Raw genomic sequence first — 111678 nt, 5'->3', positions numbered from 1 at the left:
CCTGCTGATGGAGCCGGAGATGCTGGAGGCCGTCGAGCCGGACGTCCACCTGGTCGGCACCCTCCTCTCCCTGAACAAGGCGATGCCGGAGACGACCCGGGAGACGGCGCGGGCCGTGGTCCGCAAGGTGGTCGAGCAACTGGAGAAGCGGCTGGCGGCCCGCACCAGGGCCACGCTCACGGGCGCCCTGGACCGTTCGGCGCGGATCAGCCGCCCCCGTCACCACGACATCGACTGGGACCGGACGATCCGCGCCAACCTCAAGAACTACCTTCCCGAGCACCGCACGGTCGTCCCCGAGCGACTGATCGGATACGGCCGGGCCGCCCGGTCCGTGAAGAAGGAGGTGATCCTCTGCATCGACCAGTCCGGCTCGATGGCGGCCTCCGTCGTCTACGCCTCCGTCTTCGGCGCGGTGCTCGCCTCGATGCGCTCGATCGCCACCCGCCTCGTCGTCTTCGACACCTCCGTCGTGGACCTCACCGACCGGCTCACCGATCCGGTGGACGTCCTCTTCGGCACCCAGCTCGGCGGTGGCACGGACATCAACCGCGCCCTCGCCCACTGCCAGGCCAAGATCACCCGGCCCGCCGACACCGTCGTCGTCCTCATCAGCGACCTCTACGAGGGCGGCATCCGCGACGAGATGCTCAAGCGGGTCGCCTCCATGAAGGCCGCCGGAGTGGAGTTCGTGGCCCTGTTGGCACTGTCCGACGAGGGCGCCCCCGCCTACGACCACCAGCACGCGGCGGCGCTCGCCGCGCTCGGCGCGCCCGCCTTCGCCTGCACCCCCGACCTGTTCCCGGACGTGATGGCCGCCGCACTGGAGAAACGTCCCCTGCCCGTTCCCTGAAGCCCCTGACCACCGATGGCCTCAGACGGCACACCGGTGGTCCACCGTCCGCCCCACCCGCCGTCCACTCCCGGCGAACACCGCCCGCTCATTCCCGGCCCATCGCGTCCGCACATCGGCAGATCACACGAACGCGCAGTTCAACCGTCAGGCGATCTGTGACAGGTATCACCGCTCAGGTGTGATCTGCGATTTAGGGACCCACGGCCCACGGGGATAACCTGCGGGACGGACATGCCGCGTCCACGGTCACCGTGTGCGCCTTCCTTGTGACAGCGCCGTCACGTTGCCCTCCGCGGCACGCCCACGCAGATAGCAGACAACCGCGAATCACTGCGAATCTTTGAAGACAAGGGACGGACGCGCGTGGACCTGTTCGAGTACCAGGCGAGGGACCTCTTCGCCAAGCACGGTGTACCGGTGCTGGCCGGTGAAGTGATCGACACGCCTGAGGCGGCGCGCGAGGCCACCGAGCGGCTGGGCGGCAAGTCGGTCGTCAAGGCGCAGGTGAAGGTCGGCGGCCGAGGCAAGGCCGGCGGCGTCAAGCTGGCGGCGACCCCGGACGAGGCCGTGGCCCGGGCGACGGACATCCTCGGGATGGACATCAAGGGCCACACGGTCCACAAGGTGATGATCGCCGAGACCGCTCCCGAGATTCTCGAGGAGTACTACGTCTCGTACCTCCTCGACCGCACCAACCGCACCTTCCTGGCCATGGCCTCGGTGCAGGGCGGCATGGACATCGAGGAGGTCGCGGAGAAGACCCCCGAGGCCCTCGCGAAGGTCCCGGTCAACGCCAACGAGGGCGTGACCATCGAGAAGGCCCGCGAGATCGTCGCGCTGGCGAAGTTCCCGGCCGAGGTCGCCGAGAAGGTCGCCGAGGTCCTCGTGACCCTGTGGGACACCTTCATCGCCGAGGACGCGCTCCTCGTCGAGGTCAACCCGCTCGCGAAGGTCGCCAACGGCGACGTCATCGCGCTCGACGGCAAGGTCTCGCTCGACGAGAACGCCGAGTTCCGCCAGCCGGGTCACGAGGAGTTCGTGGACCACGCTGCCGCGAACCCGCTCGAGGCCGCCGCCAAGGCGAAGAACCTCAACTACGTGAAGCTCGACGGCGAGGTCGGCATCATCGGCAACGGCGCGGGTCTCGTCATGAGCACCCTCGACGTCGTCGCGTACGCCGGTGAGAACCACGGCGGCGTCAAGCCCGCCAACTTCCTGGACATCGGTGGTGGCGCCTCCGCCGCCGTCATGGCCAACGGCCTGGAGATCATCCTCGGCGACCCGGACGTCAAGTCCGTGTTCGTCAACGTCTTCGGTGGCATCACCGCGTGTGACGAGGTCGCCAACGGCATCGTCCAGGCACTCCAGCTGCTGGCGGACAAGGGCGAGGCGGTCACCAAGCCGCTCGTCGTCCGCCTCGACGGCAACAACGCCGAGCTGGGTCGCAAGATCCTGTCGGACGCCAACCACCCGCTGGTGCAGCGCGTGGACACCATGGACGGCGCGGCCGACAAGGCCGCCGAGCTCGCGGCTGCGAAGTAAGGGCAGAGGTCACAGACTCACATGGCTATCTTCCTCAACAAGGACAGCAAGGTCATCGTCCAGGGCATGACCGGTGCCACGGGCATGAAGCACACCAAGTTGATGCTGGCTGACGGCACCAACATCGTCGGCGGCGTGAACCCGCGCAAGGCCGGCACCACCGTCGACTTCGACGGCACCGAGGTACCGGTCTTCGGTTCCGTCGCCGAGGCGATGGAGAAGACGGGCGCCAACGTCTCCGTCCTCTTCGTCCCGCCGGCCTTCGCCAAGGCCGCCGTCGTCGAGGCCATCGACGCCGAGATCCCGCTGGCCGTCGTCATCACCGAGGGCATCGCGGTGCACGACTCCGCCGCCTTCTGGGCGTACGCGACCGCCAAGGGCAACACCACGCGGATCATCGGCCCGAACTGCCCGGGTCTGATCACCCCCGGCCAGTCCAACGCCGGCATCATCCCGGGCGACATCACCAAGCCCGGCCGCATCGGTCTCGTGTCCAAGTCCGGCACGCTGACCTACCAGATGATGTACGAACTCCGTGACATCGGCTTCTCCTCCGCCGTCGGCATCGGTGGCGACCCGGTCATCGGCACCACGCACATCGACGCCCTCGCGGCGTTCGAGGCGGACCCCGACACCGACCTGATCGTCATGATCGGCGAGATCGGCGGCGACGCCGAGGAGCGTGCGGCGGACTTCATCGCGAAGAACGTCACCAAGCCGGTCGTCGGTTACGTCGCGGGCTTCACCGCCCCCGAGGGCAAGACCATGGGCCACGCCGGCGCCATCGTCTCCGGTTCTTCCGGCACCGCACAGGCCAAGAAGGAAGCCCTCGAGGCCGCGGGCGTGAAGGTCGGCAAGACGCCGACCGAGACCGCCAAGCTGGCGCGCGAGATCCTGAACGCCGCTCAGTAGCAGTCGCTGTACGCGTGTACGGGCGTGGCCCGCACCCTTCGGGGCGCGGGCCACGCCCGTTTCACGTGGTGCCGCCGGCCGTCACCCCACCGTGGGCGTGAGGCGGTCGGGCCGGGCGGCCGGGTGGAACCGCAGCGTGTCGTGGAGTTCCTTGCTCCGCTCGGTCAGCGCCTGCGGACCGCTGTGCGGGGGCACCCCGGTGACGTTCGCGCCGGGGGAGACCGGAGGCTCGTACCGGGTGGGCGCGGTCGTCAGGGTGTACGCCGTGGCCACCGCGATCACTGCGGTCAGGCCGATCGCGGCGCGGGACCACAACCGGGCCCGGCGCTCGCACGCCACGCGCACGACGCAGGCCTCGCGAGGCTCCAGCCGTACGGGCGGGCGGACCGCGCCCAGACGCTCCCGCAGCAGGGCGGAGTGCCTCTCGGGCGGTGCGGCGGCCAACTCGGGGATCCGGTCGGCGAGGTCGGCGTGCGCGTGGAGCAACCGGATGCCGGCGGTGGGGGTGCTGGCCTCGGTCTCGGCGGCCGTGTCGGGCAGGTCGAGGCCGACCCCGTCGTAGAGAAGCACCGTGCGCCGGTGCGTGGTGGGGAGCGCCAGCATGGCGTCCATCAGGATCCGGTCCGCGGGCTCGGCCGGGGCCTGGTCGGGGTTGCGGTGGGCGCGTCGCAGCCGCTGCCAGGGGGACAGGGCGTGCTCGTACGCGGCCGCGCGCACCCAGCCCACCGGATCCGGGTCGGTGGCGACCTCGGGCCAGCGCTCCCAGGCGTTCTGGAACGCCCGCTCGACGGCCTCCAGGGAGAGGGCGCGGCGGCCGGTGAGCAGGTAGGTCTGGCGTGCCAGGGCGGGGGCGGCGTACGCGTAGAGCGCGTCGAAGGCCTGGGCGGGGGTGAGGGCGGACCCCGGAGCCGGCGTCGTCCCGCCCGCGGGGTCCTCCTCGGTCTTGTCCCTGGCGGTCTTGTCCTCCCCGGCCTGGTCCGCCTCGGGGTCGCTTGTCTCGGGCCGGTCTGCCTCGGCCTTGCCCGCCTCGGCACTGCCCGCCTCGGTCTTGCCCGCCTCGGGCCGGTCGGCTCCGGTCGGGTCCGGCGTGGCCTTGCCCGTTGTGGTCCTGCCCGTTGTGGCCCCGTCGACCGCGACCGCGACCCCGTCCGCGACCCCGTCCGAGACCGCCATGGTCTCCTCGACCTCGACCTCGACCTTGACCTCGACCGCGGCCGCGGCCTTGGCCTCGATCTCGGTCCCGTCCGCGGCCTTGGCCTTGGCCTCGGTCCCGTCCGCAGCCTTGGCCGGGGGTGCTGCCTCGACCTCCTCGGCGGGGGTGTCGGACCGGTTCCGGCCCCCCGACGTCGCGGGGGCCGGAGGCGGTTTCGCGCCGCCGGGGTGGCGGCCGCCTCCGCCGGAGCCGGATGTCACGGGGGTCTTGGACTCGTGGCGCGCCAAGGAGGCCGGCGGCTTGGCGGCCCGCTTGGCGGCGCCCTTGGGTCGGTTCGGGGGGCTCGCGGGGCGTGCCTGCCAGCCGGCGGCGAAGGCGCGTACGGCGCCGGCCATGCGCCGGGCGGGTTCGGACGCGGGCGTGGCGCCCGCCTCGGTATCCGCCTCCGCGTCGGACTCGCCGTCCGCCTCCGGGGGCGGGGCGGGGGCGGCGTCATCGGCCGTCGCCGCCTGGTCCGTCGCCGCCTGGTCCGTTGTTGAACGGGTGGAACCGGTCGAACCGGTCGGGGGTTCGGCGGACGCGGCCTGCTCGGCGGTGGGGCGGGCGAGCCGGGCGAGCTGGGCGAGCAGCTTGGCGTACGCCTCGCGCTTGCGGCCGCGCGGGTCCGTGCGTCCGGTCTCCCAGGAGCGCGCCGTGTTCGTGGTGACGCCCAGGGTGGACGCGAGGTCCTCGTGCGTCAGCTCGGCGGTCTCACGCAGCCTGCGGCGCTCCTTGGGGGAGGGGAGGTCGGTCTCCCCGGTGGCGGAGGCAGTCTCGACATCCTGTGTCATGCCACACTCCCCGCGACCCGGCAGTCCTGCGCGAAAAAGTACATAAACGTATATTGAGCGACACCACGGACATTCGCCTGTTACCCGCCCATAGCGCGTGTCGTTGGCACCATGGCGGGGTGACCCAAGTGACCGAACGCGGGACCCTGTTGCCGACGGCCCCACAGGCCGCCGTGCGGCGCCGTTCACCGGCCGCCGCCGCCTGTGTACTGGGCGGCGCCGTGGCCGCCGGACTGGGGCTCGGCTTCCTGGCCGTCCTCGTGATCGTGCTGTGGATCAGCTCCCCCTACCCCGACAGCGGCCCCGGCGGCGCGCTGCACCTCGCCGCGGGCCTGTGGCTGCTGGCCCACGGGACGGAACTCGTCCGCTACGACACTCTTTCCGGTGTACCGGCGCCCGTCGGAGTGACCCCGCTGCTCCTGGTGGCGCTGCCGGTGCTGTTGATGCGGCGGGCCGCGCGCCTCGGCAGCGCCTCGGGCGATGGCTCCATGGACGACGAGGTGCTGCCGCCGAGCGTGGTCTTCTCGGCCGTGACCTGCGGATACCTGACCGTCGGAGCGATGGCCACGGTGTACGCGGCGGGCGGCCCGATGCCGGCCGATCCGCTGAGCGCGGCCTGGCACGTGCCGCTGGTCGCCGTACTCGCCGCCGCCGGCGGAGTGTGGGAGGCGCGGGGCAGGCCGCCGGTGACGCTTCCGCCCTGGGCCCCGGGATGGGCGGTCAAGGGCGTACGAACGGCATTACCGCGCCCCCGTTACGCGCTGGCCGTGCGCTCCGGCGCGGCCGGGGCGCTCGTTCTCCTGGGCGGGGGGATCCTGCTCGTCGGAGCCTCGCTGGCCTGGCACGGCCCCGAGGTCCAGGAATCCTTCCTCGCGCTGACCGGGGTGTGGTCGGGACGGTTCGCGGTCCTGCTGCTGGCGCTGGCGCTGATCCCGAACGCGATGGTGTGGGGCGCGGCGTACGGGTTGGGGCCCGGCTTCGCGCTGGGCACCGGCGCCACCGCGACACCGCTCGGCTTCGGGGGATCGCCGGCGCTGCCGAGGTTCCCGCTGCTCGCGGCCCTGCCGCCGGAGAGCTCCGGGACACCGCTGACCTGGGCGGCTGTCGCGGTGCCGGTGGCCGCGGGGCTGGGCGTCGGATGGTTCGCGGTGCGGCGGGCGCGCGAGGTCTCGTACGGGGAGACCGCGCTCACCGCGGCGCTCGGGTCGGTGGTGTGCGGGCTCGCGATGGCCGGCCTCGCGGCGGCGGCGGCCGGGCCGATGGGCGCGGCGGCACTGGCGAGCTTCGGACCGGTGTGGTGGCAGGTCGGGGCCGCGGCCACGGGATGGACGCTGGGGCTGGCGGTGCCGTTGGCCGTGGCGGTGCACGCGTGGCGGACACGGCCACTGCGGGGGGCCGCGTCCGCGGCGGACGAATGGCACGACTCCGGGGTACGGGAACTGCGCTGGGCGGCGCTTCGGCGGGCGGCCACGCCGATGGTTCCCGTGGGGGCGGGGGCGGGGGCTTCGTCCCCGCCTGTGCCGGTGGCGCCGCCGGTTGTGCCGGTGGCGTCGGTCGTGCCCGAGGTGTCGCGGGTCGTGCCCGTGGTGCTGCCGGTCGTGCCCGTGGCGCCGCCGCTGGTACCGGTGGTACCGGCCGCCGTGCCGGAGCCGCCTGCGGCCGTTGCCGACGAGGCCGCGCCGCTGCTTCCCGGGGTGGCCGGGGCCCGCGTTCTGTCGCGGCGGCCGTCGGAGTAGCCGTCGCAGTGACGGCGTCGTCGCTGCCGGCCCCGGCTGCGCCGGGCGCCTCAAACGCCGGCGGGGCTGGATTGGCGGGCGTGGTTGCCTCGGGTGGCTGTGGCGCTGGTGGGGCTGGGGTGGTGGGTCCCGGTGGGGTCTTGGCCCCGCTGGGACCGCCCTGGTTGGGCCGGGGTGGCTGCGCCGGGTACCTCGAACGCCGCCCGGGCCGGATGGCGCGCCGGGGCGGGGTGGCGCCGACCGCCCGGGTCGGGTTTGCTCCGCCTCGACGGCCTCGACGGCCTCGACGGCCTCGACGGCCTCGACGGCCTCGACGGCCTCGACGGCCTCGACCGGCCCGCCCCCGACCGCCCCGGTCGGGCCGGGGTGGCGGTCAGGGGGAGGGGGTCAGCGTTGGACCTTGAGGACCTTGCCCAGGAAGTTGTCGGGGAGCAGGGTGTTGCACTGGAGTTCCGCGGTCTTCGTCAGCGCGTCCTCGCGGCACACGTAGAAGTCCTTGTAGGTCAGTTGCAGGGCGTACGAGCTGATCGCCAGCAGCAGTGCCAACGACGCCGTGACCAGGCCGCTGATCGCGGCGGTGCGCTGGGGGCGGGCCGCCGGGCCTAGGGCCGCGAGGCCGCCGGGGGTCGGGGTGGTGGCCGGCGCCGGGGCGGTGGTCGGGGTCGCGGCGGTGGTGTCGGCGTCCGGGGAAGTGGCCGCGGCCGGCTCGGCCGGGCGGCCGCGCAGGGCGGTGATGCCCCAGTACATGGCCAGCGCGCCGAGCAGGAGCCCCACCGACGGGATCCCGAAGATCCCGAAGAAGAACCCCCACATGCCCGCCAGCAGGGCGTACCGCGCACGCCGCTGGATCGGGTCGGTGGGATCCCAGCGGGCCGGACCGTCGGGGCCGGAGGGGGTCGAGTCCCGGTCCTGACCCTGGCCGGGGCCGCCACCGCGCGGCTGCCACGGCTGGTCGGGCCGGCCCTCCGGGGGAGCCGCGAAGGGGTTGTCGTCGGTCGAGGGGTCGGGCTGACGGCGGTCCGGCATCGAGTGCGTTACTTCCCCTGTTGTCGTGCGGCCAAAGGCGTCGCGCCGCGTCGTTTGTGGCTTGTATGCCAGACGCTACCGCCCGGCCGTCCCCCCGTCCCTCGGGGGCGGTCCGGTGTGCCGGTATCGTTGCAGGCGGTCGGTGGCTTCGTATGGTTCCCCGTATACCGGTGCCCCGTAGTTTCATGCGATCGCACAAGACGAACGCCGTACTCACGTGAGAAAGGGCCGTACATGGCCGCCTCCCGCCTGGTCGTGCTGGTCTCAGGTTCCGGCACCAACCTCCAGGCCCTGCTCGACGCCATCGACGCCCACCCCGAAGGGCCCGAGGGTTTCGGTGCCCGCGTGGTCGCCGTCGGAGCCGACCGAGACGGCATCGCCGGGTTGGAGCGCGCCGAGAAGGCCGGGATCCCCACCTTCGTGTGCCCGGTCAAGGCGTACGACACCCGCGCGGAGTGGGACGTCGCCCTCACCGAGGCGACCGCCGCCCACGCCCCGGACCTGGTGGTCTCCGCCGGGTTCATGAAGATCGTGGGCCGGGAGTTCGTCGACCGCTTCGGCGGCCGGTTCATCAACACCCATCCCGCGCTGCTTCCCGCGTTCCCCGGCGCGCACGGCGTGCGCGACGCCCTCGCCTACGGCGCGAAGGTCACCGGCTGCACCGTCCACTTCGTGGACGGCGGCGTCGACACCGGTCCGATCATCGCCCAGGGTGTCGTCGAGATCCGGGACGGGGAAGACGAAGCCGCTCTCCATGAGCGCATCAAGGAAGTCGAGCGCACGCTGCTCGTCGACGTCGTGGGGCGCCTGGCCCGGCACGGCTACCGCATTGAGGGACGAAAGGTAACAATCCAGTGACCGCCGCAGACAGCAGCAGCAACGACCCGACCACGACCCAGCGGCCGATCCGTCGTGCGCTCATCAGCGTCTACGACAAGACGGGACTGGAAGACCTGGCCCGCGGCCTGCACGAGGCGGGCGTCGCGCTCGTCTCGACCGGCTCCACCGCCTCGAAGATCGCCGCGGCCGGGGTGCCCGTCACCAAGGTCGAGGAGCTCACCGGCTTCCCCGAATGCCTCGACGGCCGCGTCAAGACCCTGCACCCGCGCGTGCACGCCGGCATCCTCGCCGACCTGCGGCTGGAGGACCACCGCAACCAGTTGGCCGAGCTGGGCGTCGAGCCGTTCGATCTGGTGATCGTCAACCTCTACCCCTTCCTGGCGACCGTCCAGTCGGGCGCGACCCCGGACGAGTGCGTCGAGCAGATCGACATCGGCGGTCCGTCGATGGTCCGCGCGGCCGCCAAGAACCACCCGTCCGTCGCCGTGGTCACCAGCCCCGAGCGCTACGCCGACGTCCTCACCGCGGCCCGCGGCGGCGGCTTCGACCTGACCGCCCGCAAGCGGCTCGCGGCCGAGGCGTTCCAGCACACCGCGGCCTACGACGTGGCCGTCGCGTCCTGGTTCACCAACGCCTACGCCCCGGAGCCCGAGGCCGTCCTGCCCGAGTTCCTGGCCGAGGCCTGGGAGCGCAAGTCGACCCTGCGCTACGGCGAGAACCCCCACCAGGCCGCCGCCCTCTACACCGACGGTCAGCCGGGCGGGCTCGCCAACGCCGAGCAGTTGCACGGCAAGGAGATGTCCTTCAACAACTACGTGGACACCGAGGCGGCGCGCCGCGCCGCCCACGACCACGAAGAGCCCTGCGTCGCGATCATCAAGCACGCCAACCCGTGCGGCATCGCCGTGGACAAGGACGTGGCCGCGGCCCACCGCAAGGCGCACGCCTGCGACCCGCTGTCCGCCTTCGGCGGCGTCATCGCCGTCAACCGTCCGGTGACCGTCGAGCTCGCCGAGCAGGTCGCGGAGATCTTCACCGAGGTCATCGCCGCCCCCGACTACGAGGCCGGCGCGGTCGAGATCCTGGCGAAGAAGAAGAACATCCGGATCCTGAAGGTGGCCGGCTCCCCGCACCAGCCCGGAGACCTCAAGCTCATCTCCGGCGGCGCGCTGCTCCAGCAGAGCGACACGTTCGCCGAGGGAGCGGGTCGGGCCGAGGGTGACGACCCGGCCAACTGGACCCTCGCCACCGGCGAGGCGCTCTCCGCCGACGAGCTCGCCGAGCTGTCCTTCGCGTGGAAGGCCTGCCGCGCCGTCAAGTCCAACGCGATCCTGCTCGCCAAGGGCGGCGCCTCGGTCGGCGTCGGCATGGGGCAGGTCAACCGGGTCGACTCCGCGAAGCTCGCCGTCGAGCGGGCGGGCGCCGAGCGCGCGCGGGGCTCGTACGCCGCGTCCGACGCCTTCTTCCCCTTCCCCGACGGGCTGGAGATCCTGACCGCCGCGGGCATCAAGGCCGTGGTCCAGCCGGGCGGTTCGATGCGTGACGAGCTGGTCATCGAGGCCGCCAAGGCCGCGGGCGTGACGATGTACTTCACCGGTACCCGCCACTTCTTCCACTGAGCGGATTCCTTTGACGGGATCCCCCTGACCGGCCCCGTTGACCGGACCCTGTTGACCGGCCCCCGTCCGGACACGACGAAGGCCGCGCCCCCGGAAAGGGGCGCGGCCTTCGTCGTACGCGCCTACTGGGCCGCGCGGTTGAAGTACCGGCTCGCGTCGCTCTTGGCGAGGAAGACGATGATGAGGATGCCGAGCACCAGGCTGAGCAGGCCGGGCAGGTTCCCGAGGAGCAGGGTGATCAGGCTGAACAGGACCACGGCCGAGGCGTAGACGATGCCGGAGACGCGGATGCCGCCACGGCCCTTGCCCAGCTTGACTCCGGTGAGGATGCCCCAGACGGCGAAGCCCAGGATGATCAGGCCGATGAAGATCATGATGCCGGCGCCGAGGCCCGCGGCCTTGTCCACGTCCGCGCTGCTGACGCTCGAGTTCGAGGAATCGACGGATCCCGTGATCATCTTGGCGACCCAGGCGGAGGCGACCATCGCGATGATGCCGCCGATGACCTGGCAGCCGCCCAGGATGAAGAGCATGATCCGCGCGCCCTTGACGCCACCGGGCATCTCCACGGGAACGCCCGGGTAACCGCCCGGGTAGGCCGGGGCGCCGCCCGGGTATCCGTAGCCCTGGGGCGGAACGCCCTGCGGGGCCTGCGGGTAGCCGTAGCCGGGCTGGCCCTGCGGCGGCTGCTGCTGTCCGTACGGGTTGTTCGGGTCGCCGAAGCTCATCTTGGGGTGTTCCTCCGTGGAAGTGCGGGGACGCACGGCACTATCGGAGGAACACTGCACTTCTCTGCGGTCCGCCCCCCGGCACTGCCCGCGGCACTCATTGCCGTCATCGTGGTCCGGTCGACCCCGCGCTGTCCAGCCGGGTCACGAACGGCGTGACACTTGTTGTGCAAGTGCAATGAACCATGTCACCCGCGTACACGCGGCGGTCCACCGGAGACCCCTTGACTGGAACCGGGGCCACTCCATCCGGGAGGATGGGGGGCATGACCGCCCAGATTCTCGATGGCAAGGCCACCGCAGCCGCGATCAAGTCCGAACTGACCGCCCGCGTGGCGGCGCTGAAGGCCCGGGGCATCACCCCCGGCCTCGGCACCCTGCTGGTCGGTGACGATCCGGGCAGCCGCTGGTACGTCAACGGCAAGCACAAGGACTGCGCCGAGGTCGGCATCGCCTCCATCCAGCGCGAACTGCCCGCGACGGCCTCCCAGGAGGACATCGAGGAGGTCGTGCGGGAGCTCAACGCCAACCCCGAGTGCACCGGCTACATCGTCCAACTCCCGCTCCCCAAGGGCATCGACACCAACCGCGTCCTCGAACTGATGGACCCGACCAAGGACGCCGACGGCCTGCACCCCATGTCGCTCGGCCGGCTGGTGCTGAACGAGCCGGGCCCGCTGCCCTGCACCCCGTACGGGATCGTCGAACTGCTCCGCCACCACGGCGTCGAGATCAACGGCGCGCACGTCGTGGTCCTGGGCCGCGGCATCACCGTGGGCCGCTCGATCGGCCTGCTCCTGACCCGCAAGTCCGAGAACGCGACCGTGACCCTGTGCCACACCGGCACGCGCGACCTGTCCGGGCTGCTGCGCCAGGCCGACATCGTCGTCGCGGCGGCCGGTGTCCCGCACCTGGTCAAGCCGGAGGACGTGAAGCCGGGCGCGGCCGTCCTCGACGTCGGCGTGAGCCGCGACGAGAACGGGAAGATCGTCGGCGACGTGCACCCCGGTGTCGCCGAGGTGGCCGGCTGGATCTCGCCGAACCCGGGCGGTGTCGGCCCGATGACCCGCGCCCAGTTGCTCGTCAACGTCGTCGAGGCGGCGGAACGGACGACCAGTGCGGGCTGAGCGAGACACGGAACCGGCGGAACCGGCGGAAGCTCCGGCGCCGAGGGCGTCCGAGGGCGCCGTCGAGCCGACGAAGGGCCGGCAGCCGCGGCCACTCCCCGTCGAGAGCGAGGCGGGCGAGGCGGCCGACGTGGGCGATGTGGCCCAGCCGGTCGAGCCAGCCCAGCCGGTCGAGGCGGACGAGCCGGTCGAGGCGGACGAGCCGGTCGAGGCGGACGCCGCGGGTGACGAGAGCGAAGAGAACGACGCGGACGAGGTCGACGGCGAGGGGCCGGAGGAGGCGGGGGCGAAATCCCGTCGCTTCCCCTCCGTCACCCGGGACACCGCCCGCCCCGAGGGCGGCGGCCGGGCCGCGCCCGGGGGCGCGCCCGCACCGGCGCGTCAGTGGCCGATGCTCAGCGTGCTGGCCGCCACCGCGATCGGGCTGCTCACCACGGCGATCGGGTACCCGCGCATCGGGTGCCTGATCATCGGGGCCGCGCTGATCGCGGGGGCGGTCATGCGCTGGATACTGCCGTCGGTGGGGATGCTCGCCGTGCGGTCCCGGTTCACGGACATGGTCACGTACGGGCTGCTGGGGGCGTCGATCACGCTGCTCACGATGGTCGTACCAGCCCCCAAGGCGTGGCAGGAGATCCCCTTCCTGACCGACGTGGTCCGCTTCACCGTGCGCTAGTTCGCCCCCGTAGCCCCCGTCAATGCACACCGGAAGGCCACCGCACCGGCGAGGTCTTCCGGGGGGAATGGGGGCCCCGCCCTCGCCGCCGCCTTCGAACACCCGGGTCCGTGTGCCCTGCACCACACGGACCCGGGGGTTGGGCGCCCCCCGGGTCGGATAGCCTGATCGACGGATGTCTCTTCACGTCAAGATTCACAGGGTCGGGGAGCGGCGTCCTCCCAGCACAGGGGGCAGGGACGCCCCATCGCCAGCTGTCTAACGGAGAAGGCCATGACCCGCACTCCCGTGAATGTCACCGTCACCGGCGCCGCCGGACAGATCGGCTACGCGCTGCTCTTCCGCATCGCGTCCGGTCACCTCCTCGGCGCGGACGTGCCGGTCAAGCTCCGCCTCCTGGAGATCCCGCAGGGCATGAAGGCCGCTGAGGGCACCGCCATGGAGCTTGACGACTGCGCCTTCCCGCTGCTCGCCGGCATCGACATCTTCGACGACCCGAACAAGGGCTTCGAGGGTGCGAACGTCGCGCTGCTCGTGGGCGCCCGCCCGCGCACCAAGGGCATGGAGCGCGGTGACCTGCTCTCCGCCAACGGCGGCATCTTCAAGCCGCAGGGCGCCGCGATCAACGCGCACGCCGCGGACGACATCAAGGTCCTGGTCGTGGGCAACCCGGCCAACACCAACGCGCTCATCGCGCAGGCCGCCGCCCCGGACGTACCGGCCGAGCGCTTCACCGCGATGACCCGCCTGGACCACAACCGCGCGATCTCGCAGCTGGCCGCCAAGACCGGCGCCGCCGTCTCCGACATCAAGCGCCTGACCATCTGGGGCAACCACTCGGCGACCCAGTACCCCGACATCTTCCACGCGGAGATCGCCGGCAAGAACGCCGCCGAGGTCGTCAGCGACGAGCAGTGGCTGGCCGACACCTTCATCCCGACCGTCGCCAAGCGCGGCGCCGCGATCATCGAGGCGCGTGGCGCGTCCTCGGCCGCCTCGGCCGCCAACGCCGCCATCGACCACGTGCACACCTGGGTCAACGGCACCGCCGCGGGCGACTGGACCTCGATGGGCATCCCGTCGGACGGCTCCTACGGCGTCCCGGAGGGCATCATCTCGTCCTTCCCCGTCACCACCAAGGACGGCAAGTACGAGATCGTCCAGGGCCTGGACATCAACGAGTTCTCCCGTGCGCGCATCGACGCGTCCGTGGCGGAGCTCGTCGAGGAGCGCGACGCGGTGCGCGAGCTCGGCCTGATCTGATCGAACCCGTACGCACGGCGAAGCGCCCCGGCCACACCAGGCCGGGGCGCTTCGGCGTTCGCACGGGGCGGGCTCAGTTCTTGAACCCGCCCGGGGCGTAGTGCCCCGGCGTGAGGCGGCAGGTCACGCCGAACCGGTTCCAGGCGTTGATCGACGTGATCACGGCGATCAACTGGGCCAGTTCGGTCTCGTCGAACAGCTCGGCGGCCTTCCCGTACACCGCGTCCGGCACGAACCCGTCCGTCAGGACGGTCACCGCCTCGGTCAGCTCGATCGCCGCCAGCTCCCGCTCGGTGTAGAAGTGCCGGGACTCCTCCCAGGCGCCGAGCTGGATCAGGCGCTCGACACTCTCGCCGGCGGCCAGCGCGTCCTTGGTGTGCATGTCCAGGCAGAACGCGCAGTGGTTGATCTGCGAGGCGCGCACCTTGACCAGCTCGACCAGCGTCGGGTCCAGGCCCTTGCGGGCGGCGACCTCCAGGGACACCAGGGCCTTGTACACGTCGGGGACCAGCTTGGCCCACTGCAGGCGGGCGGGGTGCTCGGGGGCGTACGCGGGGGTTTCGTTCGTCGTCGTCATGCCTCAACCGTAGGAGACCGGCGGCCCGCCGATATGGTCCATGTTCATGACGGAATCCTGGGCCACTTTCGGCGCCGACCTGCATCTCGACCTCTCCGCCGGGCGCGGGCTGAGAGCCGGACTGACCGAGGCGCTGCGCGAGGCCGCGCGCAGCGGTCGGCTCGCCCCGGGAACCCGCCTGCCTTCCTCCAGGTCTCTGGCCGTCGACCTCGGCATCGCCCGCAACACGGTCGCGGAGGCGTACGGCGAACTCGTCGCCGAGGGCTGGCTGACCGCCCGTCACGGCTCGGGCACCCGGGTCGCGGCACGTGCCGTGCCGCGCCGCCCCGCCCGGGCCGCGCGAGTGCGGCCACCCGCCCGGCGGGGGCCCGCGTACAGCTTCGTACCGGGCTCCCCGGACCTCGGCGGCTTCCCGCGCACCGCCTGGTCGGCTGCGGCCCGCAAAGCCCTCGCGGCCGCCCCGAACGACGCCTTCGGGTACGCGGCGGACGCGCGCGGCCGGATCGAGCTGCGCGAGGCGCTGGCCGACTACCTGGCCCGCGCCCGGGGGGTGGACACCGACCCCGACCGGATCGTGCTGTGCGCCGGGTTCGTGCACGGGCTGACGCTGCTCGCCCGGGTGCTGCGGGCGCGCCGGGTCCGCGAGGTGGCCGTGGAGGGCTGGAGCCTCGACGTGCACCGGGACCTGCTCACCGGGGCGGGGCTGCGGACCCGCCCCCTGTGGCTGGACGGCGCGGGCGCCCGTACGGAGGACCTGACGGCGGCGTCGGGGGCGGTGCTCCTCACGCCGGCGCACCAGTTCCCGACGGGCGTCGCCTTGACCCCGGGGCGGCGGGCGGCGGCCGTGGACTGGGCCAGGACCACGGGCGGGCTGATCCTGGAGGACGACTACGACGGGGAGTTCCGCTACGACCGCCAGCCCGTCGGGGCGCTCCAGGGGCTGGACCCGGACCGGGTCGTGTACCTGGGCACGGCGAGCAAGTCGCTGGCGCCGGGGCTGCGCACGGGCTGGATGGTGGTGCCGGCCGGGCTGGTGGACGAGGTGTTGGCGGCGAAGGGGCACACCGACTGGATGTCGGGCACGCCGGACCAGTTGACGCTGGCGGAGTTCATCCGGTCCGGGGCGTACGACCGGCACGTCCGGAGCATGCGGCTGCGCTACCGGCGCCGGCGCGACGCCCTGGTGGAGGCCCTGGCCCCGCGGACGGCGGTGACCGTCTCCGGCATCGCGGCGGGTCTGCACGCGGTGCTCGACCTCCCGGCCGGCACCGAACGCCCCCTGATCCAGGCGGCGGCCTGGCACGACCTGGCCCTGGAGGGCCTGTCGCGCTTCCGGCACCCGGAGTCGGCCATGCCGGCGCGGGACGCGTTGGTGCTCGGCTACGGGACCCCGTCGGAGAGTGCGTGGTCGGGGGCGCTGGCGGCGTTGGAGGCGACCCTCCCGTAGCGGGCGCGGGTCAGGGAACCGGATCGGCCACCGGCCCGGCCGGGTCCGCCGGGTCCCCGGGGTCGGCCGGGTCCGCCGGGGGTTCGCCGAAGCGGGCCAGGGCCAGCGAACCGGCCACGGCCACCACGAAGCCGAGCACCGCCAACCAGGCGAGCCCCTCGCGGGTGCGGTCCCCGAGCCACACCACTCCCACCGCCGCCGGGCCGATCGTCTCGCCCAGCACCATCCCGGCCGTGGCGGCCGTCACCGAGCCGCGCTGCAGGGCCGAGGTGAGCAGCAGGAAGGCCGCGCCGCCGCCCAACAGGAGCGCGTAGAGGGCCGGGTCGGTCAGCGCCGACCAGGAGAATCCGTCGATCAGGCGGACCGCGACCTCCACCACCCCGAAGCCCGTTCCGGCCGCGAAGCCGAGCACCAGCGGCCGGGAGCGGTCCGGCAGGCCGCCGGCCGCCGCCCCCACCAGCAGCACCAGGACCGCCACCGCGAGCAACCCCCACTCCAGGGCGGGCGGACCGGTTCCGGAGCCCTCCTCCCCGGAGGCGAGTCCCAGCATCAGCAGCCCCGCGCACACCACCGCGACGGCCGCCCACTCCATCCGGTTCAGCCGTACGTGGAGCAGTCGGGCCGCGACCACCGCCGTCACCGCGAGGCTGGCCGCCAGTGCGGCCCCCACCGCGTAGATCGGGATGTGCCGCAGGGCGATGATCTGGAGGACGAAACCGATCCCGTCGAGGCCGAGCCCCGCCAGGTACCGCCACTGGCGCAGGGCCCGCAGCAGGAGTGCGGCGTCCACGCCGGACCCGGTTCCCGGCTCCGCCGCCCGCGCCGCCATGGCCTGGAGGACCGAGGCCGTACCGAAACAGACCGCCGCACCGAGTGCGCAAATCATCCCAACAAGCACGAACCGACTCTAGGTCACCGTCGTGACAAGGGTGTGACGACGGCTGGATTCCATCCCTCGGTCACCCCGCTCTAGTCTGTCGGGAGCACGCCACCCAGGGGGAGCGAACTCACATGGACACCAGCAGCACCAATCGGCGCCGGATGCGCTCGGGCGCCGTCGCGCTCGGCGGCATGGGCCTGCTCGCCGCGACCCTCGTCGCCTGCGGCAGCAGCGACGAGCCCGACAAGCGGTGCGCGTCCCGCTCCACGCTGAACCACCTGAACAACAAGGAATGCAAGAGCGGCGGCACCGGCGCGTACTACTACGGCGGCAGCGTCGCCAACGGCAAGGTCAAGGACGGCAGCTTCGACAAGTCCGCCGTCACCCGCGGCGGCATCGGCAAGAGCCACTCCGGCTCCAGCGGCGGCTGATCCCGGGTGGAGCGGCACACGATCGAGCCACGCCCGAACTGGCAGCGGACCGTCGAGGAGCAGGGGCTGATCTACCCCCTGACCCGGTACCCGGACGACAGCCTGCGCCCGTACTGGGACGAGAGCGCGTACTACTCGTTCTCCCTCCCGGAGGTCGAGGCGCTGGAGAACGTCGTCGAGGAACTGCACGCCATGTGCCTCGCGGCGGCGGCCCACATCGTCGAGCACGACCGCTTCGCCGACCTCGGCATCACCGACTCGAAACTGGCCGCCCGGATCGCCGAGTCCTGGCGCCGGCGCGACGAGCAGCCCTCCCTCTACGGCCGCTTCGACCTGCGCTACGACGGCTCCGGCGGCCCGGCCAAGATGCTGGAGTACAACGCCGACACCCCCACCTCCCTGGTGGAGGCGGCGAGCCCGCAGTGGTTCTGGATGGAGGAGCGGTTCCCCGGCGCCGACCAGTGGAACTCCCTCCACGAGCGGCTCGTCGACGCCTGGCGCCGGCAGGCCGAGCTGCTGCCGGCCGGTCCGGTGCACTTCGCGCACTCCGAGACCGACGAGCTCGGCGAGGACCTGATGACGGTCGCCTACCTCCAGGAGACCGCGGAGCAGGCCGGCCTGGACACCGTCGCCATGTCCGTCGAGCAGATCGGCTGGGACAGCCTCTCCGGCCGGTTCGTCGACGAGAAGCTCCGCTTCATCCGCGGCATCTTCAAGCTCTACCCGTGGGAGTGGCTGGCCACCGACGAGTTCGGGCCCCAGGTGCTGGGCACGTACGACCACGGCGGCGGCTCCGGCACCACGGCCTGGATCGAGCCGTTGTGGAAGATGCTGCTCTCCAACAAGGCGCTGCTGGCGGTCCTGTGGGAGCTGTTCCCCGAACACCCGAACCTGCTGCCCGCCTACCTCGACGGCCCGCGCGAGCTCGCGGACACCACCGGCTACGTCGCCAAGCCCCTGCTGGGCCGCGAGGGCGCCGGGGTGACCCTGCACGAGGCGGGGGAGGACGGGGAGCCGTTCACCCCGGTGGACGACGAGTCGTACGTCTTCCAGGCCCTGGCCCCGCTGCCCGACTTCGACGGCAACCGGGTGGTGCTCGGCGCGTGGGTCGTCGAGGAGGAGGCCGCGGGGCTGGGCATCCGGGAATCGGCGGGGCCGGTCACGGACGAGTACGCCCGTTTCCTGCCCCACGTCATCCTCTAGGCCGGCGGGGCCCGTCAGGCCGACAGCACCGACCGCAGCCGGTCCAGGCCCCAGTCCAGGTCCTCCTTGGTGATCACCAGCGGCGGGGCGATCCGGATCGTGGATCCGTGGGTGTCCTTCACCAGCACCCCGAGCCCCATCAGCTTCTCGGAGATCTCCCGGCCGGTGCCGCGCGACGGGTCGATGTCGACGCCCGCCCACAGGCCGCGACCCCGTACGGCGGTCACCGCGCCCCCGCCGACCAGCAGGTTCAGCTCGTGGTGCAGGTGGTCGCCGAGCTCGGCGGCCCGCTGCTGGTACTCGCCGGAGCGGAGCATCGCGATGACCTCCAGGGCGACCGCGCAGGCGAGCGGGTTCCCGCCGAAGGTGGACCCGTGCTCGCCCGGCCGGAACACGCCGAGCACGTCCCGGTCGGCGACCACCGCGGAGACGGGCACGACCCCGCCGCCGAGCGCCTTGCCCAGGATGTACATGTCGGGGACGACCCCCTCGTGCTCCAGGGCGAAGGTCCTGCCGGTGCGGCCCAGGCCCGACTGGATCTCGTCCGCGAGGAAGAGGACGTTTCGCTCGCGGGTGAGCTCCCGGACGCCCTGGAAGTAGCCGGCGGGCGGCACGAGGACCCCCGCCTCGCCCTGGATCGGCTCCAGGAGCACGGCCACGGTGTTCTCCGTGACGGCGTGGGAGAGCGCGGTGAGATCGCCGTACGGGACGATCTCGAAGCCCGGCGTGTAGGGGCCGAAGTGGTCGCGGGCGTCGTGGTCCGTGGAGAACGACACGATGGTCGTGGTCCGGCCGTGGAAGTTGTCGGCCGCGACCACGATCTTCGCGTGGCCGTCCGGGACGCCCTTGACCTGGTACCCCCACTTGCGGGCGGTCTTCACCGCCGTCTCCACGGCCTCCGCGCCCGTGTTCATCGGCAGCACCATCTCCTTGCCGCACAGCGCGGCGAGTTCGGTACAGAAGTCCGCGAAGCGGTCGTGGTGGAAGGCGCGGGAGGTGAGCGTGACCCGCTCCAACTGGGCGCGTGCGGCGTCGATCAGACGCCGGTTGCCGTGACCGAAGTTGAGGGCGGAGTATCCGGCGAGCATGTCGAGATACCTGCGGCCCTCCACATCGGTCATCCACGCGCCCTCCGCCGACGCGACGACGACGGGCAGGGGGTGGTAGTTGTGCGCGCTGTGCGCGTCGGCGGAGCGGATGGCATCAGCAGTATTCGACACGGGGTCTCCGATCGTCCGTCAGGCCTGTGACGAGGGTGGCGTCACTGTCCATCCTCGCTCGTACGGCGGACGGAGAAACCTTTCTCGTGGCGCGCCCGCTAAGGTGGGCCCCACGCACGGCGACTGGCGCACGGAGAACGGACTCCGGGGAAGTCGTGCGCGCACGACCGCACACAGGGCCGCTCGCCTGGGCCTCGCGGGGACGAGAGACGACATCGACCCCGGAGGAGCCGCCATGACCGCGCGCCGCCATCCCGCCCTTTTCGCGACCGACCCCGAGTTGGCGTCCTTCGTGGAGGCGGAAGAGGCACTGCAGGCCGAGACCCTGCGCCTGATCCCCAGCGAGAACTACGTGTCCGCCGCCGTGCTGGAAGCCTCCGGCACCGTCCTGCAGAACAAGTACAGCGAGGGCTACCCGGGCCGCCGCTACTACGAGGGCCAGCAGAACATCGACCGCGTCGAGGCCCTGGCCGTCGAGCGGGCGAAGGGCCTGTTCGGCGTCGACCACGCGAACGTGCAGCCGTACTCCGGCTCCCCGGCCAACCTCGCCGTGTACCTCGCCTTCGCCAAGCCGGGCGACACCGTCATGGGCATGGCCCTGCCGATGGGCGGCCACCTCACGCACGGCTGGGGCGTGTCCGCGACCGGCTCCTGGTTCCGGGGCGTGCAGTACGGCGTCACCGCCGACACCGGCCTGATCGACTACGACGCGGTGCGCGACCTGGCCCTGGCCGAGCGCCCGAAGATCATGTTCTGTGGTGGCACGGCCCTGCCCCGCACGATCGACTTCGAGGCCTTCGCGTCGATCGCCAAGGAGGCGGGCTCGGTCCTCGTCGCCGACGTCGCCCACATCGCCGGCCTGATCGCGGGCGGCGCGCACCCGTCGCCGGCCGGGCACGTGGACGTGATCTCCACGACCACCCACAAGACCCTGCGCGGTCCGCGCGGCGCGATGCTGATGTGCCGCGAGGAGCACGCGAAGGCCATCGACAAGGCGGTCTTCCCCGGCCTCCAGGGCGGCCCGCACAACCAGACGACGGCCGGCATCGCGGTCGCGCTGCACGAGGCGGCGCAGCCGGCGTTCGTCACCTACGCCCACGCGGTCGTCGCGAACGCCAAGGCGCTGGCGGCGGCCCTGCTGGAGCGGGGCTTCGACCTGGTGTCGGGCGGCACGGACAACCACCTGATCCTGATGGACCTGACCTCGCGCGGGGTCCCGGGCAAGATCGCGGCCAAGGCGCTGGACCGGGCGGGCATCGTCGTCAACCACAACACGGTCCCGTTCGACCCGCGCAAGCCGTTCGACCCCTCGGGCATCCGGATCGGTACGCCGTCGCTGACCTCGCGGGGCCTGACGGTGGACCACATGCCGGTGGTGGCGCACTGGATCTCCCGCGCGGTCGACGCCGCGGCCGCGTCCGACGAGGCGGCCCTGTCGGTGATCCGCGCCGAGGTCACCGACCTCATGTCGGCCCACCCGGCCCCGGGCCTGCCCCTGTCCTGACCGGGGCCGATCCGGCGCCGACGACGTTCCCGGCCGACCCCGGGGGCCGCGGTCGCCGCCCCGGTCCCCGAGGGCCGGGGCGGCGCCGGGGTTCTCCGTTCGCGGCCGGCCGGAAAGCGGTCGCTCGTTCAAGGCGGGATCCGGCCGGCCGGCTACGCGCGGGTACGGCCGGACACCGCCCGCCGAGAGCGGGGCCGGGATGTGATCCCGCGCTCATCCGACACCCGATCCGGCCGGCGCAAGGCCCGAGACGGCCATCGCACCTGAGAGAATGGGGCCATGGCTTCTGATCGTCCTCGCGCGCTCTCCGGCATCCAGCCCACCTCCGGTTCGTTCCACCTCGGGAACTACCTCGGGGCCATTCGTCAGTACGTCGCCCTCCAGGAGACGCACGACGCCTTCTACATGGTCGTCGACCTGCACGCGATCACCATGCCGCAGGATCCCAAGGAGCTGCGCGCGAACACCCGGCTCTCCGCCGCCCAACTGCTCGCGGCCGGCCTGGACCCCGAGCGCTGCACGCTCTTCATTCAGAGCCACGTGCCCGAGCACGCGCAGCTCGGCTGGGTCATGAACTGCATCACCGGGTTCGGCGAGGCGAGCCGGATGACCCAGTTCAAGGACAAGTCCGCCAAGCAGGGCGCGAACAACGCCACCGTCGGCCTGTTCACGTACCCGATCCTCCAGGTCGCGGACATCCTGCTCTACCAGGCCAACGCCGTCCCCGTGGGCGAGGACCAGCGCCAGCACATCGAGCTGACCCGCGACCTGGCCGAGCGCTTCAACACGCGCTTCGGCCAGACCTTCACGCTGCCCGCCGCGCACATCGTCAAGGAGGTCGCGAAGATCTACGACCTCCAGGACCCGGCGATCAAGATGTCGAAGTCCGCCTCCTCGCCCAAGGGCCTGGTCAACCTCCTCGACGAGCCCAAGGTCACCGAGAAGAAGATCAAGAGCGCGGTCACCGACATCGAGGCGGAGATCCGCTTCGACACCGAGAAGAAGCCCGGCGTCAGCAACCTGCTCACGATCTACTCCACCCTCACGGGCGAGACGATCCCCGAGCTGGAGACCCGCTACGAGGGCAAGGGCTACGGTGCGCTGAAGACCGACCTGGCCGGCGTGATGGTCGATTTCGTCACACCCTTCAAGAAGCGCACCCAGGAGTACCTGGACGACCCCGAGACCCTGGACGCCGTGCTGGCCAAGGGCGCGGAGAAGGCGCGCGCGGTCGCCGCCGAGACCCTGGCACAGGCGTACGACCGCCTCGGGTTCCTGCCCGCCAAGCACTGACCTGCAGAGGACCCTGGCGGTTCGGGGGGTGCTGCCATCACACTGAGCGGCAGCACCCGATCGCGGGACAGACGGACGAGACAGACGGACGAGCAGACGGAGGAGACAGACGTGGGGACCGTAACGCTCGGCGTTTCGATCGCGGTCCCGGAGCCGTACGGCAGCAGCCTTCAAGAGCTGCGGGTCGGCTTCGGGGACGCCGCCGCGCTCGGCATCCCCACGCACGTCACCCTCGTGCCGCCCACGGAGGTGGACGCGGAGCGGCTGCCGGCGATCCGGGCCCACCTGGCCGAGGTCGCGGCGACGTTCCGCGCCTTCGCGATGCGGCTGGCGGGCACCGGCACCTTCCGCCCCCTCTCGCCGGTCGTCTTCGTCCGGCTCGTCGAGGGCGGCGTCGGCTGCACCCGCCTCCAGGCCCTGCTCCGGGACCCGGACGGGCCGATCGACCGCGAGCTGGCCTTCCCGTACCACCCGCACGTCACGGTCGCCCACGGGATCTCCGAGGAGGCGATGGACCTGGCGTTCACCACCCTCTCCGGGTACGCCGCCGACTGGCTGTGCGAGGGCTTCGCACTCTACGAACAGGGCTCCGACGGGGTCTGGCGCAAGCTGCGTGAATACCCTTTCGGCACGGGCCCGACCGGCGTGCCGGCACAACTGGGCTCACCCACCGATGAGGCGGCCGGCACGCGCGGGCGTCGCTCGTAGCGAAGCGGCCGCAGGGCCTGGAACGTGCGGAACCTGAGCCTTCGCAGGACCAGGGCATGGAACGGACGAGCCGTCGGGCGAAAAGTCACAATCGACGACCGTAGCCTTCGAAACCGACAATCCCGGCTATTTCCGGCAGCTCATTTACGGTGACCCCATGGACTGGCTGACGAAACTCCCGGTGATCGGGCCCCTGGCGGCCGCGGCGATGCGCACGCACGCGTGGCGGTCCTACCAGCGGCTCGACCGCGTGCACTGGACCCGGCTGGCCGCCGCGATCACCTTCATCAGCTTCCTCGCCCTCTTCCCCCTGATCACCGTCGCCGCCGCCGTCGGCGCGGCGCTGCTCAGCAAGGAGCAGCTCGACCGGCTGCAGAAGAGCCTCGCCGAGCAGGTGCCCGGCATCTCCGACCAGCTCGACCTCAACGCGCTGGTGGCCAACGCGGGCACCATCGGGCTCGTCGCGGGCGCACTGCTGCTCTTCACCGGCATCGGCTGGGTCGGCTCGATGCGCGACTGCCTGCGCGCCGTGTGGGACAAGGACGACGAGGACCTCGGCAACCCGGTCGCCCGCAAGGGCAAGGACGGGCTGGTGCTCCTCGGCCTCGGCGGCGCGGCCCTCTGCTCGGCGGCGGCCTCGATCCTCGGCTCCAGCGCCGTGGGCAAGTTCGGCGGATGGCTCGGCATCCCGCGCGAGGGCGCGGGCGGCGCGCTCCTGAGGTCCGGGGCCTTCGTTGTCGGCGTGGTGGCCGCCTTCCTGCTCCTGCTGTACCTGCTGACCCTGCTGCCCGGGGTGGAGCCGTCGCGCTCCCGGCTGATCCAGGCCGCCCTCATCGGCGCGGCCGGCTTCGAACTGCTGAAGCTGCTGCTGAGCGGCTACATGCGGGAGGTCGCCGCGAAGAGCATGTACGGGGCCTTCGGCGTGCCGATCGCCCTGCTGCTCTGGATCAACTTCACGGCGAAGCTGCTGCTGTTCTGCGCCGCCTGGACGGCCACCCGTGACGACGAGGACGGCGACGGCGGCGACGGCGCGCACGACCCGCAGGACCGTCGCGACCCGCAGGCCTCGAAGGGGACCCCGGAGCAGGCCCCTGACGAGGGCGGCGCAAGCCCCTCCGCGGGGCCCGCGCGCCCCTGATCCGACGGCCCGTCCCGGAAGAGACGGCCTAGACCAGGTCCTCGTCGCCCCGGCGACCGCGGCGCGGCCACCGCCGGTTGACCGCGAACGCCCCGCCCGCCAGTACGGCCAGGGCCCCGCCCGCGATGCCGAGCGCGGTTCCCACGCCGCTGCTGCCGGAGTCGTCGCCGCCCGCCGACGTCTCCTTCTCGTGCGTCTGGGCGGGGGCGCCGTGCGACTTGGTGTCCGCGCTCTTGGGCGGCACCAGCTCACCGACCGGCTTCACCTTCCCGGCGGCCGAGAAACCCCAGTCGAAGAGCGCGGCGGTCTCCTCGTACACCGAGTTGGCCCCGTCCGAGCCCGGGTTCATCACCGTGACCAGCAGCTTCTTGTTGCCCTGCTGGGCCGCGCCGGTGAAGGTCGAGCCGGCCATGCTGGTGTTGCCGTTCTTGACCCCGGCGATGCCCTTGTAGGGGGAGAGTCCGTACGCACCCGTCATCAGCCGGTTGGTGTTCTGGATCTCGAAGTAGTCGCGGGGCTTGCCCGCCTCCTGGAGGCCCGGGAACTTCGCGCTCGCCGTGCCGCAGTACTCCCGGAAGTCGGCCTTCTGCAACCCGGAGCGGGCGATCAGGGTGAGGTCGTAGGCGCTGGAGACCTGCCCCGGCGCGTCGTACCCGTCCGGGGAGACCACGTGCGTGTCGAGGGCCTGGAGCTCCTCGGCGTGCGCCTGCATGTCCTTGACGGACTTCTCGATGCCGCCGTTCATGGCCGAAAGTACGTGCACGGCGTCGTTCCCCGAGCGGAGGAACACGCCGAGCCACAGGTCGTGGACGGTGTACTCGTGGTCCTCCTTCACCCCGACCAGGCTGCTCCCCGCGCCGACCCCGTCCATCTCCTGCTCGGTGACCTTGTGCACCCGGTCCTTGGGCAGGCTCGGCAGCACGGTGTCCGCGAACAGCATCTTCATGGTGGAGGCCGGGGGAAGCCGCCAGTGCGCGTTGTGCGCCGCCAGTACGGCGCCCGTCTCCGCGTCCGCGACGATCCACGACCGCCCGGTGAGGTTGGTGGGCAGTGCGGGCGCGCCCGGCAGCAGGTTCACCTGGGTGCCCGGTTGGCCGAGCGTCGTGCCGCCGACGGTGGACATCGACGCCGGCGGGCCACCGTCCATCCGCGGGCGGCCCTTCCCGTCGGCGGGCGGGGTCGGGGCGGCGTGCGCGGGGGCCGAGAACACGGCGGGGAGCAGCAGCGCGGCGGACAGGACCGTCAGCGCGGTCTTCTTGGCATACACGCAGGTGAAAGTACATCCCGATGGGCTGTCCACCGTCGCTGACCGGCCAACCCGCCGGAACCACCGCCGGTCTAGCCCACCCTGGCGCGTCCGGCCCGGCGACGAATCCGATACTGGGGACATGAAACTCAGCCGCACCGCCTCCTGGTTCCTGCTCGCCTTCGGAGTGTGGAGCTGGATCATCTGGGTGTCCTTCGTCCGGAACCTGTGGAAGAACGGCAGCGGTCTGGCCTTCGACACCGCCGGTGATCCCACGACCTACTTCTGGGTCCACTGTGGACTGGCGGTGGCGTCCTTTCTCCTGGGGACGGCCGTAGGGGTGATCGGGTTGCGTTCCCTGCGCGCGCTGCGGCGTGAATCACGATGACCGTAATCGTGGTCGCGCTCGTCGCGCTCGCCGTATTGGGCCTGTTGGCCCTGGTGCACCGCTGGCTGTGGGTGCGCCTGGTCCGTGACACCACCCGACCGGGTGGTCTGCCGCGCCGGACGGGGACCGCCCTGGCCTTCGCCCTGCCGCTCGCGGCCGTCGCCGCCCTGGTCGCAGGGCGCGCCGGGGCGCCGTTCCCGCTCCAGCAGGCGGTGGCGTGGCCGGGGTTCATGTGGCTGGCCGTGCTGCTGTACCTGACCCTGGCGATGCTCGTCGGGGAAGTGGTCCGGGCCGTCTGGCTCCGCCGGGTCACGCCGCCGGCCGCGCGGGTCCCCGTACCGGTCTCCTCCCCGGCTTCCACCCAGGCCTCCGCTCCGGCTTCCGCCAAGGCTTCCGCTCCGGCTTCCGCTCCCGTGGATCCGGCGGCGGAGCCCGACCCGACCGCACCGGCGGACCGGGCGCCGGCCGCCGACCCCACCGCCGAAGCCGCGCCCGCCCACGAACCCGCCTTCGACGCCGCCGTCCTCACCCGGCGCCGGTTCGTCGCGCGGACCGTCGGCGGCGCGGCGGCCGCGGCCGCTCTCGCGACGGTCGGGTACGGGACGTACGGGGTGCTGCGCGGCCCGCGCGTGAAGCGGGTGCGCGTGCCGCTCGCCAAGCTGCCCCGCGCCGCGCACGGCTTCCGGATCGCCGTCGTCAGCGACGTCCACCTCGGGCCGATCCTCGGCAGCGCCCACACCCGGCGCGTCGTCGACGCCGTCAACGGCACCCAGCCCGACCTGATCGCCGTCGTCGGCGACCTGGTCGACGGGAGCGTGCCCGACCTGGGGCGGGCCGCCGAACCGCTGCGCGGCCTCCGGGCCCGGCACGGATCGTTCTTCGTCACCGGCAACCACGAGTACTTCTCGGGCGCCGAGCAGTGGGTCGACCACGTCCGGGAACTGGGGATGCAGCCGCTGGAGAACGCGCGCCGCGCCCTCCCGTACTTCGACCTCGCCGGGGTCAACGACGTCGCGGGCGAGAGCGAGGGCCACGGGCCGGACTTCCGGGCGGCCCTCGGCGACCGCGACCGGTCCCGGACCGCGGTCCTCCTCGCGCACCAGCCGATCGTCATCCACGACGCCGTCCGGCACGGGGTCGACCTCCAACTGTCCGGGCACACCCACGGCGGTCAGCTCTGGCCCGGCAATTACCTCGCCGAGCTCGCCAACCCGACCGTCGCCGGCCTGGAACGGTACGGCGACACACAGTTGTACGTGTCCCGCGGCGCGGGCGCCTGGGGGCCGCCTGTTCGAGTCGGCGCGCCGTCCGACATCACCGTGGTCGAACTCGCCTCATATCAGGCCTGACCAGGCATGACAGGTCTTCCCGTAGCTGATCTTCCATGATTGGGTGACCGATAGTCGGATATCGGGTTCGAATATCGGGGTGCAGGGGATGCGGTCTGTCCGCTCGAAGGTGATCGCGGTCGTGCTGGTCCTCGCGGCGGGCGGCGGTGTCGCCGCCTGGCAGTTGCTCCCGGCCGAGGGCAACGGCCGGGGCACCGCCATCCGGGTCGGGACGAGCGACGTCGTCTCCGACCTGGACCCCGCCGGTGCCTACGACGCCGGTTCCTGGGCCCTGTTCGGCAACGTCTACCAGTCGCTGCTGACCGTCAAGCCGGGCTCGGAGGCCCCCGTCCCGGACGCGGCCTCCGCCTGCCGGTTCATCGGCGGCAAGCTGACCACGTACCAGTGCGAACTGCGCCCGGACGCGAAGTTCTCGAGCGGCCGCGCGATCACTGCGGAGGACGTCAAGCACTCCTTCGACCGGATCAAGAAGATCAACTCCGAGCAGGGCCCGGCACCGCTCTTCAACACCCTGGAGTCGGTCAAGGCCGAGGGGCGGACGGTCACCTTCAACCTCTCCGGGCGCGACGCCACGTTCCCCTTCAAGATCGCCACGGGTGCCGCGTCGATCGTCGACCGGGAGAAGTACCCGGCCGGGGCGCTGCGCCACGACGGCAAGGTGGACGGATCGGGCCCGTACGTGCTCGGCGCGTACAAGGCCGGCGAGAGCGCCGAGCTGAAGCCGAACCCGACCTACACGGGCCAGGCGAAGCCGGCCCGCACGCCCGTCATGGTGAAGTACTTCGCGGACTCCGCCGGGCTCGACCGGGCGTGGCGCGACCACCGGATCGAGGTCGCCCACCGGGACATGCCGCCCGAGGTGCTCGCGGCCCTGAACCCGGGCCTCGAAGACACCCGGTACCAGGCCTCCGGGGGCACCGAGACCCGCAACCTCGTCTTCAACGTCCGCCGCGGTTCCACCGCGGCGAAGCCGGCCGTGCGGCAGGCCGTGGCGGCGGTCCTGGACCGCCCGCGATTGGCGAGCGAGGTCCACCGCGGCACGGTGACCCCGCTCTACTCCCTGGTCCCGGTCGGCATCGCGTCGCACAGCACGCCGTTCTTCGACACCTGGCCGGCGCCGGACACGGCGACGGCCAGGAAGATCCTCAAGGCGGCGGGCGTCGTCACTCCCGTCCCGATCAGCCTGGGTGCCAACGAGCGCGGCGCGAACCTCGCGGAGGCCGACGCGATCGCCAAGCAGCTCACGGCCACCGGTCTCTTCCGGGTGGACGTCAAGGCGGTCGCCAGGTGGGAGGACTTCCAGAAGCAGTACGCGGCCGGGGACTTCGACGCGTACACCGTCGGTTGGATCGCCGACTTCCCCGACGCGGACAACTTCCTCGCCCCCCTCGTCGGCGCCGGGTCCACGATGAACAACGGCTTCTCAGACAAGGCCGTGGACGCGCTGATCACCCGTACGCAGGCGCACTCCGACCGGGGCGAGGCGGCGGACGACTTCCGCGCACTCCAGCGGATCGTCGCGCAGCAGGTCCCGATGGTGCCGCTCTGGCAGAAGAAGGACTACGTGATGTCCCGCGAGGCCGTCACCGGTGCGCAGCACCTCTCCGACGGCACCGGCGTCTGGCGCCTGTGGGACCTCGACTGGCTGTAGCGCCGACCGGCCGCGGAAGGACGGGCCGTGTAAGGACGGGCCCGAGACGCCACCCCGAACGCATCCGACCCCTACCCCTTGCCGGGGTCGGGGTCGGAGGCCCGCTTGCGGGACACCGCCGTCTGGGCCATGCCGGGCAGGAAGTCCGCGAACAGCTCGTGCACCTCCCGCACCAGCGGCCGCAGCACCCGGAACCGCGCCAGGATGATGCCGCGCGTCGTCAACTGCGCGCCGCGCTCGGCGAGCCGGCGGGTCTTCTCGCTGTCCGGCGAGCGGTCGAAGACCCAGTACAGGACCAGCCCCATCTGCGAGAGCCACATCAGCTCCGGCAGCACGTCGGCCAGTTCGTCCGGCACCTTCGTCTTCGCGCCCGCCAGCACCTCGCGGTGCATGTCGATCGCGGCCTTGCGCGCCGGTTCCGATTCGGGCGAGAAGGGGCTGAGGGGGCTCTCCGGGTCGGCCGCGTTCTTGAAGAACTGCGAAGCGAACTCGTGGTACGGCGCGGCGATGTCCAGCCAGCTCGTCAGTACGCCCGCGAGCCGCTTCTGCAAGTCGGTCTCGTTGTCCAGGATGGGCCGGACCGCCGCCTGGTGTGCGGCGCCGATCCGGTCGTAGAACCCCTGGACCAGGTGTTCCTTCGAGGCGAAGTAGTAGTACGCGTTGCCGACCGAGACCCCGGCCTCCTTGGCGATGACCCGCATGGTCGTCTTGTCGAAGCCGCGCTCCTGGAAGAGCCGGAGCGCGGTTTCGAGGATGAGCGTGCGGGTTTGCTCGCTCTTGGGAGCCTTCTGATCAGTCACGGTGTCCGACCTTATCGGGGTACGGCGCATCGTTCTTCACAGGCCGCATCCCCGGGCTCCGCTTCGCCGTTGGTACGGACCGCGGATCGCCAGGCGGACGCGGTGTGCATCGCCGCCCGGGCGAAGGGCCGGCCGGCCGGGGTGGCCAGCCAGTTCGCCTTGGGCCGGTGCTCCGCCAGGGCCCACAGGCACACGATGAAGGCGTCGGTGTCGGTCCACACCTGTCCGCGGTCGCCGATCACGGTGATCCGGCGGAGCGTCTCCTCGTGGTCGAGGCCGGGGAAGAGGCGCCGGGCCTCGAAGGAGCCGGCCGGGACCAGCCACAGGGGCGTGAGCCACCGCTGCCCCAGCAGCCAGTGTCGGATGTGGACGCACAGCGGGCAGCCGGCGTCGTAGAGCACCGTCAGGTGCCTGGTCGGAGCGGTCGCGTCGGTCATCGGGATCAGGCCCTGGCGGGCGCGGTCCAGCCCTGGGGGGCGACCGGCGGGGTCTGCTGACGCTCCATGATGCCCCGGCGGCGCATCTTGTTGAGGACCCACACGTTGCCGAGGTGCATCACGCCGAGGACGAGCAGGACGACTCCGAGCTTCACCGACAGGGCCTCGAAGAGGCCGCGGGCCTCGGTGATGGTCTCGGCCGAGCGGAGGTAGAGCGTCACGAAACCGATGTTCACGAGGTAGAAGCCCACCACCAGGAGGTGGTTCACGGCGTCCGCGAGCTTCTCGTTGCCCTGGAGGACGTCGGCGATGAAGACCCGGCCGTTGCGGGTGAGCGTGCGGGCGACCCAGATGGTGAGCCCGATGCTGATGACCAGGTAGATGACGTACGCGACCACGGTGAGGTCCATTGCCCTCAGCCCCCTTGAACGTGTTCAACTGCTGACGTCCATGACTGTAGACCCATTTTTGAACAGGTTCAAGCCTTCGGTCGGGGCCCGCGTCCGCCGTGCGTCAGGACCGGAGCGCCGCCCACCCCAGCAGCAGCGCCGCCGTCTCCTCGGGACGCTCCAGCGACGGCAGATGACCCGCCCAGGGCAGCTCCACGTGCTCGGCGCCCGGGACGAGGGAGGGCAGTTCGGCGGGGAAGTCGCGGAAGTCGGGGATGTCGTGGGCGCCGCCCACGGCGAGCACGGGGGCCTTGATGCCGGCGAGATCGACGGGCGGCTCGGGGAGTTCGAGGTTCCCGTCGGCGGACAGCCCCGCACGGAGGATGGCGAGCTGCATGTCCCGTACGAGGGCGTGCGCCGCCCCGTCGGCGTCCGGGCCGAGCCACTGGCGGGCGTTCAGCTCGGCCGCGCCCGTCAGGTCACCGGCCGCCAACAGGGCCGCCTCGGCGGCGTTGAAGGCCGTCAGGGCCGCTCCCCGCCGGTGCGCCGGCCGGGCCGGACAGAGCAGGGCCAGGGCTCGGACCCGCTCGGGCGCGTGCGCGGCGAGGCGCAGGGCGACCCGGCCGCCGTACGAGGAGCCGACGAAGGCGGCCCGCCGGATGCCGAGCGCGTCCAACAGGGCGAGCACGTCGCCGTCGTCGCTGTACGGGGCCTTCGCGGCGGGGGACTCGCCACAGGTGCGGAAGTCGGGCCGGACCACCCGGAACCCGGCCTCGACCAGGGGGGCCCACTGCCCGTCCCACATGCGTCGGTCACAGACGGAGGAGTGCAACAACACCACGGCAGGCCCGTCTTGGGGCCCGGCCACATCATGAGCGAGGATCATGGGCCGATCCTCGCCCCCCGACCGGCACGCCACCACCGGATATCGGGCGCCGCGAGGGCGGCCGGCCCGGGGCGCGCGGCCCCGGGCGTCGCGTCACATGCTGAGGGAACGGGCGTAGTTGAGCTGGCCCATGACCCACTGGAAGGTGTAGGCGTCCGTCGCCGGGATCATCGTGGAGTGGTGGCGGCCGCCACTGGTCACGGTGACCTGGACGTAGCCCGTGGTCACCTTCTCCTTCATCAGCAGGAACAACAGGCCGAGGAGGCAGAACAGCGCGAAGCAGATCGCCAGCACGATCGCGTGCGTCGGGATCTTCTCCTCGGTGCGGGACATGTCCATCGCGTTCCACACGGCGCCCCTGAGCGGCATCGTGCCCGACGGGGTGATGATCTGGTCACCGGCGACGGTGATGTCGCCGAGGGAGAGCGTCCCCCCGCCCTGACCGTAGCCGGGGGCGCCCGTCGGCATCCCGCCCCCGAGGGTGGGCTGGTAGGCCGAGTAGGGCTGCGGGTAGCCGTAACCGGGGTTCCCGGGGCCCCACCTGTAGTCGTCCTGCGGGCCCCCCGCGCCCGGGTCGCCGGAGTACGGGTTCGGCTGCTGCTCGCTCATGCGCACGATCCTTCCACAGCCGGCCGGCGGCCCGCGCCCCCCGGTCGCGAAACGGTCCGGGAAACGGTCCGGGAAACGCCGCGGGCCCGCACCCCCGGAAAGGGGGCACGGGCCCGGCGGCAGGGCGTCGGATCAGAAGCGGCGCGTGATCAGGGCACGCTTGACTTCCTGAATCGCCTTGGTGACCTCGATGCCACGCGGGCACGCGTCGGTGCAGTTGAAGGTCGTGCGGCAACGCCACACGCCGTCCTTGTCGTTCAGGATCTCCAGCCGCTGCTCACCGGCCTCGTCGCGCGAGTCGAAGATGAAGCGGTGCGCGTTGACGATCGCCGCCGGGCCGAAGTACTGGCCGTCGTTCCAGAACACCGGGCACGAGGACGTGCACGCGGCGCACAGGATGCACTTGGTGGTGTCGTCGAAACGCTCGCGGTCCTCGGCGGACTGCAGGCGCTCGCGCGTCGGCTCGTTGCCCTTGGTGACCAGGAACGGCATGACGTCCCGGTACGCCTGGAAGAAGGGCTCCATGTCGACGATGAGGTCCTTCATCACCGTGAGGCCCTTGATGGCCTCGACCGTGATGGGCTTCTCCGGGTTGATGTCCTTGATCAGCGTCTTGCAGGCGAGCCTGTTCTTGCCGTTGATCCGCATCGCGTCGGAGCCGCAGATGCCGTGCGCGCACGAGCGACGGAAGGTCAGCGTGCCGTCGAGGTCCCACTTGATCTTGTGGAGACCGTCGAGCACGCGCTCCTTCGGGTCGATCTCGATCTGGAAGTCCTGCCACTGCGACTCGTCCGAGATCTCGGGGTTGAAGCGGCGGATCCGGAAGGTGACCGTGATGAACGGCGAGGCGGCGGCCGCCGCCTCCATCTCGTCCGTCTTGGACAGGGTGGGGGTGGCCATCAGTACTTACGCTCCATCGGCTGGTAGCGGGTGACGACGACGGGCTTGTAGTCGAGACGGACCGAGTCCGTGCCGTTGTCGTCGACCTCGCGGTACGCCATGGTGTGGCGCATGAAGTTGACGTCGTCGCGGTTCGGGTAGTCCTCGCGGTAGTGACCGCCGCGGGACTCCTTGCGCGCGAGCGCGGACACGGCCATGACCTCGGCCAGGTCGAGCAGGTTGCCCAGCTCGATGGCCTCCAGCAGGTCCGTGTTGAAGCGCTTGCCCTTGTCCTGCACGGACACGTTCTTGTAGCGCTCGCGCAGCTCGGCGATCTTGTCGACCGCCGTCTTGATGGTCTGCTCCGTACGGAACACCATCACGCAGGCGTCCATCGTCTCCTGGAGCTCCAGACGCAGGTCGGCGACCCGCTCGTGGCCCGTGGAGTTGCGCAGGTGCTCGACCAGCTCGACGACCTGCTGCGCCGGGTTCTCCGGCAGCTCGACGTAGTCGTGCGCGTGGGCGTACGCGGCGGCCGCGATGCCCGAGCGCTTGCCGAAGACGTTGATGTCCAGCAGCGAGTTGGTGCCCAGGCGGTTCGCGCCGTGCACGGAGACGCAGGCGACCTCGCCGGCCGCGTACAGGCCCGGCACGACGGTGGTGTTGTCGGCCAGCACCTCACCCTCGACGTTGGTCGGGATGCCGCCCATGGCGTAGTGCGCGGTGGGCTGGATCGGGATCGGGTCCGTGTACGGCTCGATGCCCAGGTAGGTGCGCGCGAACTCCGTGATGTCCGGGAGCTTCGCGTCGAGCTGCTCCGGCGGGAGGTGCGTCAGGTCCAGGTACACGTGGTCACCGGCGGGACCGCAACCGCGGCCCTCGCGGATCTCGGTGTAGATGGAGCGCGAGACGACGTCACGGGACGCGAGGTCCTTCATGACCGGCGCGTACTTCTCCATGAAGCGCTCGCCGTCCTTGTTGCGGAGGATGCCGCCCTCACCGCGGGCGCCCTCCGTCAGCAGGATGCCCATGCGCCAGATGCCCGTCGGGTGGAACTGGAAGAACTCCATGTCCTCCAGCGGAAGGCCCCGGCGGTAGCAGGCCGCCTGGCCGTCACCCGTGAGGGTGTGCGCGTTGGAGGTCACCTTGAAGAACTTGCCGGTGCCGCCGGAGGCGTAGATGACGGACTTCGCCTGGAACACGTGGATCTCGCCGGTGGCGAGCTCGTACGCGACCACGCCGGCCGACTTCTTGACGCCGTCCTCCTCGACCAGGAGCTGGTCCAGGACGTAGAACTCGTTGAAGAACTCCACGCCCTCCTTGACACAGTTCTGGTAGAGCGTCTGGAGGATCATGTGACCGGTGCGGTCCGCGGCGTAGCAGGACCGGCGGACCGGCGCCTCGCCGTGGTTGCGCGAGTGCCCGCCGAAGCGGCGCTGGTCGATGGTGCCGTCCGGGGTGCGGTTGAACGGCAGGCCCATCTTCTCCAGGTCGAGGACCGCGTCGATGGCCTCCTTCGCCAGGATCTCGGCGGCGTCCTGGTCGACCAGGTAGTCACCGCCCTTGACCGTGTCGAAGGTGTGCCACTCCCAGTTGTCGTCCTCCACGTTGGCCAGCGCGGCGGCCATGCCGCCCTGCGCGGCGCCCGTGTGGGAGCGGGTGGGGTAGAGCTTCGTCAGCACCGCGGTGCGGCTGCGCTTCGTCGACTCGATGGCGGCGCGCATGCCCGCGCCGCCCGCGCCGACGATGACGGTGTCGTACTTGTGGATCTTCATTGGTTTCGCCTCAGCCCCGTTGCCTAGCGGATGTTCGGGTCGAAGGTGAAGATCACCAGCGTGCCCAGAAGGATGGTGAACACCGTGGCGGTGTAGAGCAGGCCCTTCAGCCACAGCCGCGTGTTGGCACGCTCCGCGTAGTCGTTGATGACCGTGCGCAGGCCGTTGGAGCCGTGCAGCATGGCCAGCCACAGCATCAGCAGGTCCCAGACCTGCCAGAACGGGGACGCCCAGCGGCCGGCCACGAAGGCGAAGCCGATCTTGGAGACGCCGCCGTCGAGGACGAGCTGGATGACGAGGTGGCCGATGACGAGAACGACCAGGACGATGCCCGAGAGGCGCATGAAGAGCCACGCGACCATCTCGAAGTTGCCACGGGTCGAGCGCGGGGTCTTGCCGGTCCGCTTGCGCGGGGCCTCGATGTACGGCGCCGGGTTCTCGACGTCGTAGAGGGAGACCCCGGATACGGACCCGGCGTCGCCGATGGCCGTCTTGGTCATGTTGGGAGAAGTGTCAGAAGACATGCGTGTCACTTCCCGAACAGTTCGAGGTAGGCGTGGCTGAGGACGGGCAGGATGGCCCCGATCATCAGCAGGACCCAGATGCCCACGACGGACCAGAGCATCTGCTTCTGGTAGCGCGGGCCCTTGGCCCAGAAGTCCACGGCGATCACGCGGAGACCGTTGAGCGCGTGGAACAGGATTGCGGCGACGAGGCCGTACTCCAGCAGCGCGACGATCGGAGTCTTGTAGGTAGCCACGACATCGTCGTACGCCTCGGGGGAGACGCGGACGAGAGCGGTGTCGAGGACGTGTACGAACAGGAAGAAGAAGATGAGGACGCCGGTGACTCGATGAGCCACCCAGGACCACATTCCTTCCCGGCCGCGGTACAACGTTCCAGCCGGCACGGAAAACCCTCCGGAAGCGGGGCGGGGGCCAGCCGGCTTCTTTGTCGGTCGGGCCCGGCCGGGTACGGTCCTCCGGCCCCGGACATCGTAGCGACGCTTTGTCGGTTCCCTTGCGCCGGGTCCATCGGTGTGATCAAACAGGCACGGACGGACTATCCCACAGGGGCGAATAGCCCGAAATCGGCCGCAGACAGCCCAGCGGGCGAGGTCAGTCGGTCCAAGAGGGCGGGCAGTCGGTCCAACAGACCGGCGAGTCGGGCCTGGGAGAGTCGTCGCAGCTCATCGGCGGAGATCGAGCGTTCCTCGTCCACCTCGTGAGCCATCCTGCGGCGGATCGCGGCCAGCAACTGGTCCGCCTGCTCCTCCGGGGGGTGCCCGTCCAGGCAGATCACGAAGGCGTGCCCGAAGGTTCGTTCGTACTCCGCCCGGGCCGCGTCGAGGGCGAGCCGGGCGGCGTACGAGGCCCCGTGTCCGAGTTCCGCCGACGCCTCACCGGCCAGGGCCTCCGTCAGGTCGGCCTGGGAGAGGTCGTACGAGGCCTCGTCGGCCGCGGCCAACAGCGACGCGATGTCCGGATACGGTCGGTGCGCGGTCATTCGGTGCGCCCAGCGCCGGCTGCCGCAGCAGAACGACAGGGCCGCGTGGGCCGCTTCGGGCGAGAGGGCGTTGAACCGCGTCAGCCCGGATCCGCGGGAAGGGTCGGAGCCGCCACGAACCTGTGCCGGAAGGTGGCTGGACAGCGGGGGGCTCCTCGGGGCGTGGCGTGGGTGTGTCGCCACGCTAGCGACGCAGAGCAGGGTGTGTCGTACCCATTCGGGGATTTCACCCGTAAGTGAGCCGAAAGGATGACGTCTGGCGTGTATGACCAGCCCGAAGAGGGGAAGGCGACCGAGGCCGCCACCCCCCACAGGAGAGGCCCCGGTCGCCGTCCGTCACGGACTCGTGCGACAAGCCCGTATCCCTGTCAGCGCCCCGGATGCGTTTTGTGTCACACCCCGCTCCGCACAGGGTTGGTCGCCGGCTGTAGAACTCGTGGACGAGAGGTACTTGAAAGCCGTAACGTGCGGATTTGCGCCACACGTACAGGACAGTGAACGGGTTGGGGACTTTGCTGGGGGACGACGCGGAGCTGACCGCCGCAGTGCTCGCGGCACAGGACGGCGACGAGAACGCGTTCCGTGCTGTGTACCGCGCCGCGCACCCACGCCTGCTCGGATACGTACGCACGCTCGTCGGCGACGGCGACGCGGAAGACGTCACCTCCGAGGCCTGGCTGCAGATCGCCCGCGACCTCGACTCCTTCACCGGCGACGCCGACCGCTTCCGCGGCTGGGCCGCCCGCATCGCCCGCAACCGGGCCCTCGACCACATCCGCATGCGCGGACGGCGGCCCGCCATCGGAGGCGACGAGAGCGAACTGACCGGACACGCCGCGGACTGCGACACGGCGGGCGCGGCCATGGAGTCCCTCTCCACCGGCCTCACCATGGCGCTCATAGCCCAGCTCCCGCAGGACCAGGCCGAGGCCGTCGTCCTGCGGGTGGTCGTGGGCCTGGACGCCAAGAGCGCCGCCGAGACCCTCGGCAAGCGCCCGGGCGCGGTGCGCACCGCCGCGCACCGGGGCCTGAAGAAGCTCGCCGAACTGCTGGGCGCCGAGGCCGGCGTCGACCCCGACGCCCTCGTGCTGTCCGATCCGGACGCGGGGACCGCCCTCCACTTCGGTCATAATGCCGAGGGCCAGGCCAGGGGCGGTGGAGGCGTACGGGATCTCGACGCCGTCCCGGCGCAACGCGGCCGCGGCGGGGGCCTCGTAGAACAAACCGGTGTGACGCATTCACGTTGGCGGACGCAGAAGGACATGTGATGGCCGACGAGCGCGACAGGTGGCTGGACAGAGCCGCGGCGGACAAACTGCTGCGCGGAGAACCACCGCTGGGCCCCGACGCCGACCCGCGCGACCGGGCCGCCGCGGCCCGACTGCGCACGGCGCTCGACGCGCTGACCCCGCCGCTCGCTCCCGGGCGGGAACTGCCCGGGGAGGCCGCCGCCCTGTCCGCGTTCCGCGCGGCCCACGGCGTGGAACGGCCCGGGACGAGCCCGCTGGACCGCGCCGACGCCGATCCGACGGGCGAACGTGACGTCCTGGTGGACCTGGCCCCCGCACCGCCCGTGCGCGTTCGCGTACCCGCGCCGCGACGGCGCGGCGCGCCCGTGCGGCTGGGTTTGGCGGCCGCCCTGGCGAGCGTCGCCGTCGGCGGGCTGGCGGCCACCGTGGGCACCGGGCTGCTGGACCGGCCCACGCACGAGGCCGCGGGCCCCTTGCCGAGCGTCTCGGTCGGCGCGGACTCGGACCCCACGGCGTCCGGCGACCTCGTGGGCCCCACGCGCACCGCCCCGCAGGCGCGGCCCACCACTCCTGCGCGGGACGGCGCCGGCGGGGCCACCGCCGGCCTCCCGGGGGTCTCGCCGACCCCGGACGCCGGGTCCCGCATGACCCCCGAGACCGTCGCGGGACCGACCGCGGGCCCCATCGCCACGAACTCCGGACCCGACGGCACCGACGGCACCGACGACACCGTCGATGACAGGCCCGACGAGAAGGGCTTCGGCAACTCCACCCCCTCGGGCGGCGGCAAGGACCGCGACCGCGAGGGCGGGGTACGGGCGGCCAAGGACCTGTGCGAGGAGTACCGCATGGGGCACATCGTCGGCGAGCGGCGCGACCACCTGATCCGTCTCGCCAAGAACCGGGCCAACATCGCGCGTTTCTGCGAGGCCCTTCTGGACGGCACCGACGTCACCAAGAGCGGCCCCGGAAGCAACGACGGGAGCACCGTCCCGCAGTCGCCCACCCTGAACCCGGGCGGCGCGCTCGGCTTCCGCACGAAGCGCTGAACCGTCGCTGTAACACTTTTCGAATCGCCGGCGCAGTACATATCGAGCCGACTGGTCATCGGCCGCGCATGAGCCGGGGTTCCCCCCGTACCTCTGGGCTCTGCGCAACCGGCGCGGGCGGGGCACGTTCCCCCGGCCCTGCCCGCGCCCTTTACCTCCGGACCCCGCCGCGCTCGCGGATCACCAGTAGACGACGACCTTGTCGCCCACCTTCACCTGGTCGAACAGCGCCGCCAGCTTCCCCTTGTCCCGGACGTTCACGCATCCGTGCGAGGCGCCGGAGTACCCGCGGGCCGCGAAGTCCGAGGAGTAGTGCACGGCCTGGCCCTGACTGAAGAACATCGAGTACGGCATCGGCGTGTGGTAGATCGTCGACGTCCAGTCCTTGGCCTTCCACTCGACCTTGAACTCGCCCTCGCGGGTCGGGGTGTTCTCCGACCCGAAGCGCACGTCGAACGACGAGACGATCTTGCCGTCGATCATCCAGGCGAGGGTCCGGCTCTCCTTGCTGATGCACATCACCCGGCCCCGCATGCACCGCGGGTCCGGTGTGTCGACCTCGATGGTGGTCGGCGGACGCAGCTCCGCCTCGGTCGGCTTCCGACTGGCCCCCTGGACGGTCTTCCAGGTCGCGTCGTCCACCGAACCGGTCGCGGGCAGGCCGTGGCCCGACTGGAAGACCTTCACCGCGGCGGTCGTCTTCGAACCGTAGAAGCCGGTGGGCGCCACCGACATCAGCTTGAGCTGCTTGAGTCGTGCCTGGAGTTCGCGGATCTGCTCGCTCTCGTCCCCGTTCGCCATGATCGGCCGGACGGCGGGCGACTGCGAGGGCGAGGCGGAGGCCGACGGGGAATCCGACGCCGAGGACGAGGGCGACGCCGACGGCGAGGCGCCACCGGGCTTGTCGTCCGAGCCGGAAGGCGAGGCGGAAGGGGACGGCGCCGCCGTGGACGCCGACGGAGCCGAGGAGGCGGAATCCTTGGATTCCGACTTCTGCGGTCCACAGGCGGTCGCGGCGAGCGCGACGGCGGTGGCCAACCCGAGCGTGCGGATCAAGACTCTCTGACGTGGCATTGCGGTCCCCCGATTTCAGCGTTGTGTAACTAGGTGATGTCTCAGGGCCATGGAGAGTTGCGGACGCTCGCGGGATGTTGCGCCATTGTGACCAGCCACCGTCACGGCGCGGACGACCCGGGCATCGGCCGGGGAAGGTTGTATCAGTCCCGGGCCGGTCGGTTCCACGAAGGACCGCGTCGCGTGGCGCGTACCGGACGGCCGGGGAGGCCCCCCGGCGGGCGGCGGCGAAATGACTGTCGGACGTTCGGACCGGCGTGGGACACTCGCGGAATGCTGGGTGTCACCGATCTGCCGACGTATCTCGCGGGCCTTGTCCTGATCGTCCTCCTCCCCGGACCTAACTCGCTGTACGTGCTGTCCGTCGCGGCACGCAAGGGAGTCCGGGAGGGATACAAGGCCGCCTGCGGCGTGTTCACCGGGGACACCGTCCTGATGGTGCTCACCGCCGCCGGCGCGGGCGCGCTGCTCCAGGCCAGCCCGGTGGTGTTCACGGTGGTGAAACTGCTCGGCGCCGGCTACCTGGCGTGGCTCGCCGTGGGCATGATGCGGGCCGCGTGGGGGATGTGGCGCGACCGGGCGCTGCGCCAGGAGGAGGCGCTGGCCGAACCCGCCGTGCCGGACGAGCGGCCCTACCGGCGGGCGCTGGTGGTCAGCCTGTTCAACCCCAAGGCCATCCTGTTCCTGCTGTCGTTCTTCGTGCAGTTCGTGGACCCGGGGTACGCCTACCCCGCCCTGTCCTTCCTGCTCCTCGGCACGCTGTCGCAGCTCGCCAGCTTCCTGTACCTGTCCACCCTGATCTTCACCGGCACCCGTCTGTCGGCGGCCTTCCGCCGCCGCAAGCGGCTGTCCGCCGGCGCGACCTCCGCCGCGGGCGTCCTCTTCCTCGGCTTCGCCGCCAAACTCGCCACGGGCTGACCGGCCGGGCGGGGGAGCCGGACCGGCCCCCGCCGGGCGTCAGCGCAGCCGGCGCAGCACCGGGAACCGGCGCAGCAGCCGACGACCCGCCCGGCGCACCAGCGGGTTGCGCGGAAGGAACGACAGCCGCGCCGGGACCCCGCCCGGCAGCGCCAGGGCCGTCAGGCGGCGGCGCCTGAAGTACCGCGCGGTCTCCGGCATCGGCTTCGCCGCCAGGTAGCGCTCCGCCTCCGCCCGCCGTTCCGCCAGCACGCGCGGCTGCATCGCGAAACCGACCGCCGCCACCAGGGCGGGCAGGTCGACGGCCCGCGGAGGCTCACCCGCCCCCGCGAGGTCCGGCAGCAGCGCGTCCACCAGGACCAACGGGATCCGGTTGCTGTTCTCGTACGGGGTCAACCGCTCCAGCAGGGCTCCCGTCCCGGTCCGGGCGACCGGGATCCCGTACAGGGTCGACGCCGTCAACAGGCCCGTCGAGAAGCAGCCCACCACCAGCGCCGGCCGCAGCCGCTCGTACAGGGTCTCCGCCAACACCGGCTCCGTGATCACCGTCAGCCGCGCCCCCAACCGCCGCGCCTCCTCCTCCGCCCGCCGCGAGTACGCCGCCGGCGCGCTCGGGTGCGGTTTGAACACCAGCTCCCGATGGCCCCGGGCGTACGCGCCGCGCACCATCTCCACGTGCAGGTCCTCCTCCTCCGCCGCGGACATCAGCTCCAGCGAGGCGAGGTACTGGCCCAACAGGACCGCCGGGGACTCGCCGACACGAGCCGGCGGCTCCCCGTACGAGGCCAGCTCCGCCAGCACCTTCAGGAAGTCCGCCGAGGGCACCGGCTCCGCCCGCACGCCGAACTCCGTCAGCAGCAACGGCTCCAATCCCGGAACCAGGTCCAGGTGCAGGACCCGTCGCACCCGCATCCCGATCCGCGGGTCGAGCCGGACGCGGGTGGGGCCGTAACTCATCAGCCCGTCGGCGTACACGTCGACGGCCGCGCCCGGGAACACCTGGCACAGGCCCTGCGCCGGTGGCACCTGAAGGGACTCCACGACCAGTTCGACCCGGTCCTCCCCGAGCCCCCACGACGCCCTCAACTGCCTTTCCCACAAAGGGACGTCCTCGGCGCGCGGGGTCCAGGTGCCCGGGTGCTGCGGCGCGATGAACGCGTTCCAGTCGCGCACCTCGTCGAAGCGCCGGCGCAGCGCCTCGAACCCCGGCATCGCGGTGAGCCCGGGGGTGATCTCGGGGGTGACGGAGTGGTTGCTCGTCAGCAGGATCCGCCGGCCGGCGGGCGGGAAGACATTCGCGTCGACGCCGGCCGCGAGCGTCGCCGCGCCGTACGGGGTGGAGGCGAGGAAGATCTGGGTGACGTTCACGCGGCGGCTCCCGCCGGGCCGCGGCGGCGCAGCCCGCGCAGCAGCGTGGAGCGCTCGGTGTCCATCGAGTCCAGGGCCTGCTCCAACACCGCGCGGGGCATGCGCGCGAGGGCTGCCGCGCTCATCGCGCGGAGTTTTCTGGCCACGGCCGGTTCGAACCTTTCGATGGATCCGATGTGGTGCGCGATGATGGCGCAATATGTGCGAACGGCTTTCGGCAGCAGCAGATCGGATTCCCGGTCGGCCGCCGCCTCCGAAAGGACTTGATCGAATGCGCGAATGAAATCGAGCTGACGCTCGTCGCCGATCTGGGTCAGTGAGGTGGAAATGCCCCTCCGATAGAAGACCCCCGGCAATCCGACCGGCGCGAAGGACCTCGCCTCCCGGTGCAGCCGCCAGATCCACGGCCGGTCCTCAGCCGTCCGCAGCCCGTCGGTGAAGTGCAACAGACCCCGGTCCAGCAGCCGCCGGTGGTACATCCCCGCCCAGGCGAACGGATAGTCCACCGCCGTGGCCCGGCCGGCCGGCAGGATCCCGGCACGCGGATCGGCCACGACCCCCTCGGGCCCGTACGGGACGCGCTGCACGCTGCGCGCCCGCCCCGTCACCTGGACATGGTCCGTACGGACGAAATCGCAGTTCAGGGCCTCGATGGCGGCCAGCGTGCGGGCCAGGTGACCGGGCGCCAGCCAATCGTCCCCGTCGAGGAAGGCGAGGTACTCGCCGCGCGCCGCGTCCAACCCGGTGTTGCGGGCGGTGGCCAGGCCGCCGTTCTCGTCCCGTCCGAGGAACACCGCGCCGGGCAGATCGGCGGCGGCCCGTTCCAACAGTTCGGGCGTCCCGTCCGTCGACCGGTCGTCGACCAGCAGGAACTCGAAGTCCTCCCGAGCATTGAGTGCGAGGCTTTTCAGGGCATCCGGGGCGTATGTCTGCACGTTGAAGAACGGCACGACGACAGAGAGCTTCACCACCAGCGAGACATTAGGGCGCCCTCCGGCATTCACCGTGACCCGGGCGCGTATTCCATGTGAACGACGCGGGGCGGGCGCGTTAACCGGTCCGCTTTCGCATTTCGTCGACGGGTTGTTAACCAGTTGTTGTGCGCTCGTTGGGCCGATCACCGGAAATGCGGAATAGCTTCGGCCGGGTGCCAGCCAGTAGCAGTCGTGGCGATCGACGCATCGCCGTACTCGCAGATTCCGACACGCGGTGGAAATGGGGTGCCCTCACCGCGCACCGTCTCGCACCCGACCACCTCCCCACCGGATACCTGTTGCGCGGCCGGGCCACCCCCACGGCCCGCCAACTCGGCGAGGTCGGCGTGGAGACGGCCGCGGGAACGGGCGACGGCACCCCCGGACCGACCGAGGTGACCTGCGCCGAGTTCCTCGCGGAGATCGCCCCCGGACGCGACCGTCACGACGTGGTCGTCCTCGCCCTCGTCGGCGGCGCCGTCCAGGCCGTCCTGCACGGGGCCCGCGCACTGTGGCCCGACCCGGCCGCCCGCCCCGTGTTCGTCACCGGCTACGTCGGGGTCGTCTACGAGAAGCTCGCCGACGGTCTGCTGCTGCGGCACGGCGCCGACCTCGTCCTCGCCAACTCCCGCCACGACGCGGGCCGGTTCCGCGCCGTGTACGAGGGCGTGGGCGCCGATCCGGACGCCGTCACCGAGACCGCGCTGCCCTTCCTGGGAGGCGCCCCCCACGTGCCCGATGCGGGCCGCGCCCGGACGGTCGTCTTCGCCGTCCAGCCCTCCGTTCCGGAGAGCCGCGCGGACCGGGCGTACCTCCTCGCGCGAGCCGCCGGGCACGCCCGACGCCACCCCGACCGACAGGTGTCGGTCAAACTCCGCAGCCGGCCCGGGGAGCACACCACGCACCTGGAGGAGCACCCGTACCAGCGGCTCGCCGACCGCCTGCCCGGGGGGATGCCCGCCAACTGCCGCCTGGTGTACGGGAACATGGGCGAGGTGCTGGACGGCGCCGACCTGCTGGTCACGGTGTCCTCCACCGCCGCCCTGGAATCCCTGCACCGCGGCATCCCGACCGCCGTCCTGACCGACCTCGGCATCCGCGAGGCGCTCGGCAACCACCACTTCCTCGGCTCCGGCTGCCTGGCCTCCTGGGACCAACTGGACGAGGGGCTGCTGCCGCGGGCGGACCCGGCCTGGCTCGCCGACCAGGGCGTGGCCCCGATCGCCGGGCCGGGTGCCGCCGCACGGAACACCGCCGCCCCGGGCGCCGTCACGGCCGTGCCCGAGGCCGCCGCCGACCCCTTCGACGCGGCCCGAGCACGACTCGGCGACCTCCTGGGACGGGCGCAACTCCCGCCCGTCGCCCCGTACTACACCCCGATCACCGCCCCCGGATACCTCCCCGGCATCCTGGCCCGCCACCACCTCGCCCCCGACGGGACCCCGCTGCCCGGCGCCGTCCGACCGGACGCGGGGCGGTCCCCGGCCCGCCGCTGGCTCCGCGCACACCTGCGCGAGGTCGCCCGGGGCGCCTACCGGCACGGCGTCCAACGGGTGGCCCCCGTGATCCGACGCCTGGGGGAGCTGTGAGCACCCGCCGCGCACCCCTGACCCGCGTCGCGGGTTCCGGGCCGAGGGTGCTCGCGGTGATCCCCGCCCGCGGCGGCTCCAAGGGTGTCCCCGGCAAGAACCTCGCCCTCGTCGGCGGAACCCCGCTCGTGGCACGGGCCGTACGCGCCTGCCTCGCCGCGCCGACCGTCACCGACGTGCTCGTCTCCACCGACTCCGAGGCCATCGCACGTGCGGCCCGGGCCGCCGGGGCGCACGCGGTGCGCCGCCCCGCCGCGCTCTCCGGGGACACCGCGAGCAGCGAGGCCGCCCTGCTGCACGCGCTGGACTCGTTCGAGGAACTCCACTCCGTCACCGTCGACGTGGTCCTCCTGGTCCAGTGCACGAGCCCCTTCCTCACCCCCTCCGACGTCGAGTCCGTGGCCGCCGCCGTCGCCTCCGGCGCGGCGGACTCCGCCCTGACCGTGGCCCCCTTCCACGGCTTCCTCTGGCGGGCGGACACCGACGGCTCGGGCGCCGGTGTCAACCACGAGACGACCCACCGCCCCCGCCGCCAGGACCGCCCCCAGGACCTGCTGGAGACCGGCGCCGCCTACGCGATGGCCGCCGCCGGGTTCCGTACCGCCCGGCACCGCTTCTTCGGCCGCACCCTGCCCGTCGCCACCGACCCGGCGCGGGTGCTGGAGATCGACGACCCGCACGACCTGGCCCGGGCCCGCCTCGTCGCCCCGCTGTTCGAACCCGGACCCGAGCCCCGACCCGAGCCCCGACCCGAACCCCGACCCGAGCACCACCCCGAGCACCATCCCGAACCACACCCCCTCGTGCACCCCGACCCGGACCCCGTACCCGCACGCACCGTTCGAAGGACGTCACCTGTCATGAGTTCCACCGCCAACTCCCGCCTCCGCAGCTTCGGTTCGCGCACCGCCGGCCCCGGTCACCCCGTCTACGTCGTCGGCGAGATCGGCATCAACCACAACGGCGACCTCGGCAACGCCTTCGCGCTCATCGACGCCGCCGCCGAAGCCGGCTGCGACGCCGTCAAGTTCCAAAAGCGCACCCCCGAGATCTGCACACCGCGCGACCAGTGGGACATAGAACGCGACACCCCCTGGGGCCGGATGACCTACATCGACTACCGCCACCGCGTCGAGTTCGACGAGGCCGACTACCTGGCCATCGACGAGCACTGCGCCAAGCGCGGCATCGACTGGTTCGCCTCCCCGTGGGACACCGAGGCCGTCGCCTTCCTGGAGAAGTTCGACGTCCCCGCCCACAAGGTGGCCTCCGCCTCCCTCACCGACGACGAACTGCTGCGCGCGCTGCGCGCCACCGGACGCACCGTGGTCCTGTCCACCGGCATGTCCACCCCCAAGCAGATCCGGCACGCCGTCGAGGTGCTCGGAAGCGACAACATCCTTCTCTGTCACGCCACTTCGACCTATCCGGCCAAGGCCGAGGAACTCAACCTGAAGGTGATCAACACCCTTCGGGAGGAGTACCCCAACGTGCCCATCGGCTACTCCGGCCACGAGACCGGACTCCAGACCACCCTGGCCGCCGTCGCCCTCGGCGCCACCTTCGTCGAGCGCCACATCACCCTCGACCGTGCGATGTGGGGCTCCGACCAGGCCGCCTCCGTCGAGCCGGGCGGCCTGACCCGGCTGGTCCGCGACATCCGCACCATCGAGACCGCCCTCGGCGACGGCGTCAAGCGCGTCTACGAGTCCGAGCTGGCCCCCATGAAGAAGCTCCGCCGCTTCCAGGGCGACCTCACCGCGGTCTGACCGTCCCGCTCCGCCCCGGCGCGGCCCGCGGTCCCGGCGCGCGCGGTACCCCCGCACCTGACGAGGAGAACGTGGTGATCCCTTCCGCATCCACCCTGGCCTTCGTGGAAAGCCCGGTCCAGTTGCTGAACGTGCTGGAGTGGGCCCACGCGCGCCGCGCCGACGACGGGGCCGCCCGAGCCGACGACGGGACCGCCCGCGCGACCGTCGGCCGGCTGTTGGACGGCGTCCCGAGCCAGCCCGGGCGATCCACCGCCCGGGCGACCGCCGGGGATCGCACCGCCGACCGCGCCGGCGGGCCGCGCACCCTGCCCGGCTCCGGGGCTTCGGGCCCGCAGGCGCCGACGATCGTGGTCCTCCCGCCCACCGACCCGATGTCCCGGGGGCAGCTCCGCCGGGTCGCCGGGCTCGCCCGCGACGAGGGGTACACCGTCCACTGGCAGGAGGCGCGCGGGGGCGCCGGCGCCCCCTTCAAGGCGCTGGCCGCGCTCGCCGCCGACGTGCGCCGGGCCGAGCGGATCGTGGTGGGCGACCCCTTCTCCCGCTTCGTCCAGCTCCTGCTGGCCCCGGCGCGGGCCGCCGAACTGGTGGTCGTCGACGACGGCACCGCCACCATGGAGTTCGTCGCGCAGCTCGGGCGAGGGGAACGGCTGCGCCGCTGGCACCGTACGGGGGCGGGCGCCGGGGCCCGGGTGCGCGAGCTCGCGTACGCCCCGGTGTCCGGGACGGCGCGCCGCAGGCTGACTCCGGGCGGCGACCGTCGCCGGGTGGAGGTGTTCACCTCGATGCCGGTCACCCCGCTGCCCGGGATGGAGGTGCGGCTCAACGACTTCGCCTGGACCCGGGCCCGTTTCGGCCCGCCCCGCCTGACCAGGGGTACGGACCTGGTCGGCACCTCGCTCGTGGAGACGGGCGTGGTGGACCCGGACCGCTACCGGGCCGCCGTCCTGGCCCTGACCAGGGAACACGGCGCGACCCGCTACTTCGCGCACCGCCGCGAGTCCCCGGAGAAGCTGCGCGCGCTGAGCGAGGCGACCGGGCTGGAGATCGTACGTCCGGACCTGCCGCTGGAGCTGATCGCCCGGCGGGGGCCGGTGGGCCGCACCATCGTCAGCTTTCCGTCCACGGTCGTCCACACGCTGCCGTACGCCCTGATCGGCACCGGCGTCACCGTGGCCGTGTGCGAGGTCGATCCCGCCTGGCTCACCGCCACCGCCTCGCCGCGGGCCCGCGGCTTCCTGGCCGGGGTCACCGACACCGCCCGTGATGTGCGCAGACTCCCCGCCCAGACCGCTCGGGCGGCCGGCTGAGCGCGCGAGTTTACCCGCGCACGCATACGGTCATGCGTCCAGAGGTCGGGTTTCTTTCCCCTAACGGCATGAACTTTTTGTGATCTCCAGCCAGTTGACCCGTCGGTGGGCCTACCCTTAAACGGGTGAACCAGTTGATGTCCCGCGAGTCCCAGACCGCCCTGCCCGGCAAGCCCGACCGGCCCGAGCTGCCCGGCAAGCTTCCGGACCACCTGCGTGCCGAACTGATCGCCTTCCGCCGGGACTTGCACATGCATCCCGAGTTGGGACACCAGGAGGTCCGCACCACGGCGGCGATCAAGGCCCGGTTGGAGCAGGCAGGCCTGCGACCACGGGTGCTGAGGTCCGGCACCGGCCTCATCTGTGACGTGGGGACGTGGGACGGCGGCCGGCCGATGCTGGCCTTGCGCGCGGACATCGACGCCCTGCCCATCCCGGACGCCAAGGTGCACGTCGAGTACCGGTCCACCATCCCGGACCGCGCGCACGCCTGCGGACACGACGTCCACACGTCGGTCGTGCTCGGCGCCGGCCTGGTGCTCGCCGAACTCGACCGGCAGGGGCTGCTCCCGCATCCGGTGCGCCTGCTCTTCCAGCCCGCCGAGGAGGTCCTGCCCGGCGGTGCGAGCGACGCCATCGAATCCGGGGTGCTCGACGGCGTAGGCAAGATCATCGCGGTGCACTGCGACCCCCGCGTGGACTCGGGGAGGATCGGGCTGCGGGCCGGTCCGATCACCTCGGCCTGCGACCGCCTGGAGGTCACCCTGGCCGGCCCCGGCGGGCACACCGCCCGCCCGCACCTGACCACCGACCTGGTGACGGCCGCCGCACGGGTCGCCGTGGACGTCCCGGCCGTGCTGGCCCGCCGGATGGACGCCCGCTCGGGCATGTCGGTCACCTGGGGCCGGATCGAGTCCGGGCACGCCTGCAACGTCATCCCGATGCACGCGGAACTGTCCGGAACCGTTCGCTGCCTGGACATCAACGCCTGGCACGAGGCCCCCGACCAGATCCACGCGGCCATCGACGAGATCGCGACCCTGCACGGGGCCAAATCGGAGATCACCTACGTCCGGGGCGTCCCGCCCGTGGTCAACGACCCGGTGGTCACCGAACTGCTCCGCGAGTCCATGGCGGCCCGGCTCGGCGCGGAGTCGATCGAGGACACCGAGCAGAGCCTGGGCGGGGAGGACTTCTCCTGGTACCTGGAACACGTCCCCGGCGCCATGGCCCGCCTGGGCGTCCGCAAGCCCGGGGACACGACCAAGAAGGACCTGCACCGGGGCGACTTCGACGTGGACGAGTCCGCGATCGGGGTCGGCGTGGAGTTCTTCACCGCCGCGGCCCTGCTCGACGGGCGGGGAGAGGCCCGACTCGACGCCCACCGGGGGTGATCGGCCGGATAACACCGCCCGCTCGGCGCCGACCCCGGCGACAGAGGGGCGCGGTCGAGGTCGCGGTCAAGCCCCGGCAAAGTCCCTACATCATCCGGTGGTCGGTCGGTATACGTGTCCAGCCCTTGGTACGCAAGGGCTGGACACAAGAGGAGTCACCGATCGGTCACTGTCCGGTTCGCGACGATCCGATAACGACTCATGAACGGGCCTTTAACTGACATCTACGCGCGTTACGATCGCCGCGAAACCAGCGCCGGTCGTGGCGCTTCGGTCAGGTTTTGAAGGAGCCTCCCCTTGCGCCGGATCACCAGGATCGCCACCGTGGGCCTCGCGTCCGCCGCGCTGGCCCTCTCGGCCACCGCCTGTGGCGGTAAGAAGTCGTCTGACAGCCCCTCGTCCTCCTCCTCGGAGACGAAGGCCGCCGCCGGCGCCGCCATCGCGTACGACATCGGTGGCCGCGGCGACCAGTCGTTCAACGACGCCGCCTTCGCGGGTCTCGAGAAGGCCAAGTCGGAGCTGAAGATCACCACCGCCGAGGCGGAGCCCACGGACGGCGAGGGCGAGGCCGACAAGGTCCAGCGCCTCACCGAGCTGGCCCGCAAGGGCAACAACCCGGTCATCGGCGTCGGTTTCGCGTACGCCCCGGCCATCAAGAAGGTCGCGCCGAAGTTCCCGAACACCACGTTCGGCATCATCGACGACACCTCGGTGACCGGCAAGAACATCGCCAACCTGGTCTTCAACGAGGAGCAGGGCTCCTACCTGGCCGGCGTCGCCGCCGCCAAGGTCTCGAAGACCGGCACGGTCGGCTTCATCGGCGGTGTCGAGGTGCCGCTGATCAAGAAGTTCGAGGCGGGCTTCACCCAGGGCGTCAAGGACACCAACCCGAACGCCAAGGTGCTGTCGGCCTACCTGACGCAGCCCCCGGACTTCGGTGGCTTCTCCAAGCCCGACCTGGGCAAGGCCGCCGCCAACGGCCAGATCGACGCGGGCGGCGCCGACGTGGTGTACGCCGCCGCCGGTCTCGCGGGCTCCGGTGCCATCGAGGCCGCCTCGGCCAAGGGCAAGTGGGCCATCGGCGTCGACTCCGACCAGTACAACCAGGCCGGTCTGGCGAAGTACAAGGACCACATCCTGACCTCGGTCACCAAGGACGTCTCCGACTCGGTCTACAACCTGATCAAGTCGGTCAAGGACGGCAAGCCGGAGAACGGCGAGATCCGTTACGGCCTGGACAAGGACGGCGTCGGCCTGGCCGACTCCAACCCCGAGTACAAGAAGATGGCTGAAGTCCTCGCCGCGGTCGAGAAGGCCAAGGCCGACATCATCGCCAAGAAGATCACCGTCAAGACCGCCCCGTAAGGGCCGTCCGACATGCGGTAATGGTCTCCGGGGTCCGGGAAGCGGTCTCTATCGCTCCCGGGCCCCGAGCCGTGTTCGGTGTTCCTTGTGGTCAGTTGGCCGCAAGTTTTCACTTTCGACAGTGCTACGCGCGTAGAGGCATCGTGGACGCGATACCTTCTCTCCCCGCCCTGTCCTCCTGCCTCCAGCTCCTTCCGCGCCAAGGAGAGTGCGTCATCAACGCGTCCAGCCCCCCTCTCGCCGTAGAACTGCACGGCATCACCAAGCGTTTCCCCGGCGTCGTCGCCAACAAGGACATCGCGATCACCGTCCGCAAGGGCACGGTCCACGCCCTCGTCGGTGAGAACGGCGCCGGCAAGTCGACCCTGATGAAGATCCTCTACGGCATGCAGAAGCCGGACGAGGGCACCATCGCCATCGACGGGGAGCAGGTCACCTTCTCCAGCCCCGGCGACGCCATCGCCCGCGGCATCGGCATGGTGCACCAGCACTTCATGCTGGCCGACAACCTCACCGTCCTGGAGAACGTGGTTCTCGGCGGCGAGAAGCTCTACGGCATCGGCGCCAAGGCCCGCAAGAAGATCAAGGAGATCTCGGACGCGTACGGCCTCGGCGTGCGCCCCGACGCCCTGGTCGAGGACCTCGGTGTCGCCGACCGCCAGCGCGTGGAGATCCTCAAGGTCCTCTACCGCGGCGCGAAGATCCTCATCCTCGACGAGCCGACCGCCGTGCTCGTGCCGCAGGAGGTGGACGCGCTCTTCGACAACCTGCGCGAGCTCAAGGCCGAAGGCCTGACCGTCATCTTCATCTCGCACAAGCTGGGCGAGGTCCTGAAGGTCGCGGACGACATCACCGTCATCCGTCGCGGCACCACGGTCGGCACCGCCGACCCGCGCAACACCACGACCAAGCAGCTCGCCGAGCTGATGGTCGGCTCCGAACTCCCTTCGCCGGAGACCCGCGAGTCGACCGTGACGGACGTCCCGATGCTGAAGGTGGCGGGCCTGACCGTCGCCGAGGGTGGTCTTCCCCCCGTCAACACCGAGGACACCGCGCGCACGCCGGGCCTGCCCGACGCCTTCGTCCACGAGCCGGCCGGCGTCGGCCGCCTGCTCCTGGACGACATCGCCTTCACGATCCACAAGGGCGAGGTCCTCGGCATCGCGGGCGTCGAGGGCAACGGCCAGACCGAGTTGATCGAAGCCCTGATGGGCATGACCACCCCGGACGCCGGCGTCATCACCCTCGACGGAACCGAGATCACCAAGGCGTCGGTCCGCAAGCGCCGCGAGGGCGGCATCGGGTACATCCCCGAGGACCGCCACCGGCACGGCCTGTTGCTGGAATCCCCGCTGTGGGAGAACCGCATCCTGGGCCACGTCACCGAGTCGCCGAACTCCAAGCGCGGCATCCTCGACCCGAAGGCCGCCCGCAAGGACACCGAGCGGATCGTGCGCGAGTACGACGTCCGCACGCCCGGCATCGAGGTGACCGCGGCCTCGCTCTCCGGCGGCAACCAGCAGAAGCTGATCGTCGGCCGCGAGATGAGCCACAACCCGAAGTTCCTCATCGCCGCCCACCCCACCCGCGGTGTGGACGTCGGCGCGCAGGCGCAGATCTGGGACGCCATCCGCGAGGCCCGCCGCGAGGGTCTGGCCGTACTCCTGATCTCCGCGGACCTGGACGAGCTGATCGGCCTGTCCGACACCCTGCGCGTGATCTACCGCGGCCGCCTGGTCGCGGACGCGGACCCCGCGACCGTCACCCCCGAGGAACTCGGCACCGCCATGACGGGCGCCGCCTCCGGGCACCTGGAAGCCACCGACAACCACTCCGCCGGTACCGACGCTGGTGCCGATGCCCCGGAGGACGAGGCCCGATGAAGAAATTCGACAAGGACCGGCTGCTCCTCGGCTTCGCCGGCCCCGCGCTCGCGCTGGTCAGCGCCTTCCTGCTGACCATGATCGTGCTGGCCGCGACGGGCGTGGACCCGATCGAGCCCATGCGCCTCATGGTCGAGAACGCCTCCTATGAGGACGTGCAGGTCCTCATCGTGAACCAGGCCGGTACGTACTACCTGGCGGCCCTGGCCGTGGCCATCGGCTTCCGGATGAACCTCTTCAACATCGGCGTCGACGGCCAGTACCGCCTCGCCGCGATGATCTCGGCCGTGGTCGGCACCGCCGTCACCCTGCCGGGCCCGCTGCACATCCTGCTGATCGTGGTCGTCGCCATGCTGACCGGCGCCTTCTGGGCCGGCATCGCGGGTGTCCTGAAGGCCAAGCGCGGAGTCAGCGAGGTCGTCTCCACGATCATGCTGAACGCCATCGCGACCAGCCTGATCGCCTGGCTGATCCTGCCGAAGAACCTCGGCGTCCAGCCGGCCGGCTCCAACGACCTGACCACGGGCGACATCGCCGAGTCCGGCTGGTTCCCGGCGCTGTCCATCGGCGACGGCCTGGAGATCTACGGCTTCACCTTCGTGGCCTTCGCCCTCGGCATCGTCTACTGGTTCGTGCTCAACCGCACCCGCTTCGGCTTCGACCTGCGCGCCACCGGCGCCAGCGAGTCCGCCGCCCAGGCGTCCGGCGTGGACGCCAAGAAGATGATCATCACCTCGATGCTGATCTCGGGCGCCGTCGCCGGTCTGTCCGGCATGCCGCAACTGCTGGGCGAGACCCACACGTACAACCTCTCCTTCCCGGTCGGTGTCGGCTTCACCGGCATCACCATCGCGCTGCTCGGCCGCAACAGCCCGGTCGGCATCCTCCTCGCCGCGTTCCTGATGGCCTTCATCGACAAGGCCTCGGCCTCGCTCGACATGGCCGGGTACGCGCAGGAGATCGGCACGATCATGAAGGGCCTCATCGTGATCGCGGTCGTCGTCTCGTACGAGCTCGTCCGCCGTTACGGCATCCGCCGACAGCAGCAGAAGGTCGGCGAGGAACTGGCCGCGGGCCACGCCATCAAGACCGACAAGGAGGTCGCGGCGTGAGCACCAGCACCGTTTCCGCGACGGCCGCCGCCCCGAAGAAGTCCGGCGGCCGCCAGAAGCTCACCCTGCCCTGGATCATGCTGATCATCGCGGGTGGTCTCGCGCTGATCTCCCTGGTCCGCATCATCAGCGGCGCCAACGACCTGACCTCGGTCGGTCAGGTGTCGGGCGCCCTGTCCCTCGCCGTGCCGATCGGCCTCGCCGGTCTCGGTGGTCTGTGGGCCGAGCGCGCGGGCGTCGTCAACATCGGCCTCGAAGGCATGATGATCCTCGGCACCTGGTTCGGTGCCTGGGCCGGCTACCAGTGGGGCCCCTGGACCGGCGTGATGGCCGGCATCATCGGTGGCGCCATCGGCGGCCTGCTGCACGCGATCATCACGATCACCTTCAACGTCAACCACATCGTCTCCGGTGTGGCCGTGAACATCCTCGCCCTGGGCTTCACCCAGTACCTGTCGAACTTCACGTTCGCGGACGCGCCGGGCGGCTCCTCCAAGCAGTCCCCGTCGATCGAACCGATCTACAAGATCACCGTGCCGGGGTTGTCCGACTGGATGTCCGACCTCCAGGGCAAGCACTGGTTCTTCATCTCGGACCTGGCCGGCGTCATCGGCGGTCTGGTCACCGACCTGTCGCTGCTCACCGTCGTCGCGCTGCTGCTCATCCCGGGCACCTGGTGGGTGCTGTGGCGCACCACCTTCGGCCTGCGACTGCGGTCCTGCGGCGAGAACCCGGTGGCCGCCGAGTCCCTCGGCGTCAACGTGTACAAGTACAAGTACATCGCCGTGATCGTCTCGGGCGGCCTGGCCGGCCTCGGCGGCGCGTTCCTGTCGATCGTCGCCAGCTCGATCTACCAGGAGGGGCAGACCGGCGGTCGCGGTTACATCGGTCTCGCCGCGATGATCTTCGGTAACTGGATGCCCGGCGGCATGGCGCTCGGCGCGGGCCTGTTCGGCTTCATCGACAGCCTCAAGCTGCGCGGTGGCGCCGAGAACGTGCACGCGCTGCTGCTGCTCGTCGCGATCGTGCTCCTGCTCGCCGCGCTCTGGCAGGGCTACAAGAAGAAGTACGTCCCGGCGGCCGTCTCCGCGGTCTTCGCCGTGCTGATCTTCCTCTGGTACGCCGTCACCGACTCGGTCCCGAGCCAGTTCGTGGACGCCGCCCCGTACGTCACCACCCTGCTGGTGCTCGCGCTCTCCGCGCAGCGCCTGAGGATGCCGAAGGCGGACGGCATGCCGTACCGCAAGGGCCAGGGCAAGTGACGACGGCCACCGCCCCCGACTGGGACGGCCTGCGCAAGGCGGCCCGGGACGCGATGTCCCGGGCGTACGCCCCCTACTCGGGCTTCCCGGTCGGGGTGGCCGCGCTGGTCGACGACGGCCGCACCATCGTCGGCTGCAACGTGGAGAACGCCAGCTACGGCCTCGGCCTGTGCGCCGAGTGCGGTCTGGTGTCCTCCCTCCAGGCCACGGGCGGCGGCCGACTGACGCACTTCACGTGTGTGGACGGCAAGGGCGACGTCCTGGTCCCGTGCGGCCGCTGTCGTCAGTTGCTGTTCGAGTTCGGCGGCCCCGAACTCCAGGTGGAGACGCCGGAGGGCATCCTGCCGCTCTCCGCGATGCTCCCGCAGGCCTTCGGGCCCGACCACCTCAGATAGCCGGATCCCTGTGACGGCCCTTCCGCCCGCGTGCGGAAGGGCCGTTCCCCTTCACCCCTCCCATGCCACCCCGCATGTCTCTATGCGCGTAGAGTTTTCGAACGTACGCACCGCCGGAAGGAAGTCACCCTCATGGACGTCATCTCCGTCATCCGCACCAAGCGCGACCGCGGCGAACTCAGCCCCGAGCAGATCGACTGGGTCATCGACGCGTACACGCGCGGTGTGGTCGCCGACGAGCAGATGTCCTCGCTGGCGATGGCCATCCTGCTCAACGGCATGAACCGTGCCGAGATCGCCCGCTGGACCGCCGCGATGATCGCCTCCGGCGAGCGGATGAACTTCGACTCCCTCTCTCGCCCCACCGCCGACAAGCACTCCACCGGCGGCGTCGGCGACAAGATCACCCTCCCGCTCGCCCCGCTCGTCGCCGCCTGCGGCGCGGCCGTCCCGCAGCTCTCCGGCCGCGGCCTCGGCCACACCGGCGGCACCCTGGACAAGCTGGAGTCCATCCCCGGCTGGCGCGCCCTGCTCTCCAACGAGGAGATGCTGCACGTCCTCGACACCACCGGCGCCGTCATCTGCGCGGCGGGCGACGGCCTGGCCCCGGCCGACAAGAAGCTGTACGCGCTGCGCGACGTCACCGGCACCGTCGAGGCCATCCCGCTCATCGCCTCCTCGATCATGTCGAAGAAGATCGCCGAAGGCACCGGCTCGCTGGTCCTGGACGTCAAGGTCGGCAGCGGCGCCTTCATGAAGAACATCGAGGACGCGCGCGAGCTCGCCTCGACCATGGTCGCCCTCGGCACCGACAGCGGCGTCAAGACCATCGCCCTGCTCACCGACATGTCCACCCCGCTCGGCCTGACCGCCGGCAACGCCCTGGAGATCCGCGAGTCCGTCGAGGTCCTCGCCGGCGGCGGCCCCTCCGACGTGGTCGAGCTGACCCTGGCCCTGGCACGCGAGATGCTGGACGCGGCGGGCATCAAGGACGCCGATCCGGAGAAGGCCCTGGCCGACGGCTCCGCGATGGACGTCTGGCGCCGGATGATCTCCGCCCAGGGCGGCGACCCGGACGCGGCCCTGCCGGTGGCCCGCGAGCAGCACGTGGTGACGGCCCCCGAGTCCGGCGTGCTGACCCGCCTGGACGCCTACGGCGTGGGCGTCGGCGCCTGGCGCCTGGGCGCCGGCCGCGCGCGCAAGGAGGACCCGGTGCAGGCCGGCGCGGGCATCGAGATGCACGCCAAGCCGGGCGACACCGTGGTGGCCGGCCAGCCGCTGATGACCCTGCACACCGACACCCCGGAGAAGTTCGACTACGCGCTGTCCGCGCTGGACGGCACCTTCGACATCGCCGCGGCGGGAACCTCGTTCACCGCCACGCCGATCGTCCTGGACCGCATCGCCTGACCCGCGGCCGCCTTCGGGTGAACGGGACCGGTGGACCCCCACCGGTCCCGTTCCTCGTACCTGGGCCGGACCGGGGCCGGACCGGGGACCGGGGCGGGACCTGGGCCGGGGCCACGCCCGGACAGAGCCGGGCGCCGAGACCCGGACCGATGAGCCCCGGGACCGATGAGCCCCGGGACCGGTGGGTTCCGGGACCGGTGGGTTCCGGGACCGATGAGTTCCGGGCCCCTCGGAGGTCCACCCTGGTGTGGACACGACGGAACCCGAACCCCTGACCGTCCCCGGGCCCGCTCCGCTGCCCCGGGACGTCGCCGCGCTCTGCGAACGCATCGGCCGACTCGCCCGGGACGGCCCCCGCGAGGTGGCGTGCGACGTCAGCGCGCTGACCCGGCCCGGCCTCGGCGTCGTGGACGCGGTGGCCCGACTGGCCCTCGCCGCCCGCCGGGCCGGCATCCGGCTCCGGCTCACCGGCGCCGGACCGTCCCTGCGCGCGCTACTGGCTCTCGTCGGTCTCGTCGAGTTGCTGGGGGAGCCCGAAGAGCGGGAACCACCGGGCGGTGTCCAGGAAGGCGTTGAGCCCGACGATCTTCCCGTCTGAGATCTCCAGCACCTGGAGCGCCCACGGCTCGTGGCCCGGCAGTCCGTCCTCGCGCGGCCGGTACTGGCCGAAGGCCGGCATGCCGTTCGCCGTGGTCGCGATCAGCCGGGAGCCCTTGCAGCCGATGCCCTGGTTCAGGTGCCAGGCCGCGATGTCCTCGTGGCCCCGGAGCCACAGGTCGAACGGCGGCATCGACAGCACGGCGTCCTCGTGCAGCAGGGTGGTGAGGCGGGTGATGTCGTACGCCTCGAAGGCGCTCAGGTACTGCTCCAGCAGTCGCGCCTGGTCCGCGTCCAACGGATCCGCCGGGTCGCTCTCGCGGATCCCCTGACCGGCCAGCGTCGCCCGCGCCCGCTGGAGCGCGCTGTTCACCGAGGCCACCGTGGTCTCCAGGAGGGTGGCGACCTCGTCCGCCTTCCAGGCCAGCACCTCGCGCAGGATCAGCACCGCGCGCTGCTTCGCCGGCAGGTGCTGGAGCGCCGCGACGAACGCCAGCCGGACCGACTCCTTCGCCAGCGCCATCTCCGCCGGGTCGGCGGTCTGCGGCAGCACCCGCCCGTCGGGGACCGGCTCCAGCCACGTCACCTCGGGCCGCTCGTTCAGCACGGCGGAGGCCTGGTGCTGCGGGGCGCCGAGGTCCATCGGGCGGGCCCGCCTGTTCCCCGCGTTCAGCAGGTCCAGGCAGACGTTGGTCGCGATCCGGTACAGCCAGGAACGCAGCGAGGAGCGCCCCTCGAACTTCGCGTGGGCCCGCCAGGCGCGGATGTACGTGTCCTGCACCGCGTCCTCGGCGTCGAAGGAGGAGCCGAGCATGCGGTAGCAGTAGCCGGTCAGTTCGACCCGGTAGCGGTCCATGGCCGCATCCAGCTCCGGGCTGGTCGCAAGGTCACTCATGGCGTCGATCCCCCTGGTCGGTCCGATACCCGGAAGCTACCGGAGGGGTCTGACAATCGCCTCCGCAACGCCCCTACCAGGCCGAACGCCCAGACCAGGCTGGGACGCCCCGAGGTCGCCCCGACCGTGCGGAAAGCCCCGACCAGGCCGGACACGCCGACGGGGACGCGCCCTCGGGCACGTCCCCGTCACCGCCGCACTCAGCGGTCACGCGTCACCGCGCCGCCGCCGCGGCCATCGGCCGACGCTCGGAGCGGGCCGCGTGCGATCCGTACAGGGTGATCGACACGACGCCCAACACCGCCAGCAGCGCGATCCCGACCGTGGCCGCCCACCCCGAGGAGTGGTAGGCGAGCGCGCCCAGGGTGCCGCCCGCGCTGGAGCCCAGGTAGTACGCGGACTGGTAGAGCGCCGAGGCCTGCGCCCGACCCGACTTCGCCGTCCGGCTCACCGCCGCCGAGGCCACCGCGTGCCCCGCGAAGAAGCCCGCGGTGATCAGCACCAGCCCGGCCAGGATCGCGGCGAGCGAGTGCGCCAGCGACAGCAGCAGACCCAGCGCCGTCGTGGTCACGGCCAGGTACAGCGCGCCGCGCCGCCCGGCCCGCGCCACCAGCCGGCCGGCGGCGGCGGAGGAGACCGTGCCGACCAGGTACACGAGGAAGACCGAGCCGACGACGCCCTGTCCGAGCGAGAACTCGTCCACCAGACGGAACCCGACGACCGTGTACACCGCCCCGAAGACGGTCATGAACAGCGCGCCGATCCCGTACAGCCGCAGCAGCAGCGGATCCCGCAGGTGACCGGCGACCGTGCGGCCCACGGCGCGCGGGTTCAGCGAGGCCGGCCGGAAGAACCGGGCCCGGGGCAGCAGCACCAGGAACGCCACCGCGCACGCCAGCGACATCAGCCCGACGGTCAGCAGACCGGCCCGCCAGCCCCACGCCTGCGCCGCCCATCCGGTGACGATGCGCCCGCTCATGCCGCCGATGGAGTTGCCCGCGACGAACAGGCCGATCGCGGCGACCAGCGCCTTCGGCTGGACCTCCTCGGCCAGGTACGCCATGGCGGAGGCCGGGATGCCGGCGATGGCGGCGCCCTGCACCGCGCGGAGCACGATCAGCCATTCCAGGTTCGGCGCGAAGGGGACGAGGAGCCCCAGAGCGACGGCGATCACCATCGACCAGGTCATCATCCGGGTCCGACCGAACCGCTCGGACAGCGCGCTGAGCGGCAGGACGAACAGCGCGAGCGCGCCGGTGGCCGCGGACACCGTCCAACTGGCCTGCCCCGCCGTCACGCCGAAATCGGCCGAGACCGCGGGCAGCAGCGCCTGGGTGGAGTAGAGGAGGGCGAAGGTGGCGAGCCCGGCGGCGAAGAGCGCGAGGCTCATCCGGCGGTAGCCGGGGCGGCCGGGGGAGCGGGGCTCCGGTGCGGGAAACGACAAGGTGGAGGCACCCGAGATGACGGGTGCCCCGGTATGAGCGGGAGGCATGCCAAAACCGTAGGCCCGCGTTTTTGATGCGTCCAATGCATGGATTCGCGATAATCGATCCACTGCCGCATCAGCACAGGTCACAGGGGCGCATGTCAATGAACCGTTACGAAGAAGACATGGCGGTGACAAGTCTGCTGGCCCCCCGCCTGACGTGGTTCGTCGCCGTGGCCCGGCACGAGCACGTCACGCGCGCCGCCCACGAACTGGGCGTGCCGCAGTCCACCCTGTCCCGGGCCGTGGTCCGCCTCGAACAGGACCTGGGCGTCACGCTGTTCGCCCGCAAGGGACGTACCGTCGCCCTCACCACCGCCGGGCGCACCTTCCTCGCCTCGGCCGAAGGCGCCCTCGCGGAGATCGCCCGCGCGGCCGAGTCCGTACAACAGGACGCCGACCCCACCGCCGGCAAGGTCGCCTTCGGCTTCCTGCACACCCTGGGGTCCGAGACCGTCCCCGGCCTGATCCGCGCCTTCCGCGCCGATCACCCGCGCATCCGCTTCTCCCTCGTCCAGAACTACGGCGAGGCCATGCTGGAGCGGCTGCGCGCCGGCGAACTCGACCTCTGCCTCACCTCACCGCTCCCCGACGCCCCCGACCTGGTGGCCCGCCGCCTCGACGAACAACGGTTGCGCCTGGTCGTGCCGGACGACCACCGCCTCGCCGGCCGCAAACGCATCCGGCTGGCCGAGGCCGCCGAGGAAACCTTCGTCACCCTGGAGCCCGGCTACGGCCTGCGCCGCATCACCGACGACCTGTGCGCCGAGGCCGGGTTCACCCCGAAGGTCGCCTTCGAGGGGGAGGAGGCCGAGACCCTGCGCGGCCTCGTCGCGGCCGGCCTCGGCGTCGCCCTGCTGCCCCCGCCCGCCGTGGCCCGACCGGGGGTGGTCGAACTGACGGTGACGGCGCCCCGCGCGGTCCGCGAGATCGGCGTCGCCTGGCTCGACGGACACCCGGACACGCCCCCGGTCGCTGAGTTCAAGCGCTTCCTGCTGTCCCGACGCGGCCGCCTGATCCCGGAGTTGCAGGGCCCTGCCTGACGCCGGGCCGGGGCCGGGCCGGGGGGCCGACCCGGGCCGATCCGAGCCGGCCGCGCCGCGCCTACTCCCGCGGTGCGGCCGGCTCCGGGGCCGCCACCGTCGACAGCAAGTACCCGGCCTGGAAGCGGGACTTCGCCCCCACCGCCCGCATGATCTCCGCGATGTGCCGCTGACAGGTCCGCTCCGACATCCCGAGCCGGCGCGCGATCACCTTGTCCTCCAGCCCCTCCGACAGCAGCCGGACGATGGTCTGCCGCAGCTCGTCCGACAGGGTCCGGGCCGCCTCCGGGCTCACCGTCACCGGGAACGGCTCCGCGTCCGACCAGGAGCGGTCGAACGCCGACGTCATGAAGTGCACGACGCTCGGCTCCCGCACCACCAGGGCCGCCCCGCCCCGGTCCGGCACCGCCATCAGCCCCGTGCGCCGGTCGAAGACCAACATCCGCATCAGCCCGTCGCCCAGCGTCCGCACCTGCGCGCCCAGCGCCGTCACCCGCTCCACGTAGGCCGCGGTCGGACGCGAGTACCGGGCCGTGTGCTGGTAGATCGTCCGCATCCGGACCCCGCGCGCCAGCAACGCCTCGTCCCGTCCGATCGACTCCTCCAACACCTCCAGGGGCCGCCCGCCGCCCGGCTGCGAGGTCAGCATCTCCTCCTCGGCCGACGCGGCCAGCTCGGCGATCAGTCCCCGTACCGCCCCCAGGTCGGTCACCAGCTCCAGCCGGCCGGCCCCGCTCAGGTCCCGGTGCGCGGCCCCCGCCTCGTACGCCGGCACCAGCCGCTCCAGCCGTCCCCGCAGCCGGTCCATCTCGTCGTGTGTCTCCCGTACGAGCAGTGCCAGCGGGGCCAGCGCCCGGGCCGCCGCCGCCCGGGGGGCCACCGCGCTCCACCGCTCCGGTCCGGCGTCGGGAGACCGCTGGAGCAGGTGCGCCGCCGCCAGTTCGGCGGTCGCCGCTCCCGCCCGCACGCCCAGCGCCGCCGTCGCCTCCGGGAGCGTGAAGGCGTGCCGCTCCACCGCGAACGCGTAGAGGCGCCGCGCCGCGGGGCTGAGTTCGCCCATGTCTCGGGCTTCATCGGCTGGCATGTGCATATTCGTCCCGGCCTGTGAATGTTTGTAAACCCCTCGTGTTCCCGCAAGGCGGCAAGACGACCCCCGACCGCCCGCCCGCGGCATATGCCGAACCGGCACAGTGGAGCCACGGCGTGAAGGGGGAGCGCGGTATGCGGCAGCGGACGGCCGACCAACGGCACCGGCCCGTGGCCGTCCTGCTGAGCCCGCGCCCCGCCGTGGTCGCGGCCGCCCGCCGTGCGGGCGCGCGCACCGTGGTGGTCGCGCCGGATCCATCGGTGCCATCCGACCGTGAGGGGGCGGAGCGGCGGGTGCGGACGGACTGGCGCGACCACCCGCGCCTCGTGGGGGCCGTCGGCCGGCTGGAGGAGGTCCGCCGCGGCCGGGCCGCCGTCTTCGGCTTCGACCCCGCGGGCGCCCTCGCCGCCGCCCGCGCCAACGAGGAACTCGGCCTGCCCGGCACCCCCACCGCCGCCGTCACCGCCCTCATGGACAAAGCCGGGCTGCGGGCCCGCTCCAACGGCCTCCACGCCGCCCACCCCGTCTCCTTCGCCCGCTGCGGCCGCGCCGACCTCATCCCCTTCATCACCACCCTCATCGGCTACCCCTGCGTCATCAAGCCCCGCTGGGGCGCCGACGGAGAGGGCGTACGCCTGGTCGCCGACCAGGCCGGGGCCCGCACCGCCGCCCGCGGCTACCCGGCCGTCACCGACCTGCTCGTCGAGGAGTTCCTCGAAGGCCCCGAGTTGGCCGTCGCGGCCCTCTCCCGGGAAGGCCGCCACCGCGTCCTCGGCTGGTCGCGGCGCATCCCCGCCGCCGGCCCCGACCTCACCGCGACCGGCCACCGCCTGCCGATCGCCCTGGACGCGACGGCGGCCGAGTCCGTCAGGGCCCTCGTACGCGCGGTCCTCGACCTCGCCGGGCACCGCGACGGCCCGTCCCACACCGAGGTCGTGCTCACCCCCCGCGGCCCCCGGCTGATCGAGGCCCACGCCCGACCCGGCGCCGACGAGCTCACCCACCTGCTCCGGCTCGCCCACGGAACCGACGTGCTCGGACTGGCGCTCGCCGCCGGACTCGGCCTCCCCGACCCGCCGCGCCGGCCGCGCGCCGCCCACGCCGGGCTGCGGTACGTGGACTTCCCGCCCGGGTGGCGCACCGACGGGGCCGGTCCGGGCGTCGCGGCGGCCCGGGCGGTGCCCGGCGTGGTCCGGGTCCACCTGGAGGTCCCGCGCGGGGCCGTCGTCCGTCGCCCGCCGACCGGCGCGCGGCACCACGCGTACGTACTCGCCGCCGCGCCCACCGCGGGCTCGCTGGGCGCCGCCCTGGACCGGGTCACGGGCCTGCTGGGCGGCCGCCACGACGCGCCCGGGGTCCAGGTGGTGCGCTGACCCCGGCGAACCGTCCGGGACGGTCCGCCGGGATCGGCGCGTCAGCCCCGCAGGGACCGCCCGAACCCGGAGGCGAGCGGCATCCGCAGGCCCAGCGGCGGCGGCGCGGCGAGCGCGTCCGTCACCGGCCGCGAGTACCGGCCCGAGAACACCGCGCCGAGCACGAAGTCCACGGCCAGCGCCACCACTTCCGCCTGGTGCTCGCGCAGCCCGTGCCCGTCCGAGTGCACCTCGAAGCGGCAGGTCGAACGGTTCGCCTTCTTCGCCCGTGTCGCCAGCCGGAAGGAGGACTCCGGGTCGCTGCGCGCGTCGTTGGTCCCGTGCACGATCAGCACCTGCCGCCCCGAGAGCTGTTTCACCGGTTCAGGGGGCTCCTCCGGGGTGGGGGCGCCCAGGCTGGGGGCGAGCGCGAGAACCGAGTTGACCGCCGCGTGGCCGCCCGCGCGCAGCACCGCCCGACCCCCGGCGTCGTAGCCGACCAGGCAGACCGGCACGTCCCCGTACCGGCGCACCACCTCGTCCGCCGCCCACTCGGCGTCCTCCTCCCGGGCCCCGGCCCCGTGCAGGACGGGGTGTGTGACCAGCCCGTGCGCCGCGCCCGAGCGCGCCAGCGCCCGCGCGAGCGGTCGCAGCGGCCCGGGGGACCATCTGGACGCCCCGGGGAGGAGGAGCACCACACCACTGACCGTCGTGACCGGGCCGTTCGCGCCGGCCGCCCGCCCCAGGCGGGCCCCGCGCGCCGGCGGCGCATGCTGTGCCATGGCGGAACAGTCTCAGACCGACAGGTGTACGCCACCCGTCCGCACGGTCACTGTTACGTATCGACGGCCGTCGCAGACCCCATGCTCTACGCGCGTAGGAGCTAGAGTGCCCAGATGACGAGCGAGACCCTCAACGTGCCCACCCCGGATCAGATCCGCCGCTCCCCGAAGGTGCTCCTGCACGATCACCTCGACGGTGGACTGCGCCCCGGGACCATCATCGAGCTGGCGCAGGAGGCCGGCTACGAGAACCTTCCCGAGACCGATGCCGACAAGCTGGGCATCTGGTTCCGGGAAGCCGCCGACTCCGGCTCCCTCCCGCGCTACCTGGAGACGTTCGCGCACACCTGCGCCGTCATGCAGACGAAGGCCGCCCTCTTCCGGGTCGCCGCGGAGTGCGCCGAGGACCTGGCCGAGGACGGCGTCGTGTACGCCGAGATCCGCTACGCCCCCGAGCAGCACCTGGAGGCCGGCCTGACCCTCGAAGAGGTCGTCGAGGCGGTCAACGACGGCTTCCGCGAGGGCGAGCGCCGCGCCAAGGCGAACGGTCACCGCATCCGCGTCGGCGCGCTGCTCACCGCGATGCGCCACGCTGCCCGCGCGCTGGAGATCGCCGAGCTGGCGAACCGGTACCGCGACAACGGCGTGGTCGGCTTCGACATCGCCGGCGCCGAGGCCGGGTTCCCTCCCACCCGCCACCTCGACGCCTTCGAGTACCTGAAGCGCGAGAACAACCACTTCACCATCCACGCGGGCGAGGCCTTCGGCCTTCCGTCGATCTGGCAGGCCCTGCAGTGGTGCGGCGCCGACCGCCTGGGCCACGGCGTGAAGATCATCGATGACATCGAGGTCGCCGCCGACGGCACGGTGAAGCTGGGGCGTCTGGCCTCCTACGTCCGCGACAAGCGCATCCCCCTGGAGATGTGCCCGACGTCGAACCTGCAGACGGCCGCGGCCGCCTCGTACGCCGAGCACCCGATCGGTCTGCTCCGCAAGCTGCACTTCCGGTTGACCGTCAACACCGACAACCGGCTGATGAGCGGTACGAGCATGAGCCGCGAGTTCGAGCACCTGGTCGACACCTTCGGCTACTCGCTGGACGACATGCAGTGGTTCACCGTCAATGCGATGAAGTCCGCGTTCATTCCTTTCGATGAACGACTGGCCATGATCAACGAGGTCATCAAGCCCGGTTATGCGGAGCTGAAGTCGGAATGGCTGTTCCGGCAGACCGCCTCGACCAGCGGTTCCGTCTCGGCCTAGGCCACGACTTGACGGACTGAAGGCGCCCGGGAGCGGCAATTCCCGGGCGCTTTCTCGTATTTACAGATGTTTGCGGGCCGGGGTTTGAAGTGACTAGTTTGCGGAGCCGCTCAATTCCCCGTCGCAAGGACGATCCTTCATGAAGCAGTCAGCTGCCAAGACCTTCGGCCTCGCCGCTCTCGGTGCCGTCGCCGCCGTCGCCGCCGCCGCCGGTTCCGCCGCCGCCGTCCCCGCCGTCGGCCTCACGGACGCCCTGGGCCCCGTCACGGGCGCCCTCCAGACCGCCACCAGCCAGCAGCACGTGAAGGCCGAGGGCAGCCAGTCGAGCGACCCCGCGGCCCCGCTCGGCCAGCTCACCGACTCCCTCGGCCCCACGCTCGGCGGCCTGCCCGTCGGTGGCGCGCTCGGCGGCTGACCCACGCCGAAAATCCGCACGCGAGTACGCATGGCGCACACCACTTCGAGCAGGTGTGCGCCACGTCGCGTCGTGTGCCACGATCGCCGTCAACTGCCCGCCAACGCACGCGGTATGAGGTCATCGGTCATGCGCCTGAAGGCACCAGTCAAGCTCGGAGCGGCCACGGCCGCACTGCTCCCCGCCCTCCTTCTCGGAGCGGTCGGTTGCAGCGGTACGGGAACCCCGGAGGCCGACAAGGCCCCGGACCCCAAGGGCTCCGCCTCGGCACCGAACCCGTCCTCGGGCGCTCCCGGAGCCCCCGGATCCCCCGCCGGTTCGGCCGCGCCGAAGAAGGGCGGCAGTGGACTGGAACGGTCCGCCCTGGAACAGGGCGACCTCGCCGGCTACCAGATCTCCGCCCAGGGCAAGAACCCGAACGCCCCCGACGGTCAGCCGCAAGCCGACAGGAAGCCCTGCCAGCCGCTCGCCGACATCATGGGCGACAAGCCCGACCCGGCCGCACGGGAAACCGTCAACCGGGGCGTCGGCTCCCAGAAGCAGGTCGGCCTCGCCGTCTCCGCCTCCGTCAGCTCCTACGCGGAGAAGGACGCCAAGCGGCTCATGTCGCGCCTGCGCGACGCCGTCGCCGCCTGCGGTTCGGGCTTCGCGGCCACCGTGCAGAAGCAGACCGGCAGCTACCGCGACGTGAAGCCCGTCGCCTACGAGACCGGCGGGGACGAGAGCGTCAGCTGGACCACGACCGCCGCCGCCCAGGGCGTCTCCGCCCAGGTCCACCTGGTGGTCGTGCGCGAGGGCGACACCGTCGTACGGCTCATGGCCCTCAACGTGGCCGCCGCCGAGAAGAAGGCGCAGGTCCCCCGGGAAGTGGCGGACAAGCAGTTGGAGAAGGTCCAGCGGGCGACCTGATCGAATCGGCGGAACGGACCACCAGGCGGCCTGATCGAACCGGCGGAACTGACTACCAGGCGGTGTGGGCGGAACCGGCGGCGTCCTTCTGGTTCGGCAGGAGCACCCACAGCGCCAGGTAGATCAGGAACTGCGGACCCGGCAGCAGGCACGACAGGACGAAGATGATCCGCATCGTCCTCGCCTTGATTCCGAAACGCCGCGCGAGACCGGCACAGACGCCACCGATCATCCGTCCGTCACGGGGGCGGGTAATCGCGCTCATGGGGATTCTCCTTCGTATGGGATCGCTTTCCTGCGATGCCTCAATACTCGCGGGGAACCGCCGACAAAACCTCGGTCCAGGGGCCGAGGTCGACCCTGGTGATTCTCGGGGTGTGCCCCTGAGAACGCCTCAGGCGAGCCCTCAGGGCCGGCACCACCGTCGCGTGCGCGATCAGCACCCCGGCGGTGTTCAGCAACAGCGAGTCCACGTCGACCACCTGACCCGGGACCGCCGTCTGCAACATCAGGATGCTCAGCGACACCAACGCACCCGCGGCCGCCGTCCGGGCCAGCGAGGACCACGCGGCCAGCGGTGACGGGGCGAGCCGCCCGCCGATCAGCGGCAACAGCACCCCGAGCGGAGCCAGCAGGGCCAGCCCCTTGCCGATCCGGCAGGCCGCCTCCAACGGGCCGTACGCGAGGTCCGCCCGGATCCCCTCCAGCGGGGACAGGTTCGCGGCCGCCGCCCAGGGCACGTCCAGTGGCCGCAGGCTCAACCAGCCGACGACGAGGAGATGGGCGGCCAGCAGGGCCCCGCCCAGGAGCCGGAGCCGGAGATCTATGGCGGCGCTGCCGCCGCCCTCATGACGCTGCACACCAGCGAGGACGCAGGCCCCGGTAGCGCTGGTTCCGGCGGTTCGCAAGCGACTGCGCCGCCTTTCAGCCGGTGGCGAGCAGCACGATCAGCGCGACCGCGCCGATCACGGCGGGCGCGATGATCTCGAACGACCACCGGACGCTCACGTCGCCCCGCGCCCCCGTGCGCGAGGCCCCGCGCTCGGCCAGCTCCCGCAGCTCGTCCACGACCTTGTCGGCGCCCGCCCGCTGCGGACCGTCGACCGCTGCGCCGGCCCTCCCCCGGTCCGGGGACAACCCCTTGCCGGCCAGATGGTCCGGGGACAACCCCTTGCCGGTCAGACCGCCGCGCCGGCTGTAGGGGCGCTGCGCCTTCTTCCGCTCGCGCAACGAGACCGGCACGGACCACAGCTGGTAGGTGGAACCCTCCGCCAGCACCTCGGCCGAGTACCCGGCGCGCACGGTGTCCACGGCCGCCCAGGGCAGTTCGATCACGCGGAAGGGATTGCGCACCCGCAGGCGGTCGTCGTTGGCGAAGACGGCGGGCCGGATGGTGAACGCCACGATGAGCGGCACGGCGCACACGGCGATGGCCAGCGCCACCCACCGCGTGCCCCCCTCCCCGCGCAGGACCGCGTCCCCGCAGAGCCAGGCGACCAACGCGAGCATCAGCACGCCCGTGACGATGGCCATGGGCGAGCGGTAGACCCGGTCGTCGTACACCGGCTCGTCAGGGGGCTGCTGGCTGCTCATGCGCCCGATTGTGCCTCACGCCGTCTCACCCCACGAGATCGGCGTACAGATGCTGCGGTCGGACGATCCTGTTTCTGTCACCGGACCGTCACGACGCGCGGTCGTTCGACGGCCGCATGCGTTTTCGGCTGATTCGGGGGAGGGGGGTGACAGGTCGCTACGCGCGTAGATATGCTCATGTGGTGACCATGCCCACCACCCTCACCGCATTCGCTGACGTGACGACGTCCGACAGCGCGCTGCGCCGCTTCCTGCACGGGCTGCCCGGCGTAGACGCAGTCGGACTGGAGGCCCGCGCGGCCTCCCTCGGCACCCGCTCGATCAAGACGACGGCCAAGGCCTATGCCATCGACCTGGCCATCTCGATGATCGACCTGACGACGCTCGAGGGTGCGGACACCCCGGGCAAGGTCCGGGCGCTGTCCAACAAGGCCGTCAACCCCGATCCGACCGACCGCACGACGCCCATGACCGCCGCGGTCTGCGTCTATCCCGACATGGTGGCCACCGCCAAGGCGGCGCTGAACGGCGCCGACGTCAAGGTGGCGTCCGTCGCCACGGCGTTCCCCGCCGGCCGTGCCGCCCTGCCCGTGAAGCTCGCCGACACGGCCGACGCCGTCGCCGCCGGCGCCGACGAGATCGACATGGTCATCGACCGTGGCGCCTTCCTCGCCGGCCGCTATCTGGACACCTACGAGCTGATCCGCTCCGTCAAGGAGGCCTGCGTCCGTCCCGACGGCACCACCGCGCGCCTCAAGGTCATCTTCGAGACCGGCGAGCTGTCGACGTACGACAACATCCGCCGGGCCTCCTGGATCGGCATGATGGCCGGCGCCGACTTCATCAAGACGTCCACCGGCAAGGTCGGGGTGAACGCCACCCCCGCCAACACCCTGCTCATGCTCGAAGCCGTCCGCGACTTCAAGGCGCAGACCGGGATCCAGATCGGCGTGAAGCCGGCCGGCGGCATCCGCACGACCAAGGACGCGATCAAGTTCCTCGTCCTGGTCAACGAGACCGCGGGCGAGGACTGGCTGAGCAACCACTGGTTCCGCTTCGGCGCCTCCAGCCTGCTCAACGACCTGCTGATGCAGCGCCAGAAGCTGAGCACCGGCCGTTACTCCGGTCCCGACTACGTGACGGTGGACTGATCACCATGGCATCCCTTTTCGAGTACGCACCCGCCCCCGAGTCCCGCTCGGTCGTCGACATCGCCCCGTCCTACGGGCTCTTCATCGACGGCGAGTTCACCGAGGCCGCCGACGGCAAGGTCTTCAAGACCGTTTCGCCGTCCTCCGAGGAGGTCCTGGCCGAGGTCGCCCAGGCCGGCGCCGCCGACGTGGACCGCGCCGTCAAGGCCGCCCGCAAGGCCTTCGAGAAGTGGTCCGCGCTGCCCGGCTCCGAGCGCGCCAAGTACCTCTTCCGCATCGCCCGGATCATCCAGGAGCGCAGCCGCGAGCTGGCCGTCCTGGAGACCCTGGACAACGGCAAGCCGATCCGGGAGACCCGCGACGCGGACCTCCCGCTGGTCGCCGCGCACTTCTTCTACTACGCGGGCTGGGCCGACAAGCTCGACCACGCCGGCTACGGCGCGAACCCGCGCCCCCTCGGCGTGGCCGGCCAGGTCATCCCGTGGAACTTCCCGCTGCTGATGCTCGCGTGGAAGATCGCCCCGGCGCTCGCCACCGGCAACACGGTCGTGCTGAAGCCCGCCGAGACCACGCCCCTGTCGGCGCTGTTCTTCGCGGACATCTGCCGCCAGGCGGGCCTGCCCAAGGGCGTCGTCAACATCCTCACCGGGTACGGCGACGCGGGCGCGGCCCTCGTCGAGCACCCGGACGTCAACAAGGTCGCCTTCACCGGCTCGACCGCGGTCGGCAAGAAGATCGCCCGCCACGTCGCCGGCACGGACAAGAAGGTCACCCTGGAGCTGGGCGGCAAGGGCGCCAACATCGTCTTCGACGACGCCCCGATCGACCAGGCCGTCGAGGGCATCGTCACCGGCATCTTCTTCAACCAGGGCCAGGTCTGCTGCGCGGGCTCGCGCCTGCTGGTCCAGGAGTCGATCCACGACGAGCTGCTGGACTCCCTCAAGCGCCGCCTCTCCTCGCTGCGCCTGGGCGACCCGCTCGACAAGAACACCGACATCGGCGCGATCAACTCCGCCGAGCAGCTCGCCCGGATCACCGCGCTCGCCGAGACCGGCGAGGCCGAGGGTGCCGAGCGCTGGTCCCCGGCCTGCGAACTCCCTTCCGCCGGCTACTGGTTCGCCCCGACGCTCTTCACGAACGTCACCCAGGCGCACACCGTCGCCCGCGACGAGATCTTCGGCCCGGTGCTGTCCGTGCTGACGTTCCGTACGCCCGACGAGGCCGTCGCCAAGGCCAACAACACCCAGTACGGCCTGTCCGCCGGCATCTGGACGGAGAAGGGCTCGCGGATCCTCGCGGTCGCCAACAAGCTCCGCGCGGGCGTCGTCTGGGCCAACACGTTCAACAAGTTCGACCCGACCTCGCCCTTCGGCGGCTACAAGGAGTCGGGCTTCGGGCGCGAAGGCGGCCGTCACGGCCTGGAGGGCTACCTCGATGTCTGAGCAGCAGAACCGCCTCAGTGTCTTCAAGACCTACAAGCTGTACGTCGGGGGGAAGTTCCCCCGCTCCGAGAGCGGCCGGGTGTACGAAGTGACGGACTCGAAGGGCAAGTGGCTGGCCAACGCACCGCTGTCCTCCCGCAAGGACGCCCGTGACGCGGTCGTCGCCGCCCGCAAGGCCTTCGGCGGCTGGTCGGGCGCGACCGCGTACAACCGCGGTCAGGTTCTCTACCGCGTCGCCGAGATGCTGGAGGGCCGCCGCGAGCAGTTCGTCCGCGAGGTCGGCGAGGCCGAGGGGCTGTCGAAGTCCAAGGCCGCGGCCGTCGTGGACGCGGCGATCGACCGCTGGGTCTGGTACGCGGGCTGGACCGACAAGATCGGCCAGGTCGTGGGCGGGGCCAACCCGGTCGCGGGCCCGTTCTTCAACCTGTCCACCCCGGAGCCGACCGGTGTCGTCACGGTCGTCGCCCCGCAGGACTCCTCGTTCCTGGGCCTGATCTCCGTGATCGCCCCGGTGATCGCCACGGGCAACACCGCGGTCGTCATCGCGAGCGAGAAGTCCCCGCTGCCCGCGCTGTCCCTGGGGGAGGTGCTGGCCACCTCCGACCTGCCCGGCGGCGTGGTCAACATCCTGTCCGGCAAGGCCGGCGAGATGGGCCCGCACCTGGCGTCCCACCAGGACGTCAACGCGATCGACCTGGCGGGCGCCGACACGGCGCTGGCCAAGGAACTGGAGATCGCGGCGGCCGACAACCTCAAGCGCGTCCTGCGTCCACAGCCTGTGGACGACTGGACGGCCGACCCGGGCACGTCCCGTCTGACGGCGTTCCTGGAGACCAAGACGGTCTGGCACCCCACGGGTTCGCTCGGCTCGGGCGGCTCGTCCTACTAGGCCTCGGACCGGCCCCGGCAGCGACCCCCGTGCTGCCGGGGCCTTCCCGTACCCGCGTGCCTACGCGCCCGCCGCCGGGAGCAGCGGCCCGAGCAGCGAGGACGCCGCCGCGGTGGGGAGTTCGCCGACCGAGGGGCCCTGGGTCAGCACTCCGGTGACCATGCCCGTGCCGACCGACGGGAAGTCCGCGACCTTGGTGGCCACGCCGTTGTCGAGCGGGTCCACACCGGTGTGGGCGAGCGGGTTCACCTTGAGGTTGGAGATGGGGTCGGCGACGCCCGCCAGGGCCGCCGGTACCGAGAGTTCGCCGGCCTGGGCGCCCCCCGCCGCCATCGCCAGGGCCGCGCCGGCCATGGTCAGGGTGAGGCCCGCGCCGCGAAGGGCGCGCGTGCCGGCGCCGTTGCCGGGGGCTGCGTGACGTGCCATGAGGATCCCGCCTGTGGTCGTAGTCGCGTGCGCACGCAGCGTAGTGGAGGTGCGGGTGTCGACACCAACCGGCCGCGCGGGTGTGAGAGTGCTCGCAGGGCACGTCGCCGATGTATCGATACCGCGGGTCATGGTTCACACTGGTGTCCCGTGAGCTGTTCCTCTCCTCTGCAAACGCGTGTCGTGCTGCTGACCGGACCCTCGGGCTCCGGCAAGTCCTCGCTCGCGGCCCGCTCCGGGTTGCCCGTGCTGCGCCTGGACGACTTCTACAAGGAGGCGGACGACCCGTCCCTCCCCCTGGTCGAGGGCAGCTCCGACATCGACTGGGACTCCCCGTTGTCGTGGGACGCGCGGGAGGCCGTCGCAGCCATCACCCGACTCTGCGCGGTGGGCCGGACCGAGGTCCCGACGTACTCCATCGCCACCTCCTCGCGGACCGGGACCGAGACCCTGGACATAGCGCGGACCCCCCTGTTCATCGCCGAGGGCATCTTCGCGGCGGACATCGTGGCGCGGTGCCAGGAACTGGGGCTGCTCGCCGACGCGATCTGCCTGCGGGGCCGGCCCTCGACGACCTTCCGTCGGCGCCTCGCGCGGGACCTGCGGGAAGGCCGCAAGTCCCTGCCGTTCCTGCTGCGCAGGGGCTGGCGATTGATGCGGGCCGAGCGGGGCATCGTCGCCCGGCACACCGCCCTCGGCGCCCACGCCTGCGGCCGCGACGAGGCGTTGGGCCGGCTGGCCGCGTGCGCCGCCGGCCGCCACCGGGCCGCCGCCCCGGCGTAAGGCCGCCCGGGCCCGGCCCGGGCACCCGTACACGCGCACAGACACGCACGCGAGGACACGCGCACGCGAGGACACGCGCACGCGAAAAGGCGGGATCACGCGGACCCCCGGCCGCTTGATCCCGCCTTTTCCTCCCACGACCCCCGCCCCACCCCCGTAGGACGGGCCCCCCGGCCCCGTGGTCCAACCCCCGTTGGTCTGTGTCAGGCGACGAGCTCGCCGAACGAGTCCGACTCGTCGCGGCCGAAGCTCAGCGCCTCGTCGTCCCGCAGGCGCCGCAGCGACCGCCAGATGCTCGACTTCACCGTGCCGACGCTGATGCCCAGGATCTCGGCGATCTCCGGGTCCGTGCGGCCCTCGTAGTACCGCAACACCAGCATCGTGCGCTGCGGCTCCGGGATGCGGGTCAGGGCCTGCCACAGCACCGTGCGCAGCTCCGTGCCGCGCATCGCGTCCGTGTCGGAGGCCGTCTCCGGCAGTTCCTCGGTCGGGTACTCGTTCAGCTTCCGCCGACGCCAGGCGCTGATGTGCAGGTTCGTCATCGTGCGCCGCAGGTATCCGCCGACGGCGGCCTTGTCGCTGATCCGGTCCCAGGCGCGGTAGGTGGAGAACAGCGCGCTCTGGAGCAGGTCCTCGGCCTCGTGGCGGTCGCCGGTGAGGTGGAAGGCCGTCGCGTAGAGGGCGGCCCGCCGCTCCTGGACGTACGCCGTGAACTCGGCCTCCGAGGAGGACGGGATCCGTGCGGCGGGAACCGCCTGGTACGTGTTCGCGTCGATGGCTACAGGGTGCGTCGGTCGCTGACGGGCGACCGTCGCCGTACGGACACCCGCCCGGCGGTTCACATCGTGCAGCCGCGTGACAACCGCGCTGGTCGTGGTGCTGTGCAGCGTGTTCATCTCGCGCCCCCCGTCGTGGAGTCTGCTTCGGTCCGTTCGTTGGTATGAAGACTGCCCGGCGGAGATAACCGGGTTGTCCTTCGACTGTCACAGGCCTGTCACAGGGACCTGTGAGCGATCTCCACCTCGGGACTGTCGAAGTCCCAACGGCTGATGGGACAGAATGAGCCCGTGCCTTTCCTGCTGCTGATCGAGGACGACGACGCCATCCGCACGGCCCTCGAACTTTCCCTGTCACGCCAGGGCCACCGTGTGGCCACCGCGGCGACGGGCGAGGACGGCCTGAAACTGCTGCGCGAGCAGCGGCCGGACCTGATCGTGCTGGATGTGATGCTGCCCGGGATCGACGGCTTCGAGGTGTGCCGGCGGATCCGCCGCACCGACCAACTGCCGATCATCCTGCTCACCGCCCGAAGCGACGACATCGATGTCGTGGTGGGCCTGGAGTCGGGTGCCGACGACTACGTGGTCAAGCCCGTCCAGGGCCGGGTGCTCGACGCCCGCATCCGGGCCGTGTTGCGCCGCGGCGAGCGGGAGGCGAGCGACTCCGCGGTCTTCGGTTCCCTGGTCATCGACCGGGCGGCGATGACGGTGACGAAGAACGGCGAGGACCTCCAACTGACGCCGACCGAACTGCGCCTGCTGCTGGAACTCAGCCGCCGGCCCGGTCAGGCCCTGTCTCGGCAGCAGTTGCTGCGGCTGGTCTGGGAGCACGACTACCTCGGCGACTCGCGCCTCGTCGACGCCTGCGTACAGCGGTTGCGCGCCAAGGTGGAGGAAGTGCCCTCCTCGCCCACGCTGATCCGTACCGTTCGGGGCGTCGGCTACCGCTTGGACTCCCCGCAGTGATCAGAGCCCTGTTCGCGGGCCGGCGCTGGACCAGCCTGCGGCTGCGGCTCCTGATGGTGTTCTCGCTGGTGGCGCTGACGGCCGCCGTCTCCGCCTCCGGGATCGCGTACTGGCTGAACCGCGAGGCGGTGCTCACCCGCACCCAGGACGCGGCGCTCGGGGACTTCCGGCAGGAGATGCAGAACCGTGCCGCCGCGCTCCCCGGCGATCCGACGCCCGCCGAGATGCAGCGCACCGCCGAGTTGATGGCGGGCAGCAGCCCCGGGTACAGCGTGCTGCTGGTGGACGAACGCAAGGACGGCCGCAAGGTGTTCGGCGCGGCCGGCCCGGACACCTTCGGGCTGAACGACGTGCCGAAGTCCCTGCAGAACGCGGTGAACGACCGGCAGAAGGCGACGGCCGCCAACGACGCCGAGTACCACATGTACTGGCAGCGCACGAAGCCGCGCGGCAATCCGTACCTGGTCGGCGGGACGCGGATCGTGGGCGGCGGCCCGACGGGCTACATGTACAAGTCGCTGGCGCAGGAACGGGACGACCTGAACGCGCTGGGCTGGTCGCTGACGATCGCGACGGGACTGGCGCTGCTGTGCTCCGCGCTGCTCGCCCAGGCCGCGGCGCGCACCGTGCTCAGGCCCGTGCAGCGGCTGGGGGACGCGGCGCGACGGCTGGGCGAAGGGGAGTTGGACCACCGGCTGGACGTGTCGGGGACCGACGAACTGGCCGACCTGGCGCACACCTTCAACAAGACGGCGGAGGCGCTGGAGAAGAAGGTCGCGGACATGAGCGCGCGGGAGGAGTCCAGCCGGCGGTTCGTCGCGGACATGTCCCACGAGCTGCGGACGCCGCTGACGGCGCTGACGGCGGTCGCGGAGGTGCTGGAGGAGGAGGTCGACGACCTCGATCCGATGATCGCGCCGGCGGTGGCCCTGGTGGTCAGCGAGACCCGACGGCTCAACGTGCTGGTCGAGAACCTGATGGAGGTCACCCGCTTCGACGCGGGGACGGCCCGCCTGGTGCTGGACGACGTGAACGTCGCCGACCAGGTCACGGCGTGCATCGACGCCCGGGCCTGGCTCGACGCCGTCGAGCTCGACGCGGAGCGCGGGATCGTGGCGCGGCTCGACCCGCGGCGTCTCGACGTGATCCTGGCCAACCTGATCGGCAACGCGCTCAAGCACGGCGGTTCGCCGGTGCGGGTGTCGCTGGCCGTCGAGGGGGAGTGGCTGGTGATCGTGGTCAAGGACAACGGGCCGGGCATTCCCGAGGAGGTCCTCCCGCACGTCTTCGACCGGTTCTACAAGGCGAGCGCGTCCCGTCCCAAGTCCGACGGCAGCGGGTTGGGGCTGTCGATCGCGATGGAGAACGCGCACATTCACGGCGGCGACATCAGCGCCGCCAACGGGGCCGACGGCGGGGCGCAGTTCACGCTGCGGCTGCCGGTGGACGTGGGGAAGGCGGTCATCCGTGACGCGGACGCGTAGGGCTCTCGCGGGTATCGCCCTCGGCGTGTTGCTGACCGGCGCCTGCGGGTGCGGGATCCGGGCCACGACCGTACCGGTGGACGTCGGGGCCGCGCCCTCGCGGGTGTCCTGCGACACCCCCGAGCAGGCGGGCGGGCAGGGCGGGGTGCAGGGGGTGCGCGCCACGGTGGCGCTGGTGTGCGGATCGCAGTTGGTCAACGTCGAGCGGGTGATCCCGGTGGCCGAGAAGCGGCCGGTACGCGACCCGCTGGTCCTGGCCGCGCAGGCGCTCCTGGAGGCGTTGGAGAAGGAACCGTCGGCGGCGGAGCGGGCAGCCGGTTTCACGACCGGGGTACCGGAGGGGCTGCAGGTGGCGCCGGCGCGCGCGGGCGACCCGGCCGGGACGGTGCGGTTGAGCCGCAAGCCGGAGGACCTGCCGCCGGTGGCGCTGTCCCAGTTGGTGTGCACGCTGGCCGACAGCGACACCGTGTCGGCGGGGCCCGGCCCGGTGGTGCTGGGCGGCCCGGACGCGGATCCGCCGCGCGCGTGGGAGTGCGGCGAGGCCGTGCGCTCCCGCCCGGAATCGGTGGCGACGCTGGGAGACGTGGTCCGCCCGTCGACGACCCCGAAGGCGTCCCCGACCCCGTAGACGATCCGAACGGGCCGGCCCGGGCCGGCCCGGACGACACGTAGGCCCCCGGAGCGAAAGCTCCGGGGGCCTACGTGCGAGGGGCGCGGGCGCTAGATGCCCGCCGCCGCCGCGAAGTCCTTCTTGATCGCGTCCAGGATCTCCTGGCCGCGGGTACGGGCCGTGGCCAGGTCGGAGGCTTCCGCCACCGGGACCACGACCTCCAGGTAGCACTTCAGCTTCGGCTCCGTGCCCGACGGGCGGACGATCACCCGGGCCTTGTGGTCGCCGTCGAGGTGGTACCGCAGGCCGTCCGTCGGCGGGAGGGACTCGGTGCCACGGCTCAGGTCCTCCGCGGTGACGACGCGCAGGCCCGCCAGGGAGGTCGGCGGCTCGGCGCGCAGCCGCGCCATGGCCGAGGCGATGACCGACAGGTCCGAGACGCGGACCGACAGCTGGTCGGTGGCGTGCAGGCCGTGGGCCAGCGCCAGATCGTCCAGCAGGTCGGACAGGGTGCGGCCCTGCTCCTTGAGCTCCGAGGCCAGCTCCGCCACCAGCAGGGCGGCGGTGACGCCGTCCTTGTCGCGGACGCCCTCGGGGTCCACGCAGTAGCCGAGCGCCTCCTCGTAGCCGTAGCGCAGGCCCTCCACGCGGGCGATCCACTTGAAGCCCGTCAGGGTCTCCTCGTAGCCGACGCCCGCCGCCTCCGCGATCCGGCCCAGCAGGCTGGACGAGACGATCGACTCGGCGAAGACGCCCCGGGCGCCCTTGTGGACGAGGTGGGCCGCCAGCAGCGCGCCGACCTCGTCGCCGCGCAGCATCCGCCAGCCGCCGTCGCCGGTCGGGACGGCCACCGCGAGACGGTCCGCGTCGGGGTCGTTCGCGATCACGATGTCCGGGTTCGCCTCGGCGGCCGTCGCGAAGGACAGGTCCATCGCGCCGGGCTCCTCCGGGTTCGGGAAGGCGACCGTCGGGAAGGCCGGGTCCGGCTCCGCCTGCTCGGCGACGAGCACGGGCGTCGGGAAGCCGTGCCGGGCGAAGGCCGCCAGCACGACGTCCTTGCCGACACCGTGCATGGCCGTGTAGACGGTCCGCACGCCCCGGGGGGAGCCGGGGGTCAGGACCTCGTCCGTACGGGCCAGGTAGGCCTCCAGGACCTCGTCGCCGAGGTCCTCCCAGCCGGACTCCGGACGGGGCACGTCCGCGAGCGCGACGATCGCGTCGATCTCCGCGGCGATCCCGGTGTCCGCCGGGGAGACGATCTGGGAACCGTCGCCGAGGTAGACCTTGTAGCCGTTGTCCCGCGGGGGGTTGTGGCTCGCGGTCACCTCGACGCCGGCGACGGCGCCCAGGTGCCGTATGGCGAAGGCGAGGACGGGCGTCGGCAGCGGACGCGGCAGGACGGCCGCGCGCAGCCCGGCGCCGACCATCACGGCGGCGGTGTCGCGGGCGAAGTCCGCGGACTTGTACCGCGCGTCGTAGCCGACGACGACCAGGCCGCCGTCGTGGCCCTGGGCCTTCAGGTAGGCCGCCAGGCCCGCCGCGGCCCGGATGACCACGTTGCGGTTCATCCGCATCGGACCCGCGCCCAGCTCGCCGCGCAGTCCGGCGGTGCCGAACTGGAGCATGCCGGAGAACCGGTCCGCGAGCTCCGCGGTGTCCCCGGCCTCGACGAGCGCGCGCAGCTCGGCCGCGGTCTCCGGGTCCGGGTCCTCCGCCAGCCAGGCCTGCGCCCGGGTGATCAGGTCGTCCTGTTCCTGCACTACTTCCGCCCTACCTCTCGTACGGTGCCGGTGGCTGTCCCCGCTCAGATGCGGGCGAGGACCTGGGTCAGCAGCTTGCCCATGCGCGCGGCCGAGTCACGACCGGCCTGGAGCACCTCTTCGTGGTTGAGGGGCTCGCCGGAGATGCCCGCCGCCAGGTTGGTGACCAGGGAGATCCCGAGCACCTCGGCGCCGGCCTCACGGGCGGCGATGGCCTCCAGCACGGTGGACATGCCGACCAGGTCGGCACCCATGACGCGGATCATGTTGATCTCGGCCGGGGTCTCGTAGTGCGGGCCGGGGAACTGGACGTAGACGCCCTCTTCGAGGGTCTCGTCGATCTCCTTGCACATCGCGCGCAGGCGAGGCGAGTAGAGGTCGGTGAGGTCCACGAAGTTGGCGCCGACGATCGGCGAGGTGGCGGTGAGGTTCAGGTGGTCGCTGATCAGGACGGGCTGGCCGGGCTTCATGCCCTCGCGCAGACCGCCACAGCCGTTGGTCAGGACGACGGTCTTGCAACCGGCGGCGACGGCGGTACGGACGCCGTGGGCGACGGCGGCGACGCCGCGGCCCTCGTAGTAGTGGGTCCGGCCGAGGAAGAGCAGCGCGCGCTTGTCGCCGATCTTGTACGAGCGGATCTTGCCGCCATGGCCCTCGACCGCGGGCGGCGGGAAGCCGGGCAGCTCGGTGACGGGGAATTCGGCCTCGGGCGCACCGAGCGCCTCTGCGGCGGGGGCCCAGCCGGAGCCCATGACGAGGGCGACATCGTGGGTTTCGGCGCCGGTCAGCTCACGCAGGCGGGCGGCTGCGGCGGTGGCGTCGGCGAAGGGGTCGGTAACAGATGCGTTCACCGGACGAGCGTAACCGCTGATGGCCTACGCGCGTAGATGGCGCAGCTCACGGTGTTCGGATCGTTGCTTTGTCGTTTCCGCCGAATCGTCCCGAAGCCGGTGGGCGTCAGCAGGGGCGCTTGCGGAGTTCCATCACGTAGTCGTGCGGGGCGCCCGCGGATTCGGCGGCGTCGGCGATCTCGCCGAGGTAGCGCGCGGAGGGCAGACCGCCCTCGTAACCGTTCAGGACGTAGATCCAGGCGGCTTCCTCGCCGTCCAGGGTGTGCACCCGCACGCGCATCCGGCGGTAGATGTCCAGCCCGACGCCCTCCCAGCGGTCCAGGGAGTCCTCGTCCAGGGGGGCCACGTCGTACAGCGCGACGAAGACCTGGTGACGCGGGGCCTCGACGACCGTGACCAGCGCGCCCTCCCAGCCCATCTGCTCGCCGCCGAAGGTCAGCCGCCAGTCGTTGATCCAGCCAGTGCCGCGCAGCGGCGAATGCGGAGCGCGGCGCGTCATCAGCCGCGGGTCGAGGTTGCCGGCGTACGCGGCGTAGAGCGACATGTGGTCGAGGGTACGGGAGGGGCGGGGATCGACGCGTGCCCGGATGGCGGGACCGGGCGTGAAGCACCTTGATGCGTGCGGGACAATGGGGCACGGAATGCATCCCCCGGGGAGACCCCCGGAACCCCCGGCCGGGGGCGGCAACCGGCCGGGTAGACGTGAGGCGGAGTTTTCGTGACCCGGATCGTGATCATCGGCGGCGGACCCGGCGGATATGAGGCGGCCCTCGTGGGCGCCCAGCTCGGCGCGGAGGTGACCGTCGTCGACTGCGACGGCCTGGGCGGTGCGTCGGTGCTCACCGACTGCGTGCCCTCGAAGACCCTCATCGCGACCGCCGAGGTCATGACGACCTTCGATTCCTCGTACGAGGAGCTCGGGATCGTCGTCGCGGACGACACCCCGCACATCGAGCAGGCGGCACGCGTCGTCGGCGTCGACCTCGGCAAGGTCAACCGACGCGTCAAGCGCCTCGCGCTCGCCCAGTCCCACGACATCACCGCCTCCGTGACCCGTGCCGGCGCCCGTGTCATGCGCGGGCGCGCCAAGCTCGGCGGCCCGCAGGGCATCGACGGCACCCGGGACGTGATCGTCACCGCGGCCGACGGCACGGAGACGATCCTCACCACCGACGCCGTGCTGATCGCGACCGGCGGCACCCCCCGGGAGATCCCGGACGCGATGCCCGACGGCGAACGGATCCTGAACTGGACCCAGGTCTACGACCTGGAGGAGCTCCCCGAGGAGCTCATCGTGGTCGGCTCGGGCGTCACCGGCGCGGAGTTCGCCGGCGCGTACCAGGCGCTCGGCTCCCGGGTGACCCTGGTGTCCTCGCGCGACCGGGTGCTGCCGGGCGAGGACCCGGACGCCGCCGCCGTCCTGGAGGACGTGTTCCGGCGCCGAGGCATGAACGTCATCGGCCGCTCGCGCGCCGAGTCCGCCAAGCGGGTCGGCGACCGGGTCGAGGTCACGCTGTCCGACGGGCGCGTCATCACCGGCACCCACTGCCTGATGGCGGTCGGCGCGATCCCGAACACCGCGAACATGAACCTGGAGGAGTCCGGGGTCCGGCTCAAGGAGTCCGGGCACATCTGGACCGACAAGGTCTCCCGCACCTCCTCGCCGGGCGTCTACGCCGCCGGTGACGTGACCGGGATCTTCGCGCTCGCCTCCGTCGCCGCCATGCAGGGCCGCATCGCGATGTACCACTTCCTCGGCGACGCGGTGACCCCGCTGAACCTCAAGACGGTCTCCTCGAACGTCTTCACCGACCCCGAGATCGCCACCGTTGGCTACACGCAGGCCGACGTGGACTCCGGGAAGATCGACGCCCGCGTGGTGAAGCTCCCGCTGCTGCGCAACCCGCGCGCCAAGATGCAGGGCATCCGCGACGGTTTCGTGAAGCTGTTCTGCCGCCCGGGCACCGGCATCGTCGTCGGTGGCGTGGTGGTCGCGCCGCGCGCGAGCGAACTGATCCACCCGATCTCGATCGCCGTCGACAACAACCTGACCGTGGAGCAGATCGCAAACACGTTCACCGTGTACCCCTCGCTGTCCGGTTCGATCGCGGAGGCGGCACGCCAGTTGCACACCCGAAAGGCGGCCGGCGAGGCGTAGGCGCCGTCAATCGCCTTTGCCCGCAGGGTGGTTGGGGTGACTGGAGGTGGAGTGGCGGACTGTTCACGAAACTGTCCGACCGCGTATACCACTAGTCGCCCCACCTTACGGACAACTTCGGTATTCCGGCGTAAGGAGCTGAAAGCAGACGGTCGTTAGGGTTACTGTCAGTTTCGTGTTCGCTGCAGAACGTCGCCAATTGATCCTCGAAATGGTGCGGGCCAACGGAGCGGTATCGCTTCGTGAGCTCGCCCGCGTCGTCCAGACCTCCGAAGTGACCGTACGGCGGGACGTGCGGGCACTGGAGGCAGAAGGACTCCTCGACCGCCGGCACGGCGGTGCGGTCTTGCCGGGCGGATTCACGCGAGAATCCGGCTTTCCGCAAAAGTCCCATCTCGCGACGGCGGAGAAGACCGCCATTGCCGATGTCGCGGCCGGCCTCGTCGAAGAGGGCGAAGCCATCGTCGTCGGCGCCGGCACCACGACGCAGGAGCTGGCCCGCCGGCTCGCCCGGGTGCCCGGACTGACCGTCGTCACCAACTCGCTGCTCGTCGCCCAGGCGCTGGCCCATGCCAACCGGGTGGAAGTGGTGATGACCGGCGGAACGCTGCGCGGGTCCAACTACGCGCTCGTCGGCAGCGGTGCCGAACAGTCCCTGCAGGGGCTGCGGGTGTCCCGGGCCTTCCTGTCCGGGAGCGGGTTGACCGCCGAGCGCGGGCTGTCCACGTCCAACATGCTCTCCGCGAGCGTGGACCGGGCGCTGGTGCAGGCCGCCGCGGAGGTCGTCGTACTCGCCGACCACACCAAGCTCGGTACGGACACCATGTTCCAGACCGTGCCCACGGACGTGATGACGCGGCTGGTGACCGACGAGCCGCCACCGCACGACGAACGGGCGGCCACGGAACTGCAGGCGCTGGCCGATCAGGGCGTGCAGATCACGGTGGCCGGGGCGGCCGCCTCCGGCGGTGGGGACGGGATGCAGGGGCGTCGGCCCCGACGCGATTCCCCGCTGCCGGTCCAGCGGCGGGGCGGTCCGACCGCCCAACTGCGCAGCGCGCCCGCCGGCCTGCTGGAACAGCAGGCCGGGGAGCGGGCGCGGGTCGCTGACATGCGACGACGCTAGGGCGTCTCCGTCGCCGAGCCGCCCGGGGGCAGAAGGCCCCTGGGGGCGTAGGCCCTGTCGTCGTAGGCCCTGCGGTCCGGGACCCTGTGGTCGAAGGGCCCTGTAGTCGAAGGGCCCTGTAGTCGAAAGGCCCCGCCCCGATCACCGGGCGGGGCCTTTCGACGTGAGAACGGGACGGTGGTCAGTCCTTGATCTCGCAGATGGTGGCGCCGGAGGTGAGGGAGGCGCCGACTTCGGCCTTGAGGCCGACGATGGTGCCGGAGCGGTGTGCGTTGAGGGGCTGTTCCATCTTCATGGCCTCGAGAACGACGATCAGGTCGCCCTCGTTGACCTGCTGGCCTTCCTCGACGGCGATCTTGACGATGGTTCCCTGCATCGGGGAGGCCAGGGTGTCACCGGAGGCGGCCGGGCCGGACTTCTTGGCGGCGCGGCGCTTGGGCTTGGCGCCGCCGGCTGCGGCGGTGCGGGCCAGGGTCATGCCCAGCGAGGACGGGAGGGAGACCTCCAGTCGCTTGCCGCCGACCTCGACGACGACGGTCTCGCGGCCGGGCTCGTCCTCGGCGTCCTCCGCGGCGGGGGCCACGAACGCCTTGATGTCGTTGACGAACTCGGTTTCGATCCAGCGGGTGTGGACCGTGAACGGTCCTTCCGCGGGGGCGAAGGCGGGGTCGGTGACGACGGCGCGGTGGAAGGGGAGGGCGGTGGCCATGCCCTCGATCTCGAACTCGGCGAGTGCGCGGGCGGCGCGTTGGAGGGCCTGTTCGCGGGTGGCGCCGGTGACGATCAGCTTGGCGAGGAGGGAGTCCCAGGCGGGGCCGATGACGGAGCCGGACTCGACGCCCGCGTCGAGGCGGACGCCGGGGCCGGAGGGGGGTGCGAAGCGGGTGACGGTGCCGGGGGCGGGCAGGAAGCCGCGGCCGGGGTCCTCGCCGTTGATGCGGAACTCGAAGGAGTGCCCGCGCAGTACCGGGTCGTCGTAGCCGAGTGCCTCGCCGTCGGCGATGCGGAACATCTCCCGCACCAGGTCGAGGCCGGAGACCTCCTCGGTGACGGGGTGTTCGACCTGGAGGCGGGTGTTGACCTCCAGGAAGGAGATCAGGCCGTCGGCGGAGACCAGGAACTCCACGGTGCCGGCGCCGACGTAGCCGGCTTCCTTCAGGATGGCCTTGGAGGCGGCGTACAGCTCGGCGTTCTGGGCGTCCGTCAGGAACGGGGCCGGGGCCTCCTCGACCAGCTTCTGGTGGCGGCGCTGGAGCGAGCAGTCACGGGTGGAGACGACGACGACGTTGCCGTGGGTGTCGGCCAGGCACTGGGTCTCGACGTGGCGGGGCTTGTCGAGGTAGCGCTCGACGAAGCACTCGCCGCGTCCGAACGCGGCGACGGCCTCGCGGACGGCGGAGTCGTACAGCTCGGGGACCTCTTCGAGGGTGCGGGCGACCTTCAGGCCGCGACCGCCGCCACCGAACGCGGCCTTGATCGCGATCGGGAGGCCGTGTTCCTTCGCGAAGGCCACGACCTCCTCGGACCCGGAGACCGGGTCGGGGGTGCCGGCGACCAGCGGGGCGCCGGCGCGTTGGGCGATGTGACGGGCGGCGACCTTGTCACCCAGATCGCGGATGGCCTGCGGCGGCGGCCCGATCCACGTCAGACCCGCGTCCAGGACGGCTTGGGCGAAGTCGGCGTTCTCCGACAGGAAGCCGTACCCGGGATGGATCGCGTCCGCGCCGGAGTCCGCCGCCGCCTGCAGGACCTTCGCGATGTCGAGGTAACTGGCGGCCGGGGTGTCACCGCCCAACGCGAAAGCTTCGTCGGCCGCGCGGACGTGCAGAGCGTCCCGGTCCGGGTCGGCGTAGACGGCTACGCTCGCGATCCCGGCATCCCGGCAGGCCCGAGCAACGCGGACAGCGATTTCGCCACGGTTGGCGATGAGCACCTTGCGCACGATGGCTCCCTCCTTGGAACAACCTGAGTTTAGGGACAGCCCACACGGCCTTTCGACCCTTATCCAGAGGTGAGCTTGCCCACACAGAGTGTGATGCGAGCCCGTCTCGAGTCCGGAAAGCCCATGTGGCGCCCCAGGCAAGGGGGATCCCCGACTGCACAGTAACCCCGTCACGCATCCGAGGTCTCTGTCCGGCGGGTCAGCGGCCCCGGGTGATTCTTTGTCGAGTCCCTACGAACGGACCAGGCTTTCTTTGCTTGATCGCTGAACGGACCCGATTCGCGCAACGAACCTGCCCGCACCCCTTGTCCCGGGGATTACCCGTTAGTAGCCTCCAGGGCGTCGAACAGGCTTGTCGGCTTGTGGGGATGGGAGCGTCGTGCTGCGCAGAATCGTGGCCGGCGTGGCGGCGGTCGTGCTCGTCGCGGAAGCGGCGTTGCTCGTCCTCGTCCACGTCGTGTTGGGAAAGACGACCGCGAACCAGTCGATGTCGATCGCCGGCATGGATCCGGACGTCATGTCCAAGGCGACCTACGCGATGGGCGCCGGCATCGGCGCGTTCCTGCTGGTGAGCGCCGTCCTGCTGGGCATCGTCGCCGTACGGGACCGGGCTCCGGGCCGCTTCGCCCGCATCGTCCTCGTCAGCGCGGCCGTCACCCACGTGGTGCTCGGCGCGCTGGCCGTGGCGCTGATCGGCTGGTCCGCCTTCGCGGCGACCATGCTGATCCTGTGCCTGATCGTGCTGGTCCTGACGCTCCCCGCGCCCGGTGACGCGGCGCCGGCCGCGGGACCCCGGGACACGCTGCCCCGGGACGTCCCGCCGCCCCCGCCGTACGGAGAACTCAAGCCCACAAATCCGTGATGGACACGCCCAGTTCGCCGAGCAGCGAGCGGAGCAGCGGCAGGGAGATCCCGATCACATTGCCGTGATCGCCGTCGATCCCGTCGATGAAGGGCGCCGACAGCCCGTCCAGGGTGAAGGCCCCGGCCACGTGCAGCGGCTCCCCGCTGGCCACGTACGCCGCCACCTCCGCGTCGGAGGGCTCGCCGAAGCGGACCGTCGTGGACGCGGTGGCCGAGACCCGACGGCCGCTCGCGGTGTCGATGACGCAGTGCCCGGTGCGCAGGACGCCCGCCCGCCCGCGCATCGACTTCCAGCGGGCCGTGGCCTCCTCGGCGTCCGCCGGCTTGCCCAGCGCCTCGCCGTCCAGCTCCAGTACCGAGTCGCAGCCGATCACCAGGGCACCCGCGGCCTCGTCCAGGGCGGCCACCACGGCCGCCTTGGCCTCGGCCAGCGCGAGGGCCAGTTCGGAGGGGGTGTCGGCGCTCAGCGTGTCCTCGTCGAAGCCGCTGACGATCACGTGCGGGGCGAGCCCGGCCTGTCGCAGCAGGTTCAGTCGGGCGGGGGAGGCGGAGGCGAGGACGAGCGCGCGCGGTTCAGCAGCAGTCATGCCCGCCATCGTAGGGCCGACGGCGGGGACGCCGAAGGGGCCTAGAAGTGGTCCACGCCGAGGACGTACACCACCACGATCATGGCGAGCGCGAGCACCACGATCATTCTCCGGACCATGGCCTGGGCGTCGCGCATGTCCTTCGGGGGCTCGTCCTTCGGGTCTGACCAGAGCATGCGTCGATCCTGTCCCGAGGGACGCCGGTGGCGCCTGAGTACTCGTACTCAGGCGCCACCGTCCGTTCGCGTCATCTTCGGCCCGCGGCCGGGACCCCGGTACCGGGGTCGTCTACCCGGGCCAGTACGTGCGGCCCCACGCGCGCGGCCCCGGCTGCGGCAGGCGCCGCCGGGCCGTCCGGGCCGGCGAGGCCCACTCGTCCTTGACCCGGGAGGCGCCCGGCGGCACGGAGGCCAGTGCCGCCGCGCGCGCCTGGACCACCGCCAGTGCGGCGGCCAACTCCTCCGGGGTCGGGTTCCCCTTGACGACCTTGATCACCACTGTGCGCTCCTCGGGGCCTAGAGGGGGATGTTGCCGTGCTTCTTCGGGGGCAGGGACTCCCGCTTGGTCCGCAGTTGGCGCAGCCCCTTCACCACGTGCGCCCGGGTCTCGGACGGCATGGTCACCGCGTCGACGTACCCGCGCTCGGCGGCGGTGTACGGGTTGAGCAGCGCGTCCTCGTACTCGGTGATCAGGCGTGCGCGCGTCTGCTCCACCTCCTCCGGGGCGGTTTCGGCGAGGGTGCGGCGGTGCAGGATGTTCACCGCGCCCTGGGCGCCCATGACGGCGATCTGCGCGGTCGGCCAGGCCAGGTTGAGGTCCGCGCCGAGGTGCTTGGAGCCCATGACGTCGTAGGCGCCGCCGAAGGCCTTGCGGGTGATGACGGTGATCAGGGGGACGGTGGCCTCGGCGTACGCGTAGATCAGCTTCGCGCCGCGCCGGATGATTCCGTTGTACTCCTGGTCCGTGCCCGGAAGGAAGCCCGGGACGTCGACGAACGTCAGCACCGGGATGTTGAAGGCGTCGCAGGTCCGCACGAAGCGCGCGGCCTTCTCGGAGGCGTTGATGTCCAGGCAGCCGGCGAACTGCATCGGCTGGTTCGCGACGATGCCCACCGGGTGGCCCTCGACGCGGCCGAAGCCCGTGAGGATGTTCGGCGCGAACAGCGACTGCGTCTCCAGGAACTCCGCGTCGTCGAGCACGTGCTCGATCACGGTGTGCATGTCGTACGGCTGGTTCGCGCTGTCCGGGATCAGCACGTCGAGCTCGCGGTCGATGTCGGTGACCTCGGTGTCCGCGTCCTCCGGGAAGGCGGGCGGCTCGGAGAGGTTGTTCGACGGCAGGTACGCGAGGAGCGACTTGACGTACTCGATGGCGTCCTTCTCGTCGCCGGCCATGTGGTGGGCCACGCCCGAGGTGGAGTTGTGGGTGCGGGCGCCGCCCAGCTCCTCGAAGCCCACGTCCTCGCCGGTGACCGTCTTGATGACGTCCGGGCCGGTGATGAACATGTGCGAGGTCTGGTCGACCATCACCGTGAAGTCGGTGATGGCGGGCGAGTAGACGGCGCCGCCGGCGCACGGTCCCACGATCAGGCTGATCTGCGGGATCACGCCCGAGGCGTGCACGTTGCGGCGGAAGATCTCGCCGTACATGCCCAGCGCGCTGACGCCCTCCTGGATGCGGGCGCCACCGGAGTCGTTGATGCCGACGAGCGGGCATCCGGTCTTCAGCGCGAAGTCCATGACCTTCATGATCTTCTGGCCGTAGACCTCGCCGAGGGCTCCGCCGAAGACCGTGAAGTCCTGCGAGAACACGGCCACCGGGCGGCCGTCCACCGTGCCGTAGCCGGTGACGACGCCGTCGCCGTAGGGGCGGGTGTTCTCCAGGCCGAAGTTGGTCGACCGGTGCCGGGCGAACTCGTCGAGTTCGACGAACGAACCCTCGTCCAGCAGCAGGGCGACCCGCTCACGCGCCGTCAACTTTCCCTTGGCGTGCTGCTTCTCCACGGCTCGCGCGGACCCTGCGTGCGTGGCTTCGTCGATGCGTCGCCGCAGGTCCGCGATCTTGCCCGCGGTCGTGTGCGTGTCGATCGGCTCTGAGGGTTGTGACATCGGGGTCGCGGCTCCCTGTGTGGTGTCAACGGCCTGGTCAATTGATTGACTACGGCTGGCTACTGGTGCGTAGCGTATCGGCGGGCATGGCGCTCGGCAGTGCGGCGTTTGACACACCTACTGTGGCTTGCATGACGCCATCAGATGCATCAGCCGGAACTCCGACCGGAGGTTCCGCGGGCCGCTGGTCCAGCCTCGACCGGCCGCCGTTGAACGTCGCCGCCCTGCGCCGGGCGCTCGTCGTCGAGGACGGGCTGTGGACCTCGCTGGAGGTCGTGCCCGCCACCGGGTCCACCAACACCGATCTCGCCGCCCGGGCCGCGACGCTGCCCGAGGGGGCCGTCCTCGTCGCCGAGGAGCAGACCGCCGGGCGCGGGCGCCTCGACCGGACCTGGACGGCGCCCGCGCGGTCCGGGCTGTTCTTCTCCGTGCTGCTCAAGCCCGGGCCGGACGTACCGCAGGAGCGGTGGGGGTGGCTGACCCTGCTGGCCGGCGTGGCCACCGCGACGGGGCTGTCCCGGGCGGCGGGCGTGGACACCGCGCTCAAGTGGCCCAACGACCTGCTGGTCACCGTGGACGGCGAGGAGCGCAAGACCGGCGGGATCCTCGCCGAGCGGGTCGGCGACGGGGTCGTCGTCGGCATCGGCCTCAACGTCACCCTGGGCGAGGACGAGCTGCCGGTGGACACCGCCGGTTCCCTGGCCCTGGCCAAGGCGACCGTCACCGACCGGGACCCGCTGCTCAGGGCCGTGCTGCGGTCCCTGGAGCAGTGGTACGGGAACTGGCGCGCGGCCGGCGGCGACCCGGCGGCCAGCGGGCTCCAGGAGACGTACGCCGCCGGGTGCGCGACGCTGGGCAAGCACGTGCGCGCGGAGCTGCCCGGAGGCCGCACGCTCACCGGGACGGCCGAAGCGGTCGACGCGGACGGCCGGCTCGTCATCCGGACGGCCGACGACGCGCACGAGGCCGTGGGCGCCGGCGACGTCGTCCACCTGCGGTCGACCCATTAGGCCGGCTCCGGGTGCCCGCCCGGGCGGGCACCCGGCCGGTCCCGCGCGGCCCGCCCGGCCGGGCACGGATCACGCTCGGGTCGCGGCCGACCGACTGGGGAGTGAGCTACGGCACACCTGCCGTATGGTTTAGGCGATCCCGGTCCTCCCGGTGATCAATCGGTTCGGAAGTCGGAATTGCGCACGGAATGGACAGGAGGCGGCCCTTGACCGTCGACGACTCAACGTCCAGTGCGCCCGCGTCCGGCGCGCCCGGTTCGTCCGCCGGCGCGGGCACCCCGATCGGGCGCGACCAGCACACCCCCCACCATGAGGTCGACCACACGGCCCAGCCGACGGCCGACCCGCTCGCCATCCGCCTGGAACAGTTGATCCTGGGCGCCGAGCGCCGGTACACGCCCTTCCAGGCGGCCCGCAGCGCCGGGGTCTCGATGGAGCTGGCCTCCCGCTTCTGGCGGGCCATGGGCTTCGCGGACATCGGCCAGGCCAAGGCACTGACCGAGGCCGACGTACTGGCGCTGCGCCGACTCGCCGGTCTGGTGGAGGCCGGCCTGCTGAGCGAGCCCATGGCGGTACAGGTGGCACGGTCCACCGGCCAGACCACCGCCCGTCTGGCCGAATGGCAGATCGACTCCTTCCTGGAGGGGCTGACGGAGCCGCCGGAGCCGGGGATGACCCGTACGGAGGTCACGTACCCGCTGGTCGAGCTGCTGCTGCCGGAGCTGGAGGAGTTCCTCGTCTACGTGTGGCGCCGCCAGTTGGCGGCCGCGACCGGACGCGTGGTGCAGGTGGCCGACGACGAGGAGATGGTCGACCGGCGGCTCGCGGTGGGCTTCGCGGACCTGGTGGGCTTCACCCGTCTCACCCGGCGGCTGGAGGAGGAGGAGCTCGGCGAACTCGTCGAGGCCTTCGAGACCACGGCCGCCGACCTGGTCGCCGCGCACGGCGGCCGACTGATCAAGACCCTGGGCGACGAGGTGCTGTACTGCGCCGACGACGCGGCGACGGCGGCGGAGATCGCGCTGCGGCTGATCGAGACCATGGAAGCCGATCCGCAGATGCCCGAGCTGCGGGTCGGGATCGCCTTCGGCACGGTGACGACCCGGATGGGCGACGTCTTCGGCACCACGGTGAACCTGGCGAGCCGGCTGACGTCCATAGCCCCCAAGGACGCGGTGCTGGTGGACGGGGCGATGGCCGCGGAGCTGGGCCGGACCGGGGCCGCGCCGCTGTCGGAGAAGGAAGCCGCGTCGGAGGAGGGCGGCGGCACCTACCGCTTCGCGCTCCAGCCGATGTGGCAGCGGCCGGTGCGCGGGCTCGGGGTCGTCGAACCCTGGTCGCTGACGCGGAGGACACCTAAGATCCCCGGGTAACGTTCGTTAACCGGGAGGGTCCCCAGTGCCTGTGGAGTCGGAGTTCGTAGCGGTACGTCGGCACGGTGACGACGGGGTCGTCGAGTTGGTCCTGGACCGCCCCAAGGCCATGAACGCGGTGTCGACGGAGATGGCCCGGGCCATCGGCGCCGCGTGCGCCTCGCTGGCCGCGGACGCCTCGGTGCGGGTGGTCGTGCTGACCTCGACCGCGGAGCGGGCCTTCTGCGTCGGGGCCGACCTCAAGGAGCGGAACTCGCTGTCGGACGCCGAGCTGCTGCGGCAGCGGCCGACCACGCGCGGGGCGTACGGGGGCGTACTGGAACTGCCGATGCCGACGATCGCCGCGGTACACGGGTTCGCGCTGGGCGGCGGCTTCGAGCTGGCCCTGGCCTGCGACGTGATCGTGGCGGACGAGACGGCCGTGGTCGGCCTGCCCGAGGTGTCGGTCGGCGTGATCCCGGGCGGCGGCGGCACCCAACTGCTGCCCCGCCGGGTGGGCGCGGCCCGCGCGGCGGAACTGATCTTCACGGCGCGGCGGGTCGAGGCGGCCGAGGCGCTGGACCTGGGCCTGGTGGACTCGGTGGTCGCGGCGGGCTCGGACCGCGAGGAGGCGCTGGCGCTGGCCGGGCGGATGGCGGCGAACTCGCCGGTCGGGCTGCGCGCGGCCAAGCGGGCGCTGCGGCTGGGGCACGGCATGGACCTGACGGCCGGCCTGGAGATCGAGGACGCGGCCTGGCGGACGGTGGCCTTCTCCGGGGACCGGGCGGAGGGCGTGGCGGCGTTCAACGAGAAGCGGAAGCCGCGCTGGTCGTAGACCGGTGGCCTGGCCGGCCGGCCGGTGGGTGGGGCGGGGCCCGGGGGCCCCGCCGGCCCCTGGATGTCCGGGTGCGGGTGTGGGTGCGTGTCCGGGTGCGGTGCGGGTTTCCGTGCGGCGCCGTTGCCCCCGGGCCCCCGCGCCTCAAACGCCGGTGGGGCTGGGTTTGTGCGGTGGGGTCGGATTCGTGTGGCCTGGGTGGGATTCGTGCGGCCGGGGTGGGATGCGGGCGGCCTGGGTCGGATTCGTGTGGCGGGGGCTCCGTGGCTCGGGCGTCGGTGGGGCGAGTGGGAAGGTACGAAGTTGGACAAAACTCCCTAGTCTGGGGTGATGGGAGTTGACGGGCGGCTGAGAGCCGTCGTGGGCCTCGCGCAGGCCATGGCGGCCGCCTGCCTGCCGCGGGACAGTGTGCGGGCCGCCGCACGGGGTGCGCGGCTGGCCCTGGACGGATCGTTCGCCGCCATCTCCGCGTGGGAGCGCGAGCGGGGACGGCTGCGGGTGCTCGTCAACGAGGGGGAGCGGCGGAGCGGGGAGGAGGAGTTCCCCGAGGACGAGTCCTATCCCGTCCACGACTTCCCGGAGATCACCGAGTTCCTGCACGAGCGCTGGGCGGGCGGCGGCGGTCCGCACGCCTGGGTCGAGAGCGCGGTCGGCGACCGGCCCGGACGGCGCGGAGAGGCCCTGCGCCGTCGTGGTCGGGGCACCTGTGTCGTCGCGCCCGTCGTGCTCAGCGGGCGGGCCTGGGGAGAGCTGTACGTGGCCCGCGACGAGGGGCTGCCGGACTTCGACGAGGACGACGCCGAGTTTGCGACGGTCCTGGCCGCCGTCGTGGCGGCGGGTCTCGCGCAGAACGAGCGGCTCGAAGAGGCCCGGCGGCTGGCCTTCACCGATCCGCTCACCGGACTCGCCAACCGGCGGGCCGTGGACATGCGGCTGGACGAGGCCCTGGAGGAGCACCGGCGCTCCGGGGCGGTCGTGAGCCTGGCCGTCTGTGACCTGAACGGCCTCAAGAAGGTCAACGACACCTTCGGGCACGCCATGGGCGACCGGCTCCTGGAGCGGTTCGGGTCCGTGTTGAGCCTGTGCGGGGCCATGCTGCCGGGCGCGCTGGTGGCACGCCTCGGCGGTGACGAGTTCTGCCTGGTGAGCCTGGGGCCGTCGGCGGACGAGGTGGTGCGGGTGTCCGAGGAGCTGTGCCTCCGGGCCGCCGAGCTGGAGCTGGGCGAGGGGGTGGCCTGCGGGGTCGCCTCGACCGGGGACCCCATCGGCTTGGTGAAGTCCTCCCGGCGGCTCTTCCGGCTCGCGGACGCCGCCCAGTACAAGGCGAAGGCCGCGCGGTCGCCCCAGCCCGTGGTGGCGGGGCGGGACACGGCCGTGGTGCGGCTCGCGGACGCCGCGCAGGAGGCGGCGGGGGAGCGGCGGCGGTTCCGCGGCCGGGCCTGAGCACCCGCTCCCGGGTCGGACGGGGGCGGTGGCGGGGGCGGTGACAGGGGCCGTGACGGCGCGTGAGGGGTCCTCGTCGAACTGGCTAGTGACAGAGAAGGATTCAGTCCGTAGGGTGCTGAATATGGATATGCACACTGTCGTGGTGGGGACGTCCGGGACCACCGCCGAGGACGTCATCGCCGTCGCCCGCGGCAACGCGCGCGTCGAGCTGTCCGGCGAGGCACTCGACGCCCTGGCCCGCGCCCGCGAGATCGTCGACGCGCTCGCCGCCAAGCCCGAGCCCGTCTACGGGGTGTCCACCGGGTTCGGCGCCCTCGCCTCCCGGCACATCAGCCCCGAGCTGCGCGCGCAGCTCCAGCGCAACATCGTCCGCTCGCACGCCGCCGGCATGGGTCCGCGCGTCGAGCGGGAGGTCGTGCGCGCCCTGATGTTCCTGCGGCTGAAGACCGTCGCCTCCGGACACACCGGCGTACGCCCCTCCGTCGCCCAGACCATGGTGGACGTGCTCAACGCCGGGATCACCCCCGTCGTCCACGAGTACGGCTCCCTCGGCTGCTCCGGCGACCTCGCGCCGCTGTCCCACTGCGCGCTCGCCCTCATGGGCGAGGGCGACGCCGAGGGCCCCGACGGAACCGTGCGGCCCGCCGGCGAGCTGCTCGCCGAGGCCGGCATCGAGCCGGTCGAGCTCCGCGAGAAGGAAGGGCTCGCCCTCCTCAACGGCACCGACGGCATGCTCGGCATGCTGGTCATGGCCCTCGCGGACCTCGCCAAGCTGTACACGTCCGCCGACATCACGGCCGCGCTGACGCTGGAGGCGCTGCTCGGTTCCGAGAAGGTCCTCGCCCCCGAGCTGCACGCCATCCGCCCGCACCCCGGCCAGGGCGCCTCCGCCGCCAACATGGCCGCCGTCCTGAAGGGCTCCGGGCTCACCGGGCACTTCCAGGAGGAATCCGCCCCGCGCGTCCAGGACGCCTACTCGGTGCGCTGCGCCCCGCAGGTCGCCGGCGCGGGCCGCGACACCATGGCGCACGCCGCCCTGGTCGCCTCCCGGGAACTGGCCGCCGCGGTCGACAACCCGGTGGTGCTGCCCGACGGTCGCGTGGAGTCCAACGGCAACTTCCACGGCGCCCCCGTCGCGTACGTCCTGGACTTCCTGGCCATCGCCGCCGCCGACCTGGGCTCCATCGCCGAACGGCGCACCGACCGGCTGCTCGACAAGAACCGCTCGCACGGCCTGCCGCCGTTCCTCGCGGACGACGCCGGCGTGGACTCGGGCCTGATGATCGCCCAGTACACGCAGGCCGCCCTGGTCAGCGAGATGAAGCGGCTCGCGGTGCCCGCGTCCGCCGACTCGATCCCCTCCTCCGCCATGCAGGAGGACCACGTCTCCATGGGCTGGTCGGCGGCGCGCAAGCTCCGTACGGCCGTCGACAACCTGACCCGGATCGTCGCCATCGAGCTGTACGCGGCCACCCGGGCCATCGAGCTGCGCCACGGGCTCACCGCGGCCCCGGCGAGCCGGGCCGCCATCGCGGCCGCCCGCGCGGCGGGCGTCCAGGGCCCCGGGCCGGATCGTTTCCTCGCCCCCGACCTGGCCGCCGCCGACGCGTTCGTTCGATCGGGCGAACTCGTCGAGGCGGTCGAAACGGTGACCGGTCCGCTCGCCTGACCCGTCACGGCTCGCCCGACCGGCGACAGCACGACGAAGGGCCGCGCCCGGGGTGATCCCCCGGTGCGCGGCCCTTTCGCGTTTCGTGTCTTCGATTTTCGTGTCTTCGATCGGGCGCCACGTGGATGCGGCGCCGCCGGCCCCGGGGGGCCGCGCGGGCGCTACTCGGCGCGGGAGCGGCGTACGGAGAAGGTCACGAAACCCGCTCCGAGCCCCAGGAAGAGGGTGCCGCCCATCAGGTAGGGGGTGGTGTCGATGCTGCCGGTGTCGGCGAGGGCGAGAACGGCCTCCTGGGGCTCCGCGTGGTTCACGACCGTGTCGGAGGAGGTGATCGTGCCCGTGTTGGCGGGGGCGGGCGCCCCGGAGGATCCCGCCGCTTGTTCTGGTGCCGTGGCATTGGCCGACGGTACGAACCAGAGGGCGGCGAGGAGGGTGGTCGCTCCGAGAGCGGTGAGCAGCGGTCGACGTGCGGACACGGTGCGATCCCCCTTGTGGCAGCAGCGAATTGGCCGTGTGCGCCGATGCTAGTGAAAGGGGCGGGTCGTGGGAAAGTCGGGGCGGCCACGGGCTTACTCTCCGTCGTATGAACCCTTCTGAGACATCACGGTACGTACGACTTCGGGTGGATTTGGTTCTCGAAGTGACCGACACCACGGCACTGACCGGAGCGGCGCACGCCCACATCAAGGCCGACGAGTTCATGCCGGACGAGGAGCGCGGCCACGCGGAGGCGGCGGTGCGCGACGACGAGTCGGAGGCCCTGGCCTACCTCGTCGACCCCACTGACCTGGTCACGGGCATCCCCGGAGTGGAACTGGCCCAGGCCTCCTGGAGCAGCGAGCCCGCCGAATACGACCCCGAGTCCCTGGAGTGGGACCTGGACGAGGAAGATGGGGAGAACGACGAAGAGCCGACCGACAACGCGTGACCGTGGGGTTGCACACATCCGAACCGGATGTGGAACCGATCAGGGTCGTTTGAGCGTTGTTGATCCGTGACAGGGGGGCGTGCCCCCCTGTCCGGTAGGAATGTCGCCCGGCGGTAGTCGGGTGGGGCTCGGGGGTTCCGGCAATGATGGAGTGGCGTGTGAGGACGGACAGCATGCGGAGGAACAGGTCCCTGGTGGCCGTGTCCGCCGTGCTCGGTGGCGTATTGATGCTCTCGGCCTGCAACGGCGGGGACAGCGACCCGAAGGCGGGCGGCACGGAGACCGGCAAGTCGCAGGCGGACGTGGACGCCGCGGCGGCAAAGGACAGCTCCAAGGCCCGAATAGCCATCACGCCCAAGGACGGCGCCACCAACATCGGCCTGAACGACGCCACCAAGGTGGCCGTCAGTGACGGCACGCTCACCAAGGTCGAGCTGAAGAGCACGGAGGGCACGGTCGTCCCCGGCAAGATCGCCGGCGACGGCAAGAGCTGGAAGCCGGACGGTGCGCTCAAGCGCTCCACCAAGTACGCGCTGTCGGCGACCGCCAAGGACGAGGCCGGCAAGGAGGCGCACGAGAACACCTCCTTCACCACCGTCTCCCCGGAGAACAGCTTCGTAGGCTCGTTCATCCCGGACGACGGCCAGACCGTCGGTGTGGGCATGCCGGTCTCCATCACCTTCAACAAGCCGATCAAGGACCAGAAGGCCGTCCAGGCGGCCATCAACGTCACCTCCAGCAGCGGCCAGGAAGTCGTCGGCCACTGGTTCGGCTCGCAGCGGCTGGACTTCCGCCCGGAGGAGTACTGGAAGGCGAACTCCACCGTCACGCTGAAGCTGGCGCTGGAGGGCGTGAAGGGGGCGCCCGGCGTCCAGGGCGTCCAGAACAAGACCGTCTCCTTCAAGGTCGGTCGCAGCCAGGTCGCCAAGGTCGACGCGAAGACCAAGCAGATGACGGTCACCCGGGACGGCGCGGTCCTCAAGACCATCCCGATCTCGGCGGGGTCCCCGGACAACCCGACGTACAACGGCAAGATGGTGATCTCCGAGAAGTTCAAGGAGACCCGGATGGACGGCGCCACCGTCGGCTTCAAGGACGGCGACGGCAAGGGCGAGTACGACATCAAGGACGTCCCGCACGCGATGCGGCTGTCGACCTCGGGCACCTTCATCCACGGCAACTACTGGGGCGCCGACTCGATCTTCGGCAAGGTCAACACCAGTCACGGCTGTGTCGGTCTCAACGACGCCCAGGGCGCCAACGACCCGAACACCCCCGGCTCGTGGTTCTTCGACAACTCGCTGATCGGCGACGTGGTCGAGGTGGTCAACTCCCCGGACAAGACCATCAAGCCGGACAACGGCCTCAACGGCTGGAACATGAGCTGGGCGGAGTGGAAGGCGGGCGCGGCCTCCTGACGCCGTGTACGACCCGAACTGACGTCGGGTACGACCTGAACTGACGTCGGGTACGACCTGAACTGACGCCGGGTACGAACTGAACTGACGCGCGGACACCACGGACGGCGGGAAACCCACACGGGTTTCCCGCCGTCCTTCGTCTGTCGCCGCCCGCCGTCGCGTGTCGTCGCGGGCCCCTTCTCATCCGACTCCTGCCCGCGGGCGACGGTGACGGAAAACCCCTGAGCACCCGGCGCGCGCCCCGGCTAGGGTCCCGATCATGACGATCCGACCCATTGCCCCACCCCCGTCCGACACCGAGGTGGACTCCTGGCTCGCGGTCCTGACCGCCGCCACGACCACCGACCTGCCGGGGCTGCCGGCGCCCTCCCGCGTGGAGGTGGCCGGCCGGCTCCGGGTGCCGCCGGCCCGGGGCCGGAACGCGTTCTGGACGACGGACGACGGGGCGGGCGTCGCGGGCCTGCTCCTGTTCACCGACGAGGGCAACACGCACACCGCGTTCCTGGACGCGCTGACGGTGCGTCCCGAGGCCCGCCGGCGGGGCGTGGGCACCGCCCTGTGGGAGCGGGTCCGGGCCGAACTCCTCGCGCGCGACCGCACCTCCGTCTCCGCGCTCGTCGACCTCGAAGGACCGGGCCGGGCGTTCGCCGAGTCCCTCGGCTTCGAGAGCGTGCTGCGGATGGCCTGGTACGTCCAGGACGTGGCGAGCCCCGCCGCGATACCCGCCACCCCCGGCTACGAGCTGCTGTGCTGGCCCGGGGTCGTCCCCGACGCGTGGGCGCCGGCGGTGGCCGTGGCCCACGGCGCGATGGAGGACGCGCCCAGCGGGGACATGGACGAGCAGACGATGAAGTGGACGGCCGAGCGGGTCCAGGCCGCACAGCGGCTGGTCCTCGAGCGGGGCGGCGACCTGACCACGGTCGCGGCGGTGACCCCCGCCGGGGAGGTGGCCGCGTACACGGTCCTCGTCCGAACGGACCCGGCGGGGCCGCGCGCCCTCCAGTACGACACGGTGGTCGTCTCCGCCCACCGGGGCCACGGCCTCGGCCGCGCCGTCAAGCTCCGCATGCTCGCGGAAGTGGCCGCGCGCCACCCGGACCTGCGGCAGATCGGCACGACCGTCGCGGACGAGAACGGTTCCATGCGGGCGGTCAACGAGTCCCTGGGCTACCGGTGGGAACGCGGCGTGGGAATCTTCCAGCGCACACTGTGACCCGGGGCGCGGCGCGGACCGTGACCCGCGGCGGGGGCTCGCGGGTCCGGCCGGACGTGCCTCAGTTCTGCGACGGGGCGTCCACGGGGGAGTGGGTCGGCGCCGACCAGGACGACAGCAGGCGCAGGGCGTCCGCCGACGGGGAACCCGGGGTGGCGTGGAAGGTGACCAGAGACTGTTCCGGATCGTCCCGCAGGGTCAGCGTCTCGAAGTGCAGGTCCATCTCGCCCACCACCGGATGCCGCAGCCGCTTCACACCGTGCGTCTTGTCCGCGACCGTGTGCGCCGCCCACAACCGCCGGAACTCCTCGTTCTTCACCGACAGCTCCCCGACCAGCGCCGACAACTGCTCGTCCTCCGGGTGCTGGCCCGCGTACATCCGCAGGTTGCTGACCACCTCGCAGGCCCGGCACTCCCAGTCCGCGTACAGCTCCGCCGTCGCCCCGTCCAGGAACACCAGCCGCACCAGGTTCCGCTCACCGACCGGCAGCGCCCCGAAGTCCCCGAAGACCGCCACGGCCAGCCGGTTCCAGCCGATGACGTCCTGCCGCCGCCCCACCAGGTAGGCCGGTACGCCCTCCATCGCGTCCAGCAGCGTCCGCAGCTCCGGCCGTACCTGCTGGGGCCGCCGGGACTGGCGCCGCTTGAGGGTGCGCGGGCTCGCCAGATGGGTCAGGTGCGCCGACTCCGTGTCGTCCAGCCGCAGGGCCCGCGCGATCGCGTCCAGCACCTCCGCCGACACGTTCTGTCCGTGTCCCTGCTCCAGTCGCGTGTAGTACGCCACCGACACCCCGGCCAACTGCGCCAGCTCCTCCCGGCGCAGGCCGGGCACCCGGCGGTGGCGGCCGTAGTCCGGCAGCCCCACGTCCCCGGGGCGCAGCCGGGCCCGCCGGCTGCGCAGGAACTCGCCCAGTTCGGCTCGCTGATCAAGCTGGTCCATACAGCCAGTATGTCCGGGTCGCGAACCGTGTGCCTGACCCCGCCAGTGGTAGGTCCACGGGACGTAGGCACAGCAGGGGACTGGGTGACACGAGGGAATGGGGGCATCGTGGAGATACCGCTGGAAATCCCCGTCCGAGGAGCTTCACCATGTCCGTCACCCAGGTCGCCGCCTACGCCGCCCCCGCCGCGAAGGCCCCGCTGGAGCGCACGACGATCCCGCGCCGCCCGGTCGGCGAACACGACGTCCTCATCGACATCAAGTTCGCCGGCATCTGCCACTCCGACATCCACCAGGCCACCGACGGCTGGGGCGAGGGCATCTTCCCCATGGTCCCCGGCCACGAGATAGCCGGCGTGGTCACCGAGGTCGGCTCCGGCGTCACGAAGTTCGCGGTCGGCGACCGGGTCGGCGTCGGCTGTTTCGTCGACTCCTGCCGCGAGTGCGAGCAGTGCCTGGCCGGCTTCGAGCAGTACTGCCTCAAGGGCATGACCGGCACGTACAACGCGATCGACAAGAATGGCGAGCCCACCTACGGCGGCTACTCCACCCACATCGTCGTCGACGAGAACTACACCGTCCGCATCCCCGAGGGCATCGACCTCGACGTCGCCGCCCCGCTGCTGTGCGCCGGCATCACCCTGTACTCCCCGCTCAAGCACTGGAACGCGGGCCCCGGCAAGAAGGTCGCCATCGTCGGCCTCGGCGGCCTCGGCCACATGGGTGTCAAGATCGCCTCGGCGCTCGGCGCGGACGTCACCGTCCTGTCGCAGAGCCTGCGCAAGAAGGACGACGGCCTGCGGCTGGGTGCCTCGGAGTACCACGCCACCAGCGACGAGACCACCTTCGAGAAGCTGGCCGGCACCTTCGACCTGATCGTCTCCACCGTCTCCGCGCCGCTTCCCCTCGACACGTACCTGCGGCTGCTCAAGGTCGACGGCGCGTTCGTGAACGTCGGCGCCCCGGAGGACCCGGTCTCGCTGAACCTGTTCTCCGTCATCGCCGGCCGCAAGACCCTCGCCGGCTCCTCCATCGGCGGGATCGCCGAAACCCAGGAGATGCTGGACTTCTGCGCCGAGCACGGCCTGGGCGCCGAGATCGAACTGATCGGCGCCGACCGGATCAACGAGGCCTACGACCGGGTCCAGGCGAGCGACGTCCGCTACCGCTTCGTCATCGACACCGCGACCATCTGACCCGACCCCTCCGAGCGATTCGACCGCTCGGCGCCATCCGACCCCTCCGACCGCTCGGCGCCATCCCGCCGCCCCGTGTCATCCGGCCGCCGCGGGTGCGGCGGCCGGCCGGGGCCCGCGTGCGGGACGGCTCAGGCGCCGGTCGTCGGGGCCTGGGCCACGCCGATCGGGCAGCTGACGCCCGTGCCGCCGATGCCGCAGTAGCCACCGGGGTTCTTGTCCAGGTACTGCTGGTGATAGGCCTCGGCCGGCCAGAACGGGCGCTCGGACGCCGGGAGGACGGCGGTGGTGATGTCGCCGTGGCCCGCGGCCGTCAGGACTCGCTGGTAGGCCTCGCGGGAGGACTCGGCCTCCGCCTGGTGGGCGGGGGAGTGGGTGTAGATCGCCGAGCGGTACTGGGTGCCGACGTCATTGCCCTGGCGGAAGCCCTGCGTGGGGTCGTGGGACTCCCAGAACAGCTTCAGCAGCGTCGCGTACGAGACGAGCGCCGGGTCGAAGACCACCCGCACGACCTCGGTGTGGCCGGTCTGCCCCGAGCAGGCCTCCTCGTACGTCGGGTTCTCCGTGAACCCGCCCTGGTAGCCGACCAGCGTGGTCCACACCCCGGGGGTCTGCCAGAACTTGCGCTCCGCGCCCCAGAAACAGCCCAGGCCGAAGTCCGCCACCGCCAGGTGCGCGGGGTAGGGCCCCGCCAACGGGTTGCCGAGCACGGTGTGCGCGGACGGCAGCGAGAAGAGCGGTTCCGAGCGGCCCCGCAGGGCCTCTTCGCGGGTCGGGAGCTCGGGCGTGCGGCGGTACGAGAACATGGGTCGCCTCCTTGGTAGTGGGAACAACGGACGGGGGCGGTCCGGGATTCCCGCACCGGGATTCCCGCACCGGGATTCCCGCACCGGGATTCCCGTACCGGGATTCCCGCACCGGACGTACCGGATTCCCGAACCGCGCGTCGCCGCCCCGCGTCAGTGCGGCAGCGTCGCCGGCGAGCCGCCGTTGGCCTCGTAGCCGGCCACCGCCAGCGCCCGGTACACCGCGTACGCCGCCGCCGGGTCCGGCGAGGCCGACCAGGGCAGCGCGCCGACGTACCCGTCCACGTGCCGCACCTGCTCCATCGCCTCCGCCCAGCGCTCCATGCTCACCAGGAACATCAGCAGCAGGTGCCGTACGTGGGCGAGCATCGGGTCGTCCGCGCGGGCCGTGCGGACCGCGTACATCGCGCCCTCCACGGCCCGGGTGACGACCGCGCTCTGCCAGAACGTCGACACGAAGTTCACCTCGGGCAGGTGCTCGTACACCGCGAACAGCGGCAGGGCCGCCAGCAGCGAACCCTGCGGCGCGCGGGCCGCCGCCGCGTGTGTGAACGCGTCGGCCTTCTCCCGCGAGCCGTGCCACTTCTCGCACCAGTAGTTCAGGGCCGCCAGGTGCGCGCCCATGTGCTGCGGGGCCCGGTCGATGACCTTCGCCCACAGCGCGTCGTACTCCGCCTCGGAGTAGCCCAGCGCCCGGCCGATCGCCAGCTCCGTGATGTACGGGACCGGGTCCCCCGGCGCGAGCAGGGCCGCCCGCCGGCAGGCCTCCAGGGCCTCCTCCAGGATGATCCGGTGGTCCTCGGAACCGACGCCGCCCGAGTGCCGCCAGGCCTGCTGCACCAGCAGCTCGGCGTGCACCTGCGCGCCGCCCGCGTCCTTCGGCGCCTCCAGCCGCCACGCCTTCAGCCACTGCGCGCCCTCCCCGGGCCGGCGCACCAGGTCCAGCGCCGCCGCACCGCCGAAGGCCTGGACGCGCTGCCAGCGCTGCTCGCCCTCCGTCGGCGTCCCGGCCAGCAGTTGCGAGGCGGCCTGCCACTGGCCGGTGCGCTCGACGTTGTCGAGGGCGTCCATCAGGTCCTGGTCGGGCCCGGGAACGCGGATGTCCAGCTCCTCTTCCCGGTCGAACCCGTAGTTCGCGGGGTCGGCGGCGTCCGGGCTGCCGGGCGCGACCAGCCGGGCACCGCCCCGCCGGCGCCGGATGTAGGGGGCGGCGATGGCCACGAGCAGGCCCATCGCGAAGAGGAACCACAGAATCTCCATGCCTCCAAGCGAACCAGACGCACCCGGGCCAAGGCCAATGCCTCACTGGCCAGGCCCGATGGTCGGGGCACGAGAGGAACCACCGCCGGACGGGGCATAGCATCTGCCCATGAGCGACAGCCACGAGCACCAGAGCTTCGAGACCCGCGCGATCCACGCGGGCAATACGGCGGACCCGCGGACCGGCGCGGTCGTGCCCCCGATCTACCAGGTGTCCACGTACAAGCAGGACGGCGTCGGCGGACTGCGCGAGGGCTACGAGTACAGCCGCAGCGGCAACCCGACGCGCACCGCCCTGGAGGAGAACCTCGCGGCGCTGGAGGGCGGCCGACGCGGTCTCGCCTTCGCGTCCGGGCTCGCCGCCGAGGACTGCCTGCTGCGCACGCTGCTCTCCCCGGGCGACCACGTGGTCATCCCGAACGACGCCTACGGCGGCACGTTCCGCCTCTTCGCGAAGGTCGTCTCCCGCTGGGGCGTGGAGTGGTCGGTGGCCGACACCTCCGACGCGGACTCCGTGCGGGCGGCCCTGACGCCGAAGACCAAGCTGATCTGGGTCGAAACCCCCTCCAACCCGCTGCTCGGCATCACGGACATCGCCGTTGTCGCCGACATCGCGCGGTCCGCCGGCGCCAAGCTGGTCGTGGACAACACCTTCGCGTCCCCGTACCTCCAGCAGCCCCTGGCGCTCGGCGCCGACGTGGTCGTGCACTCGCTGACCAAGTACATGGGCGGTCACTCCGACGTCGTCGGCGGCGCCCTCGTCACGGCGGACGAGGCGCTCGGCGAGGAGCTGGCCTACCACCAGAACGCCATGGGCGCGGTGGCCGGACCCTTCGACTCGTGGGTCGTGCTGCGCGGCATCAAGACCCTCGCCGTCCGCATGGACCGGCACGCGGAGAACGCGGCCAAGATCGTCGAGGTGCTGGCCCGTCACCCGAAGGTCACCAAGGTCCTCTACCCGGGCCTGCCCGAGCACCCGGGCCACGAGGTCGCCGCCAAGCAGATGCGCAACTTCGGCGGCATGATCTCCTTCCAGGTCGCCGGTGGCGAGGAGGAGGCCGTCGCGGTCTGCGGCCGTACGAAGATCTTCACCCTGGCCGAGTCCCTCGGCGGCGTCGAGTCCCTCATCGAGCACCCGGGCCGGATGACCCACGCCTCGGTGGCCGGCTCGGCCCTGGAGGTCCCGGCGGACCTGATCCGCCTCTCGGTCGGCATCGAGAACGCCGACGACCTCATCGCGGACCTCACCCGCGCGCTGGGCTGAGCCGCCGGCCTCCGGCCGGATGCCGCCGCCGGGCGGTCGTCACCAGCCCTCCAGGGGCGGGGAGACATCGCTCGGCGGCGTCGCCCACGGTCGGGTCAGCGCCGCCCACACCGTGAACGCGAGCGCCGCCGCGCACAGCACCGTCCAACCGAACCGGCGCAGGGCCCGACGGCGGCGCAGGAGCCGGTCCCCGCGGGCCGCGGCTGCCGCCGCCAGCCCGACCGGCACCGTCGGGTGGGGACCCTCCATCAGTTCCCGCACCCGGGCCGCCTTGCGGTCGGGGAAGGTGCTCACGCCGCCTCCCGACCGGGGGCGGGCGCGGCGTCCCGCAGGGCCGCGACGGCCCGGTTGCACAGGGCGTGCACGCGCTCGGCGGGCAGCCCGAGCTGCGCCGCGGTGACCTCCTCCGCGACGCCCTCGTACACCCGCAGCACCAGGACGAGCCGTTCCAGCGGGACCAGCCGCGCGAGCGGCCCCGTACCGGAGGGCCGGCGGCGGGCGGTACGGGCGTACGCGGCGCACAGTTCCTGCCGCGTGTGGTCGTACGGGTCGTCGCCGCGCAGCCTGCGCCAGTCCGCGTAGGTACGGGCCAGCGCGCCCGCGAGGAGCCGGCGCGCGAGGGCAGGGTCGTCCTCGGGTTCGGCGGTCAGCAGGATCGCGACGTGCAGGAGCCGGCCCGCCGCACCCGCGACGAAGGCCTCGAACTCGGCGTAGGGCCTTGCCCGGTGGTCCACAACCCCCATGGCTCACATAGTGCGGTCGTGGGCACCGTCTCGGTCAAGGGGTCGGACACGGCCGAATCCGTACGGTGTGGCGGGCGGGCCCGGGGCCCGGACGGCGGCGGGGTTCAGGAAGCGGGGCCCGCGTCCGCGACGGAGGCCATCAGCTCCGACAGCGACAGGTTGAAACGCGTCAGCAGTCCGGTGAAGGACTCGCGCTCCTCCTCCGTCCAGCCGTCGGTCACCCGCGCCATCAGCTCGCGCCGCGAGGAACGGACCTCCTCCAGCCGTGCCAGCCCGCGCGGGGACAGCGCGAGCACCACGGCCCGGCCGTCCTCGGGGTGCGAGGTCCGCTTGACCAGGCCGCCGTCGACGAGCGGGGCCACCTGGCGGGTGACGGTCGACGAGTCGATGCCCATGCCGCCGGCGAGCGCCTTGACGCCCATCGGTCCTTCCAGGTCGAGTCGGTTCAGCAGCAGGTAGGCGGCTCGGTCCATCGAGTTGCGGGCCTGACCGACTCCGCCGAGGCGGGTCTGCTCCGCCCGGCGGGCGAAGACCGCCACCTGGTGCTGGAGCGCGTCGAGGAGACCGGCCTGGGCGGGCGTTTCGGCCACCGTGGGCAGGTCGGAACTGGCCGGGATGGAGGGCATGGCCGTGGGCTCTCTTCGCGTGGGTCCGACAAGGATGGGGGACAGAGTACGCGGCCGTGCGGCGGCTCGTACGCCTCGTACGAGAACTGATACGACCATCGCCGGACGGAGCGTGGGCGCCGTCGCGATTGGCGTGATCCCGCCCCCGCGTCCCGATCCCCGGTCGGATGGTTTCCCACCCTGGCGGCGGGTCCCCCTTTCCCGGGCCGGCCCCCGTCTCACGGGTTCGACGTCCTGAGCCCCGATTCGTGCGGGCTGCGAGACTGGCCACATGAACTACCGCGTGCCCACGCCCGTCCCCCAGGTCATCCTCGACGACGTCCGGGGGGCCCAGAAGATGCTGTCGGGCGTCTCGCGGGTGACCGCGATGGAAGGCAGCCGGCACCTCTCCGCGCTGACCGGATCTCCGGTCCACTTCAAGTGCGAGAACCTCCAGCGGACGGGTTCCTTCAAGCTGCGCGGGGCGTACGTGCGCATCGCGGGCCTGCGCCCCGAGCAGCGCGCCGCCGGCGTGGTCGCGGCCAGTGCCGGCAACCACGCGCAGGGCGTCGCGCTGGCCTCCTCGCTCCTGGGCGTCCGTTCCACGGTGTTCATGCCCGTCGGGGCGCCGCTGCCGAAGGTGGCGGCGACCCGGGAGTACGGCGCCGAGGTGATCATGCACGGGCAGGTGGTCGACGAGACCCTCGCCGCCGCCCAGGAACACGCCGACCGCACCGGGGCGGTGTTCATCCACCCCTTCGACCACCGCGACATCATCGCGGGCCAGGGCACGGTCGGTCTGGAGATCCTGGAGCAGTGCCCGGAGGTGCGCACGATCCTCGTCGGCATCGGCGGGGGCGGGCTCGCCGCCGGCGTCGCCGTCGCGGTGAAGGCGCTGCGGCCCGACGTGAAGGTCATCGGCGTGCAGGCGGCGGGCGCCGCCGCGTACCCGCCCTCGCTCAAGGTCGGGTATCCGGTGTCGATCGACAACCCGAACACGATGGCGGACGGCATCAAGGTCGGCCGACCCGGCGACGTTCCCTTCAAGATCATCGGTGAACTCCTCGACGACGTCCGCACGGTGTCGGAGGACGCGCTCTCCAGCGCCCTGCTGCTCTGCCTGGAGCGGGCCAAGCTCGTGGTCGAGCCGGCGGGCTGCAGTCCGGTCGCCGCGCTGCTGAGCGAGCCCGAACTGTACGGCGGCGGCCCGGTGGTGGCGATCCTGTCCGGCGGGAACGTCGATCCGCTGCTCCTCCAGCGGATCCTGCGGCACGGCATGGCGGCGGCCGGCCGCTACCTCTCGTTGCGGCTGCGCGTGAGCGACCGGCCCGGGGCGCTGGCCGGTCTGCTCGGGGTGTTGTCCACGGTGGACGCGAACGTGTTGGACGTCAGTCACGTCCGGACCGACCCGCGGCTGGGACTCACCGAGGTGGAGGTGGAACTGCACCTGGAGACCAAGGGTCCCGAGCACTGCGCCCAGGTCGCGCGGTCGTTGCACGCCGCGGGGTACCCGGTCATGAGCTGAGGTCGGGGGCGCCGCGGTGGGGGGCTTCGAGGCGGGGGGCTTCGAGGCGGGGGCCCGCGGGACCTCGCACATCCGAACGGATCGCCTCATCCCGTGGCGGTACGCGATATGACGCGATACGGTACCGGCTCGGCTGGTGCGCGCCCGTGGAGCCGGGCGGTTCGAGTCGTCGCGAAGCCGGGCGGGACGCGCGTCCCGCCCATAGGATTTGTCTGGGAAACACCCGATTCACTCTGGGGGAATCCTCATGCCAGGCGCCATCTACGCCGAAGGTCTGGTGAAGACCTTCGGTGACGTACGGGCTCTGGACGGCGTGGACCTCGATGTTCCCGAAGGAACCGTCCTGGGTCTCCTCGGCCCGAACGGTGCGGGCAAGACCACGGCCGTGCGCGTCCTGACCACCCTCCTGCGACCCGACAGCGGCAGGGCCCTCGTCGCCGGGATCGACGTGCTCGAGAACCCCGACCAGGTCCGTCGCTCCATCGGCCTCTCCGGCCAGTTCGCGGCGGTGGACGAGTACCTCACCGGCCGCGAGAACCTCCGCATGGTCGGCCGGCTCTACCAGATGAACTCCAGGGCGGCGAAGGCCCGGGCGGCCGAACTGCTGGAGCGTTTCAACCTCGCCGAGGCCGCCGACCGGACGGCCAAGACCTACTCCGGCGGCATGCGCAGGCGCCTCGACCTCGCGGCCGCGCTCGTCGTCAGCCCGCCCGTGATGTTCATGGACGAGCCGACCACCGGACTCGACCCCCGCAACCGGCAGCAACTGTGGGGCATCATCCAGGAACTCGTGGCGGGGGGCACCACCCTGCTGCTCACCACCCAGTACCTGGAGGAGGCCGACCGCCTCGCCCACGACATCTGCGTCGTCGACCGGGGCCGGGTCATCGCGCGCGGCACCTCCGACCAGCTCAAGGCCCGTACCGGCGGCGAGCGGGTGGAGGTCGTCGTCCACGAACGGGACCACCTCGCCACGGCGCGCGCGGTGCTCGCCGGCTTCGGCAAGGGCGAGGCCACCGTCGAGGAACACACCCGCAAGCTCACCGTTCCGGTGTCCGGCGGGGCCAAGCTGCTCGCCGAGATCATCCGCGAACTCGACGGCCGGGGCATCGAGATCGACGACATCGGACTGCGCCGGCCCACCCTCGACGACGTGTTCATCTCGTTGACCGGCCACGCGGCGGAACGGGACGAGGGGAACGGCGCCCCGGCCGTCACCGAGGACGGGGTCGAGGACGGTGCCGAGAGTCGCGGTGCCGAGGGTGGCGGTGCCGAGAGTGGTGGTGCCGAGGGCGGCACGGCGCGGAAGGAGCAGGTGAAGTGAGCAGCACGACCGACTCCCTGGTCATCGCCCATCGCAACCTCCTGCGGATGAGCAGGATTCCCGAGATGATCCTGTTCGGGCTCATCCAGCCGGTGATGTTCGTGGTCCTCTTCACGTACGTCTTCGGCGGGTCCATCAACGTTCCGGGTGCGCCCGCGGGCAGCGCCAGCGCCTACAAGGAATTCCTGATGGCCGGCATCTTCGCCCAGACCGTCACCTTCGCCACGGCGGGCGCGGGCGCCGGCATCGCCGACGACATGCACAAGGGGCTCATCGACCGGTTCCGCTCGTTGCCGATGGCGCGCGGCGCCGTGCTCACGGGGCGCACCCTCGCCGACCTCGTGCAGACGGCGGTGACGCTGACCGTGCTGGCGGGCGTGGCCTTGATCGTCGGCTGGCGTACGCACGAGAACATCGGCAAGGTGCTGGGAGGGTTCGCCCTGCTCCTGCTGCTCGGCTACGCGTTCACCTGGATCGGCGCCCTCATCGGCCTGACCGTGCGGACGCCGGAGGCGGCGACCTCGGGCGGTCTGATCTGGCTGTTCCCGCTGACCTTCATCTCGATCGCCTTCGTCCCGGTCGACGGCATGCCGAGGTTCCTCCAGTACGTCGCCGAGTGGAACCCCTTCAGCGCCACGGTGGCGGCGGGCCGCGAGCTGTTCGGCAACACGATCGACGGGGTTCCGCAGTCGGTGACCGGCGCCTGGCCGATGCAGCATCCGGTGTGGGCCTCGATCATCTGGTCAGTGGTGATCATCGCCGTGTTCCGCACGCTGGCGGTCCGCAAGTACCGCCGAGTGGACTCCTGACCCGCCCCCTGAAGGCGCGGACGGAAGTGGCGGACGGAAGTGGGGGACGGAAGTGCGGGACGGAAGTGGGGGGCGGAAGTGCGAGGCCCGCATCCTGTTCGCCCGTACCGGCCGGATCGCGTTCGGAGTCCGGGAAGCCCGCCGATGACAACCGGACGTCGGGGCGGGAAGAGCCGGACACGCGAGAGCCCCCGCCCGGATCCGATCCGGGCGGGGGCTCTCGCGTGCGGGGGTGCTCAGCCGGTGAAGGGCTTGACGTCAAGGATCTTGACGGCCGCCGTCTTGCCGTTGGGCAGCTCGTACGAGGCGTCCTCGCCGATCTTCTTGCCCATCACTCCGGTGCCCAGCGGGGACTGCGGGGAGTAGGTCTCGAAGTCCGAGGACGCGTACTCGCGCGAGGCCAGCAGGAACTCCATGGTGTCGTCCTCGTCGCCGTCGAAGGCGATCTTGACGAGGGTGCCGGGGGCCACCACGCCGTCGGAGGCGGGGGCGGTGCCGACCTTGGCGTTCTCCAGGAGCTGGGTCAGCTGGCGGACCCGGAGCTCCTGCTTGCCCTGCTCCTCCTTGGCCGCGTGGTAACCGCCGTTCTCACGCAGGTCGCCCTCTTCACGGGCAGCTGCGATCTTCGTCGCGATCTCCGTGCGTGCGGGACCAGAGAGGTAGTCCAGCTCTGCCTTCAGCTGGTCGTACGCCGCCTGGGTCAGCCAGGTGACGCTCTCGCTCGTCTGGGTCACGGGTGCTCCTCGTCGGTACAGGGGACTTCAAAGCCGCCAGCGGCGGACGAAACCACGAGCCTAACAATTCGGGAAGAAAAGGGGGAGGACACCCTGTGTATGAAGTGTGTCATCGCGCGTCGCCGGACCGGGCGGCATCGCAGGTCACACGCCTGGTGCGGGGTGCGAGGGCAATCTTCCCGGGCGTGGCGCGCTACCGATCCGTAATGGGCGCCACCGGTCGGGAACGGTCAGTAGCGATCGGTCGCGGGGGCCGTGCACCCCCGGGGGTACCCGACCCGGGCAGGATCCGAGAGAGCGGGATCCGAGAGGGCAAGATCCGAGAGGGCGGGATCCGGAAGGGACGGCCTACGAGGCGGCGCCGGCGGCCTGGCAGCCGACCAGCTCGACCGTCGTCGCGCGCCCGGTGGTCTTCAGCGAGACGACCTCGTCCACGCGCGCGTCCCGCTGCCCGAAGGTGAAGTCGGCGCGACCCACCTCGCCGTGCCCCTCGTCCTGGGAGCTGAGGGTGCAGACCCCGGTCACCCCGGCGTCCTTGCGGACCTCCAGGTGCACCTTGACCTCGCTGTCCGACACGATCTGGAACTTGATCACCTCGGCGCTCACGGTCTGCCCGCCGACGTAGTCCCAGCCGATCCAGCCGACCACGCCCAGCAGCCCGACCCCGAGCACGGACCCGACGATCTTGAGCTTCCGGTCCGCGCGCTCGTCCGCCGACCGGCCGTAGCGACCCTCGGGCAGTCCTTCGCGCACCGTGCTCATCGATCGTTCCTTTCGCGAGGGCCGGGAAGCCGCGCTCCTCCGGTCCGGTCACCGTAACCGGAGGATGTCACGCCCCCGCCCCGGGGCGGAATCAGGGGGCCGTCGGTGCGGGCGGTGAAAGCGGAATCCGAGGGCCCGGGAAAACCGGCGAAGGGCGGCCCGGGCACGCATTACCTTGGTCGGACCGCATGTACACGGGCACCGCGTGCGGGCCTCGTCCCCGGGACGAGTGTGCCGGGAATCTCCCTCGTCTCCGTTTGTTGAGGGGAGGAGTGATTATGGAAGGCGCCCACCGGCCCTCCCTTTTGCCAGACGAGTACCAGAGGATCCTGTCTTGACCGAGCAGCTTCGACTGATGGCCGTCCACGCCCACCCCGACGACGAGTCGAGCAAGGGCGCGGCCACCATGGCCAAGTACGTGTCCGAAGGGGTGCCCGTGCTGGTGGTGACCTGCACCGGCGGTGAGCGCGGCTCCGTCCTGAACCCCAAGCTCCAGGGGGACAAGTACATCGAGGAGCACATCCACGAGGTCCGCGCCAAGGAGATGGACGAGGCCCGCGAGATCCTCGGCATCGAGCAGGAGTGGCTCGGCTACGTCGACTCCGGGCTGCCCGAGGGCGACCCGCTGCCGCCGCTGCCCGAGGGCTGCTTCGCACTCGCCGACGTCGACGAGGCCGCCGGCCGCCTGGTGAAGAAGATCCGCGCCTTCCGGCCGCAGGTCGTCACCACGTACGACGAGAACGGCGGGTACCCGCACCCCGACCACATCATGACCCACCAGATCTCCATGGTGGCCTTCGAGGGCGCGGCGGACACCGAGAAGTACCCGGAGGCCGAGTTCGGCCCGGCCTACCAGCCGCAGAAGCTCTACTACAACCAGGGCTTCAACAAGCCGCGCACCGTCGCCCTGCACGAGGCGCTGCTCTCCCGCGGCCTGGAGTCCCCCTACGGGGAGTGGCTGGAGCGCTGGAAGGAGTTCGAGCGCACCGAGCGCACGCTGACCACGCACGTTCCCTGCGCGGACTTCTTCGAGATCCGTGACAAGGCGCTGATCGCGCACGCCACGCAGATCGACCCGGACGGCGGCTGGTTCCGCGTTCCGATGGAGATCCAGAAGGAGGTCTGGCCGACCGAGGAGTACGAGCTGGCGAAGTCGCTGGTGGACACTTCCCTCCCCGAGTCCGACCTCTTCGCGGGCATCCGGGAGAATGCGTAGTCATGAGCGCTACGCAGGAAGCAATCGTCCAGCTCCTCCCGCTGGCCGGCGACACCTTCGACAAGAACAAGGTGACCCCGGGAATCCTCGGTTTCATCGTGTTCGCGGCCCTCGCCCTCGGGGTGTGGGGCCTGATGAAGTCGATGAGCAGGCACATGGGTCGGGTGGACTTCAAGGAAGCCCCCGAGCCGTCCGCCAAGGGCGCGACGACGGACGGCACGCGGGCCCCGTAGGTCCCTGCCCCGCGGGCCCCTGAGCCCGCGGGGCCCACGCGGGCGTCGCACGCCCGCGCGACGACCGCCGCCCCACCCGTCGACCGGTGGGGCGGCGGCACGCACGCGTGCGGACACGATCACGGCAGGCACCGGGGCTCCGGCCCCTCCCGCCCGGGACCGTCAGGAGACCGGCGGCACCGGCACCCCATGACCTCCCGGGACCGTCAGGAGACCGGCGGCACCGGCACCCCATGACCTCCCGGGACCGTCAGGAGACCGGCGGCACCGGCACCCCATGACCTCCCGGGACG

General features: G+C 71.7%; 110 protein-coding genes and 1 pseudogene (1 of these 111 running past the window's edge). 65 read left to right on the top strand and 46 right to left on the bottom strand.

Annotated features, from left to right (window positions below; translation table 11 throughout):
- The 3 genes from ACFYW3_RS11830 to sucD all read left to right on the top strand — a co-directional run.
- Positions 1–853, top strand: partial view of a VWA domain-containing protein gene (locus tag ACFYW3_RS11830; protein WP_389386166.1) — the 3' portion only. The gene continues 365 nt to the left of window position 1, outside the view; 853 of the gene's 1218 nt are visible here — the last part of the coding sequence; the start codon falls outside the window, past its left edge; its stop codon occupies positions 851–853.
- Positions 854–1219: 366 nt separating this feature from the next.
- Positions 1220–2398, top strand: a complete 1179-nt coding sequence (gene sucC / locus ACFYW3_RS11825) for an ADP-forming succinate--CoA ligase subunit beta (protein ID WP_329443025.1) — start codon at positions 1220–1222, stop codon at positions 2396–2398.
- A gap of 21 nt (positions 2399–2419) precedes the next feature.
- Positions 2420–3310, top strand: coding sequence for a succinate--CoA ligase subunit alpha (gene sucD, locus ACFYW3_RS11820; RefSeq protein WP_329443023.1), 891 nt, complete (start codon positions 2420–2422; stop codon positions 3308–3310).
- 81 nt (positions 3311–3391) lie between these two features.
- Here the strand turns inward: sucD and ACFYW3_RS11815 are convergent, their stop codons facing one another.
- A complete protein-coding gene (locus ACFYW3_RS11815; RefSeq protein ID WP_389386165.1) occupies positions 3392–5293 on the bottom strand; it encodes a transcriptional regulator in 1902 nt (633 codons plus the stop codon).
- A 119-nt stretch (positions 5294–5412) separates the two neighbouring features.
- Between ACFYW3_RS11815 and ACFYW3_RS11810 the strand changes: the two genes are divergently transcribed.
- Positions 5413–7029 (top strand): DUF6350 family protein, encoded by a 1617-nt coding sequence (locus ACFYW3_RS11810; protein WP_389386164.1) that lies wholly within the window; start codon positions 5413–5415, stop codon positions 7027–7029.
- Between the two features lie 387 nt (positions 7030–7416).
- Here ACFYW3_RS11810 and ACFYW3_RS11805 read toward each other — a convergent pair whose 3' ends face one another.
- The gene (locus tag ACFYW3_RS11805; RefSeq protein ID WP_389386163.1) at positions 7417–8055 is read right to left on the bottom strand and encodes a hypothetical protein; all 639 of its coding nucleotides are present in this window, start codon (positions 8053–8055) and stop codon (positions 7417–7419) included.
- Positions 8056–8289: 234 nt separating this feature from the next.
- Here ACFYW3_RS11805 and purN point away from each other — a divergent pair, with 234 nt between their 5' ends.
- On the top strand, positions 8290–8913 hold the full coding sequence (gene purN, locus ACFYW3_RS11800) for a phosphoribosylglycinamide formyltransferase (protein ID WP_351755365.1): 624 nt from the start codon (positions 8290–8292) through the stop codon (positions 8911–8913).
- The gene (purH, locus tag ACFYW3_RS11795) at positions 8910–10514 is read left to right on the top strand and encodes a bifunctional phosphoribosylaminoimidazolecarboxamide formyltransferase/IMP cyclohydrolase (protein ID WP_351755368.1); all 1605 of its coding nucleotides are present in this window, start codon (positions 8910–8912) and stop codon (positions 10512–10514) included. The genes purN and purH overlap by 4 nt, the downstream gene beginning before the upstream one ends.
- 122 nt (positions 10515–10636) lie before the next feature.
- On the opposite strand, the gene ACFYW3_RS11790 is transcribed toward purH, so the two are convergent.
- Entirely contained in the window at positions 10637–11278 is a 642-nt protein-coding gene (locus ACFYW3_RS11790; protein ID WP_351755371.1) for a hypothetical protein, read from the bottom strand.
- 230 nt (positions 11279–11508) lie between these two features.
- Between ACFYW3_RS11790 and ACFYW3_RS11785 the strand changes: the two genes are divergently transcribed.
- The 3 genes from ACFYW3_RS11785 to ACFYW3_RS11775 all read left to right on the top strand — a co-directional run bounded on the left by ACFYW3_RS11785 (position 11509) and on the right by ACFYW3_RS11775 (position 14308).
- Positions 11509–12369, top strand: coding sequence for a bifunctional methylenetetrahydrofolate dehydrogenase/methenyltetrahydrofolate cyclohydrolase (locus ACFYW3_RS11785; RefSeq protein WP_053682794.1), 861 nt, complete (start codon positions 11509–11511; stop codon positions 12367–12369).
- Entirely contained in the window at positions 12359–13045 is a 687-nt protein-coding gene (locus ACFYW3_RS11780; RefSeq protein WP_389386162.1) for a DUF3017 domain-containing protein, read from the top strand. The genes ACFYW3_RS11785 and ACFYW3_RS11780 overlap by 11 nt, the downstream gene beginning before the upstream one ends.
- A gap of 273 nt (positions 13046–13318) precedes the next feature.
- Positions 13319–14308 (top strand): malate dehydrogenase, encoded by a 990-nt coding sequence (locus tag ACFYW3_RS11775; RefSeq protein ID WP_053682796.1) that lies wholly within the window; start codon positions 13319–13321, stop codon positions 14306–14308.
- Positions 14309–14381: 73 nt separating this feature from the next.
- Here the strand turns inward: ACFYW3_RS11775 and ACFYW3_RS11770 are convergent, their stop codons facing one another.
- On the bottom strand, positions 14382–14885 hold the full coding sequence (locus ACFYW3_RS11770) for a carboxymuconolactone decarboxylase family protein (protein WP_351755376.1): 504 nt from the start codon (positions 14883–14885) through the stop codon (positions 14382–14384).
- Between the two features lie 46 nt (positions 14886–14931).
- On the opposite strand from ACFYW3_RS11770, the gene ACFYW3_RS11765 reads away from it, so the two are divergent.
- Entirely contained in the window at positions 14932–16332 is a 1401-nt protein-coding gene (locus tag ACFYW3_RS11765) for a PLP-dependent aminotransferase family protein (protein WP_389386161.1), read from the top strand.
- 10 nt (positions 16333–16342) lie between these two features.
- On the opposite strand, the gene ACFYW3_RS11760 is transcribed toward ACFYW3_RS11765, so the two are convergent.
- Entirely contained in the window at positions 16343–17218 is an 876-nt protein-coding gene (locus ACFYW3_RS11760) for a hypothetical protein (RefSeq protein WP_389386268.1), read from the bottom strand.
- Between the two features lie 125 nt (positions 17219–17343).
- Between ACFYW3_RS11760 and ACFYW3_RS11755 the strand changes: the two genes are divergently transcribed.
- Both ACFYW3_RS11755 and ACFYW3_RS11750 read left to right on the top strand, forming a co-directional pair.
- Positions 17344–17643: a hypothetical protein gene (locus ACFYW3_RS11755; protein ID WP_351379976.1), complete on the top strand. Its 300-nt coding sequence runs from the start codon at positions 17344–17346 to the stop codon at positions 17641–17643.
- A gap of 6 nt (positions 17644–17649) precedes the next feature.
- A complete protein-coding gene (locus ACFYW3_RS11750) occupies positions 17650–18846 on the top strand; it encodes a glutathionylspermidine synthase family protein (RefSeq protein ID WP_389386160.1) in 1197 nt (398 codons plus the stop codon).
- A gap of 14 nt (positions 18847–18860) precedes the next feature.
- Here ACFYW3_RS11750 and rocD read toward each other — a convergent pair whose 3' ends face one another.
- Positions 18861–20066 (bottom strand): ornithine--oxo-acid transaminase, encoded by a 1206-nt coding sequence (gene rocD, locus ACFYW3_RS11745; protein WP_351755385.1) that lies wholly within the window; start codon positions 20064–20066, stop codon positions 18861–18863.
- A gap of 235 nt (positions 20067–20301) precedes the next feature.
- Here rocD and glyA point away from each other — a divergent pair, with 235 nt between their 5' ends.
- From glyA to ACFYW3_RS11725, 4 genes are all read left to right on the top strand, one after another.
- Positions 20302–21570, top strand: a complete 1269-nt coding sequence (glyA, locus tag ACFYW3_RS11740) for a serine hydroxymethyltransferase (RefSeq protein WP_351755388.1) — start codon at positions 20302–20304, stop codon at positions 21568–21570.
- A gap of 279 nt (positions 21571–21849) precedes the next feature.
- A complete protein-coding gene (gene trpS / locus ACFYW3_RS11735) occupies positions 21850–22863 on the top strand; it encodes a tryptophan--tRNA ligase (RefSeq protein WP_351755390.1) in 1014 nt (337 codons plus the stop codon).
- A 111-nt stretch (positions 22864–22974) separates the two neighbouring features.
- Entirely contained in the window at positions 22975–23571 is a 597-nt protein-coding gene (locus tag ACFYW3_RS11730) for a 2'-5' RNA ligase family protein (RefSeq protein WP_351755393.1), read from the top strand.
- 157 nt (positions 23572–23728) lie between these two features.
- The gene (locus ACFYW3_RS11725; RefSeq protein ID WP_351755396.1) at positions 23729–24709 is read left to right on the top strand and encodes a YihY/virulence factor BrkB family protein; all 981 of its coding nucleotides are present in this window, start codon (positions 23729–23731) and stop codon (positions 24707–24709) included.
- A 28-nt stretch (positions 24710–24737) separates the two neighbouring features.
- Here the strand turns inward: ACFYW3_RS11725 and ACFYW3_RS11720 are convergent, their stop codons facing one another.
- The gene (locus ACFYW3_RS11720; RefSeq protein WP_389386159.1) at positions 24738–25976 is read right to left on the bottom strand and encodes a D-alanyl-D-alanine carboxypeptidase family protein; all 1239 of its coding nucleotides are present in this window, start codon (positions 25974–25976) and stop codon (positions 24738–24740) included.
- A gap of 121 nt (positions 25977–26097) precedes the next feature.
- Here ACFYW3_RS11720 and ACFYW3_RS11715 point away from each other — a divergent pair, with 121 nt between their 5' ends.
- The 3 genes from ACFYW3_RS11715 (at position 26098) to ACFYW3_RS11705 (ending at position 29343) form a co-directional block, all read left to right on the top strand.
- Positions 26098–26343, top strand: a complete 246-nt coding sequence (locus ACFYW3_RS11715) for an SCO4848 family membrane protein (protein WP_053682813.1) — start codon at positions 26098–26100, stop codon at positions 26341–26343.
- The gene (locus ACFYW3_RS11710; RefSeq protein WP_389386158.1) at positions 26340–27692 is read left to right on the top strand and encodes a metallophosphoesterase; all 1353 of its coding nucleotides are present in this window, start codon (positions 26340–26342) and stop codon (positions 27690–27692) included. Before ACFYW3_RS11715 ends, ACFYW3_RS11710 begins: the two co-directional genes overlap by 4 nt.
- Before the next feature lie 88 nt (positions 27693–27780).
- Entirely contained in the window at positions 27781–29343 is a 1563-nt protein-coding gene (locus ACFYW3_RS11705; protein ID WP_351755406.1) for an ABC transporter substrate-binding protein, read from the top strand.
- Between the two features lie 71 nt (positions 29344–29414).
- Here ACFYW3_RS11705 and ACFYW3_RS11700 read toward each other — a convergent pair whose 3' ends face one another.
- The 10 genes from ACFYW3_RS11700 to ACFYW3_RS11655 all read right to left on the bottom strand — a co-directional run bounded on the left by ACFYW3_RS11700 (position 29415) and on the right by ACFYW3_RS11655 (position 36807).
- Entirely contained in the window at positions 29415–30173 is a 759-nt protein-coding gene (locus tag ACFYW3_RS11700) for a TetR family transcriptional regulator (RefSeq protein WP_384617724.1), read from the bottom strand.
- The gene (locus ACFYW3_RS11695; protein ID WP_351755408.1) at positions 30155–30580 is read right to left on the bottom strand and encodes a DCC1-like thiol-disulfide oxidoreductase family protein; all 426 of its coding nucleotides are present in this window, start codon (positions 30578–30580) and stop codon (positions 30155–30157) included. The genes ACFYW3_RS11700 and ACFYW3_RS11695 overlap by 19 nt, the downstream gene beginning before the upstream one ends.
- Before the next feature lie 5 nt (positions 30581–30585).
- On the bottom strand, positions 30586–30990 hold the full coding sequence (locus ACFYW3_RS11690) for a hypothetical protein (RefSeq protein ID WP_267825881.1): 405 nt from the start codon (positions 30988–30990) through the stop codon (positions 30586–30588).
- A 103-nt stretch (positions 30991–31093) separates the two neighbouring features.
- On the bottom strand, positions 31094–31855 hold the full coding sequence (locus ACFYW3_RS11685; protein ID WP_389386157.1) for an alpha/beta fold hydrolase: 762 nt from the start codon (positions 31853–31855) through the stop codon (positions 31094–31096).
- Between the two features lie 93 nt (positions 31856–31948).
- Positions 31949–32464: a hypothetical protein gene (locus tag ACFYW3_RS11680; RefSeq protein WP_351755413.1), complete on the bottom strand. Its 516-nt coding sequence runs from the start codon at positions 32462–32464 to the stop codon at positions 31949–31951.
- Positions 32465–32596: 132 nt separating this feature from the next.
- Positions 32597–33364, bottom strand: coding sequence for a succinate dehydrogenase iron-sulfur subunit (locus ACFYW3_RS11675; protein WP_053682828.1), 768 nt, complete (start codon positions 33362–33364; stop codon positions 32597–32599).
- Positions 33364–35118: a succinate dehydrogenase flavoprotein subunit gene (gene sdhA, locus ACFYW3_RS11670; RefSeq protein ID WP_267796757.1), complete on the bottom strand. Its 1755-nt coding sequence runs from the start codon at positions 35116–35118 to the stop codon at positions 33364–33366. Before sdhA ends, ACFYW3_RS11675 begins: the two co-directional genes overlap by 1 nt.
- Before the next feature lie 23 nt (positions 35119–35141).
- Positions 35142–35642 carry a succinate dehydrogenase hydrophobic membrane anchor subunit gene (locus ACFYW3_RS11665; RefSeq protein ID WP_389386156.1) on the bottom strand — a complete coding sequence of 167 codons (501 nt, stop codon included), beginning with the start codon at positions 35640–35642 and terminating at the stop codon, positions 35142–35144.
- Between the two features lie 5 nt (positions 35643–35647).
- Positions 35648–36028 carry a succinate dehydrogenase, cytochrome b556 subunit gene (gene sdhC, locus ACFYW3_RS11660; RefSeq protein WP_351755416.1) on the bottom strand — a complete coding sequence of 127 codons (381 nt, stop codon included), beginning with the start codon at positions 36026–36028 and terminating at the stop codon, positions 35648–35650.
- Between the two features lie 152 nt (positions 36029–36180).
- On the bottom strand, positions 36181–36807 hold the full coding sequence (locus ACFYW3_RS11655; RefSeq protein WP_389386155.1) for a 2-oxo-4-hydroxy-4-carboxy-5-ureidoimidazoline decarboxylase: 627 nt from the start codon (positions 36805–36807) through the stop codon (positions 36181–36183).
- Between the two features lie 329 nt (positions 36808–37136).
- On the opposite strand from ACFYW3_RS11655, the gene ACFYW3_RS11650 reads away from it, so the two are divergent.
- Positions 37137–37892: an RNA polymerase sigma factor gene (locus tag ACFYW3_RS11650; protein WP_389386267.1), complete on the top strand. Its 756-nt coding sequence runs from the start codon at positions 37137–37139 to the stop codon at positions 37890–37892.
- Positions 37892–38923, top strand: a complete 1032-nt coding sequence (locus ACFYW3_RS11645) for a hypothetical protein (protein WP_389386154.1) — start codon at positions 37892–37894, stop codon at positions 38921–38923. Before ACFYW3_RS11650 ends, ACFYW3_RS11645 begins: the two co-directional genes overlap by 1 nt.
- 180 nt (positions 38924–39103) lie before the next feature.
- Here ACFYW3_RS11645 and ACFYW3_RS11640 read toward each other — a convergent pair whose 3' ends face one another.
- The gene (locus ACFYW3_RS11640) at positions 39104–39724 is read right to left on the bottom strand and encodes a L,D-transpeptidase family protein (RefSeq protein ID WP_389386153.1); all 621 of its coding nucleotides are present in this window, start codon (positions 39722–39724) and stop codon (positions 39104–39106) included.
- Here ACFYW3_RS11640 and ACFYW3_RS11635 point away from each other — a divergent pair.
- Together ACFYW3_RS11635 and leuE are read left to right on the top strand one after the other, a co-directional pair.
- Entirely contained in the window at positions 39723–39989 is a 267-nt protein-coding gene (locus ACFYW3_RS11635) for a hypothetical protein (RefSeq protein WP_351755427.1), read from the top strand. The two genes, ACFYW3_RS11640 and ACFYW3_RS11635, sit on opposite strands and share 2 nt — an antisense overlap.
- A gap of 281 nt (positions 39990–40270) precedes the next feature.
- Positions 40271–40915 (top strand): leucine efflux protein LeuE, encoded by a 645-nt coding sequence (leuE, locus tag ACFYW3_RS11630; RefSeq protein ID WP_351379930.1) that lies wholly within the window; start codon positions 40271–40273, stop codon positions 40913–40915.
- Between the two features lie 39 nt (positions 40916–40954).
- Here the strand turns inward: leuE and ACFYW3_RS11625 are convergent, their stop codons facing one another.
- Both ACFYW3_RS11625 and ACFYW3_RS11620 read right to left on the bottom strand, forming a co-directional pair.
- Positions 40955–42283, bottom strand: a complete 1329-nt coding sequence (locus ACFYW3_RS11625; protein ID WP_389386152.1) for a polysialyltransferase family glycosyltransferase — start codon at positions 42281–42283, stop codon at positions 40955–40957.
- Positions 42280–43254 carry a glycosyltransferase family 2 protein gene (locus ACFYW3_RS11620; RefSeq protein ID WP_389386266.1) on the bottom strand — a complete coding sequence of 325 codons (975 nt, stop codon included), beginning with the start codon at positions 43252–43254 and terminating at the stop codon, positions 42280–42282. The genes ACFYW3_RS11625 and ACFYW3_RS11620 overlap by 4 nt, the downstream gene beginning before the upstream one ends.
- A gap of 155 nt (positions 43255–43409) precedes the next feature.
- On the opposite strand from ACFYW3_RS11620, the gene ACFYW3_RS11615 reads away from it, so the two are divergent.
- The 12 genes and pseudogenes from ACFYW3_RS11615 to ACFYW3_RS11560 all read left to right on the top strand — a co-directional run bounded on the left by ACFYW3_RS11615 (position 43410) and on the right by ACFYW3_RS11560 (position 57344).
- Positions 43410–44846 carry a DUF6716 putative glycosyltransferase gene (locus ACFYW3_RS11615; protein ID WP_389386151.1) on the top strand — a complete coding sequence of 479 codons (1437 nt, stop codon included), beginning with the start codon at positions 43410–43412 and terminating at the stop codon, positions 44844–44846.
- Positions 44843–45262 (top strand): annotated as a pseudogene (locus ACFYW3_RS11610) (cytidylyltransferase domain-containing protein); the annotation flags it as partial. The gene ACFYW3_RS11615 and the pseudogene ACFYW3_RS11610, both read left to right, overlap by 4 nt.
- 444 nt (positions 45263–45706) lie before the next feature.
- On the top strand, positions 45707–46615 hold the full coding sequence (locus tag ACFYW3_RS11605; protein ID WP_389386265.1) for an N-acetylneuraminate synthase family protein: 909 nt from the start codon (positions 45707–45709) through the stop codon (positions 46613–46615).
- A gap of 74 nt (positions 46616–46689) precedes the next feature.
- The gene (locus tag ACFYW3_RS11600) at positions 46690–47925 is read left to right on the top strand and encodes a hypothetical protein (protein ID WP_389386150.1); all 1236 of its coding nucleotides are present in this window, start codon (positions 46690–46692) and stop codon (positions 47923–47925) included.
- A gap of 137 nt (positions 47926–48062) precedes the next feature.
- Positions 48063–49319: an amidohydrolase gene (locus ACFYW3_RS11595; protein ID WP_351755504.1), complete on the top strand. Its 1257-nt coding sequence runs from the start codon at positions 48063–48065 to the stop codon at positions 49317–49319.
- A 297-nt stretch (positions 49320–49616) separates the two neighbouring features.
- Complete coding sequence (locus ACFYW3_RS11590) at positions 49617–50684, top strand: BMP family ABC transporter substrate-binding protein (protein WP_351755439.1); 1068 nt, start codon at positions 49617–49619, stop codon at positions 50682–50684.
- A gap of 143 nt (positions 50685–50827) precedes the next feature.
- Entirely contained in the window at positions 50828–52567 is a 1740-nt protein-coding gene (locus ACFYW3_RS11585) for an ABC transporter ATP-binding protein (protein ID WP_384617743.1), read from the top strand.
- Positions 52564–53679 (top strand): ABC transporter permease, encoded by a 1116-nt coding sequence (locus tag ACFYW3_RS11580; RefSeq protein ID WP_351755442.1) that lies wholly within the window; start codon positions 52564–52566, stop codon positions 53677–53679. Before ACFYW3_RS11585 ends, ACFYW3_RS11580 begins: the two co-directional genes overlap by 4 nt.
- The gene (locus ACFYW3_RS11575; RefSeq protein WP_351755444.1) at positions 53676–54941 is read left to right on the top strand and encodes an ABC transporter permease; all 1266 of its coding nucleotides are present in this window, start codon (positions 53676–53678) and stop codon (positions 54939–54941) included. The genes ACFYW3_RS11580 and ACFYW3_RS11575 overlap by 4 nt, the downstream gene beginning before the upstream one ends.
- Positions 54938–55336: a cytidine deaminase gene (locus tag ACFYW3_RS11570; RefSeq protein ID WP_351755447.1), complete on the top strand. Its 399-nt coding sequence runs from the start codon at positions 54938–54940 to the stop codon at positions 55334–55336. The genes ACFYW3_RS11575 and ACFYW3_RS11570 overlap by 4 nt, the downstream gene beginning before the upstream one ends.
- Before the next feature lie 132 nt (positions 55337–55468).
- Positions 55469–56746: a thymidine phosphorylase gene (locus ACFYW3_RS11565; protein ID WP_351379916.1), complete on the top strand. Its 1278-nt coding sequence runs from the start codon at positions 55469–55471 to the stop codon at positions 56744–56746.
- Positions 56747–56993: 247 nt separating this feature from the next.
- Complete coding sequence (locus ACFYW3_RS11560) at positions 56994–57344, top strand: STAS domain-containing protein (protein ID WP_389386149.1); 351 nt, start codon at positions 56994–56996, stop codon at positions 57342–57344.
- Here ACFYW3_RS11560 and ACFYW3_RS11555 read toward each other — a convergent pair.
- Together ACFYW3_RS11555 and ACFYW3_RS11550 are read right to left on the bottom strand one after the other, a co-directional pair.
- Positions 57240–58238, bottom strand: coding sequence for a sigma-70 family RNA polymerase sigma factor (locus tag ACFYW3_RS11555; protein WP_389386148.1), 999 nt, complete (start codon positions 58236–58238; stop codon positions 57240–57242). The two genes, ACFYW3_RS11560 and ACFYW3_RS11555, sit on opposite strands and share 105 nt — an antisense overlap.
- Before the next feature lie 214 nt (positions 58239–58452).
- Complete coding sequence (locus tag ACFYW3_RS11550; protein ID WP_389386147.1) at positions 58453–59730, bottom strand: MFS transporter; 1278 nt, start codon at positions 59728–59730, stop codon at positions 58453–58455.
- A gap of 98 nt (positions 59731–59828) precedes the next feature.
- On the opposite strand from ACFYW3_RS11550, the gene ACFYW3_RS11545 reads away from it, so the two are divergent.
- On the top strand, positions 59829–60767 hold the full coding sequence (locus tag ACFYW3_RS11545; RefSeq protein ID WP_351379906.1) for a LysR family transcriptional regulator: 939 nt from the start codon (positions 59829–59831) through the stop codon (positions 60765–60767).
- A gap of 61 nt (positions 60768–60828) precedes the next feature.
- Here ACFYW3_RS11545 and ACFYW3_RS11540 read toward each other — a convergent pair whose 3' ends face one another.
- Entirely contained in the window at positions 60829–61851 is a 1023-nt protein-coding gene (locus tag ACFYW3_RS11540) for a LuxR C-terminal-related transcriptional regulator (RefSeq protein WP_389386146.1), read from the bottom strand.
- Positions 61852–61988: 137 nt separating this feature from the next.
- Here ACFYW3_RS11540 and ACFYW3_RS11535 point away from each other — a divergent pair, with 137 nt between their 5' ends.
- On the top strand, positions 61989–63227 hold the full coding sequence (locus tag ACFYW3_RS11535; protein ID WP_389386145.1) for an ATP-grasp domain-containing protein: 1239 nt from the start codon (positions 61989–61991) through the stop codon (positions 63225–63227).
- Positions 63228–63268: 41 nt separating this feature from the next.
- Here ACFYW3_RS11535 and ACFYW3_RS11530 read toward each other — a convergent pair whose 3' ends face one another.
- On the bottom strand, positions 63269–63988 hold the full coding sequence (locus ACFYW3_RS11530) for an alpha/beta hydrolase (RefSeq protein WP_351755465.1): 720 nt from the start codon (positions 63986–63988) through the stop codon (positions 63269–63271).
- 114 nt (positions 63989–64102) lie between these two features.
- Between ACFYW3_RS11530 and ACFYW3_RS11525 the strand changes: the two genes are divergently transcribed.
- From ACFYW3_RS11525 to ACFYW3_RS11515, 3 genes are all read left to right on the top strand, one after another.
- The gene (locus ACFYW3_RS11525) at positions 64103–65251 is read left to right on the top strand and encodes an adenosine deaminase (RefSeq protein WP_053682726.1); all 1149 of its coding nucleotides are present in this window, start codon (positions 64103–64105) and stop codon (positions 65249–65251) included.
- A 139-nt stretch (positions 65252–65390) separates the two neighbouring features.
- Positions 65391–65666 carry a hypothetical protein gene (locus tag ACFYW3_RS11520; RefSeq protein WP_351379894.1) on the top strand — a complete coding sequence of 92 codons (276 nt, stop codon included), beginning with the start codon at positions 65391–65393 and terminating at the stop codon, positions 65664–65666.
- Positions 65667–65795: 129 nt separating this feature from the next.
- Entirely contained in the window at positions 65796–66575 is a 780-nt protein-coding gene (locus tag ACFYW3_RS11515; RefSeq protein WP_351755468.1) for a hypothetical protein, read from the top strand.
- Positions 66576–66627: 52 nt separating this feature from the next.
- Here the strand turns inward: ACFYW3_RS11515 and ACFYW3_RS11510 are convergent, their stop codons facing one another.
- The 3 genes from ACFYW3_RS11510 to ACFYW3_RS11500 form a co-directional block, all read right to left on the bottom strand.
- Positions 66628–66840 (bottom strand): PspC domain-containing protein, encoded by a 213-nt coding sequence (locus ACFYW3_RS11510; protein WP_351755471.1) that lies wholly within the window; start codon positions 66838–66840, stop codon positions 66628–66630.
- A 40-nt stretch (positions 66841–66880) separates the two neighbouring features.
- A complete protein-coding gene (locus ACFYW3_RS11505) occupies positions 66881–67435 on the bottom strand; it encodes a VanZ family protein (RefSeq protein WP_351379887.1) in 555 nt (184 codons plus the stop codon).
- 64 nt (positions 67436–67499) lie between these two features.
- A complete protein-coding gene (locus ACFYW3_RS11500) occupies positions 67500–68168 on the bottom strand; it encodes a PH domain-containing protein (RefSeq protein WP_389386144.1) in 669 nt (222 codons plus the stop codon).
- Between the two features lie 188 nt (positions 68169–68356).
- Between ACFYW3_RS11500 and deoC the strand changes: the two genes are divergently transcribed.
- Genes deoC through ACFYW3_RS11485 form a run of 3 tightly spaced genes read left to right on the top strand, consistent with a single transcriptional unit; the run spans position 68357 to position 71650 of the window.
- Positions 68357–69319, top strand: coding sequence for a deoxyribose-phosphate aldolase (deoC, locus tag ACFYW3_RS11495; protein ID WP_389386264.1), 963 nt, complete (start codon positions 68357–68359; stop codon positions 69317–69319).
- Positions 69320–69324: 5 nt separating this feature from the next.
- Positions 69325–70761: an aldehyde dehydrogenase family protein gene (locus tag ACFYW3_RS11490; RefSeq protein ID WP_053682719.1), complete on the top strand. Its 1437-nt coding sequence runs from the start codon at positions 69325–69327 to the stop codon at positions 70759–70761.
- Positions 70754–71650, top strand: coding sequence for an aldehyde dehydrogenase family protein (locus ACFYW3_RS11485; protein ID WP_389386143.1), 897 nt, complete (start codon positions 70754–70756; stop codon positions 71648–71650). The genes ACFYW3_RS11490 and ACFYW3_RS11485 overlap by 8 nt, the downstream gene beginning before the upstream one ends.
- A gap of 60 nt (positions 71651–71710) precedes the next feature.
- Here ACFYW3_RS11485 and ACFYW3_RS11480 read toward each other — a convergent pair whose 3' ends face one another.
- Positions 71711–72076, bottom strand: coding sequence for a hypothetical protein (locus ACFYW3_RS11480; protein WP_351755479.1), 366 nt, complete (start codon positions 72074–72076; stop codon positions 71711–71713).
- A gap of 114 nt (positions 72077–72190) precedes the next feature.
- Here ACFYW3_RS11480 and ACFYW3_RS11475 point away from each other — a divergent pair, with 114 nt between their 5' ends.
- Positions 72191–72859 carry a uridine kinase gene (locus ACFYW3_RS11475; RefSeq protein WP_351755507.1) on the top strand — a complete coding sequence of 223 codons (669 nt, stop codon included), beginning with the start codon at positions 72191–72193 and terminating at the stop codon, positions 72857–72859.
- A gap of 203 nt (positions 72860–73062) precedes the next feature.
- Here ACFYW3_RS11475 and ACFYW3_RS11470 read toward each other — a convergent pair whose 3' ends face one another.
- Complete coding sequence (locus ACFYW3_RS11470) at positions 73063–73755, bottom strand: SigE family RNA polymerase sigma factor (RefSeq protein ID WP_053682716.1); 693 nt, start codon at positions 73753–73755, stop codon at positions 73063–73065.
- Between the two features lie 171 nt (positions 73756–73926).
- Between ACFYW3_RS11470 and afsQ1 the strand changes: the two genes are divergently transcribed.
- From afsQ1 to ACFYW3_RS11455, 3 genes are read left to right on the top strand one after another with little or no spacing between them, the layout of a single operon-like run.
- A complete protein-coding gene (gene afsQ1, locus ACFYW3_RS11465) occupies positions 73927–74604 on the top strand; it encodes a two-component system response regulator AfsQ1 (RefSeq protein WP_180291024.1) in 678 nt (225 codons plus the stop codon).
- Positions 74605–74657: 53 nt separating this feature from the next.
- Positions 74658–76088: an ATP-binding protein gene (locus ACFYW3_RS11460; protein WP_389386263.1), complete on the top strand. Its 1431-nt coding sequence runs from the start codon at positions 74658–74660 to the stop codon at positions 76086–76088.
- Positions 76072–76716, top strand: a complete 645-nt coding sequence (locus ACFYW3_RS11455) for a hypothetical protein (protein ID WP_351755482.1) — start codon at positions 76072–76074, stop codon at positions 76714–76716. Before ACFYW3_RS11460 ends, ACFYW3_RS11455 begins: the two co-directional genes overlap by 17 nt.
- Positions 76717–76808: 92 nt before the next feature.
- Here the strand turns inward: ACFYW3_RS11455 and ACFYW3_RS11450 are convergent, their stop codons facing one another.
- From ACFYW3_RS11450 to ACFYW3_RS11440, 3 genes are all read right to left on the bottom strand, one after another.
- The gene (locus ACFYW3_RS11450) at positions 76809–78458 is read right to left on the bottom strand and encodes a phospho-sugar mutase (RefSeq protein ID WP_351755485.1); all 1650 of its coding nucleotides are present in this window, start codon (positions 78456–78458) and stop codon (positions 76809–76811) included.
- Between the two features lie 44 nt (positions 78459–78502).
- Positions 78503–79309: a purine-nucleoside phosphorylase gene (locus ACFYW3_RS11445; RefSeq protein WP_266949447.1), complete on the bottom strand. Its 807-nt coding sequence runs from the start codon at positions 79307–79309 to the stop codon at positions 78503–78505.
- A 106-nt stretch (positions 79310–79415) separates the two neighbouring features.
- Positions 79416–79853, bottom strand: a complete 438-nt coding sequence (locus ACFYW3_RS11440) for a gamma-glutamylcyclotransferase (RefSeq protein ID WP_053682711.1) — start codon at positions 79851–79853, stop codon at positions 79416–79418.
- Positions 79854–80027: 174 nt separating this feature from the next.
- Between ACFYW3_RS11440 and ACFYW3_RS11435 the strand changes: the two genes are divergently transcribed.
- Positions 80028–81467 carry an NAD(P)H-quinone dehydrogenase gene (locus ACFYW3_RS11435; RefSeq protein WP_351755487.1) on the top strand — a complete coding sequence of 480 codons (1440 nt, stop codon included), beginning with the start codon at positions 80028–80030 and terminating at the stop codon, positions 81465–81467.
- A gap of 211 nt (positions 81468–81678) precedes the next feature.
- Positions 81679–82593 carry a DeoR/GlpR family DNA-binding transcription regulator gene (locus ACFYW3_RS11430; protein WP_389386262.1) on the top strand — a complete coding sequence of 305 codons (915 nt, stop codon included), beginning with the start codon at positions 81679–81681 and terminating at the stop codon, positions 82591–82593.
- A 181-nt stretch (positions 82594–82774) separates the two neighbouring features.
- On the opposite strand, the gene ACFYW3_RS11425 is transcribed toward ACFYW3_RS11430, so the two are convergent.
- Complete coding sequence (locus ACFYW3_RS11425; RefSeq protein WP_389386142.1) at positions 82775–84535, bottom strand: acetyl/propionyl/methylcrotonyl-CoA carboxylase subunit alpha; 1761 nt, start codon at positions 84533–84535, stop codon at positions 82775–82777.
- A gap of 379 nt (positions 84536–84914) precedes the next feature.
- Here ACFYW3_RS11425 and ACFYW3_RS11420 point away from each other — a divergent pair, with 379 nt between their 5' ends.
- The gene (locus tag ACFYW3_RS11420; protein WP_351753593.1) at positions 84915–85397 is read left to right on the top strand and encodes a hypothetical protein; all 483 of its coding nucleotides are present in this window, start codon (positions 84915–84917) and stop codon (positions 85395–85397) included.
- Here the strand turns inward: ACFYW3_RS11420 and ACFYW3_RS11415 are convergent.
- The 4 genes from ACFYW3_RS11415 to ACFYW3_RS11400 all read right to left on the bottom strand — a co-directional run bounded on the left by ACFYW3_RS11415 (position 85378) and on the right by ACFYW3_RS11400 (position 88094).
- On the bottom strand, positions 85378–85986 hold the full coding sequence (locus ACFYW3_RS11415) for a Maf family protein (RefSeq protein ID WP_389386141.1): 609 nt from the start codon (positions 85984–85986) through the stop codon (positions 85378–85380). The two genes, ACFYW3_RS11420 and ACFYW3_RS11415, sit on opposite strands and share 20 nt — an antisense overlap.
- A gap of 41 nt (positions 85987–86027) precedes the next feature.
- Positions 86028–86162, bottom strand: coding sequence for a morphogenic membrane protein MmpB (gene mmpB / locus ACFYW3_RS11410; protein ID WP_266949456.1), 135 nt, complete (start codon positions 86160–86162; stop codon positions 86028–86030).
- A gap of 112 nt (positions 86163–86274) precedes the next feature.
- A complete protein-coding gene (locus ACFYW3_RS11405; RefSeq protein WP_351753598.1) occupies positions 86275–86484 on the bottom strand; it encodes an acyl-CoA carboxylase epsilon subunit in 210 nt (69 codons plus the stop codon).
- Positions 86485–86501: 17 nt separating this feature from the next.
- Entirely contained in the window at positions 86502–88094 is a 1593-nt protein-coding gene (locus ACFYW3_RS11400; RefSeq protein WP_351753601.1) for an acyl-CoA carboxylase subunit beta, read from the bottom strand.
- A gap of 131 nt (positions 88095–88225) precedes the next feature.
- On the opposite strand from ACFYW3_RS11400, the gene ACFYW3_RS11395 reads away from it, so the two are divergent.
- The 5 genes from ACFYW3_RS11395 (at position 88226) to hutH (ending at position 94406) form a co-directional block, all read left to right on the top strand.
- A complete protein-coding gene (locus tag ACFYW3_RS11395; RefSeq protein ID WP_351383955.1) occupies positions 88226–89104 on the top strand; it encodes a biotin--[acetyl-CoA-carboxylase] ligase in 879 nt (292 codons plus the stop codon).
- A 206-nt stretch (positions 89105–89310) separates the two neighbouring features.
- Positions 89311–90477 carry an adenylate/guanylate cyclase domain-containing protein gene (locus ACFYW3_RS11390; RefSeq protein WP_351753606.1) on the top strand — a complete coding sequence of 389 codons (1167 nt, stop codon included), beginning with the start codon at positions 89311–89313 and terminating at the stop codon, positions 90475–90477.
- A gap of 25 nt (positions 90478–90502) precedes the next feature.
- Positions 90503–91291 carry an enoyl-CoA hydratase-related protein gene (locus ACFYW3_RS11385; protein WP_351753609.1) on the top strand — a complete coding sequence of 263 codons (789 nt, stop codon included), beginning with the start codon at positions 90503–90505 and terminating at the stop codon, positions 91289–91291.
- Positions 91292–91621: 330 nt separating this feature from the next.
- Positions 91622–92734, top strand: coding sequence for a GGDEF domain-containing protein (locus ACFYW3_RS11380; RefSeq protein WP_351753612.1), 1113 nt, complete (start codon positions 91622–91624; stop codon positions 92732–92734).
- A gap of 130 nt (positions 92735–92864) precedes the next feature.
- The gene (gene hutH, locus ACFYW3_RS11375) at positions 92865–94406 is read left to right on the top strand and encodes a histidine ammonia-lyase (RefSeq protein ID WP_351753777.1); all 1542 of its coding nucleotides are present in this window, start codon (positions 92865–92867) and stop codon (positions 94404–94406) included.
- 161 nt (positions 94407–94567) lie between these two features.
- On the opposite strand, the gene ACFYW3_RS11370 is transcribed toward hutH, so the two are convergent.
- Positions 94568–94882 (bottom strand): LPXTG cell wall anchor domain-containing protein, encoded by a 315-nt coding sequence (locus ACFYW3_RS11370; RefSeq protein WP_351753614.1) that lies wholly within the window; start codon positions 94880–94882, stop codon positions 94568–94570.
- Between the two features lie 164 nt (positions 94883–95046).
- Between ACFYW3_RS11370 and ACFYW3_RS11365 the strand changes: the two genes are divergently transcribed.
- From ACFYW3_RS11365 to ACFYW3_RS11355, 3 genes are all read left to right on the top strand, one after another.
- Positions 95047–95334 (top strand): hypothetical protein, encoded by a 288-nt coding sequence (locus ACFYW3_RS11365; protein ID WP_351753617.1) that lies wholly within the window; start codon positions 95047–95049, stop codon positions 95332–95334.
- 146 nt (positions 95335–95480) lie between these two features.
- Entirely contained in the window at positions 95481–96752 is a 1272-nt protein-coding gene (locus ACFYW3_RS11360; RefSeq protein ID WP_351753780.1) for an Ig-like domain-containing protein, read from the top strand.
- Between the two features lie 262 nt (positions 96753–97014).
- On the top strand, positions 97015–97968 hold the full coding sequence (locus ACFYW3_RS11355) for a GNAT family N-acetyltransferase (RefSeq protein ID WP_389386140.1): 954 nt from the start codon (positions 97015–97017) through the stop codon (positions 97966–97968).
- A gap of 61 nt (positions 97969–98029) precedes the next feature.
- On the opposite strand, the gene ACFYW3_RS11350 is transcribed toward ACFYW3_RS11355, so the two are convergent.
- Positions 98030–98908 (bottom strand): helix-turn-helix transcriptional regulator, encoded by an 879-nt coding sequence (locus tag ACFYW3_RS11350; RefSeq protein WP_351383975.1) that lies wholly within the window; start codon positions 98906–98908, stop codon positions 98030–98032.
- A gap of 149 nt (positions 98909–99057) precedes the next feature.
- Between ACFYW3_RS11350 and ACFYW3_RS11345 the strand changes: the two genes are divergently transcribed.
- Positions 99058–100104 (top strand): NAD(P)-dependent alcohol dehydrogenase, encoded by a 1047-nt coding sequence (locus tag ACFYW3_RS11345; RefSeq protein ID WP_389386139.1) that lies wholly within the window; start codon positions 99058–99060, stop codon positions 100102–100104.
- 131 nt (positions 100105–100235) lie between these two features.
- Here ACFYW3_RS11345 and msrA read toward each other — a convergent pair whose 3' ends face one another.
- Both msrA and ACFYW3_RS11335 read right to left on the bottom strand, forming a co-directional pair.
- A complete protein-coding gene (gene msrA / locus ACFYW3_RS11340) occupies positions 100236–100910 on the bottom strand; it encodes a peptide-methionine (S)-S-oxide reductase MsrA (RefSeq protein ID WP_389386138.1) in 675 nt (224 codons plus the stop codon).
- A 153-nt stretch (positions 100911–101063) separates the two neighbouring features.
- Positions 101064–102170 carry a hypothetical protein gene (locus ACFYW3_RS11335; protein ID WP_351753633.1) on the bottom strand — a complete coding sequence of 369 codons (1107 nt, stop codon included), beginning with the start codon at positions 102168–102170 and terminating at the stop codon, positions 101064–101066.
- A 109-nt stretch (positions 102171–102279) separates the two neighbouring features.
- Between ACFYW3_RS11335 and ACFYW3_RS11330 the strand changes: the two genes are divergently transcribed.
- The gene (locus ACFYW3_RS11330; RefSeq protein WP_389386137.1) at positions 102280–103434 is read left to right on the top strand and encodes a cystathionine gamma-synthase; all 1155 of its coding nucleotides are present in this window, start codon (positions 102280–102282) and stop codon (positions 103432–103434) included.
- A gap of 39 nt (positions 103435–103473) precedes the next feature.
- On the opposite strand, the gene ACFYW3_RS11325 is transcribed toward ACFYW3_RS11330, so the two are convergent.
- The 3 genes from ACFYW3_RS11325 to ACFYW3_RS11315 form a co-directional block, all read right to left on the bottom strand.
- Entirely contained in the window at positions 103474–103728 is a 255-nt protein-coding gene (locus ACFYW3_RS11325) for a hypothetical protein (protein WP_389386136.1), read from the bottom strand.
- Positions 103725–104177, bottom strand: coding sequence for a sigma factor-like helix-turn-helix DNA-binding protein (locus tag ACFYW3_RS11320; RefSeq protein ID WP_351753636.1), 453 nt, complete (start codon positions 104175–104177; stop codon positions 103725–103727). The genes ACFYW3_RS11325 and ACFYW3_RS11320 overlap by 4 nt, the downstream gene beginning before the upstream one ends.
- 104 nt (positions 104178–104281) lie before the next feature.
- Positions 104282–104803: a MarR family winged helix-turn-helix transcriptional regulator gene (locus ACFYW3_RS11315; protein ID WP_053682171.1), complete on the bottom strand. Its 522-nt coding sequence runs from the start codon at positions 104801–104803 to the stop codon at positions 104282–104284.
- Positions 104804–105074: 271 nt separating this feature from the next.
- Here ACFYW3_RS11315 and ilvA point away from each other — a divergent pair, with 271 nt between their 5' ends.
- From ilvA to ACFYW3_RS11300, 3 genes are all read left to right on the top strand, one after another.
- Positions 105075–106307 (top strand): threonine ammonia-lyase, encoded by a 1233-nt coding sequence (gene ilvA / locus ACFYW3_RS11310; RefSeq protein WP_351753641.1) that lies wholly within the window; start codon positions 105075–105077, stop codon positions 106305–106307.
- Positions 106308–106554: 247 nt separating this feature from the next.
- Positions 106555–107631, top strand: a complete 1077-nt coding sequence (locus ACFYW3_RS11305) for an ATP-binding cassette domain-containing protein (protein ID WP_389386135.1) — start codon at positions 106555–106557, stop codon at positions 107629–107631.
- Positions 107628–108440, top strand: coding sequence for an ABC transporter permease (locus ACFYW3_RS11300; protein WP_351753647.1), 813 nt, complete (start codon positions 107628–107630; stop codon positions 108438–108440). The genes ACFYW3_RS11305 and ACFYW3_RS11300 overlap by 4 nt, the downstream gene beginning before the upstream one ends.
- A gap of 236 nt (positions 108441–108676) precedes the next feature.
- Here the strand turns inward: ACFYW3_RS11300 and greA are convergent, their stop codons facing one another.
- Positions 108677–109174 carry a transcription elongation factor GreA gene (greA, locus tag ACFYW3_RS11295; protein ID WP_053682166.1) on the bottom strand — a complete coding sequence of 166 codons (498 nt, stop codon included), beginning with the start codon at positions 109172–109174 and terminating at the stop codon, positions 108677–108679.
- Between the two features lie 348 nt (positions 109175–109522).
- Complete coding sequence (locus ACFYW3_RS11290; protein WP_351384003.1) at positions 109523–109936, bottom strand: DUF4307 domain-containing protein; 414 nt, start codon at positions 109934–109936, stop codon at positions 109523–109525.
- Between the two features lie 334 nt (positions 109937–110270).
- Here ACFYW3_RS11290 and mca point away from each other — a divergent pair, with 334 nt between their 5' ends.
- A complete protein-coding gene (gene mca, locus ACFYW3_RS11285) occupies positions 110271–111152 on the top strand; it encodes a mycothiol conjugate amidase Mca (RefSeq protein ID WP_053682164.1) in 882 nt (293 codons plus the stop codon).
- 2 nt (positions 111153–111154) lie between these two features.
- Complete coding sequence (locus tag ACFYW3_RS11280; protein ID WP_351753649.1) at positions 111155–111385, top strand: hypothetical protein; 231 nt, start codon at positions 111155–111157, stop codon at positions 111383–111385.
- Positions 111386–111678: the final 293 nt, after the last annotated feature.

Source organism: Streptomyces sp. NPDC002602 (genome assembly GCF_042889445.1).
Lineage (GTDB): Bacteria > Actinomycetota > Actinomycetes > Streptomycetales > Streptomycetaceae > Streptomyces.
The sequence above is the reverse complement of the archived record's forward strand: the minus strand, read 5'-3'. Positions and strand labels throughout refer to the sequence as shown.

Bases quoted from the DNA above. Each gene is read 5' to 3' on its own strand.
- sucD (WP_329443023.1), top strand. From the start codon at position 2,420: ATGGCTATCTTCCTCAACAAGGACAGCAAGGTCATCGTCCAGGGCATG.
- ACFYW3_RS11815 (WP_389386165.1), bottom strand. From the start codon at position 5,293: ATGACACAGGATGTCGAGACTGCCTCCGCCACCGGGGAGACCGACCTC.
- ACFYW3_RS11805 (WP_389386163.1), bottom strand. From the start codon at position 8,055: ATGCCGGACCGCCGTCAGCCCGACCCCTCGACCGACGACAACCCCTTC.
- purN (WP_351755365.1), top strand. From the start codon at position 8,290: ATGGCCGCCTCCCGCCTGGTCGTGCTGGTCTCAGGTTCCGGCACCAAC.
- ACFYW3_RS11785 (WP_053682794.1), top strand. From the start codon at position 11,509: ATGACCGCCCAGATTCTCGATGGCAAGGCCACCGCAGCCGCGATCAAG.
- ACFYW3_RS11775 (WP_053682796.1), top strand. From the start codon at position 13,319: ATGACCCGCACTCCCGTGAATGTCACCGTCACCGGCGCCGCCGGACAG.
- ACFYW3_RS11770 (WP_351755376.1), bottom strand. From the start codon at position 14,885: ATGACGACGACGAACGAAACCCCCGCGTACGCCCCCGAGCACCCCGCC.
- ACFYW3_RS11765 (WP_389386161.1), top strand. From the start codon at position 14,932: ATGACGGAATCCTGGGCCACTTTCGGCGCCGACCTGCATCTCGACCTC.
- ACFYW3_RS11760 (WP_389386268.1), bottom strand. From the start codon at position 17,218: ATGATTTGCGCACTCGGTGCGGCGGTCTGTTTCGGTACGGCCTCGGTC.
- ACFYW3_RS11755 (WP_351379976.1), top strand. From the start codon at position 17,344: ATGGACACCAGCAGCACCAATCGGCGCCGGATGCGCTCGGGCGCCGTC.
- glyA (WP_351755388.1), top strand. From the start codon at position 20,302: ATGACCGCGCGCCGCCATCCCGCCCTTTTCGCGACCGACCCCGAGTTG.
- trpS (WP_351755390.1), top strand. From the start codon at position 21,850: ATGGCTTCTGATCGTCCTCGCGCGCTCTCCGGCATCCAGCCCACCTCC.
- ACFYW3_RS11725 (WP_351755396.1), top strand. From the start codon at position 23,729: ATGGACTGGCTGACGAAACTCCCGGTGATCGGGCCCCTGGCGGCCGCG.
- ACFYW3_RS11715 (WP_053682813.1), top strand. From the start codon at position 26,098: ATGAAACTCAGCCGCACCGCCTCCTGGTTCCTGCTCGCCTTCGGAGTG.
- ACFYW3_RS11710 (WP_389386158.1), top strand. From the start codon at position 26,340: ATGACCGTAATCGTGGTCGCGCTCGTCGCGCTCGCCGTATTGGGCCTG.
- ACFYW3_RS11705 (WP_351755406.1), top strand. From the start codon at position 27,781: ATGCGGTCTGTCCGCTCGAAGGTGATCGCGGTCGTGCTGGTCCTCGCG.
- ACFYW3_RS11700 (WP_384617724.1), bottom strand. From the start codon at position 30,173: ATGCGCCGTACCCCGATAAGGTCGGACACCGTGACTGATCAGAAGGCT.
- ACFYW3_RS11695 (WP_351755408.1), bottom strand. From the start codon at position 30,580: ATGACCGACGCGACCGCTCCGACCAGGCACCTGACGGTGCTCTACGAC.
- ACFYW3_RS11690 (WP_267825881.1), bottom strand. From the start codon at position 30,990: ATGGACCTCACCGTGGTCGCGTACGTCATCTACCTGGTCATCAGCATC.
- ACFYW3_RS11685 (WP_389386157.1), bottom strand. From the start codon at position 31,855: ATGATCCTCGCTCATGATGTGGCCGGGCCCCAAGACGGGCCTGCCGTG.
- ACFYW3_RS11680 (WP_351755413.1), bottom strand. From the start codon at position 32,464: ATGAGCGAGCAGCAGCCGAACCCGTACTCCGGCGACCCGGGCGCGGGG.
- ACFYW3_RS11675 (WP_053682828.1), bottom strand. From the start codon at position 33,364: ATGGCCACCCCCACCCTGTCCAAGACGGACGAGATGGAGGCGGCGGCC.
- sdhA (WP_267796757.1), bottom strand. From the start codon at position 35,118: ATGAAGATCCACAAGTACGACACCGTCATCGTCGGCGCGGGCGGCGCG.
- ACFYW3_RS11665 (WP_389386156.1), bottom strand. From the start codon at position 35,642: ATGTCTTCTGACACTTCTCCCAACATGACCAAGACGGCCATCGGCGAC.
- ACFYW3_RS11645 (WP_389386154.1), top strand. From the start codon at position 37,892: ATGGCCGACGAGCGCGACAGGTGGCTGGACAGAGCCGCGGCGGACAAA.
- ACFYW3_RS11635 (WP_351755427.1), top strand. From the start codon at position 39,723: ATGATCGGCCGGACGGCGGGCGACTGCGAGGGCGAGGCGGAGGCCGAC.
- ACFYW3_RS11640 (WP_389386153.1), bottom strand. From the start codon at position 39,724: ATGGCGAACGGGGACGAGAGCGAGCAGATCCGCGAACTCCAGGCACGA.
- leuE (WP_351379930.1), top strand. From the start codon at position 40,271: ATGCTGGGTGTCACCGATCTGCCGACGTATCTCGCGGGCCTTGTCCTG.
- ACFYW3_RS11615 (WP_389386151.1), top strand. From the start codon at position 43,410: ATGCGGAATAGCTTCGGCCGGGTGCCAGCCAGTAGCAGTCGTGGCGAT.
- ACFYW3_RS11605 (WP_389386265.1), top strand. From the start codon at position 45,707: ATGAGTTCCACCGCCAACTCCCGCCTCCGCAGCTTCGGTTCGCGCACC.
- ACFYW3_RS11595 (WP_351755504.1), top strand. From the start codon at position 48,063: ATGTCCCGCGAGTCCCAGACCGCCCTGCCCGGCAAGCCCGACCGGCCC.
- ACFYW3_RS11580 (WP_351755442.1), top strand. From the start codon at position 52,564: ATGAAGAAATTCGACAAGGACCGGCTGCTCCTCGGCTTCGCCGGCCCC.
- ACFYW3_RS11565 (WP_351379916.1), top strand. From the start codon at position 55,469: ATGGACGTCATCTCCGTCATCCGCACCAAGCGCGACCGCGGCGAACTC.
- ACFYW3_RS11555 (WP_389386148.1), bottom strand. From the start codon at position 58,238: ATGAGTGACCTTGCGACCAGCCCGGAGCTGGATGCGGCCATGGACCGC.
- ACFYW3_RS11550 (WP_389386147.1), bottom strand. From the start codon at position 59,730: ATGCCTCCCGCTCATACCGGGGCACCCGTCATCTCGGGTGCCTCCACC.
- ACFYW3_RS11545 (WP_351379906.1), top strand. From the start codon at position 59,829: ATGAACCGTTACGAAGAAGACATGGCGGTGACAAGTCTGCTGGCCCCC.
- ACFYW3_RS11540 (WP_389386146.1), bottom strand. From the start codon at position 61,851: ATGCCAGCCGATGAAGCCCGAGACATGGGCGAACTCAGCCCCGCGGCG.
- ACFYW3_RS11535 (WP_389386145.1), top strand. From the start codon at position 61,989: ATGCGGCAGCGGACGGCCGACCAACGGCACCGGCCCGTGGCCGTCCTG.
- ACFYW3_RS11530 (WP_351755465.1), bottom strand. From the start codon at position 63,988: ATGGCACAGCATGCGCCGCCGGCGCGCGGGGCCCGCCTGGGGCGGGCG.
- ACFYW3_RS11525 (WP_053682726.1), top strand. From the start codon at position 64,103: ATGACGAGCGAGACCCTCAACGTGCCCACCCCGGATCAGATCCGCCGC.
- ACFYW3_RS11520 (WP_351379894.1), top strand. From the start codon at position 65,391: ATGAAGCAGTCAGCTGCCAAGACCTTCGGCCTCGCCGCTCTCGGTGCC.
- ACFYW3_RS11515 (WP_351755468.1), top strand. From the start codon at position 65,796: ATGCGCCTGAAGGCACCAGTCAAGCTCGGAGCGGCCACGGCCGCACTG.
- ACFYW3_RS11510 (WP_351755471.1), bottom strand. From the start codon at position 66,840: ATGAGCGCGATTACCCGCCCCCGTGACGGACGGATGATCGGTGGCGTC.
- ACFYW3_RS11500 (WP_389386144.1), bottom strand. From the start codon at position 68,168: ATGAGCAGCCAGCAGCCCCCTGACGAGCCGGTGTACGACGACCGGGTC.
- deoC (WP_389386264.1), top strand. From the start codon at position 68,357: ATGCCCACCACCCTCACCGCATTCGCTGACGTGACGACGTCCGACAGC.
- ACFYW3_RS11490 (WP_053682719.1), top strand. From the start codon at position 69,325: ATGGCATCCCTTTTCGAGTACGCACCCGCCCCCGAGTCCCGCTCGGTC.
- ACFYW3_RS11485 (WP_389386143.1), top strand. From the start codon at position 70,754: ATGTCTGAGCAGCAGAACCGCCTCAGTGTCTTCAAGACCTACAAGCTG.
- ACFYW3_RS11480 (WP_351755479.1), bottom strand. From the start codon at position 72,076: ATGGCACGTCACGCAGCCCCCGGCAACGGCGCCGGCACGCGCGCCCTT.
- ACFYW3_RS11470 (WP_053682716.1), bottom strand. From the start codon at position 73,755: ATGAACACGCTGCACAGCACCACGACCAGCGCGGTTGTCACGCGGCTG.
- ACFYW3_RS11460 (WP_389386263.1), top strand. From the start codon at position 74,658: ATGGTGTTCTCGCTGGTGGCGCTGACGGCCGCCGTCTCCGCCTCCGGG.
- ACFYW3_RS11440 (WP_053682711.1), bottom strand. From the start codon at position 79,853: ATGTCGCTCTACGCCGCGTACGCCGGCAACCTCGACCCGCGGCTGATG.
- ACFYW3_RS11430 (WP_389386262.1), top strand. From the start codon at position 81,679: ATGGTGCGGGCCAACGGAGCGGTATCGCTTCGTGAGCTCGCCCGCGTC.
- ACFYW3_RS11415 (WP_389386141.1), bottom strand. From the start codon at position 85,986: ATGACTGCTGCTGAACCGCGCGCGCTCGTCCTCGCCTCCGCCTCCCCC.
- mmpB (WP_266949456.1), bottom strand. From the start codon at position 86,162: ATGCTCTGGTCAGACCCGAAGGACGAGCCCCCGAAGGACATGCGCGAC.
- ACFYW3_RS11400 (WP_351753601.1), bottom strand. From the start codon at position 88,094: ATGTCACAACCCTCAGAGCCGATCGACACGCACACGACCGCGGGCAAG.
- ACFYW3_RS11395 (WP_351383955.1), top strand. From the start codon at position 88,226: ATGACGCCATCAGATGCATCAGCCGGAACTCCGACCGGAGGTTCCGCG.
- ACFYW3_RS11380 (WP_351753612.1), top strand. From the start codon at position 91,622: ATGGGAGTTGACGGGCGGCTGAGAGCCGTCGTGGGCCTCGCGCAGGCC.
- hutH (WP_351753777.1), top strand. From the start codon at position 92,865: ATGCACACTGTCGTGGTGGGGACGTCCGGGACCACCGCCGAGGACGTC.
- ACFYW3_RS11360 (WP_351753780.1), top strand. From the start codon at position 95,481: ATGGAGTGGCGTGTGAGGACGGACAGCATGCGGAGGAACAGGTCCCTG.
- ACFYW3_RS11355 (WP_389386140.1), top strand. From the start codon at position 97,015: ATGACGATCCGACCCATTGCCCCACCCCCGTCCGACACCGAGGTGGAC.
- ACFYW3_RS11350 (WP_351383975.1), bottom strand. From the start codon at position 98,908: ATGGACCAGCTTGATCAGCGAGCCGAACTGGGCGAGTTCCTGCGCAGC.
- ACFYW3_RS11345 (WP_389386139.1), top strand. From the start codon at position 99,058: ATGTCCGTCACCCAGGTCGCCGCCTACGCCGCCCCCGCCGCGAAGGCC.
- msrA (WP_389386138.1), bottom strand. From the start codon at position 100,910: ATGTTCTCGTACCGCCGCACGCCCGAGCTCCCGACCCGCGAAGAGGCC.
- ACFYW3_RS11335 (WP_351753633.1), bottom strand. From the start codon at position 102,170: ATGGAGATTCTGTGGTTCCTCTTCGCGATGGGCCTGCTCGTGGCCATC.
- ACFYW3_RS11330 (WP_389386137.1), top strand. From the start codon at position 102,280: ATGAGCGACAGCCACGAGCACCAGAGCTTCGAGACCCGCGCGATCCAC.
- ACFYW3_RS11320 (WP_351753636.1), bottom strand. From the start codon at position 104,177: ATGGGGGTTGTGGACCACCGGGCAAGGCCCTACGCCGAGTTCGAGGCC.
- ACFYW3_RS11315 (WP_053682171.1), bottom strand. From the start codon at position 104,803: ATGCCCTCCATCCCGGCCAGTTCCGACCTGCCCACGGTGGCCGAAACG.
- ilvA (WP_351753641.1), top strand. From the start codon at position 105,075: ATGAACTACCGCGTGCCCACGCCCGTCCCCCAGGTCATCCTCGACGAC.
- ACFYW3_RS11305 (WP_389386135.1), top strand. From the start codon at position 106,555: ATGCCAGGCGCCATCTACGCCGAAGGTCTGGTGAAGACCTTCGGTGAC.
- ACFYW3_RS11290 (WP_351384003.1), bottom strand. From the start codon at position 109,936: ATGAGCACGGTGCGCGAAGGACTGCCCGAGGGTCGCTACGGCCGGTCG.
- ACFYW3_RS11280 (WP_351753649.1), top strand. From the start codon at position 111,155: ATGAGCGCTACGCAGGAAGCAATCGTCCAGCTCCTCCCGCTGGCCGGC.